Below are 115,343 nucleotides of genomic sequence, written 5' to 3'. Positions count from 1 at the left end.
AGACAATCCGAAGCGTGATTGGTATATTTGGCATGATGGTAAAGATGGTGCGGAACCAAACAACTGGGAAAGTATTTTTAATGGTTCGGCATGGGAATATGATGAAGTAACAGGACAATATTATTTACATTTATTCTCGCGTAAACAACCAGACTTGAACTGGGAGAATAAAGAAGTTCGCGAAGTATTATACGATACAGTGAATTGGTGGCTTGATAAAGGAATTGATGGTTTCCGAGTGGATGCAATTAGCCATATTAAAAAAGAAGATGGTTTTAAGGATATGCCAAATCCAAAAGAACTAAAGTATGTACCATCTTTTGATAAGCATATGAATGTGGATGGTATTCAACCTTTATTAGAAGAGTTAAAAGAAAATACGTTTTCTAAGTACGATATTATGACTGTTGGTGAAGCGAATGGCGTTAAGATTGAAGATGCTGAGCTTTGGGTTGGAGAAGAGCAAGGTAAATTCAATATGGTATTCCAGTTTGAACATTTAAGCTTATGGGATGCAGAAAAGAAGAAAGACCTTGATGTTGTAGGGTTGAAAAAGGTATTAACAAAATGGCAAAAAGGGTTAGAAAATAAAGGGTGGAATGCTTTATATATCGAGAATCACGATAAACCACGTATCGTTTCAACGTGGGGAGATGATAAACAATATTGGCGTGAAAGTGCAACAGCTCTTGGAGCGATGTATTTCTTTATGCACGGTACACCGTTTATTTATCAAGGGCAAGAAATTGGTATGACAAATGTTCAATTCCCAAATATTGAAGATTACGATGATGTAGCAATTAAAAATTTATATCGAGAGAAAATTGCAGAGGGCGTATCACATCAAGAAATGATGGAGATTATATGGGCTTCTTGCCGCGATAATTCACGTACACCTATGCAGTGGAATGATGAGAAGAATGCTGGCTTCACAACAAGTGCACCTTGGTTTGGTATGAATCCAAACTACAAAGAAATTAATGTTGAAAAGCAGAAAAATGAAGAGAATTCTATTTTCAATTTCTATAAGAAAATGATTGCCGTGAAAAAAGAGCACGATGTACTGAACTACGGTACGTATGATTTACTTTTAGAAGATGATCCGCAAATTTATGCATATACTCGTACATTAAACGATGAAAAAATTGTTGTAATTAGCAATATCTCAAAAGAGGAAGCTGTGTACAATGAGAGTTCATTCGCACTAGAACGCAAACGTTTGCTTTTAAATAACTATGAAATTGTGGAACATGAACAAGTAACTACAATCACGTTAAAGCCTTATGAAACAAGGGTTTATCGCATTTCGTAATAAAAAAGGATGCTCTTAGAGCATCTTTTTTTATGAAAAAAAATAAATTTCTATTGCAATGTGAAAACGCTTTTATTAAAATAGATTTATGAAAACGGTTGCGTAAAGAGGAAAATGAAGTGACATAAGGAATCGTTTTCATAAGAAAAATAGAAATTATAATTTAAATCATTATGTTGTTATAAATAAAGGGGAGGAAGAACAGATGAAAATTACGTCTTTTGATTTTTGGCAAAAGTTCGGGAAAGCATTATTAGTTGTTGTAGCTGTAATGCCAGCAGCTGGTTTAATGATTTCTATCGGTAAGTTAATTGGGATGTCTGCTGGGGATATTAACGCAGTTCATACAATCGCTCGAGTAATGGAAGACATCGGTTGGGCAATTATTACAAATCTACACATCTTATTCGCAGTAGCAATTGGGGGATCTTGGGCGAAAGATCGCGCAGGTGGTGCATTTGCAGCGCTATTAGCATTCGTCTTAACAAACAGAATTACAGGAGCTATATTTGGCGTAAACGCTGAAATGTTAGCGGATTCAAAAGCAAAAGTTTCTTCAGTATTAGCAGGAGATTTAATTGTAAAAGATTACTTTACTTCTGTACTTGGTGCACCAGCATTAAACATGGGAGTTTTCGTAGGGATTATCACAGGTTTCTTAGGAGCTACTTTATATAACAAATATTATAACTATAACAAACTGCCACAGGCATTAGCATTCTTTAACGGAAAACGATTCGTACCATTCGTTGTGATTGTTTGGTCTACAGTCACTGCAATTGTATTATCACTTTTATGGCCATTCATCCAAAGTGGATTAAATGAATTCGGTCGCTGGATTGCAGCTTCAAAGGATAGTGCACCAGTTGTTGCACCATTTGTATATGGAACGTTAGAGCGTTTACTATTACCATTCGGTTTACACCATATGTTAACAATTCCGATGAACTACACAGAGCTAGGCGGAACATATACGATGTTAACTGGCTCAAAAGTTGGACAAATTGTAGCAGGACAAGATCCTTTATGGCTTGCATGGATTACAGACTTAAATAATTTACTAGCAAATGGAGATACAAAAGCATATAACGATTTATTAAATAACGTTGTACCAGCTCGTTTCAAAGCTGGACAAGTTATCGGTTCAACAGCAGCGTTAATGGGTATTGCTTTCGCGATGTTCCGTAATGTTGATAAAGAAAAACGTGCAAAATATAAACCAATGTTCTTATCAGCTGCATTAGCAGTATTCTTAACAGGTGTAACAGAACCAATTGAATTTATGTTCATGTTTATTGCTCCAGTATTATATGTTGTATATGCAATTACAACAGGACTTGCATTCGCGTTAGCAGATTTAATTAACTTACGTGTTCATGCATTCGGATTTATTGAGTTAATTACTCGTACACCGATGATGGTTAATGCAGGACTAACTAGAGATTTAATCAATTTTGTTATCGTTTCATTCGTATTCTTCGGTCTGAACTTTACATTATTCAATTTCTTAATTAAAAAGTTCAACTTACCAACACCAGGACGTGCAGGTAACTATATTGATAATGAAGATGAGTCATCAGAAGGAACAGGAAATGTACAAGATGGTTCATTAGCAACGAAAGTTATTGATCTATTAGGTGGAAAAGATAATATTGCAGATGTAGATGCTTGTATGACACGTTTACGTGTAACAGTAAAAGATTTAGACGTTGTTGCACCAGAAGCGCAGTGGAAACAAAATGGTGCTTTAGGACTGATCGTAAAAGATAAAGGTGTACAAGCAGTATATGGTCCGAAAGCTGACGTATTAAAGTCAGACATTCAAGATATGTTAGGTGCGTAATAAGATGAAATTGCTAACTTTAAACTGTCACTCTTGGCAAGAAGAGAATCAAATGGAAAAGATAAAATATCTTGCTAAAGTCATTCAAGAAGAAGAGTACGATGTCATCGCATTGCAAGAAGTAAGTCAGTCGATACAAGCTGAAAATGTATGCGGTAACAAGAAAGAAGATAATTTTGGGCTTTTACTATTAGCAGAGTTAAAAGCGTTACATGTAAAAGATTACAATATTACTTGGGATTTCTCTCATATTGGTTATGATGTGTATGAAGAAGGATTAGCGATTATAACGAAGCATAGTATTATAAAAGAAGATACGTTCTTTATATCAGAAAATAAGGATACAACGTATTGGAAAACACGTAAAATTGTAAGTACAACAATTGCTTATAATGGTAAGAACGTCACGTTTTACTCTTGCCACCTCGGTTGGTGGAATGATGAAGAAGAATCATTCCAAGATCAAGTTGAGCGTTTAATGGAGCGTGTAGATAGTAATGAACGATCCTTCTTAATGGGTGATTTTAATAATAACGCCCGTTTGCAAGGTGAAGGCTATGAATATATGATACAAAAAGGTTTGTACGACACATATGAACTAGCAATAGAGAAGGATGAAGGAACAACTGTCCAAGGTGAAATTGCTGGTTGGGATGAAAATAAACATAATTTGCGAATCGATCTAATATTGTGTAACCGAAGTGAAAAAGTTCGTTCTTCAAAAGTTATTTTTAATGGTATAAACCGAAAGGTAATTTCAGATCATTTCGGTGTGGAAGTACAAGTAGATATATAATAGAAGAAATCCTCACAGATGATGAAAAGCTGTGAGGATTTTTTTGAGGAATACAAGTATTTCCAAGAGAAAATACTTGTATTTTTTATGACATTTCCTATATATTTGTTATTATTGAATGTAAAACTAATTTGGTCATTTTGTATGCATACTTTTTTTACTTCGTTATATAATGAAGTAAGTGAAATATTTAATGGGAAAAATAGTGTGTTTTCGTTTAATCCACGATGTAGAAAGTGATATAATTGCAAAATGCATGTATCATTTTCTAAAGAAGGAAAAATATATAATTAGGTGATAACTTCTATGAAACAAATTTGGCGTATTTATAAGACAGATTTACGGAATGTAGCTAAACATTGGGCTGCAATTGTTATTGTTTTAGGATTAATGATTTTACCATCGTTATATGCATGGTTTAACATTAAAGCTTCTTGGGATCCTTATGGAAATACGAAAGGAATCCAGATTGCAGTTTCTAACCAAGATGTTGGATCAAATTTAAGAGGGAAAGATATTAACATCGGGAAAGAAATTGTAGATTCACTTAAGAAGGACAAAAATTTTGGGTGGAAGTTTGTTGATGAAAAGCAAGCGATTTATGGGGTAGAGCGTGGAGATTATTCTGCAAGTATTACTATTCCAAAGGATTTCTCTGAAAAGATTGCAACAGTCTTGAATGAAAATCCACAGAAACCAGAAATTGATTATTACGTAAATGAAAAGGTCAATGCCATTGCGCCGAAGATTACAGCTAAAGGTGCATCGGGGCTGACAGAAGAGATTAGTAAAAACTTTGTTAAAACAGCAAACGGCGAGATTTTTGAAATCTTCAACGATCTTGGAATCGATTTAGAAACTAACTTACCGAGTATCGAGAAAGTAAAAGACCTTGTATTTAAGTTAGAAGCGCAGTTCCCAGAAATGAATACATTGATGGATAAGGCGTTAGATGATGCGACTCGAGCAGAGGATATTGTGAAAGTGGCGCAGAAAGATTTACCTGTTGTAGAGAGTGTCATAAATGATGGACAGGAAGCGTTGGCGAATTTAGATAAGTTCTTTGCAAGACAAGATCAAACATTAAAAAATGCTCCAGGGAAGATAAGAAATGATTTAGTAGTAGCACAAGGTGTTATGGATAGTGCAGCTGCATTTACCGACTTTTTAATGAATCCAGGTGTTGATCTAAACATCCCTGATTTCTCTGGAATGAATGGCCTGCCTGAATTCCCTGCAAGACCAGACCTTTCTAAGTTGAATAGTGATGGTTATAAGGGGATAGCACAAAATATTAATCAAACAGTAAATAATGTTTTAAGCTCATCACGTGCAGGAACAGCTTATGGGAAAAGTGTTGTAAATGGATTGCAAAATGGTCAGTTTGATCCAGAGCAAGCAAAGAAAGATTTAAATGCAGTATCAGATCAACTGCAAGCTCGTACAGAAAATATTTCATATCTTATTAATATATTTACTGAACTTCAAAACTCAGCCACGACTGATTTTGGAAAAAGCTTCTTCCAAGGGCGAGTGGATCGCTTAACTAAGCTTAAAGGTAGTATGGAAAATGCAAATAACGGCATTAAAGATATTGTAAGTGTTATCGGTACAGGACAAGAAGTAAAGAAAGATGTAACAGATGTAGCAAATCAAAAGTTAGATGCAGCAAACTCATTAATTGATCAAGCGGAAAAAGATTACAATGAAACATTTGTAGCAGATTATAAAAAAGCAGTTAGCACAGTAGATCAAGCTAAAGCAGATGCAAATGAAATATATGATAATGCAAAAGCGGATTATGAGAAAGCAAAGAATAGTCTTGAAAGTACTAAATCTAGTGTCCAAAAAGCATTAGAGGATGTACAAAATAGAGGTGTTAATGGTTTAGAAGGTTCGAAGGAAGCCTTAAAAAGTTTAAATGGTCAATTCCAAGCTGGAATTGGTTTAATCGATGATATGATTCCAGTTCTAGAAAGTACAAATAAGGTTTTAGCAGATGTAAGTAGTGATAAAAACCTTAATAATGGAATTGCAAAATTAAATAAAGCAAAAAGTAGTCTGCAAAAAGGTGTAGATGCAACGAATAAGGGAATTACACTTCTTAACAATGGACAGAAACCTACAAAAGATGTAATTGAAAGTATTAACAACGCTGCGAAGGGCGGGTCAGCTCAATTAACAGATGTATTATCGACGTATGATTCAGAAATTGTACCTAATTTCAATACAGCAATTGCTCGTACAAAAGAGATGTCGAAAAATACAACTCAAATTTTAAATGATGCAGACAAAAAGCTTCCAGATGTTAAAAAGCTACTAGAAGATTCATCAAAAGGCTTAGTAGACGGTAGAAAGAAATTAGCAGACATTAAAGCTGACATGCCGGAGACTGAGAAAAAGATTAAAGACTTAGCAAATAAAATTCGTGATTTTGAATCAGAAGAGGATATAAAAGACATCATACGCTTATTGAAAAATGATGTTGAAAAGCAAAGTGATTACTTCGCGAATCCAGTAAATTTAAAAGAGAATAAGTTATTTGCAATGCCGAACTACGGTTCAGCGATGTCACCATTCTACACAGTGCTTGCATTATGGGTAGGCGCACTATTAATGGTTTCGTTATTAACGGTAGAAGTACATGAAGAGGGCGCGAATTATAAGAGCCATGAAATATACTTTGGACGTTTATTAACATTCTTAACGATAGGTCTTTCGCAAGCATTTATCGTATCGATGGGGGATATATTCTTACTCGGTACGTACGTAGTCGATAAATTCTGGTTTGTGTTATTTAGTTTATTTATTGGCGGAGTATTTGTTTGTATCGTGTACTCACTCGTTTCTATTTTCGGAAACGTTGGGAAATCGATGGCAATCATTTTACTTGTGCTTCAAGTAGCAGGATCGGGTGGTACGTTCCCAATTCAAATGACACCACCATTCTTCCAAGCAATTTATCCGTTCTTACCATTCACATATGCAATTAGTGCAATTCGTGAAACAGTAGGTGGCATGCTTTGGGATATAGTTATTAGAGATTTACTTGTATTAAGTGTGTTCGTAGTAGTCATCGTTATCGCTGCGTTATTATTGAAAACACCAATTAACAAATCGAGTGAAAAGTTTGTTGAGAACGCAAAAGGAAGTAAAATTATTCATTAATAAAAAAAGGTTCCTACCGATAGAGGTAGGAACCTTTTTGTTTAATCAAATTTTAATTTCTTTAATGCTTCTGCGAACGGGTTGTTTAATGGTTCTTCTTCTTTATTCTGTTGTTTCATATATTTTTGAACGTCGCGCTTATCAGCCTTGCTTCCAGATTCTTTTTTACGTCTCTCCTGGAATGTCGATAATTTCTCGCGATAGCCACATTTACATGCGAAAATTTGGCCAGCGCCTTCACCACGTAATTCTAACTTCTTCTTACATTGTGGGCAACGAGCGTTTGTTGTACGAGATACATTTTTACGATGACCACATTCACGGTCTTGGCAAACGAGCATTTTTCCTTTTTTGCCGTTTACCTCCAGCATTGGTTTACCACAGTCTGGACAAGACTTCGTTGAAATGTTGTCATGTTTATATTTTTTATCACTCGATTTAATTTCAGAAACAATTTCTTTCGTATAGTTCTTCATTTCTGAAATGAATACTTCTTTTTTCAGTTTACCCTTCGCAATTGCTTCGAGCTTTTGTTCCCAATCACCAGTTAGCGTAGGTGATTTTAACTCTTCTGGCACTAAATCGAGTAACTGACGACCTTTTGAAGTAATGTGAATATCTTTACCACGTTTTTCAAGTAAGAATGAATTGAATAGCTTGTCGATAATATCAGCTCGTGTCGCTACAGTACCTAATCCACCAGTTGATTTTAACGTATCAGCAAGTTGTTTATTTTGCGTATCCATATATTTTGTAGGATTCTCCATTGCTGAAAGTAAAGTCGCCTCGTTAAAACGTGCAGGTGCTTTTGTTTGACCTGATGTTTGCATAATTAACTTCACAGTTAATGTATCGCCTTTTTCAATGTGAGGTAGAAGTTGCTCTTTTACGTCATCGGTTACATCATCATCTTCAAAGCGATTTTCATATACTTCCTTCCAGCCGGCATGTAGAATAGTTTTTCCGCGTGCGATGAACGTTTCATTACCAACTTTTGTGCGTAGCGTTAGTTGTTCGTATTCGAATGCTGGGAATAAAACGGCTAAGAAACGTTTTACAACTAAATCATAAATTTTACGTTCTTTATCTGTGAAGGCCGAGAAGTTAACGTATCCTTCTGTTGGAATAATTGCGTGATGATCACTTACTTTACTATCATCAACAAATGACTTATTAGACTTGATAGGCTTTTGTAATACTTTATGTGCTAAAGGACGGTACTCTCCAACGCCACATGCTTTTAGACGTTCTGGGAGTGTTCCAACGATATCAGATGAAATATAGCGTGAATCTGTACGAGGGTACGTTAGCACTTTATGTTGCTCATACAATTTCTGCATAATGTTTAATGTTTCTTTCGCAGAATAACCGAACTTTTTATTTGCATCACGTTGCAATTCAGTTAGATCGTAAAGACCAGGAGAGAATGACTTCTTCTGTTTTTTATCAATTTCTACAACAGTAGCATTATGTTTATCTAAACCTTTTACAATACCATCGATTTTTTCTTTATTAAAACTGCGACTATTGCCGTTTGCATCTTGCCAAGTTAGTTTTAACTGATTCGTTGTTTGAGCTTCGATGCCGTAGTAAGTTTGAGCTTTGAAGTTCTTTATTTCATCTTCACGATTAGCGATCATAGCGACAGTAGGTGTTTGAACACGGCCGCAATTCAGCTGGGCATTAAAGCGAGTCGTTAAAGCTCGAGTCGCGTTAAGACCGATATACCAGTCAGCTTCTGAACGTGCAACTGCAGAAGCGTATAAATTGTCATATGCTTTACCTGGTTTTAAATTAGCGAAGCCATCTTTAATTGCTTTATCAGTAACGGATGAAATCCATAGACGTTTGATTGGTTTGTTAACTCGAACCTTATCAATAATCCAGCGAGCGACTAACTCTCCTTCACGTCCAGCATCTGTTGCTACAATAATTTCAGTTACATCTTTTCTAAGAAGCTGACTTTTTACAGCATTAAATTGTTTCCCTGTTTGTTTAATCACCGTTAATTTCAAACGCTCTGGTAGCATCGGTAAATCTTCTAAATTCCACTTTTTATATTTCACATCATAGCTTTCTGGATCTGCTAATGTAACGAGATGACCTAAAGCCCAAGTTACAATATATTTACTACCTTCAAGGTAGCCGTTTCCTTTTTTATCGCACTTCAGTACGCGAGCAATATCACGTGCAACGGAAGGCTTTTCAGCGATTACAACGCTTTTTGACATATTTAAAACATCCTTTCAAATTTCCATACGTTAACTATAGCATACATCTTCTTGAGATTCAGTTTCGCTCCAGATTTGAACGTTTTTTAGTGGGATAACATCTGTTTGAAAGTGAATGATGGCGACAGAACATAATATGCACCATGATGAGACTATGAGAAATAGATACTTATTTATTATACGTATTGTTTTATTAGTTGCTTCTATATTAAATAGAAAAGTAAAGAACTTGTTATTTTACTAGAATAAGAGTAGACTTTGAAGTAGAAGAATACTAAACACATGGGAGTTTGTGGATGCAAACTGAGAGTATGACTAATCCGTCATTGACCATTTGAACCTGTTGGATAATGCCAGCGTAGGGAGAGTGTAAAAGCACATGTTCAGGCACTTTGCGTACGCGCAAAGTGTCTTTTTGTGTATCTCCCATCACTATAGTTAGGGGATGAGAATGATGAATATAAAAGAAATTAGTAAAGTAGTGGATTTGGTGAGAGAATCTAATCCGCTCGTTCATAATATTACAAATGTCGTTGTAACAAATTTTACAGCTAACGGTTTGTTAGCGTTAGGGGCATCGCCTGTAATGGCGTATGCAAAAGAAGAAGTAGCAGAAATGGCTAGCATTGCTGGAGCGTTAGTATTAAATATGGGGACACTTCGCCCTGAAGAAGTAGAAGCAATGTTACTTGCAGGTAAATCAGCAAATGTGAACAATGTACCAGTACTGTTTGATCCAGTTGGTGCAGGAGCAACATCGTATCGAACAGAAGTTGCGAGACATATTCCAGCTGAAATCGAGTTAGCGATTATTCGCGGAAATGCAGCTGAAATAGCGAATGTTATTAATGAGAGATGGGAAATTAAAGGAGTAGACGCTGGTGCTGGAAATGGTAATGTCGTAAGTATTGCAAAGCAGGCAGCAGACGAATTGAATACAGTTGCGGTAATTACTGGAAAAGAAGATGTTGTTACAGATGGAGAGCGAACTATTCTTATTCAAAATGGTCACCCTATTTTAACGAAAGTTACAGGTACTGGTTGTTTACTAACTTCTGTAATAGGAGCATTTGTAGCGATAGAAAAGGATTATGTAAAGGCAGCGGTAGCCGCATTAACATTTTATGGTGTAGCTGCGGAACTAGCAGCTGCCAAGACAGTGGAAAAGGGACCGGGTAGTTTCCAAATTGAATTTTTAAATCAGTTAGCGAATACCACTTCAGGTGATATTGAGAAGTATGGGAAGATTGAGATTATATAGTAAGGAGGGGAACTAGATGTCGCGGATTACAAAGGCTGAAATGTCTAGGTTATTATCAGTATATTTTATTATGGGAAGTAACAATTGTACGAAGGAGCCACTACGAGTATTGAGAGATGCACTTGAAGGCGGTATAACAATTTTTCAATTTCGTGAAAAGGGGGAAGGCGCTTTAACGGGAGAGAAACGCATTTGTTTCGCAAAAGAACTACAAGCAATTTGTAAGGAGTACGGTGTACCATTCATCGTAAATGATGATGTGGAACTAGCTCTCGAGTTAGATGCAGATGGCGTGCATGTTGGACAAGATGATGAAGGAATTACTTCTGTTCGTGAAAAAATGGGGGATAAAATTGTTGGTGTATCTACACATACAATTGAAGAAGCACGTTGGGCAATTGAAAACGGAGCTGATTATTTAGGTGTTGGCCCTATTTTCCCAACGAGTACGAAAAAAGATACGAAAGCTGTGCAAGGAACGAAATGTTTAGCTCATTTTAGAGAGCAAGGAATTACAATACCGATCGTCGGAATTGGTGGTATTACAATTGAAAATACAGCTTCAGTTATAGAAGCAGGTGCGGACGGTGTTTCCGTTATTTCCGCGATTAGTTTAGCAGAATCTGCGTATGAAAGTACGAAGAAGCTAGTAGAGGAAGTAAGTAACAGTTTGTAGAAGAAGGCTATGTAGTATTAAAAGGCTACATAGCTTTTTATTTTTTTCTGATATTGATATTTAGAAAAAGGGAGATGATTGTTTGAAACGTAAACAGTTTGTAGAGTTGCAAAATGAATTATTTCGTTTATTCGAACAAGGAGACTTTGATGTTATTTATAGATACATAGATAAAGCGAAAAGAGAGTTCCCTGAAAGGATGGATAAAACTAGCTTTTGGGAAGCGTGTGTACTTTCGATAGAAGGGAAGTATGAAGAAGCAATTGTTAGTTTAAATGAAGCTTTAGAAAAGGGGATTTGGTGGAATCCACATACACTTATGCAGGATGAAGATTTAAAGGAATTACGAGAGAATGAAGCTTTTAAAATGATAGTGAAAAAGTGTGAAGAAATCTTTAAGAAACAGCAGCTAACAGCCGACCCGAAATTATTTACTTATGGAAATGAAGAGGCGAAGACAGGACTATTTTCTTTACATTGGAGAGGATCAAACATAAATGATTTTGCACCGTATTGGTATGGAGAAGAAATATTACGTGAGTATATGTTAGGTTTTTCTCAATCCTCACAAGTACATGGAATGAATTCTTATAGCTGGGATAATCATGATATAGCTATAAAAGATATTATGAAAAGTTTTAATGATTTTATGGGTAAATATGACTTGGAAGACACCATCCTTGCGGGAGCTTCTCAAGGGGGGAATATAGCGATAGAGTTAGCGTTAAAGAATATGTTAGAGACTCAAAAATTTATTGCAGCTATACCCGCTATTCGAGATGTTGAGGCAATTGAAAGTATAGTCGTATCAAATGATATAACGAATGTAGAAGGATATATTGTTACGGGAGATAAAGATCCGTTTTACGAAAACACGCTTCAATTAATGTCGATGTTCGAGAAATATAATGTGAACTGTAAATTAATTGTGAGAGAAGGTTTGGGTCATCTTTTCCCAGCGGACTTCACACAAATATTAAAGAACATAATGGCAGAATGGACAGTTAAAAATATTTAAACAAACGTTTGATTAAAAAAGCACAAACCCTTTAAAACTTTGGGTTTGTGCTTGTTCTTTAAAACATAATTGAAATTAAGAGCATTCCAATTCCGATAGAAGTGAATGTTGCGATTAGGCCTGGAATCATAAAGCTATGATTTAAAACATATTTACCAATGCCAGTTGTACCAGTGCGATCAAAGTTAATGGCAGCAACGATTGTTCCATAGTTTGGAATGAAGAAGTATCCATTTACTGCAGGGAACATCGCGATTAGTAGTGCTGGTGGAATACCGAGTGATAATCCAAGAGGCATTAAAGCGCGTACTGTTGCTGCTTGACTATATAGTAAAATAGATAGAATGAATAATGCGATGGCAAATAGCCATGGTGCACTTGTTACTAGGTGCTGAATTGATCCTTGAATCATATTTAAGTTTCCGTTAAAGAAAGTATCTCCCATCCAAGCGATCCCGAAAATAGCAACAACTGCTGTTGCCCCCGCTTTAAAGACGTTACCAGACACGATGCTTTCTACATTTGGTTTACAGAAAATAATAATAAGAGCTGCGATCGTTAACATAACCATTTCAATTGTGTTTGGCATGGAAAGACGGGCTAACTTCCCATCAACTATCCATCCTGGACGAAGTGCTTCAAATGAACCGAGAAGTACGACAAGAAAAGTTCCTACTAGGAAAAGGATAACTGATAATTTAGCTCCTTTTACACCAACAAATTCTTTTTTCTCTTCAATCTTAGGAATCATTCCTTCTTTTAATCGTTTTAAGTATTCAGGGTCTTCATTTAATTCTTTCCCCATTTTGCTAGCAACAAATGCAGCTACCATACAAGCGATGAAAGTAGAAGGGATACTTACTTTTAAAATATCTAATAAAGTGATTTTATAGTCAGCTAGCATTGCTAAAAGTGCAACTGTTGCAGCTGATATAGGACTAGCTGTAATTGCTTGTTGGGAAGCGATTACGGCAATTGACATTGGTCGTTCCGGTCTAATACCAGATTCGCGAGAGACTTCTGCGATAACAGGAAGTACAGAATAAGCAACGTGACCAGTTCCTGCGCAGAGTGTAAATAAATAAGTAACAATTGGAGCAAAGAATGTAATGCGCTTTGGATTTTTTCGTAATGCTTTCTCAGCCAGATGAACAAGGTAGTCCATTCCTCCAGCGGCTTGCAGTGCACCGGCAGCTGTAATTACTGCTAAAATCATAAGCATTACATCAATAGGCGGAGCTGTAGGTTGTAAGTGGAAGACGAAAACAAGTATTGCCATACCAACGCCACCCATTACTCCTAGACCAACTCCGCCTAGGCGTGCGCCAATAAAAATGCAGAGTAGTAACGTAAGAAATTGTAGCCAAAACATGATAAACTACCTCCGAAATTCATTAGTTAAGATATATTCGAATAATTTAATTTAAATGAAAATTAAAATAAATACTCAAAACAATCCTTGTGTTATATACATTTTTTATTATATAACACAAGAAATGTAACATTCACGTAGTTTGTTAAATTATTTCGAAAAAATAATACATTAAAACTTTACATTTGCATCTCTAAATAGGTAGACATTTTAATTTTTATGTTGTAATCTTTTGTAGAGAATAATTTAATTCTCATAGAACTCCCATATCGTTCAACTCGTTCAGCGAGAAAGGCAAACTGATGGAAACATTAGGACGCAAAACTGCAGGAGCTAAGGCCGAAAGGCTACGCTAGCCAGTTACCGGACGGATAGGGTTGGTCTTGACCAATGCTCTTTTCATTGGTCTTTTTTTTATTTGTAAACAAATGAGAACTGTTATCAGTTGCTGGTAAGGTTTATATTTTAATAGTTTTCCTTTATATTAAGTTAATTAAGAAAGGTGATGTTGATGAAAAAATATTGGCACAAGCTATCATTTCTTCAAAAGAATGTATTGTTAACTGTGTTAGTTATTTTGACGCTTGTTGGTACTATGGGAGCGTTAAGTTTTAACATGTTTCAAAATAGCATGATGTCTATATTTGAAAGGCATTCTTTTGAAACAGGAGATACGGTATTACATAAATTAGACGAAGAAATAGTGAGAGATGTTACAAAAGATCCAGTGGCACAAAGAGAAAAGAGAGAGAAGTTAACAGAGAAATTAGATGAAGCAACGGAAGAGTTGAATAGTGTTGGACAAACCTATATTGTTGGAGCAAAAGAAAATGAAAAAGGTGAATTACTAATCGTTGATTTGTCTACAGGGTTAGCAAATGTTGTTGAAGTAAGGCCGGGAGAATATTATAAACAACCAGATCTTTGGATGAAAGCATATGATAAAGTAATGAGCACGAAAAAAGCAAATATGACAGAAGTATATGAAGACGCATTAGGAACGTGGGTAACGATATTAGAGCCAATTAAAGATGGAGAAGATAATATTGTGGCACTTGTTGCAGCTGATGTAGATGCCTCTATTGTTCCTAGTACAAAGGAAAAGTTCATTATACAAGGTTTAATGTTTATTTGCATTTCTGTTTTAATTGCAACTTTTATTCAATTCTTAATTGTACGTAACGCACTTGCTCCATTGCGAGATTTACGTGAAGGATTGCGCAAAGTCGGTGAAGGTGATTTAAGTATTAAATTAGAGGAAAGGCCAGATGATATAGGTATTATTAATGCGTATTTTAATAGTACCATCGAGAAGTTTAAAGGAATTATAGATAAAGTGAAGCAGACAGCAGAACAGGTTTCCTCATCTTCACAAGAATTGTCAGTGAGTACGAAAGAGAATAGCATGGCAGTCCAAGGAATCGTAAGTTCTATGGTTGAGTTAAGAGCTGGCGCTCAGTCACAAGAAACTTCAGGACCAAAGTATTTAGGTATTGTATATGAAATGGAAGATAAGATGGAAGAGATAAATAATGCTGCAAAACAAATGGCGAAAGAGTCTGAAGGTATGGAGCATCAATCGGTAAAAGGAAATGGTGTTATTGAACAGACGATTAATCAAATGAACATAATACAAAATGCAGTACAAGATTTATCTTCTACTATTTATTCTTTGGAAACAAGATCAAAAGAAATTAGTGATATTGTAACAGTAATTACCGGTATTTCAAATCAAACCAATTCGCTAGCTTTAAATGCTTTTATTGAAGCTTCACGTGCTGAGGAAACCGGAAATGGATTTGTCGTTGTTGCAGATGAAGTGCGTAAATTAGCAGAGCAGACGGAAGTATCAGCAAAAGATATAGCGAAATTAATAGGGGAAACACAAGTTGAAACGGAAGAAGCTGTTGTTTCAATGCAAAATACTTTAAAAGAAGTAGAATCTGGAATGAAACTTGTTGAAAGTAGTGGTGCTTTCTTTGGGGAAATTTCAAAATCAGCACAATCTGTTACAAATCAAGTTAGAGTTGTTTCTAGCAATTCAAGTGATATATTGCAAAATAGCCAAAATATTGTTCGTGTTGTAAATGAACTATCGCTTATCGCAAATACGTATGCGAATAGTAGTAGTAATGTTGAAGAAAGTATGAAAGAACAGGAAATGTCTGTACAAGATATTGCTGAATTAGCCAGTTCTTTAAGCTGGCTTTCACAGGAGTTACAAGAGTTAATTGGGGAATTCAAAAGTTAAATGAAGTGATTATATGTGCTTTTGTTTGTTCAATAAAATAAATCATGCTACAATGAAAACGAATTAAGGACCGGGGAGCCAATTGGCTGAGAGGATGTAAACAAACATCGACCCTCAACCTGATCTGGATAATGCCAGCGTAGGGAGTTACTTAAAGTGATGTAGCATATGTTATTCTATAATAACTTGCATACAAGGCTTTCCTACGCAGTAGGAAAGCCTTTTCTTGTTTTAATATTTCATTTTATAAGGGGGATTTTACTATGTCACAACAAGTTACAATTTCATTTTCAGTAGTACCACAAGCGAAGAACAAAGATGTGTATTCTGTTGTTGATAAAGCAATTGAGGTTGTACAACAATCGGGAGTTCGTTATGAAGTAGGGGCAATGGAAACAACACTGGAAGGAGAATTAGATGTACTTCTTGACGTCATTAAACGTGCGCAACAAGCTTGTGTGGATGCTGGTGCAGAAGAAGTGATTACTTCTATTAAAATCCATTATCGTCCAAGCACTGGTGTAACGATAGATGAAAAGGTTTGGAAGTACCGTGATGAATATGCAAAACCAGAAGCAATCTAAAATAATTACAACAATTTGGCTTATCCTTCTCATTGCGATATGGGAAGGATCTGTTTCATTATTTAAAATTGAACCGTGGATTTTACCGAAGCCTTCTGCCATTGTTCAAGAATTAATTGGAATGAAAGATTTACTATTACCGAATACGATACAAACGTTACAAGAGGTTATAATTGGACTATTTTTTGCAATTTTAATTGGGACAAGTATTGCAATTATTATGGACGTTATCCCTTTATTTCGTATTTTAATAAATCCGTTGCTTGTTATTTCGCAAACGATTCCAATCGTTGTACTTGCACCGTTATTTATTATTTGGTTTGGATATGGAATGCTACCGAAAGTAATGGTAGTAATACTCGTTTGTTTCTTTCCGATTGCGCTTAGCATTTTAGAAGGTTTTCAAACGGTAGATAAAAATATGTTGAAGTTGTTGCAAACGATGAAGGCAACGAAATGGCAAGTTTACCAGAAAGTAAAGTTTCCAGCAGTGCTTCCATACTTTTTCTCCGGTTTAAAAATTGCAGTTACATATAGCGTAATGGGAGCGATTATTGGAGAATGGCTCGGTGCAAGCGAAGGGTTAGGAGTTATGCTTACGAGGGCTACAAAATCTTTTTTAACTGCCCGGGTATTTGGTGTTGCAGCAATTATCGTCATGGTGACATTATGTCTGTATTTTATCGTGGAGTTTATGGCAAGAATAACAGCACCATGGATATATAGAAAGGACGGCAGAAAATGAAAAAAGGTTTAAAAGTTATGTTGGCTGCCTTATTAGCAGTAGGTGTGGCTGGATGTAATCCGGCGAAGAAAGAAGAAAGTGTAAGTAAAGATCAAAAAGTAAAAGTAGTATTAGATTGGTTCCCGAATACGAATCATACTGGTTTATATGTAGCGCAAGCGAAAGATTATTATAAAAAGAAAGGCTTAGATGTAGAAATTATTCAGCCTGGTGACAATGTAACAGCAGAGCAAATGATAGCTTCAGGAAAAGCTGACTTCGCAATAAGCGCACAAGAAAATGTAACGTTGGCTCGGGTGGAAGGTATTCCTGTTGTATCTGTAGGAGCGATTATTCAGCATAACACTTCAGCTTTTGCGTCACTTAAGAAAGATAACATGACTTCACCGAAAAATTTTGAAGGCAAACGTTACGGAGGCTGGGGAGGACCAGCAGAAGAAGCGACGTTGAAGACAATTATGGAGAAACATCAAGCTGATTTTAATAAAGTCGAAAAAATCATTTTAGGACAAACAGATTTCTTTAAATCAATTGGCCGTGATGCTGATTTTGAATGGATTTATTACGGCTGGGATGGTATTGAAGCGAAGCGTCAAGGAAAAGAGTTAAATACAATTATGGTGAAAGACTTAGACCCAGCGCTTGATTTCTATAGTCCTGTTATTATTACGAGTGAAAAACATACGAAGCAAGATAAAGACTTTGTGAAAAAGTTTATGAGTGCAACGACGGAAGGTTATAATTTTGCAATTAAAGAACCGAAAGAAGCTGCTGATATTTTAATTAAAGCTGTTCCAGATGTGAATAAAGACTTAGTACAAGAAAGTCAAAAGTGGTTAAGTACGAAGTATCAAGATGATGCAAAAGCATGGGGAGTACAGAAGGAAGAAGTTTGGACGAATTACATGAATTTCTTATATGATAACAAAGTTATTAAGAAGAAAATTGATGTAAAAGATGCCTTTACAAATGAGTTCCTTCCAAATGAAAAATGAGTGGATTACAAATAAAAGATATTGTGAAATCTTTCGATGGAAAGAATGTATTAGCAAATATTAGTGCTTCTATACGAGAGGGAGAATTCGTTTCCTTTGTAGGCCCAAGTGGTTGTGGGAAAAGCACATTATTAAATATGATTGCAAATGTTGAAAATCCAACAAGTGGGAATGTAACGTATAAGGATAAGTACGTACAAGAGCAAGATGTTGTAAGTTATATGCCACAGCAGGATTTATTACTACCTTGGCGATCAGCTTTGCAAAATATAGTTCTTCCATTGGAAATCGAAGGTAAACCGAAAAAACAAAGGCTGACAGAGGGAATGGAAGCATTAAAGCAGTTTGAACTAGATGAATATGCAGACCATTATCCAGATGAGTTATCTGGTGGTATGCGTCAAAGAATTAGTTTTTTGCGCACATATTTATGTGAAAAGCCAATTATGCTACTTGATGAGCCTTTTGGGAAATTAGATGCCTTTACAAAAATGGAAGTACATAGCTGGCTTTTAAACTCTTGGCACCAAGAGAAGCAAACAATCGTTATGGTTACACACGACCTAGATGAGGCGATTTTACTTTCAGATCGCGTATTTATTTTATCTCAAAGACCAGCATCAATAGTTGGTGAGGTACAAGTGAAATTACCTAGACCGAGAACGATGGATATGTTAACATCACTTGAGTTAAAGAAGGATAAGGAAGAAATTCTGAGAGTATTAGCTCCTTATATGAAAAAATAGAAAAAGCCTTTTAACAGTTTTTTGTATAATTACTGTTGAGAGGTTTTTTTATATAGGAGGAGAAAGATGAAATCTATAGAAAAAATAGTGAATTCATTAACGATGGACAATCTTGAAGAAGGAACAAAAGAAAAAATAGAGAATAGAATATAACAGAGTAGTTTATACTCTTAATATAACAAATGTTAAAGGAGTGAAAGGATAAAATGACTTTATCAACTGTTCTTCAAATGGTTTTAGCTTGATACGGGAGAAGTCTGCCTATTTTTTAAAATTAAGCTAAATTGAAGACAGCAGGTAAAGAACCTTAATCCTTTTTTACGATAATATGTAATGGGTAAGGTGTATTCACCTTACCCATTTTTTATATATACAATTAAATAAGGCTTTATACTGTTGTTCTCTCTATTTAGCTTATGAAGAAGTATAAGTAGAGGAGAGAAAAAATGAGTATATTAACAGTAGAAAATGTAAGTCATTCGTATGGTGAGAAAACTATTTTATATAATGCGTGTTTTCAGCTATTAAAGGGCGAGCATGTTGGGTTAGTAGGTAAAAATGGAATTGGGAAATCAACATTGTTAAGGATTTTAACAGGAGAACTTATACATGACGATGGGAACATTGAATGGTTTCCACATGTGAAGGTAGGTTTTTTACAGCAGCATATGGATTTACAAGAAGGGATAACAATTGAAGGATATTTACAAAGTGCATTTTCTAATTTGTATGCGATTGAATGCGAAATGTTAAAAATTGCTGAAGAAATGAATGGAGCAGGAGAAATAGAAAAACTGTTAGTAAGGTATGGAGAATTACAAACTATATTGGAAAGCTCTAATTTCTATCAAATTCATACAGAAATTGAAGAAGTAGCAATCGGTTTAGGGTTATTTGAAATCGGGTTGAAAAAGGATGTTTCAAAGTTAAGTGGAGGACAGCGAACAAAGTTATTACTTGGGAAGCTCCTTTTAGAAAAAGCTGATGTTTTATTGTTAGATGAGCCAACAAACTATTTAGATACAGCTCATATAGAATGGTTGCAATCGTATTTGAGACTATATGAAAAAGCTTACATTATCATTTCGCATGATGAAGTATTTTTGAATAATATTACGAATGTTATTTATCATCTAGAAGAACGGAAGGTTAAGCGGTACGTAGGCGATTATGAACGTTTTTTGCAAAGTTATCAATTGCAAAGAAAACAATTACAATCTGCGTATGCGAAACAACAAAAAGAAATTGCCCAGTTAGAAACATTTATTCAAAAAAATAAAATTCGAAAAGCGAAACAGGCGAAAAGTCGGGAGAAAGTATTGGAGAAAATGCAAAGGGTTGAAAAGGTTAATCATGTACCTCGATCCCGTTTTGATTTCAATGTTTATGAGGAGCCAGTGAGTCGTATATTACAGGCTGAGAAACTGAGAATAGGCTATAGTGATTCGCTATTTCCAGAATTGAATTTACAAGTGAAAAAAGGAGAAAAGATAGCGATTGTTGGCCATAATGGTATTGGAAAAACGACAATATTAAAAACGTTATTAGGCCAAATAAAGCCGTTAAGCGGTTCAATTTCTGTTGGAGAACGAGTAAATCCTGCTTATTTTGCACAGGAAGAGTTTGCTTCAGAAACAACACCATTAGAGAAAGTTTGGGCAGAACGACCAGATATGACAAAGAAAGAAGTACGCCAAGCATTAGCAAAGTGTGGATTGAAAGAAGAACACGTATTAAAACCTATTCGTTTATTAAGCGGTGGAGAACAAACGAAAGTACGTTTATGTGAACTTATCGTAACGAAAAGTAACGTTTTAATTTTAGATGAACCAACTAATCATTTGGATATAGAAACAAAGAAATCTTTGCAGGAAGCGTTACAACAATATAAAGGAACAGTTTTACTTGTTTCACATGAGCCTTCTTTCTATGAAGCATGGATAACAAAAGTATGGAATATAGAAGATTGGAACGTTGAACAATATGAATAAAGAAAAGGCATTAGCTTATAAAAGCTAATGCCTTTTCTTTGTGATTAACATGATTTTCGAGAATTCTTACATGAGAATTGTATGAAGAAGCACTCTTATGGTGCGCTTATAAGCGTGCTTTTTCTTTTGTTATGTTTATATTTATAATAATACTAGATGCCTTTCCCTAATAGGCGACTATCTTTCTTTATATATATAGATAGTTTAAAGTGGAATTAAAATAATTCCTATATGTAAAGGATAATGTGATTAGTATGGGAAGACAATAGAAGTTAAAGGAAATTCATGTAAAATTCAGATGAACTTCACACGAACTTCATATTAGAAACTAAATATAATTATAATAGGTTATTATAATATCGATTTATGATTTTTTAAAAGTTAAAAGTTTGAATTTAGGACAGAGCACTTAAACCTAAATTCAAACTTTAGTGAAATAATTAATGGGGATTACGTTTAGTTTTCGCTAATGGATGCATTTACAAGTTCGGCGGGATTGCCTGTTCCTGCCCCTCCGATTATAACAGATCCACCAGGAGGAATTTCACCATTCCATCCTGCATTCGTAATTACGTAATGATTATTTACTTTACTACTAATTTTAGAATCCCAAACTTGTGTTAAATTGCCGTTATAATCAAATTCTAATTTCCAGTTTTTAATAGGGTTCGTTCCGCTATTTTTAATTACAATTGAGAAGTTGTAACCACTTCCCCAATTTGAAGTGATTGAAAAGGAAGCATTGCCATTTCCACCAGGAGGTGTTGTGTTAGTATCATCTGTTTTTACAATAATAGAAGTAGGCTGTGATTTATTCCCAGCAGCATCTTTTGCTACTATTGAAAATGTGTATTCTGTATTAGATTTTAAGTTTTTAATTGTAATGCTATTTGTTGTTGTACTCCATTTCTCTTCTCCAGCAGTAACTTCATATTCCGTAACTCCTACGTTATCAGTAGATGCAGTCCAGTTTAATTGAACTGAGTTTGAATTTTTATTTGTAACAGCAATATTTTTTACGTTTGTTGGTGATTCAGTATCTTTTTGAGTAATAGGTCCACCTAGTAATTCTTTTACTAACGTATCAAGTAATTTGGGCCCACTACAACTATATTTTGGACTTGTACGGCAATCCCCGCTAAGCTCCCAAAACATTGCGCCACTTAAACCTTTTGTCTTTATATAGTCTGTTTTATATTTCATAGATTCGTTGTCATCATAGCTAATAAACGTACCTGTAGTCGCATTATATAAATAAGGTACTTTCGCTACATCGTTCCATCCGCGAACAAAACCATTTTTATTAACATAATTAGCTGCTAAATCACCATAATCATACACACCTGTATCACCGGTAGAATAATCATCCCAAGTACCTTTAGAAGCGAGCTTTCCATCACTACCTGGTTTACAAGGTTGGTATTGTCCGTTATTTTCTTTTCCACAACTTTTCCATCCGCGTCCGTAAAATGGTACACCTAATACGAGTTTATCCGCTGGAACACCTTCATTTGTATAAATGTCTATCGCACCATCTACGTAAAATTTCGTATCCGCTGCTGGGTCACTTGGATCTTTGTATAGAGCTGCATTATGGTTAGAAGTAGCTTCCCATCCACCGTGGAAATCATATGTCATAATATTAATCCAATCCAGTATTTGAGAGATTTTCTTTAACTCTGTATGATCAGCATAACGTTGGCTTGCACCTGATGCGATTGTTAGTAAATATTGTTTACCATCTTCTGCACCAGCTTTAGTTAATGCATTTCGAACTTCTTGAAGGAGTAGGGTGAAGTTTTGCTTATCTTCAGGACGATAACTACCACCAGGAATCGTTTCTACGCCCGGATATTCCCAATCTAAATCAACGCCGTCAAATCCATATTCGCGAAGAAAAGCTACTGTAGATTCAGCGAATACTTTTCTTGTTTTTTCATCCGCGGCCATGTCAGAAAAGCGGTTAGACCAAGTCCAGCCACCAACGGAAATAATTGTTTTTAGGTGAGGATACTTAGCTTTTAATCGTTTCAGTTCGCCGAAATTTCCGCAGCGTGCGTATTTATCACAATCTTCCCAAGTTGTACCTGAGCCAGGATAAGATTTTGTGACATCAGCCCATGGTTCACCGAGTACGAGAGTGCCATTAGGGACCTCTTTATTTTGCAGTGGTACACCAGATTCTTTACAGTTCCACGTTTGTTTATTTGGATTATCGGGGTGAGTAGAAGGGTTTCCATGTTTTCCATTCCAGCAAATATCAGCGAAAGCATAGTTTAAATGGGTTAGCTTTGATGCATCAAGGTCTGCAACTTGATAATTACGTCCGTAAATACCCCATGAAGGAAAATACCCAACAATTTTTTGACCTTGCTTCGGTGAATCTGCTAATGCGACATTTGGAGTAATAAAGTTTGTGAGAAAAAGAGGCAAGAAGAGTAGTAGGGATAGTAATAGCAGTGTGAATTTTTTTGATCTCATAGTCATTTCTCCTTTCAAAGTAAAAGATATATTTAAAGGCATGCGCCAATAAATCAAAATGAATCTAGACGTATGAAACGTCTAGAAAAAAATGATCAGACATCACGAAGTCTATACAAGGGAGCTGGGGTGATTAAATCGTAGCAAATGTAAGATTTGGTGTAAACGCTTTATTTGATTCAAAAAGATTTTCTCAATATTAAATGGCTCTAATATAGACTACATATGAAAATAAAATATTGATTAGGGAAGAAAAGGCTCTTTGTAATTAAATTTGAGAAAAAATTGTATGAGGTCAACTTGTAATGGCATAGCAAGATGAGAAAATATCATGTAAAATAATAGTAAAAATATGTAAAGGAGGGAATGGTGTGGATGTGTTTTTGAACATTGCTGAAGAAAAAATTCGACAAGCAATACGGAATGGAGACCTTGATCATATTCCGGGAAAAGGAAAACCACTACAATTAGAAGACCTTTCAATGGTACCTCCAGAACTTAGAATGAGTTATAAAATATTAAAAAATGCAGGTATGATTCCACCAGAAATGGAACTACAAAAAGATATATTAAAAATAGAAGACTTAATTGCGTGCTGTTATGATGAAGTAGAGAGAAAAAAATTACAAGAAGAGTTAACAGCAAAAATGCTTCGTTTTCAGCAGATAATGGAAAAGAGAAAGATTAAAGAGAATTCGGCTTTTCGTATGTATCAAGATAAGGTATTTCGTAAATTACGCTAAGAGGGATAAGATGACTACATTTAAAACGATAGAAGAATTAGCGACATATATTGAAGAACAACAATTAGTACTTCTGTTTATTAAAACGGAAAATTGTGGTGTTTGTGATGTTATGCTAAGAAAAGTAAATTGCGTATTAGAGAATTATGATTACGTAGAGAAAGTAGAAATATTACTACAAGACATGCAAGAGATTGCGGGGCGATATGCAGTATTTACAGGACCAACAGTTTTATTATTTTATAATGGAAAAGAGATCCTTCGTGAATCGCGCTTCATTTCACTTGAAAATCTAGAGAGAACGATTCAATTATTCGAAGATTAAGGGAGGCTTTTATATGGAATTTATTATTGTCATACTATTATTTGTTGTAGTTGGAACGATCGTAACAGCAGTTCGATCAAACAAAAAGAAGGTAAATCTTACGAAACAAAATAACATTCATAATTCATCTAACAGTTCATCACCATTATTTTTCTTTGCTGGATCTGATAATGATAGCTCGCACGATGGAGGTTCACATGATTGTGGAGGATCTTTCGGTGGAGATAGCGGAGGCAGCTGCGATGGTGGTGGAGGTGGCGGTGATTGATGAGAATGCGCCCTATAGGGGGCGTATTTCTTTTTAAACAAACGTTTGATTAGTTGGCTTACCTATGCATAAAAACAATTAAACAAACGTTTGATTAAATATTTTTAACATACTAAGGGGAATGGAAATGAAAAGGGAGCCAAAAGTGAAAAATAAGGGGAAAGTAGTGTTATTTTTATTAGCTGCGGGAGGCGTATTTCTTGTCAAATTAGGATTTAAAATTGGAATAATACATACGATTCGAACGTGGTTTGAAAGTACGTTTTCTTAAATAAGGAATATAGCCTCTTGCGATAGAGGTTTTTTATTTGTTATTATTAGACTGAACGGTCGGTTTAAAGAGGTGTGAATATGAGAAGAAGCGCAGAAGAGATAAAGAAAGAAATTGCATATAAAGCGGAAAGTCTGTTTTCACAGAAGGGCTATGCAGCTACATCTATGGAAGAGATTTGTGAAATTACAGAGCGAAGTAAAGGGAGCATTTATTATCACTTTAAAAGTAAAGAAGAATTATTTTTATTTGTAGTAAAACAGCATACGTATGATTGGCTTGAAAAATGGAATGAAAAAGAGAAATTGTATAGTACCAGTACTGAAAAACTATATGGTCTCGCGGAATACTATGTAGAGGACATACAGCAACCCATTTCAAATGCAATAGAGGAATTCTCTATGAGCCAAGTTGTAAGTAAAGAGATTTTGGATGAACTGTTAGCTTTAACTAGAGAATCATATGTTATGTTTGAGCAATTAATTGAAGCGGGTATACAGTCTGGAGAGTTTCGTGGAGAGAATACGCGAGATCTTATGTATATTGTGAATGGATTATTATCAGGGCTTGGAGTACTTTACTACGAATTAGATCATAAAGAGCTGAAACGTATTTATAAAAAGGCAATAGATGTATTGTTAAAAGGGATGGCAGCTGAATAATAAGTCAGTTGCTTTTCTTACAAAACAAATTAGACCGAACGGTCGGTTTATGAAAGAGGAATGAAAATGAACGCTTTATTTAAAAACCGAGCATTTATGCTCGTTATGACATCTGATATTTTACAACAATTTGCAATTTGGATTAGAAATATGGCTCTTTTGTATTTCATAATGGAGCGAACGAATAATGATCCGGTTTCAGTTTCGTTGTTATCGGTTATGGAATATGCACCTATTTTTATTTTCTCGTTTATCGGTGGTGCGCTAGCTGATCGCTGGAATCCGAAAAGAACAATGGTTGCTGGGGATGTGTTAAGTGTACTGTCTATTATCGGAATTGTCTTGTTGTTAAAGCTGGATTATTGGCAGGCTATATTTTTTGCAACACTCATTTCTGCGATTGTAGGTCAGTTTTCTCAACCATCATCTTCGCGTATATTTAAGCGCTATGTAAAGGAAGAACAGGTGGCAAATGCAATTGCATTTAACCAAACATTACAGTCATTATTTATGATTTTTGGACCAGTGGTAGGCTCGCTTGTGTATACACAACTTGGCTTATTTACGTCACTATATAGCTTAATCATTTTATTTTTGTTATCTGCTATCGCTCTTTCATTTTTACCAAAATGGGTTGAACAAGAGCAAGTGGCGAGAGATTCATTAAAAAATGATATAAAAGAGGGGTGGAAATACGTTCTTCATACGAAAAATTTACGTATGATTACAATCACTTTCACCATTATTGGCTTAGCTGTTGGACTATCGAATCCATTAGAAGTATTTCTTGTAATAGAACGGCTTGGAATGGAAAAAGAAGCAGTTCAATATTTAGCCGCAGCTGATGGAATAGGTATGTTAATTGGTGGTATTGTTGCTGCAGTTTTCGCTTCAAAAGTGAATCCGAAAAAGATGTTTGTATTCGGTATGAGCATATTAGCAATATCATTTTTAGTAGAAGGGCTATCTACATCATTTTGGATTACTAGTTTCATGAGGTTTGGAACAGGTATTTGTTTAGCTTGTGTTAATATCGTTGTCGGTACGCTTATGATTCAACTTGTACCGGAAAATATGGTTGGAAGAGTAAATGGAACAATTTTACCACTGTTTATGGGCGCTATGCTAATTGGAACTTCACTAGCTGGAGGATTAAAGGAGATGACCTCACTAGTTACTGTGTTTTGTATAGCAATGGCACTTATTTTATTAGGGATAGGGCCAGTTCTACGCATGCAAATAAAGAAAGAAGATGTCGTTAATAAAGAGGAACTAACAAATTCATTAGCTTCGAAATAACTATTGTAAGGGAGCAAAATTGCTCCCTTTTTCTTTGAGGAACTTTTGACAACTATATGAGCCAATTATATACTGATGTTGTAAAAACGATTTTACAGGTTAGGAGCAATGGTGTGAAAAATCAAATCTATGAATTACGCACTGAAAATAATATTTCACAAGGCGCATTAGCTGATAAATGCAAGGTTTCTAGACAGACGATAAATGCAATTGAGAATAATAAATATGATCCAAGCTTAGCGTTAGCCTTTCGTTTAGCGGAAGTATTAGGAACAACTGTTGATAAATTATTTTTGTACAAGCAGTAGAGTCTCTCATTGTAAGGCGCACCGTTAAAAATAAAAAATATCCCCTTCTCATGTGAAGAGGATATTTTTCTTATAGCGTTTTCGTTTTTGGACTAGGTGGTGTAACGGATGTATCATTTTCGGGAACTCTAGTTAGTAAAAATCCACCAATAATAAACAGGACAATAATACTAAGGACACCAGCGTTTGTTTTTCCAGTTAATTGCGTTGTAACACCGACTAATACTGGACCCATAATTGCTGCGAACTTACCAAATATATTATAAAATCCGAAGAATTCATTAGCAGATTCTTTTGGTACTAGTTTTGCAAAATAGGAACGACTAAGTGCTTGAATACCACCTTGAGAAGTGGCAACTAACATTGCTAAAATCCAGAAATCAAGTGTCGTTTTTAAGAAATAAGCATATGTGCAGATAATGATATAAATAATAATACCGACATATAGCATCTTTTTACCTGTAAATGTTTCTGATAACTTTCCGTATAATAAAGCGAATGGACAAGCTACAATTTGTGTTACAAATAAGATGATTAATAGGTTCGTTGCACTAATACCGAGATCTGTTCCGTAAGCGGTAGACATAGTAATAATGGTATCGACCCCGTCAATGTAGAAAAAGTAAGCAATTAGGAACATAAATACAGTTTTATATTCTTTAATGTTTTTAAAAGTACTAGCAAGGCGTTTGAAGCTCATTGTAATTGGTCTTGGGTGACGTTCAATATAATGTGTTTGCTCTACATTTTTTAGCATTGGAATTGTAAATAACCCCCACCAAAGAGCTGTTATCGCGAATGAAATTTGACTAGCAATACCAACGGATAAAGGAATAGTTCCTTTTTGAGCAAGAATAATAAGAGCGATACAACCAATAAAAGGAATAGTACTCCCAATATAGCCTAAAGCGAAACCTCTCGTAGAAATTCGATCCATTCTATCTTCAGAAGTGACATCTACTAAAAATGCATCATAAAAAATGTTTGCTCCCGCAAAACCGACTAATGCGAGCATATAGCAGCCTAGTAATAAGTACCACTGAGATGTTGGGACGACTGCTAGCATACTTGTAAATACGATACCGAGTCCAAAGAAGAATGTGAAAAATCGTTTTTTAAATCCTTTATAATCAGCGACTGTGCCGAGAATAGGGGCAAGTATAGAAATTAAAAGTGTAGCGAACGAGTTTGTATATCCCCAATATGCTGTTGAAGTTGCACCAGATAGTCCAGCTTCTTTTGCAGCTGTTTTAAAGTAAATTGGGAATAATGCAGTTGTAATGACGAGCGAATATACCGAGTTCGCCCAATCGTATAATATCCAGCTTTTTTCTTGTCTGGACATTTTTTTCATATAGTGTTCCCCCTTAAATTTGTTCTACTAACAGTGTACAAAAATAAAAATTGTAAAAAGAGAAACAGTGATGATTTTTACATAACTTTTACATATATACACAGTTCTTTACAATTGAAGTAAATCCTCTACAATTGACCCGTCTGTTTCACCTAAGTGTAAACCGAGTAGTCTAGCGATAGTTGGACCTTCATCAATAAGTCTCATATACGGAATGGTAACGCCTTCTTCGATACCTTTCCCAGCAGCGATAAAAATTGTTTCATAGTTAGGTTTTGTTGGAGAGTATCCATGTGTACCAAATGTATATTTTTTACTAGGCGTAACATCTTTTTCGGTAATTTCCTTTATAAAATCTCCTGTATAGTTTTCAGTGAAATAATACCCTTCTCGCGCTTCTAACATAAATAAACAATTACCATCTGCACCGCAGTCTTTTGCAGCTTCATCATGAAGCATAAATTCAATTCCATTTTGTTTATTTTGAAGCAGGTCTTCAAGGAGTAGTTGTACTTCCCGAATTGTATCCGTATCGTTTTTGTCTTTCACATATACATAGGCAGAGCCGTCGCAACTTTGACAATAGACCTTCCAGTCTACTAATTTTCCTTTTGTATTTAGAGATATAAGCCCTTTTTGATGAAATAGTACATTTAATTGAATGGCTTTGTTTTCACTTAAAGCGCTATGGTCACCAAGAGCGATAATTGTACTCTCTTCATATAGATTACTGTCTTTTAAAGCTTGAATAATTTTACCTAGCCTTTCATCATGTCTATGAATTGCAGCTATTGTTTCTTTGGATTCAAAGCCGTGATAGTGTCGTTGGGTATCTAAATCGGTGAAATGTACAAACATGACATTAGGCTTTTTTGTCTGGATTGTATGCACGGTAGAAGCAAGTACGAAATCATCGAGTTCAGGTTGTGACAGTCCATTTCGTATATGGCCGAAGCGCCGATTCAAATCTAATTGGTATAGCGGGCTACCGCTAAATAATGAAACTAAAACTTGATTTTGCCACGGTCTATTTGGAAAGATTTCTGGTAAATTGTAATCAATATTTGCTCTGCCAGTCACAGGCCAAAGAAGGGCAGCTGTCGTTAAATTTGCTTTACGTGCTTCATCGTATAAAGTTGTTCCTTTAATGGATTTTCGGTACCAATGCCAATCTGGTGACTCGCATCCAGGTTGAAGTAATGTATTGCTAACAACACCGTGCTTGTTAGGGTAATTACCGGTTACGATTGTTGAGTGGCTTGGATATGTTACAGAAGGATAAATTGGTTCTACTTTTTCGACAACCGTGCCCTTTTTTATTAGAGATTGGAAATGAGGTAATTTTTGTAGTATAGGAAAATCTAAAGCTGATAAACAGTCGAATGATAAAATAATGACACGATTCGTTAATGCTGTACCCATAGAGTAATCCTCCTAATTATATAAAACCTATTATTATATATTACTATTAATACCTAGTAATAAAAATATATTTTTAGGTGAAAATTTATTATTTATTTTCAGAAAAATCAAATATATAATAAGTATAAGGGAATCTAGGGAAGGAGGGAATAGTATGGACTGGCTAGATGGGTTCGGTATCTTTTACATCATTGGCGTAATCACGATTATCCTTGTATTTGCTATTTCGTATTTACTAAAGAAACGGTTTCCAGATAAACAGTTTGATATTATATTTGCACTTAGTTTAATACTTCTTTGTTTAGTATCCTTTCCCGTTACAATGATGGTTATTGGTGGATGGGAAGGAATGGGATATGGATTTATTGGTTTCTTCGTTCTACTGGGTACACTTATCGGTATGATTGCACATCAACTTGTAAAAATCTCGCGAAAAAGCTACGTATAAAACTGCAAAAAATGAAAAGAATATATAAAAGTAAGAAAATTAGCTATTGTTTTAAAAAAGAATTTGTATTATGATAATCAACAAATTTATTTCGTTATAACGATGAAAAAGGACTAGTACATGTTTACCCTTTTTAGCAGAGAGAGAATCCGCTAGGCTGAAAGATTCTTAAAAAGGCGATATGGAACCTACCTTCGAGTTCTGCATATGCAGCGGGAATTTCCCGTTATCAAAAAGAGAGCATGCACAATTTTTGTGCATGAATCAGGGTGGTAACGCCGGCAAAGCTCGGTCCCTATTTAGGGACGCGGGCTTTTTTGTATTTTCTAAAAGGAGGAAGACTGACTATGGCAAAAGAACAAGTACAAGCGATTACGAAGATGGAAGAGGACTTTGCACAGTGGTACACAGATATTGTGAAAAAAGCAGAACTTGTTGATTATTCGAGTGTAAAAGGATGTATGATTCTACGTCCGTACGGTTATGCCTTATGGGAAAATATGCAGAAGGTTATGGATGAAAAGTTAAAAGCAACTGGTCATGAAAACGTGTATATGCCAATGTTTATCCCAGAGAGTTTATTACAAAAAGAGAAGGATCATGTAGAAGGATTTGCTCCTGAAGTAGCATGGGTGACACATGGCGGGGATGAAAAGTTAGCGGAGAGACTTTGTATACGCCCTACATCTGAAACTTTATTCTGTGAGCATTTTTCAAAAATTGTGCAATCCTATAATGATTTGCCAAAGCTGTATAATCAGTGGTGTTCAGTAGTTCGTTGGGAGAAAACGACGCGACCATTCCTTCGTACAACGGAATTCTTATGGCAAGAGGGTCATACAATTCATGAAACAGCAGAAGAATCTCAAGCTGAAACGTTAAATATTTTAAATCTATATGCTTCTTTCTGTGAAGACTACTTAGCGATACCAGTAATTAAAGGACAAAAAACAGAAAAAGAAAAATTTGCGGGCGCAAAGGCAACTTATACGATTGAAAGCTTAATGCATGATGGGAAAGCACTTCAAACAGGAACATCCCATAACTTTGGAACGAATTTCTCTGAAGCATTTGATATTAAATTTTTAGATCGTAACGGTAAGTGGCAATATGTACACCAAACATCTTGGGGTGTATCAACAAGAATGATAGGTGGACTTATTATGGTTCATAGTGATAATAATGGGCTTGTAATGCCTCCTAAAGTCGCACCAGTGCAAGTTGTTATTGTGCCGATTGCTCAGCATAAAGAAGGTGTTTTAGCGAAAGCAACAGAGTTACAAGGATATATTCAAAAGGTTGCACGAGTGAAAATAGATGCTAGTAATAAAACTCCAGGCTGGAAATTTAATGAGTATGAAATGAAGGGCATTCCAATTCGATTAGAAGTTGGTCCTAAAGATATTGAAAAGAATCAAGTCGTACTTGTAAGAAGAGATACGAAAGAAAAAGAATTTATCTCAATGGATCAATTAGAAAAACGCATTCCAGCACTACTTGAGGAAATTCATAGTTCTTTATTTAATAAGGCAAAAGTATTCCGCGATGAGCATACGTATAGTGTGACGAATTTCGAAGAGCTGAAAAAAGTAGCTGATGAAAAGCAAGGGTTTATTAAGGCAATGTGGTGCGGGGAATTAGCTTGTGAAGAGAGACTAAAAGAAGAAGTTGGAGTATCTTCACGCTGTATGCCTTTTGAGCAAGAGCATGTAGCTAATGAATGCATTTGTTGTGGTAAAGAAGCTCAGCAAATGGTGTATTGGGGAAAAGCGTATTAATGCTCTTTTTGATAGAGAATGAAAAGGACTTTGGGCTGCATAATAAACTGCAATCCAAAGTCCTTTTTAGTTCTGCAATTTGTTTCATGTATGTTTTAGATGGAAGGATGTGGTTTTATTTTGCATTTTTACGGCGAATAAATAGTAACATACCGATTAGGAATGTTGAAAGTCCCATTAAAATAGATGCAGGATAATGTGTTGCCGTATTAGGTAACTTATCGCCTTGTTCTTTCGCATTATCTTTTACATTGCCCCCCTGAGAACTGCCATCGCCTTTAACGCGGTTGCCACCTTGAGAACTGTTATCACCTTTAACACGGTTGCCGCCCTGAGAGCCATTACCACCTTGAGAACTGCTATCGCCTTTAACACGGTTGCCACCTTGAGAGCCACTGCCGCCAGAACCGTTGCCACTAGAGCCACTGCCACCAGAACCGTTGCCACCAGAACCGTTGCCACCAGAGCCGCTGCCACCAGAACCACTGCCGCCAGAACCGTTGCCACCAGAGCCACTGCCGCCAGAACCGTTGTCACCAGAGCCATTGCCACCAGAACCGTTGCCACCAGAGCCACTGCCGCCAGAGCCATTGCCACCAGAACCGTTGCCACCAGAGCCACTGCCACCAGAGCCATTGCCACCAGAACCGTTGTCACCAGAGCCACTGCCGCCAGAACCACTGCCACCAGAAGAACCATTGCCACCAGAAGAACCATTGCCACCAGAACCGTTGTCACCAGAGCCATTGCCGCCAGAGCCATTGCCGCCAGAACCACTGCCGCCAGAACCGCTGCCGCCAGAACCATTGCCGCCAGAACCGTTGCCGCCAGAACCACTGCCGCCAGAACCGCTGCCGCCAGAACCATTGCCATCAGAACCGCTACCGCCAGAACCATTGCCGCCAGAACCGTTGCCACCAGAACCACTGCCATCAGAACCGCTACCACCGGAACCACTGCCGCCAGAACCGTTACCACCAGAACCGTTACCACCAGAACCACTATCGTCCTGAGAACCACTGTTTCCTGGTGGTTTATTATTATCTTTTGAGTTGCCTTCTGCTAAATGATCGTTATTTTGTACAATTGCGTTTGTTGCTGGAGAGAAGTTTTCAGTTGCTGCACTACCGATATTTAAACCACTAAAAAAAGATAAAGAGAGTGTTGATGCTAAAATGAAGATTTTCGTCATTGTTTTCCTCCTAAGAAATTAATATTCCATCTAAAATACATCCCTTTGTAATATTTCTTAGGAAAAAGAGTTTTATGCAAAAAAAACTATATATAGAAAAAGGTGGTGTATTTCTGAAGAGAGAAAAGAGTTAGTGTAAATTCTTTATAATAGTAGAGTGGTGGGAATTTTACACTCATTACAGTAGAGGAAGTGACAGCAGATGAAAGAATATATTGCATTTGATATTGGTGGTACACAAATTAAATATGGAATTGTTTCAGAAACAGGAACAGTACTAAAGCATAAAACAGTTCCAACAGAAATTCATTTGGGTGGGGAACAAATCATTCAAAAGCTTATTCTTCTATCCCGAAAATTAATGAATGAACATACGATTTCGGGAATTGGCATTAGTACTGCGGGAATTGTTAATATTCATAAAGGAGTTGTAACGGGAGGGGCGGAGCATATTCCGAACTACTCGACTATTCCTATTGTTGATAGATTGCAAGAGGTATTACAAGTTCCTGTGTCCGTTGAAAATGATGTGAATTGTGCAGCTTTGGGTGAGAGGTGGAAAGGTATTGGAAACGGAAAAAGAAATTTTATTATGCTTACTCTTGGAACTGGTATTGGGGGAGCGATTTTTATAGATGGAGAGTTATACAGGGGACATTCTTTTAGTGCTGGTGAATGGGGAAATATGTTAATAGAAGGAAAGCAGTTTGAAGAGGTCGCTTCGATTTCAGGGTTAATTCGTCTTGTACGAAAATATAAAGGTGAAAGTGATTGGAATGGAAAAACAATTTTCGAATTGTATGATAAAGGAGATAAGGAAGTTACGCAAATAGTTGAGGTTTTCTTTAAACATTTAGCGATTGGAATTAGTAATCTTGCTTATATTTTTAATCCAGAAATGATTGTTATAGGTGGAGGAATTACTGATAGAGGAAATAAGTTCTTAAAAGAAGTAAAAGAAGGGATTGATAAATATTTGAATAAAGAGATTTACAGTGATTGTGAGATTGAACTTGCACAAAACGGAAATTGTGCAGGAATGATTGGTGCTATTTACCACTTCTTACATCATCATAAGTAAATTATATGAATGTTTTCATATAACTGAGAATTTATCCTTTTTATCACTAGGTAAATAATGCTACAATATAAGGGAAGAATACAATATTTTCCGCCTTGGAAAATGCTTTGTAGAAAGGAAGAAACTGCATGCCTATTATTTTAGAAAAAGGTCAAAAGATCGATTTAACGAAAGGACAACCAAAAGTAGCAAAACTACAGGTTGGCTTAGGCTGGGATCCAATTGGGCAATCAGGTGGGTTTCTGTCTTCATTATTTGGAAGTAAACCAAATGTAGATTGTGATGCATCTGTTGTTATGTTAGAAGGGGATCGCTTTTTAAACAAAAACGATTTAGTTTACTTCGGAAACAAGCTTTCTACTTGTGGTAGTATTATTCATTCAGGAGATAATTTAACAGGTGAAGGCGCTGGTGATGACGAAACAATTTTCGTAGAATTACATAAAGTTCCGAGCCGTATTAATCGTTTAGTATTCGTTGTAAATATTTATGACTGTGTAAATCGTCGTCAAGATTTCGGGATGATTCGTAATGCATATATTCGGATTCAAAACCCGCAAACTGGTGAAGAATTAGCACGCTATAATTTATCGGATAATTATGCTGGCAAAACGACTCTAATCGCAGGTGAAATGTATCGCCACGGAAGTGAATGGAAGTTTTCAGCTGTTGGAGAAGGCACACAAGATAAAAACTTAAGTGAGATTGTATCACGTTATCAATAAAATAAACCGAGGAGGAATTGAATATGGCATCAATTTCATTGAAAAAAGGACAAAAGGTAGACTTAACAAAAACTAATCCAGGTCTTTCAAAAGTTCTTGTAGGACTTGGTTGGGATACGAATCGCTATGACGGACAAAACGATTTCGATTTAGATGTTAGTATTTTCTTAGTAGGTGCTAACGGTAAAGTTTCAGGTGCAGAGGATTTCGTTTTCTATAATAACCCTAAAGGTGCGAATGGTGCTGTAGAGCATTTAGGAGATAACCGAACTGGTGACGGTGAAGGTGATGACGAAGCGATTAAAGTAGATTTAAAAAATGTACCTGCACATATCGAACGTATTTGCTTCACAATTACAATTTATGACGGAGAAGGCCGTAGCCAAAACTTCGGACAAGTTTCTAACTCTTTCGTACGTATTCTTGATGAAGAAAAAAATGCAGAGTTAATTCGTTACGATTTAGGAGAAGATTTCTCTATTGAAACAGCTGTTGTAGTAGGTGAACTATACCGTCATGCAGGTGACTGGAAGTTCAATGCAATCGGAAGTGGATTCCAAGGTGGATTAGCGTCTCTATGTAATAATTTCGGTTTAGATGTAGAGTAATAGATTTGCCCCGCATTAACGGGCAGTAGACCTCCATCTCAAAATTTAGCGAGAGCAAAGAAGTTAGGTGGGGATCAACTACCCGTAAAAGCCCGATTGGTTCAACTAATAATCAGTGGGGGATGAAGAAAACCCCCACTGATTAAAGTTTCACTTTATATATCCATCGGTGAAACAGATGTTTACTGATGGATATATTTTTAAATATTAAAATATAGAGGTGAGTATAAATGGTAATTCAATTGCAAAAAGGACAGAAGATTGATTTAGGTAAGACAAGCCCTGGTTTAACAAAAGCAGTAATTGGTCTTGGGTGGGATATTAAATCTTATGATGGTGGATCAGATTTCGATTTAGATGCATCTGCTTTTTTATTAGATGCGAACGGAAAATGTACGAAGGAAACTGATTTTATCTTCTATAACAATTTACAGTCTCCTTGTGGATCTGTTTTACATACAGGAGATAACCGTACAGGTGAAGGTGACGGGGATGATGAGCAACTTGTTGTAGATTTGAAAAAGGTTCCAGCAGATGTTCATAAAATTGCTATTACAGTTACAATTTATGATGGAGAAGGCCGTAATCAAAACTTTGGACAAGTCGGAAACGCATTCGTTCGTTTAGCAAATGAAGAAACAAACGAAGAAGTTCTTCGTTTTGATTTAGGAGAAGATTTCTCCATTGAAACAGCAGTTGTCTTTTGTGAATTATACCGTCATAATGGACAGTGGAAGTTTAATGCAGTAGGAAGTGGATTCCAAGGTGGCTTAGGTGCGCTTGTAAGAGCGTATGGCTTGGATGCATAGAAAGGAAACGATATTCGTTTCCTTTTTTTGACCTTTCTATAAATCTAGCAAAGAATAGGGGATAAAGGTAAGATGAGTATTTTGCAAGGAATCCTTGATACGTATGCTCAGTTTTTCGACTTGGACATGTGGATTAAAGTGTTGCAAGATCCAGTATCTTGGGGATTAATAGGTACACTTGTTGTACTTGAAGGGTTATTATCTGCTGATAATGCACTTGTATTAGCGGTAATGGTAAAACACCTTCCAGAAGAAAAACGTAAAAAAGCATTATTCTATGGACTTATTGGAGCTTATGTATTCCGATTTATTGCAATTGGAATTGGAATGTTCTTAATTAAATTAGCTTGGGTAAAAGTGTTAGGTGCACTTTACTTAGCTTGGCTATCAATTAAATACTTCATTGATAAAAGAAAAGGTAATGCAGAAGAAGAGGAAGCTCATGGTATGAACCAAAACAGTATTCTCTTCAGAATGTTTGGTGTCTTCTGGGGAACAGTTGCGATGGTTGAATTAATGGATATCGCGTTCTCTGTAGATAGCGTGCTTGCTGCGTTTGGTGTATCAAATGAAGTTTGGATTCTATTATTAGGTGGAATGCTCGGTATTTTAATGATGCGTGGGATCGCTGGTGTATTCTTAAAATTATTAGAGCGTATTCCAGAACTTGAAACGACAGCATATATTTTAATCTTAATTATTGCAGCAAAAATGTTACTGTCTGTTATTCATATTGAAGTAAGTCATACACTGTTCTTTATTATTTTAGTTGTAGCATTTGGAGCAACATTTATACTTCACTACATGAAGAATTCTGGACAAGCTAAAGAAGAAGTTGCAGCTACTAAAAATAATCATAAATAATTGAAATGGGTTTGCTCGTTTTGCGAGCGCCCATTTTTTATAACCAAAAATAGTTTATAATAGAAGAAGGACTTAGAAAAAACGTAAATGTTTTTGGAGGTGAACTGTTGTGTTTTCACGTTTTACACTTCAACCATATGCATTAAAAGATGAATCAGATTTAAAGCAATTTGAAACACTTTTAGAAAAACGCCCACAATATGAACTGACAGAGAATGAGATGAAATTTAGTTATATAGCATGTCGAATTATTGGCGTTCCTAATGATGTAGATGAATATTTTAATGAACTATTTGATTATAGTGAAGCGAAAGGAATTGAAGTTTTACACGAACAAAATTTAAACAAAGTGATTGATTCAGAAAAGCTTCGTCACATTCAAGAAGTGTTCGGATTACATCAAGAAGCACCAAATGGTCTGACAGTAAATAGGTTAGTGGCACACTTATCTGGGAAACAACTTTTACCGAAAGTAGACAATCCTGACTTACAGCATTATATACATACGACGTTCATTTCAGTATTGAAATTATATGAGAAACAACATAATCAATCTTTAAAGACAGAAGGCTTCCGTCGTTTCTTAATCGACATGATTAAATTAAGCGAAAATTACGTCGCGAAGTGGTTCTCTACGGTTAATTATAAGAAACAAATGCCGCGTATCGTTTGGTATGGGGATGCGACGGAGAGCCGTATATATTTCTTATACTTCCTTATTATGCTCGGCTGCGATGTACTTTATTATCACCCAGAAGGAAAAGATGGATTTGAGAGTGTTGATGAAGAGGGAAGGACTTTTATTGTGTCTCATCCAGGCCGGATTTCTCTTGAACCATTTCCAGATCGTCGCCGCGAGCGTGTTGCAACAGTAGCATATCAAGCTTCAAAGGAAATTGAACAAGTACTTCACCACGATAATTCACTATTATACAAGCCGTGGCAATTCCGTTCCTATACGCCTGTAGCTCGTACACTAAAAACAACATACGATGAACTCTTTTTAATCACGAAAGAAAAGGCGTTTGTACGCCCGACATTCTTTGTTGAAAATAAACACATTTATATCCCTTCTTTATTTGCGAAAATATCAGGTGTTTCAAAGAATGATAAAGAGTATTTTCAGCGATTAAAGGCTGTTACATCATTTGATAACAGTTTATTAATTAATACATTTCCGTTTACGAAAGAACAAAAAGCAAATTTCCAATATCATTATCGAGATGCATTAGACCGTGCGGGGAAATTACATCCAGATTTAATTATGAACAGTCATTGGTGGCCGCATAAACGATTGCCAGAAGGATTACAACATGGTATTGCAGAAGCGATTATCCATACGTGTGAAAGTGAAATGTGTAAACCAATTGCAAAAGAGACGAAACAAGATGTAGCGCTATATGTTTTCGCGCAACTTTCTCAAATACCACCGAATATTTTAGAACAGCTTGAGAAATTTGATTATTCACAAGATGTACCGAAAATTGTTATATTTAATAATGAGAAGAGTGGAGAATTAACTCGTTCTGATGCTGTTTTATTACTATTTTTAAATCAAATAGGAGTAGATGTATTCCACTTCAATCCAACGGGACGAAATGATATTGAACCGTATATTGATGCAGCAGCATTTGATTCACATTGGCTTGAAGAAGTTAATTTCGATCTTGAGTTTCATGGTTCATCAGCCTATAAAAATTTATCACAAACAATAAAAGGACTATTTCGTCCATTTTTATAAGGAAAGGGAGAATACGATATGAATAACCCAGTCGTACTAGATTCGAAAACAGAATTAAATGAGCAAACAGCACAAGATGTTCGCTTGCAACTTAGACAAGATGCGGATGTACAACGTATTTATAATGCGGTAGATATTAAAGACCAATTAGAATTAATTGAGCTTGGAAAAGAACCTTCTATGGAAATTTCACGCTTTGCAGATCAAATTTTACATACAATGTCTCTGTCAAAAATAGAAGACTCTGGTGAGTTATTAAAACAGCTTGGTAAAATTATGGACAGGTTTGATAGCAAAGACTTTGCGGAAGAGAAAAGCGGTTTCTTCTCACGTATGTTCAAAAAAGCGGATAAAATGATTGAACAAATCTTTAGCAAGTATCAAACGATGGGCCGTGAAATTGATAAAGTGTACGTGGAAATTACGAAGTATCAAGATGAAATGAAAAAATCAATTGGTACGTTAGACGGGTTATATGAGCAAAACTTAAAATATTACTTAGATTTAGAAAAATACGTAGTAGCAGGAGAAATGTTATTAGATCGTTTAAATACAGAGCTAGTTCCGATGTATGAAGAGCGTGTACGTAATAATGATCAATTGGCAGGTATTGAGTTAGAGTCGCTTAAAAACTCTGTTGAAATTTTAGAACAACGTATTGATGATTTAGAAAAAGCACGTATGGTTGCTTTACTTACAGCACCACAAATTCGTATGATTCAACGTGGTAATAATAAATTAATTGGTAAAATCAATACAGCGTTTATTACAACGATTCCTATCTTTAAAAATGGTATCATTCAAGCGGTAAATGCGAAGCGTCAAAAGCTTGTTGCAGATTCTATGGCTGAACTGGATCGTCGTACAAATGAATTACTTAAGAAAAATGCACAAAATATCGCAACGCAAAGTGTGGAAGTAGCGAGATTATCAGGTTCTTCTAGTATTAAGATGGAAACACTTGAGGAAACTTGGAACATTATTTCAAGAGGTATGCAAGAAACACAACAAATTGAAGAGCAAAACAAACGTGAGCGTGAAGAAAGCCGTAAGCGTATGGCTACATTAACAGAGAACATCAAAAAAGAATTACAAGGATAAAGTGAAACTTCAATCAGTGGGGTTTTGTTCTTCCCCACTGATTATTAGTTGAACCAATCGGACATTTATGGGCAGTTAATCTACCACCTAACTTCTTTGCTCAAGCTGAATTTTGAGGTGGGAGTTTTACTGTCCGGCGAATAGTGGGATAAATGAAAAGGCAATGAGGATTGTTCCTCATTGCCTTTTAGTTTCTTTTCACTAATTTAATGATCTCATTCACAACAAGTGGAATGATACTTAATAAAAGAACAAATCCCCAATCTCGCATCGTTAACGCATGCACACCGAATATATTTGCAAGGGGTGGGATGGAGATGATACAAACTTGCATAAGAACACCGATAAGAAGGGAGAAGACTAAATATTTATTTGTAAAAATCCCAATTGAAAAAATTGATTTCGTTCTTGAACGCAAGTTAAATGAATGAACGAGCTGAGAAAAACTAAGAACAACAAATGCCATCGTTTGAGCGTGTAATAGAGCATCTTCATCAATTTTCTCTGGGAAAAGAGGGAATAAATTTGTATCTCCAGTATAGAATTTTGCTCCGACGATAAAGGCTGCTAGCGTTAAAAATCCAATTATAGCGCCATTGAAAATAAGAAAAGGGACACTACCGCTAAATAGGCTTTCTTTCGCACGGCGTGGTTTTTCTTTCATCACATCTGAATCTTCAGGATCAACGCCAAGTGATAATGCAGGAAGTGTGTCGGTAATTAAATTGACCCACAAAATGTGAATTGGTCGTAATGGTGTCGCCCAGCCAAGTAAAATCGCTAAAAATAAAGCGATAATTTCTCCAAAGTTACATGAGAGTAAGAAGAGAATTGATTTTTTTATGTTACGATAAATATTTCTACCTTCCTCAACAGCTTTCACAATAGATGAGAAATTATCATCTGTTAATACTACATCCGCTGCCCCTTTTGCAACGTCTGTTCCTGTAATACCCATCGCTACGCCAACATCTGCTTGCTTTAAAGATGGAGCATCATTGACACCATCACCAGTCATAGAAACGATATTACCCTTCGCGCGTAATGCCTTTACAATTTTCACTTTATGCTCCGGAGAGACCCTAGCGAATACATGTAAGTGATTAATTTTGCTTGCTAGTTCTGTATCTGAAATATTATCTAATTCAGTTCCAATCATAATTTCAGATATGTCTTCGGCAATGCCAAGCTCTTTGGCAATTGCAAAGGCGGTATCTTTATGGTCACCAGTAATCATAACTGTGCGAATACCGGCTTTTTTACATTCTGAAATTGAATCTTTTACTTCAGTTCGTGGTGGATCAATCATACCGACAAGACCAATAAAGATGAGGTTTTCTTCAAGATGATCTATATCCACATTGCTTGAATTGTATTGTTTAAATGCGAATGAAAGTACTCTTAAAGCTTCTTGAGACATTGCCCTGGCAGCTTCTAATATTTGATTTTTATCAGCATCTGTTAGAGCCTCGATTTTACCGTTTTTAAATATGTGGGTACATCGAGGTAAGAGTTTATCAATAGCGCCTTTCGTCATGCTATAGTAGCTTTCATCGTATGTATGTATGGTTGACATCATTTTACGATCTGAATCGAAAGGCAGCTCATTAACGCGTTCATGTATCTTTTCTAAATGATCTTTTTGCATGTTAAAAGTGTTTCCGGCAACAAGAAGGGCGATTTCTGTAGGGTCCCCTGTTTGTGAATCGGAACCGTAAGACGCATCGTTGCATAGCACCATATTTTCTAACAATAGTCGTTGCGCATCATTATTTATATTTAAATTTTTTAAGTGATCGTATGTGTTATCACTATAAAAGTGAGTAACGGTCATTTTATTTTGCGTTAACGTACCTGTTTTATCTGAACAAATAATTGTGACAGAACCGAGAGCTTCCACAGCTGGAAGTTTACGAATAATAACATTTTGTTTAATCATTCGTTGCACACCAATTGCAAGAACGATGGAAACGATAGCTGGCAAACCTTCTGGAATAGCTGCAACGGCTAAACTAATAGCAGTCATAAACATTTCTAGCGTATCCCGTCCTTGTAAAAAGCCGATGAGAAACATAACGATACAAATAGCTACAGCGACAAAGCCTAAATACTTTCCGACTTGTGCTAAGCTTTTTTGAAGTGGTGTCATATCATCGTCTGCTTCATGTAACAGGGTAGCAATCTTACCAATTTGTGAGTTCATTCCTGTTTCAACAGCAATACCGACACCGCGTCCGTATGTTACAAGAGTAGACATAAATGCCATGTTTTTTTGATCGCCTAACGGCACTTGCTCATCACTTTGCATAGAAGGGTGGTAGATTGCATCTTTATCAACAGGGACAGACTCACCAGTTAGAGCAGATTCTTCAACTTTTAAATTTGCAGTTTCGATAAGCCGTAAATCGCATGGTATATACCGTCCGGCATCAAGCATAACGATATCACCTGGAACGACGTGCTCAGATGGAATCTCTTTTAGTTCACCATCTCGTTTGACGATAGCTTTAGGTGTCGCCATTTTTTTCAAGGCCTCTAAAGCTTGTTCTGCTTTCGATTCTTGGATGACACCGATAACAGCGTTTAAAACTACAACGAGCGCGATAATACTTGCATCAGCCCATTCACCTACAAAAGCAGAAATAAGGGCAGCAATAATAAGGACATATACGAGGACGTCATTAATTTGGGCGAAAATACGCTGCCATAAAGAGCGTTTTTGTTTTGTAGCTAATTCATTAGAGCCGTATTGCTGTAAACGTTCATTTACAATTTCATCTGTTAAACCGTGTTGTTCGTTTGTTTCTAGGTCGATTAATGTTTGATCTTTCGTCTTACTGTACCAATTGCTCATAAGTAAGCACCTCCAGTAAAAACAGTTAGCAATGGTAGTGTTGCTATTATTTGTGAGTAGTATGTATGGAGAAAAAATCTAAGGTGAGGTTCTACTTCTATTGTACAGTATTTTACAGTTGGGTGAGGGGAAGAGAAGAGTTGTCATGAATTTGTTGGAAATAAAAAAGAGCCTCATATAAGCGAGGCTTTTTTTACTTTTTAATTAATGTACCTAATTCTTCTGTAATAGCTTGCATTTCACTAATGCTGAATGTTTCACGTTTCATAACATGCTCATAAATGTCACGTAAGTCTTCGTACATTTCTTCATTAAAACTAGCAGCTCTCATCGCTCCAGCATTAACCATACGTAATTTTTCTTTAATAGCTTCGACCATATATTCAACGTTTTCTTCTGACTTTACGGATAAATCCACCGAAGTGTCCCCCTTTAAAATAACATAAGGCTATCTTAACATTTTTTATCATTTTCGTTAATGAATCTTTTCAATCCTATTAAATTAGTAGGGATTTCCTTTATAATTAATAATTGGTTGTTTATACTATAATTATATATTAAGAAATACACCAAGAAGGGAAGAAACAAAAATATGGTTCAAGTATTGTTTGTTTGTCTTGGGAACATTTGTCGTTCTCCGATGGCAGAAGCGATTTTTCGAGATCTTGTCGTAAAAGAGGGACTTGAAGAGAAAATTGTCATTGATTCTGCGGGAACTGGAGATTGGCATATTGGTCATCCGCCACATAAAGGAACACAAAAAATTTTAAAAGAAAATGCAGTCACTTTTGAAGGAATTAAAGCAAGGCAAGTAGAAAAAGAAGACTTAACAAAGTTTGATTATATTATTGCCATGGACAACAAGAATATAGCAGATTTAAAAAGTTTAGGTAAAACTGGAGGCTATATTGGTAGGCTGTCCGATTTTGTTCCAGACGGTGGCTGGACAGACGTTCCCGACCCTTACTATACAGGGAATTTCCAAGAAGTATATGACCTTGTAACAGAAGGGTGTGCAAAGCTATTAGCTTTCATTCGAAATGAACAAGGAATATGAGGAAGCTTAGAAAGAAATACTTTCTAACATAAGAAATGAAAGGGTGAAGGAATATGGCAAAGAAAAATAATATTGCTCGAAACATTGCGATTGGTGTAGCTGCAGGTGTAGCTGTATCTATGTTGAAGAAAGAAAACCGTGAAAAAGTAAAAAATACTGCGGAAAAAGCAAAAACAAAGATGATTGAAATCGGTGAAAGTGCGAAGATAAAAGAAAAAGTGCAAACTGTTACAGATAAAGGACGCGAACTCGCTGACTTCAATGTAGTAAAAGCGAAAGTAGCAGAAATTAAAAAATTGACGCCGTCTGTTGTAGAGACGTTAAAAGAAACGAAAGAAATTTTTAGTAAGAAAAAGGTTGAGCCAGCAGAGAAGCCAGAAACGATTGAAATTCAAGCTGTATCTTCAAAAGTAGATGAGCTGAAAGCAGAAGAAGAGCCAGTAGTTGCTGAAGATGGCGGTATGAAAGAAGCGCGTGAACTATTTATGAAAGACTCTAATGTAGAGGAAAAAAAAACTGAAGCGTACATTGAGTTGAAGCAAGATAAAGAAGAGAAGAAAAGCGTTTAAACGTATATGAGAAAAATTTTAGAAAAGGTGAGAAGAAATCGTGCTTATTCGTTTGGTAAAGATTTGTATGACCGGACGATGCGTGATGATGTAGCGGGCTTGGCAGCACAGCTCGCTTATTTCTTCTTGCTTGCGATTTTTCCTGGGCTTGTTTTCTTAATTACGCTTCTTGGATTCATTGACCTTCAAACAGAAAGTGTGCTCAATTTATTAGAACCGTACGTACCGGAAGATGCAATGTCCTTAATTGAAGTAAACGTGGATAAAGTTGTAAATGAGCAAAATGGTGGTTTATTATCATTTGGTTTATTGTCAATGTTATGGTTTGCTTCAAACGGGGTAAATGCGGTTATGAATGCTTTTAACCGTGCGTATGATGTAACAGAAACACGTTCTTTTATTAAAACAAGAGCGTTATCAATTGTGTTTACGTTAGCTATCATTTTTATGATTGTGTTTGCGCTAATTGTTCCAGTGTTTGGACAAGTCATTGGGGCAGCGGTATTTAAAGCAATTGGTTTATCGGATAGTTTTTCTTACGTGTGGAGCATTACACGATTAGTAGCGAGTTTCTTCGTACTATTTGCATTGTTTAGTTTTTTATATACATTTGCACCAGATCGAAAGTTAAAAAGAAGAGAAGTCATTTCAGGAGCAACATTTGCTACTGTCGGATGGATTGTGGTATCGTACTCATTTGCTTATTATGTAGATAAGTTTGCGAATTACGCCAATACATATGGTGGTCTCGGTGGTATTATTATTTTAATGTTATGGTTTTACTTGACTGGATGGGTAATTTTACTTGGTGGCGAAATTAATGGTTTACTCCATCATTATAGGACGAGTGACAATAATTCCCGTAATGAAAAGTGAGCTCTTGTTCCATAATAAAAGGGAACAGGGGGGATATTTCATGAGTAATAATAAAAAGAATCACAACAATAAAAATAACAATAAACAAAAGAGTAGTTCGCATCCAAAGCATAAAACGAGTAGTAGTGCGAACGGGCATAATAGCTACCATTAGAAAAAACGGGTCCTCTATGAGGGACCCGTTTTTATTTGTTTCCTTTTAATAATCGTAACCCGTTTAAAATGACAAGAATCGTACTTCCCTCATGCCCAATAACACCGAATGGCAGAGCTAAGAATTGCAAGAAGTTTGAACAAATCAGCATTGCAATTACAGCTAGTGAAAAGATTACGTTTTGCTTTACAATACGGTTCATTCGTTTTGATAAACGGATTGCTTGAGAAAGTCGAGATAACTCGTTCTTCATAAGTACAACGTCTGCAGTTTCTAAAGCTACGTCTGTTCCTTCTCCCATTGCTACACCAATGCTAGCAGTAGCGAGTGCAGGGGCATCATTTATACCATCTCCGACCATTGCTACTGTCCCGTATTTTTCTTTTAGCTTTTTAATCGTTTCCACTTTTGTTTCTGGTAAGCATGATGCGTAATATTCCTTTATATTACTTTCGGAGGCAATTGCTTTTGCTGTTTCTTCATTATCTCCAGTAATCATAATTGCTTCGACACCAATGCTTTGTAATTCGCGAATAGCAGCTATTGTTTCTTGGCGAAGCGTATCTTTTAAAGCGATAAGTCCAAGGATGCCGCCCTCATCGCTAATATAAACGACAGTTTTACCTTCTTTTTCAAGTGAGGCAGAAATACCATTATGAAATGTCTTTGTTTCTTCACCAATAAAATCAGCTTTACCTATTTTATAAGCTTTGCTTTCAAATATTCCTTTTAGCCCAAAACCAGTTACATCTTCAACATTTTCTGGTTTTTTTAATGTAATGTCATACGCATGTTGTGCATACTTCACAATAGATTCAGCTAAAGGATGTGTTGAGTGACTTTCAATTGCTGCTGTAATAGAAAGTACTTCTTTTTCTGTCATATTTTCTCGAACATATACATCTGTTACGGTAGGTTTTCCTTGTGTTAATGTTCCTGTTTTATCAAAGGCAATTGCTTTTACTGAAGCAAGGCGTTCTAAATGTATGCCACCTTTAAAGAGAATTCCATTTCTTGCTCCGTTAGAAATAGCAGATAATGTTGCTGGTGTAATGGCAGCAACGAGTGCACAAGGAGATGCGACTACAAGTAAGATCATAGCGCGATAAAACGTTTCATTCCAGCTCCAATCCAGTAAGAAATGAGGGACGAACATCATAAGCGCAACAATGAGTAGTACACCTTTTACATATGTTCCTTCAAACTTTTCTATGAATAGTTGTGATGGTGATTTTTCACTTTGTGCACTTTGGACGAGACGGATAATCTTTTGGAATAATGTTTGATCGCTCGGCTTCGTAATTTTAACTTCGATAGCACCGCGTAAATTTACAGTACCAGCAAATACTTCATCACCATGTTTTTTTTCATTTGGAATAGGTTCACCAGTAATCGCTGCCTCATCGATATTTGTTTCACCGCTATGAATCGTACCGTCAGCAGGAACGCGCTCACCTGGCTTAATTAAAATAACGTCGTTAATTTGTAATCGTCCAACAGGAACACGTTCTTCGGTTCCGTTTGAAATACGTAATGCTTCTTCAGGTTGTAGATCAAGAAGCGCTGAAATTTCTTTTTGACTTTTACTTAATGTATAAGATTCCATCGCACCGCTTAGTGCGAAGATAAAGATTAAAATTGCGCCTTCTGCCCAGTAGCCAATGATTGCAGCACCGATAGCAGCAAAGAGCATAAGCATCTCGACATTTAGCTCTTTCTCCTCGATTGTATCTTCAATACCTTCTTTCGCTTTTGCATATCCACCAACTATATAAGCAAGGATATAGCAAGTAATGCCTACATTCATTACATCGTTCTTTGTGAATAACCAACCAGCTAAAATGAAAATACCAGATGCGATTGCAAATATAAGTTCATAATGTTTCTTTAATGTATCCCATAAAGAGGGATGAGAAATAGACTTTTGTACTTGTAATGCTTTTACTTCTGAGTTCATTACTACTCGCTCCTTCCAAATTCTTATTGAGAAAAAGAATCAAAATCGAAACCCCTATAAAACGACGAAAGCTGCCATCCATAATGGATAGCAGCATTTCTGTTGAATCTGATTTTAATAGTTATTATGTTGTAATTGTTCTATAGTATAGCACATGTTTTCTTTAGATGATATGTTTTTGTTTGTGTATAAACTGAAAACTTGTGTTTTCACACTTCCTTTGGTATATATGAATATTGTTCATAAAAAGATCGGAAAGGAAGACAACAAGTGAAGACAGAGAAATTTTTTACCCATCCGATTGGCGTGTTTATTGCTGCGATAGTAGCGACTTTTTTATGGGGGAGCGCATTCCCTTTTATTAAATTAAGTTATGCTGAACTTGGAATTCAGCCACAAGAAGTTGGGGAGCAAATATTATTTGCTGGCTATCGTTTCTTTTTATCTGGAGTCATGCTCTTATTCTTCTTTAAAGCGTTAGGAAAAAATATGAGCTTCAAAAAAGGAACGGGAAAGCAGTTAGTACAAATTGGTTTATTTCAAACCTTTCTCCAATATATATGTTTTTATATTGGAATGAGCTATAGTTCTGGTATTGAAGGAGCTATCATTTCAGGAACATCATCATTCTTTCAAATTTTACTCGCGCATTTTTTATATAAAGATGATGCTCTTAATATGAGAAAAGTAATTGGGGTTTCTATCGGCTTTTGTGGTGTCATTTTAGTAAATGTACCGAGTGATGGTAGTTTGTCATTCCATTTCGGAATCGGTAGCTTATTACTTCTTAGTGCAGCAATGTTGTATTCATATGGAAACATATTGGCGAAAGAAGGTAGCAAAACATTAGATGTTGGCTATATGACAGCATACCAAATGATTTTTGGTTCTATTGGGCTATTATGTATAGGGGCTTTGCAAGTGGGAATCACGCCATTTACATTTAGTGTACATGCAATACTTATGCTTACCTATTTATCTTTCTTATCCGCAGCAGGATTTTGTATTTGGAATACAATTATGAAGTACAATAAGGTTGGAAAAGTATCAATGTACATGTTCTTTATACCCGTATTTGGTGTGTTATTATCGAGCATGATTTTAGGAGAAGCAATTCACTCATTTGTATTAATTGGTTTAGCGTGTGTAGCTGCGGGAATTATTGTGGTGAATCGTACGCCAGCTAAGCAGAAAATGGAGGAAGAAAAACAAGTAGCATAGATAACAGGAAAACGATTACAATGGAAGAACAGTACTGTTCTTCTTTTTTTTTTATAGAAAAAGGATAATAGACTAGGTGTAACGAAAAAAATACAAAAAGCATTTATTGAGGAGAACATGTTATGAATCTACTTTACATGGTGTTAATTGGACAAATCATTCTTTTTTTAATTGGTGCAATGTACGCAATAGGGCAGACAAAAAAACAAGAAATAATATGCCGTTGCCTTTAGCAGTGCGTCTTATTCTTAGTTTTTCTTTAACAGCAAGTGCAATTTGGATATGGTTACAAGATCCATCAGTAGCGTATAGTACGTGGGTTGCACTAGGTATGACGTTATCAACTGTAGGGGATTTATTTATGGCAGGTTTGATTCCAATTGGTCACAGGTTAATTGGAGGGATGGTTACTTTTGCGCTTGCGCATTGTTTTTATGTAAAAGCATTTTTGCAAACAGGCATTTCATGGAATGGTTTTTGGATTGGTCTACTTGTATACGGACTCTTTCTCATTATAGGGTGGTTCTTTTTTATCCGAAATGATAAACAAGATAAATTGTTTACGATAGGAGCTCTAATTTATGGATTATGGGTTGGAGGAATGGCTTGCTTTGCATTCGCCTTATATTATGAGAATTCAGGAGTATGGTGGATACCAGCATTTGGTGGTTTATTATTTGTGATTTCTGATTTTATTATAGGCGTGACAGATATTGGAGGGCGTAAATTAAAGTATGAACCACTTTGGATTTGGTTTACATATGTAGCGGCTCAAATGTGTATTGTATATGTGGGAATATAAAAAGATACTCTCCAAATAGTGGATAGACTATTTGGAGAGTATCTTTTTTGCTTGTTTAATTTGATCAGCATCGCTATTTTGGAATTTTTAATATTGTAATTTTATAATTCAGAATTTTGTAGAAAATCATCGGTCGTATTATTTATAATAAAAGTAAAAAGATGATGAGATGGTGGAATGATGCAAAAGAAAAAACGTTGGCGTAAATTCTTTGGAACGATTGCAATTGCATGTTTGTTGGTGTTTTTAACGAAAATTTTTGTGTTTTTTCCTACGACTGTAAAAGGAGCGTCTATGAAGCCAACGTTACAAGATGGGGATAAGGTGATTGTTAATAAGTTGGCAAAGCAATTTGAAAGTTATGAGAGAGAAGACATTATTGTTGTGAAGACGGATAATTTTTACGTGAAAAGGGTTATTGGTTTGCCTGGCGATGTCATTGAGGTGAGAAATGATCAATTATATGTGAATCATGAAGTGATAGAGGAAGCGTATTTGTATAGTAATAAAAAACAAGCTGAAAAAAAACTTATGAATTTAACAGAGGACTTTGGACCAATTACAGTTCCTAAAAATAAGATTTTTGTTATGGGGGATAATCGCTTAATAAGCAGAGATAGTAGAAATGGTTTAGGACTTATTGATAAAGCGGATGTATTAGGAGAATTAGCGGCAATTTATTATCCATTTGAACATATGAAAATAATGAATTAAAGTAAAAAACCAAGCAAATTTTAGTTTGCTTGGTTTTTTATGTTAAATCGTAGGAGACTCATTAAATTCATAGACGTCTTCATTGTTTTTGTTCGTACTTAAAACGAATTTGTGCTGCAATAGTTGCAGTTTAAAGAATGCTAACGGATCGTGATAAGTTTCTGGGTTGCTTCTTAACGTTGCTAATGTTTGTTCGTCTTCCTCTATTTCAAGTTGAGCTGCTTCCACATTTTGTTTCAATATGCTAAGTGGATCTTTAAAGAACATCATAATATCTCGTTCTAATGCGCCTTCAAATACTTCAAATTGAAGGAAGAATTGTTTTGAAATCGTTTGAGAAATTTCCGTATAGTCTTCCGTTTCAATATATTGTTTATATTTGTTTGCGAGCATAGATTGATTTTTTTGCATGTTACCAAATAGTTTTCCCGCACTCTTTAAGAAAAATTGTGTCGGTGTAAAGCGTAATAAAATATTGATGTTCGATACTGTAATTCTATTTGTCATGCGTACAACATCTCGATGCCAATCATCTAATAATTTGAAATCGCAAGGAAGTTTCATGCGTTCTTCTTTATATAATTTATTAAACGTTTCACTCATTTCATCTAAATAAGATTGAGCTTGAATAAATTCATTATGTGCTGTTTCAATCCACTCTTGAATAAACCCAGTAAATTTAGGAAGAAGCACTTGCTGTACATGTTTTTGAATTCGTTCGTTCATTGCAGTATTTAATTCTTCATGAACTAATTTGAAATCACTATCTTCTTGAACAAGGTCAGAACAGCTCTGTAATAATTCAGGAATTTGAGAATGGATATCTCGTGTGATTTCTTCTTTCGTTAAAAGATAAGATTCTGTAATAGAACGAATTTTATCTTTTTCAAGAGCAGTAAGATTGTTAATAAATCCATTTAGTTTCACTGAGATATGTTTATTCCATCGTACTGATTTCACTAATGTATTTTCTAATTCCACACGTTCATTTACAAGGTATGCGATTGTCTTTTGAGTAAACCATATTAGTTTTTCTATACGTTCTTGTTCCATGTCGCGTCCAGCTAGATTAGAAAGAATAGACTCTGTCACGTCCCCAAGTTGCTGGCTACTCTCTTGTGAAGGAGAGTATGGGAAGAACTGTGCACTTGGGAAATGGACTTTAATCTTACTTATTAGCTTTTCATTATTGGTCGTATTATTTGTGTGTAATACGAAATGAATTTGTAAATTTGGCACTTGTTCACGTAAATAAAGTAATGTATCAAGCTCTTCCCCATGTAATGGTGAAGCTGAATTTAATACGTAAATAAGGCTATCTGCTGCTTGTAAGTATTCAAAATATGGGCTGTTTTTATCCACTTGCCCTTGAACAGATGGCGTAACAAGAAATGCAAATTTATTTTTTCTTAAAAATCTACTTGGTAACTTAATTTCTATGCATTTTTTCTCAAGTTCTGAATCGGAAGGTGTAGCCATTATTTGATGGAATTCATCAAAGTTCGGTATATTGTGTACATCTAACGCAGTGAATTCTGTTATTTCAGTTTGGCTATCATCTTTAAATAGAATAGGAGCTGTTACAGTCTCAGTTAAGATGTTCTCTCCTAATATTGAATTGATGAATGATAATTTATCATGGTCACTAGTTCCCGCTATTAGTAATTGTGTAACATTTAAATCACATAGTTCATGAACGAGTAACGTAAATTGATGACTTAAATCCACATCGTTTTTTTCAGCCCATACAGCAATTGTTTCGAATAAATGAGAAACGGTTTCCATATTTACATTTGTTTCAGCTGTTGAATTAGAGAGTAGGGCTCCCGCACTTTTTACGAGTAATGACTCTAAAGTTGTAGGTGAAACTTCATTCCACGCTAATACTGCAGCAGAGACAAATAGGGCATCTTTTGCTTTCGTTAAACTAAACCAATTTGTTAATAGATCGGGTACAAGTCCTTGCATTTCATGCATGAAATGCTCACCAGTAATTAATTCAAAGTACGTATCTTGATAGCGTTCAATAATTTCATGCCAATCGTCATTGTTGTCTGTCTCAATATGTAAGAATAAATGATTTATTGTTTGAATCCAAGGTAGATGCAATTTTTCATTTTGATAGCTGTTCCAAAGAGCAATAACAAGTTCTTTAAATTGGACTTGATCAATTGCATATAAAGCTTTTAAAGATTCATAGAAATATTCTGGATTGATTTGTTTCGTAAATCCTTGATTTACATAATTGATTAAAGTATCGAACCAGTGCAATGATTTTGTTCGAATTCCTTCTTGAACGGCAAGTTCGATAGCATTATTCCAATCTGCTTGTTTTTCATAGAATGAGCGAGCAATTGCAGTAATGTTTGGATAGTCAGGTTGAAATGCAACAGCCTCACTAATTGTCTTAAAGGCTAGACCTAAACGATCTTGTTCGATGTAAAGAGAAAGAAGTTGTAAGGAAACTTCCATTGTAAGAGTTGTATCTTCCGTTTGGATAGATTGATAAATTTCTTCTGCTTTTGGTAAGAAGCCTAGTTCAAAATAAGAATCTGCAATATTTTTGGTTGCCCAAAGTGCAAGCTCGTTATTTACTTTCTCCCATTTAAATATCGCTGCTTCAAAGTCTTTATTTTGGTAATAAAATTCACCTTGAGCAAAGCGGATATTAGAAATGTTGGAGAATTCATTTATAGATTCATTTATATATGCTTCACCGAGTACTTCCGATACTGGAGTAGAAGTTTCTTCTGTTAAAAATGTTTTATAGTAAACCTTTTGGATAAATTGATTTTCAATGGTCATGTTCGTTCCCCCTGTATAATTTAGAAAAATGATGTTGTATGTAAAGGGTGCATGTTCTTTTAATAGGTAGAAGTTGCATTATATCGACCAAACTATGTTTTTGCTAGGTATATCATTTTTCCTGAGAGTTAAACCGTTGCGAAAAGTAACTTTCCTTTATTGTAACAAAAAAACAAGCATATGAATTTTTATTTTTTAATCCTGTTATTTGTGGATGGTAAGACTAGCGCTTCGAAAAGCGGTGAATATAAGGGAAGGAGGCGGGAGTCTGGCGCACGATTGATGTGTACTAAGAATGAGCCAGGATGAACAAACCCTCACCGATTAATGGTTCACTTTCTTCCTGTTAAAGGAATGGATAGAAGTAGAGTTCATTATAAAAACAATGTATAGTGAATATGTATACCATGTTTGTCTGAAGGATAGAAAGGGCACAATGTGGAATAACGATCGTGCATAGGATGTGTCTTCCGAATGGAACAACATATTGGCGAGTTAATCGCACATTATGGGTATTTTGGAATTATTATAGCTTTGGCCGGTGGGATTGTTGGATTACCGATACCAGATGAGTTTTTATTGACCTTTGTTGGTTATAACGTTTCAAAAGGAGTTATGTCAGGAACTGCTGCGTTTTTAAGTGGGATGGCTGGCGCAATGTTAGGCATTACATTAAGCTATATATTAGGTTTGAAACTTGGACTCCCTGTTTTAAAAAAATATGGGCCGAAAGTTAGGATCAAAGAACATCACATCGAAAAAACACATATTTTATTTGAAAAATATGGCCCATTTCTTTTAATGATTGGTTACTTTATCCCGGGAGTACGTCATTTAACAGCATATTTTGCTGGGATGTCGAATTTAACACTTTGGCGTTTTTGTTTGTACGCTTACGGTGGTGCGTTTATTTGGATCAGTGTTTTTATTGGACTTGGCTGGAAGTTAGGAGAGAAGTGGCGTTTCGTTGAGTATAGTTTACATCATTATGGAATATGGATTTTATCCATTTCAGTAGTTGTTACATGTATTGTATGGTTTTACATAAAGAAAAAGAAAAACCGCTAATCGCGGTTTTTTTAGCTGAAAGCAATAAATAGTACACCAGCTGTAATAAAGACAACACCAATACTAGTCATAAAGTTTAACTTTTCGCCGAGTATAATCATAGCGAGAATGATAGAAAATACGACGCTTAGTTTATCGACAGGAGCCACTTGTGAAACTTTCCCTGTTTTGAGGGCAAGAAAATAAAATAGCCATGACGAAGCACCTGCAACCCCACTTAATGTGATAAAGAGCAGTGCTTTTTTATTTAGCAGTACATCGCCAATATTTTGAAATTTACCTTGGATAATAATAACGCCCACCATAAATAATGCCATGATAATAGAACGAACAGTTGTGGCGACATTGGCATCGATTCCATCTAAACCAATCTTTCCGAAAATAGATACAAGGGCAGCAGCAATTGCTGATAATAGTGCGAATAAGAGCCATGAACTCATAGTAAAATTCCTCCAATCTTACATTATTATACATGAAAACCATTCTCATGTATAAAGCGAAACTTTAATCAGTGGGATTTTATCGTCCCGCAAATAGCGGAATAAATAACGAAATAATCCCCACCTTATATTTTTAATAAGGTGGGGATTATTATACTACTCTGCAATTTCCTCATATAAAAAGTACGTTACATTATAAATATGTTCCACTTCATCGTCTGTCATAAACAATAATTCGTCACGCTCAATCCCTTTTTTCTTTTCAATAAACTCAATCATGTTTTTGCGTTCTTCTCTTTTCATCAATGTTATTTCTCCTCTCAATCTGTTTTAATACAGTTTATTTAAGTTACTGCTATTATATAACAGAATCTTTAGAAAGTTCCACCTATTTTATTGTTTTTTTCAGAAGAACTTTTCGACAAAACAAGCCCACCTAAAGGGGGCTTGTTTTATTTTATAGTCGTAAAAACTCGGGCTCCGTCGTACCAGCACCATCGATGTAATAAATTGTGTCGGGATTGATTTTTATTAATACGTAATTAGGGTCTTCAGGACCGAGTAACCAGCGTTTTAAGCTATTATTCCAAAACTTGTTTTTTAATGTGGAGTCTTCCTCGATGGAAGCTAAGCCTTCAACTTCAATATAATCTTCATCTAATTTTTTTCCTTCTCGTCCAAGTAGTACATGGACATTTGGATTGTTTTCGATATCTGTTATCTTTTTTGATTGTCGATCTGTTGCAACATATAGTACAAAATCTTCGTGGAAAAACATCATAAAGGCACTATGCGGCTTATCGTTACGTACAGTTGATAATACACCAGTTCTTTGTCCTTGAATAATTGTTGCGATTTTTTCTTTTAAGTGCATGTTTTTTACCTCTTTTCCTAATTTATATTTTCTCTGTTTAAACGAGATAATTTGAATATCTTTCATACTGTTTTCTTCAATCCGATTTTTTAAACGTAATTGTGATGAAATCGTACAAGTTAGGAGAAGAATAATAATAATATCGAGGAGAAATACATACGATGGAAGGATGAAAGGCATGTTTAATAAAATATTTCTTATAGTAGGGCTTATAGGTGTACCACTGTCTGTACTTGGAAAAACACTTCATTGGCCCCAAACAATTATGTTCGCTGTGTATTGTATTACGATTATCGCGTTAGCTGGTTTTATGGGGAGAGCGACAGAAAGTTTAGCAATTGTCTCTGGACCTAGAATAGGTGGATTATTAAATGCTACTTTCGGTAATGCTGTTGAACTAATCATTTCGATTTTTGCACTTCAAGCGGGATTAATTGAAGTGGTGTTAGCCTCTTTAACAGGATCTGTACTTGGAAATTTACTATTAGTAGGGGGACTATCTTTCTTTGTAGGAGGTCTGAAATACAAAAGACAAAGTTTTAATGTGTATGATGCAAGACACAATTCAGCTTTATTAATCTTTGCTGTAGTAGTAGCTTTTGTTATTCCAGAGATCTTTTCAATGAAGATGGAAGCTGGAAAGACGTATCAATTAAGTATCGGTGTTTCTATTATTATGATTATTATGTACCTTGCTGCATTGCTATTTAAGTTAGTTACGCACCGCGGTGTATATCAGCATAAAAGTGATGAAGTCGCTCATGAAGAAGAGCCAGAGTGGTCAAAAGGAAAAGCGTTACTCATTTTAGCAATAGCGACAATTGCGGTAGCTTATGTGTCAGAGGCGCTCGTGCATACATTTGAAACAGTCGCGAAATCATTTGGCTGGTCAGAGTTATTTATAGGGGTTATTATCGTTGCGATTGTTGGAAATGCAGCAGAACATGCATCTGCAATTATTATGGCTTATAAAAATAAAGTAAATATTGCAGTCGAAATCGCAGTAGGTTCTACATTACAAATTGCCATGTTTGTTGCTCCTGTATTGGTATTGCTATCCATGTTTTTTGCAAATAGGATGCCTTTAGTATTTACCATACCAGAACTTGTTTCTATGATTACAGCTGTTTTCTTAACGATAGCGATTTCAAACGATGGTGATACAAACTGGTTTGAAGGAGGTACGTTATTAGCGGCGTATGTCATTATGGGAATTGGTTTTTATTTATTATGAAAAATAGGCATAACAATTGTGCTGAGAGAAAACAATAAAAAAAGTAGTATATACCTTTACGTAGGAAGGAGCCAGACAGGTGAAACGAGTATACAGCATATGTCTTTCAACTATGGTCTCGTTTATTCTATTATTTCCTAACATAAGTTTTGCAAAGACAACGGTAGAAACAAAAATGCCTTCATCTGTTTTAAATATTTCTAAAGACAATACGTTTCCAAATGATGCGCAAGATTTGCCGCGTTTACAGCCGAGTAAGTTTGCTCAAGAACTATTGAAAACAGCAAATATTAAAATTGAAAATCCGGACTTAATTCGAATGTTTAATGAAACGACAATTTCGAATGCGCCGCTTGCGGTAGGGTACCGAGCAAAAATCTATTTAGGTCAATGGGCTTTGAATTATGAATCGGTTGATACAACGATTAATTGGGAATATAAACAAGTAAATCGCAATGTGTACGATAATCGCGGAGGAGATCGCTTATATCCGTTACGCTATAAACAAGAAACGCAGAAGACAGTTGAAGGCGATTTAACAGCGGATATGAAAGATGCTACAGATGTGAAAAAAATGATGCTTCTCAAAGCACTTGAAAAAGTACAATTGCCACTTTCATTTAAAACAACCATTGGTTATGGTACAGGACATGAGCGCGTGTATAATATTAGCCCGAGTCAACTTGGATATTTATACGCCTATACACCAGCAGTAAATGAAAAAGGAAAAGTGACGTTTGGAGAAGTATACCTTGTATTAAAAGGAAATCAAAAAAGGCTTGTTGTAAAAAATATTACCTCACAAGGAATTGGAGCTGCTATTCCAATTCATGATCATTTATATTTTAAATTCATATCTTCTTCTCACTCGCAATAATATGAAAAAACGTCAGCTTATAAGCTGACGTTTTTATTTAGAATGTAATATTTGCTGTTTTTGATAAGAAATCTTCTGTTGGATAGTAGCTGTTTTTTACAAGAACATTCGGTCCGAGGCATTTTACAGCAGGACAGTGACAGCTTAATGATTTTGCTGTTTTTGAAGCACTCCATTTGTCATACGCTTCTTGTAGTGTGTTTGTTTGTACGTTACCTAGAAGAGGAACGTCACCGAAATCAGTTACAATAATATTTCCATCGAAAATGTTAACGTTTAAACGAGAACGGCCATCCGGATCGTTACGAACGGTTACATTTTTGCTTTCTTGTAATTTCTTAAATGTGGCGATGTCTCGCTCGTCATCGCTACAAGCGTAGAAAGGTAAAGTCCCAAATAACATCCATACATTTTCATCGCGAATTTCTAGTAAATGCTCAATTGCATCACGAATTTCAGCTTTTGTTAAAATTTCTAGATTACTCGCGAAGTCACTTGGATACATCGGATGTACTTCATGACGTTTACAGCCCATTTCTTCAACAATTTGACGATGAATATGTTCAATATGTGGTAGAGTTCTTTTATTCAGCATTGTTTCGGCTGATACGAGTACACCGGCATCTGATAGAGCTTTACTATTTGTAATCATTCGTTCAAATAGTTTTGCACGCTGTTCATACGTAGGTTTACGCTCCATCATTGCAAATCCGCCTTCAACGAAGTCATCAATTGTTCCCCAGTTATGAGATATGTGCAATACGTCTAAATAAGGAATAATTTGTTCGTAACGTGCTAAATCTATAGTTAAGTTTGAGTTGATTTGAGTGCGAACGCCTCGTTCATGGGCGTATTTTAAGAGTGGTGTTACATAGTTGTCGACGGATTTTTTTGAAAGCATAGGTTCTCCGCCAGTAATACTTAAAGAACGTAAATGAGGAATCTCATCTAATCGTTTTAATAAAAGCTCCATCGGAAGCGGATTTGGATCTTTCGGCTGTAATGTGTAACCAACAGCACAATGCTCGCAACGCATATTGCATAACGTTGTCGTTGTAAATTCAACGTTTGTTAATAGTAGTTTGCCGTACTCTTCAAGGTCCATATACGCTTCCCATGGATCGTAAGAAGGAGTAATCGGCTTCATTTTTTGTGATATCGTCATATGAAATACTCCTTTGACTATTGAAATAACAATTTGTCCATTCTCTATAATAGAAGAATATGTACTTTTTATAAAGTGAAACTTTTTTGTGAAAAAAGAGAGAGGGCTTACATTTGAATGAATGACCGTGACAAAATTGATGAAATTTCATGCCCATAGCAATCATTTTTGCGGTATAATAAAAGCAACTCGAATTAAAAGGAGAGTGCCTTCATGGGAAAAGCAATTCAAGATAAAGATACACAATTAGTATATTTAAAAGAACGTTTAAATATGTTCATTGAAGTGATTGATACAATTGAACCTGAAGAAGTAGAGTTAGAAGATGTAGATCGTCTACTTGCAATGTTAGATGAATTAGAATTAAAATGTGAGCAATTTAAAAAAGACGAATAATATATTAAAAAGGCTGCCAAAGCAAAATTGGCAGCCTTTTTCTGTATGGATAATAGAAGGAAGGTAGAAAAAAAGGTATAATCAAGTTGTGAAAAATTTCATTTATGCTTTATAGCGTGAAATAAATAAAAAGCTGAAGAGCATAACAATGGAATTTTCAGCTCATAACGTTTTGGTAGCGTTCACAATTGAGGGGGAAGTAACAATGGAAAAGCTTCAAGAAAGCATGTATCAACTAATTGTTGAAACGTCAACGAACTTACCGAAAGATGTTCGTCGTGCGATTCAACAAGCGAAAGAACGAGAAAATGCAGGGACTCGTTCAGCGATGGCACTTGGCACAATTACGAATAATATTAAAATGGCTGATGATAACATCTCGCCAATTTGCCAAGATACAGGGATGCCAACGTTTAAAATTTATACACCAGTTGGTGTGAATCAATTAAAGTTGAAGGAAGCTATCTATAATGCGCTTGAGCGGGCGACAAAAGATGGTAAACTTCGTCCAAATTCTGTTGATTCTCTTTTTGGAGACAATAGTGGAAATAATTTAGGACCAGGTACACCGGTTATTAAGTTTGAACAATGGGAAAAAGATTATATTGATGCTCGTTTAATCCTAAAGGGTGGTGGCTGTGAGAATAAAAATATTCAGTATAGCTTACCATGTGAATTAGAAGGACTTGGACGAGCTGGCCGTGATTTAGAAGGGATTCGTAAATGCCTTCTTCATGCAGTATATCAAGCACAAGGTCAAGGATGTAGTGCAGGTGTAATTGGTGTTGGTATCGGGGGAGACCGCACATCAGGTTACGAATTAGCAAAAAATCAATTATTCCGTACATTAGATGACGTCAATCCAATTCCAGAGTTACAAAAGCTTGAAGAGTACGTATTAGAAAATGCGAATAAGCTTGGCATTGGTACGATGGGATTTGGCGGAGAAACAACTTTACTTGGTTGTAAAATTGGCGTGTATAACCGTCTGCCAGCTAGCTTCTATGTGTCTGTGGCGTATAATTGCTGGGCATATCGCCGCCTTGGCGTAACAATCCACCCTGAAACAGGTGAAATTATGGATTGGTTATATCAAGAAGGTGAGGATACACTGGAGCAAGAAGCACAAGAAAAAACAGAGCAACGTGAGATTGTATTACAAGCACCAATTACAGAAGAGCAAATTCGTGAACTTCGCGTTGGTGATGTTGTAACAATTAATGGCATGATGTATACAGGTCGTGACGCAATCCATAAGCATTTAATGGATAACGATTGTCCAGTAGATTTAAATGGACAAGTTATTTATCACTGTGGTCCAGTTGTCGTGAAAGATGAAAATGACAATTGGCAAATTAAAGCGGCAGGTCCAACGACAAGTATTCGTGAAGAACCGTACCAAGGCGATATTATGAAGAAATTTGGTATTCGCGCTGTTATTGGTAAAGGCGGTATGGGTGCGAAAACATTAGCGGCTTTAGAAGAGCACGGTGGTGTATATTTAAATGCAATCGGTGGTGCAGCGCAATATTATGCTGAGTGTATTAAAGAAGTAAAAGATGTTGATTTCTTACAATTTGGTATTCCAGAGGCAATGTGGCATTTACGTATCGATGGATTTAAAGCAGTTGTAACGATGGATTCTCATGGTAATAGCTTACATGCAGATGTTGATAAAACATCACTTGAAAAATTAGCTAGCTTTAAAGAGCCGGTATTTAAGTAAACAAAAATGCATCTCGAATGATTCGAGATGCATTTTTTTGGTATATATAGAAAAACATGTTCAGCATGAAAGAATGCGAGGCAACAGAAACTACAAGTACGATTATATATGGAAAGGAGACTATTTATGAAATATAAATGGTTATATATCGGTCTCATTTTTTCAATTATGATGGCACTTGTTCCAGTTTCAACATTAGCTTATACAAATACTCCACATAACTGGGGAATTCCGCGTCCTAAAAATGAAACAGTACCAGATGCAGGGAAACTGTATACAGAATTATTACAAAAAAATGGCGGGTTTTATTTAGGGGACACGGAGAAAAAAGATATTTATTTAACATTTGATAACGGTTATGAGAATGGATACACAGGGAAAATTTTAGACGTACTAAAAGAGAAAAAAGTACCAGCAACCTTTTTTGTAACGGGGCATTATATTAAAACACAAAAAGATTTATTGTTAAGAATGAAGGATGAAGGACACATTATTGGAAACCATTCGTGGAGTCATCCTGATTTCACAACGGTAAATGATGAGAAACTTCGTGAAGAATTAACGAGTGTAACGGAAGAAATTAAAAAAGTAACTGGGCAAAAAGAAGTGAAATATGTACGTCCTCCGCGCGGTGTATTTAGTGAAAGAACGTTAGCTCTTACGAAAGAAATGGGCTACTATAATGTATTTTGGTCACTTGCATTTTTGGATTGGAAAGTGGATCAGCAAAGAGGATGGCAATATGCGCATAATAATGTTATGACGATGATTCATCCAGGATCTATTTTATTACTTCATGCAATATCAAAAGATAATGCAGAAGCACTTGCGAAAATCATTGATGATTTGCGCGAGAAAGGGTATCATTTTAAAAGTCTAGATGACTTAGTAAAAAGCAATCAACCGTAAGCATGTATGCTTGCGGTTTTCTCATGCTATAATGATTTGTAAAAAGGATGGGGAAACGTATGTGGAGCGAACATGTTACGTTAGAGTATCCGTATCACTTTGAAGAGGTATTAAGACGTTTATCTTTTGACCCTCTTCACGTCATTCAATTAGATGAGAAAGTTATGTATGTCCCGCTTTGTATAGACGAGGAACAGATTGTTGTTCGCTTACAAGGGATTGGTACTGTTCAAAATCCACAGTTTTGGATTTCTAGTCAGACAGGAGATCCGGAGAAAGTCATGAAACGAATGAGAGCCATTTTTCATTGGAATGAACCGTTTCAAGATATACAAAACCATTTTTTAAACACATCATTACGGCCACTATTTGAAACATATGCTTATACTCCAATTATTTTAGAATTTGATTATTTTGCTTGTCTTCTTCGCTGTATCATTCATCAACAAATAAATTTGAAATTTGCTACTGTGTTAACAGAACAGTTTGTGAAACGATATGGAACAGAGAAGAACGGTGTATTCTTTTTCCCCACTCCAGAAACAGTAGCAAATATTTCAATAGAGGAATTGAGAGAGCAGAAGTTTAGTCAGCGAAAGGCTGAATATATAGTAGGATTAGGTCGAAGTATTGTCAGCGGTACATTAGATTTAGCGAGTATAGAAACCAGGGCGGAAGAAGAGGTTTCGGCACAATTGTTACCAATTAGGGGGATTGGTACATGGACAGTGCAAAACTTTTTAATGTTTGGACTTGGACGGAAAAATATGTTTCCGAAAGCGGACATTGGGATTCAGCGTGCAGTACAAGGTGTATTTCAACTAGATGATAAACCTGATGATGCATTTTTAGAAAAAGTGAAACAAGAGTGTGAACCATACTGCAGTTATGCAGCGTTATATTTATGGAAAAGTATAGAGTAGAGGTGTAATAATGATACAAAAGCAACATGAGAGTAAGTTGGAAGTTGGTCAAACGTTTCCTGTGACAATTAAACGTCTTGGGATTAACGGAGAAGGCGTTGGTTATTTTAAGAGACAAGTTGTTTTCATTCCAGGGGCATTACCAGGAGAAGAAGTTGTTGCAGAAACAACGAAAATTCAGCGTGGCTTCGCTGAAGCGAAAGTGAAAAAAGTTCGTAAAGCTTCACCACATCGTGTGAAAGCACCATGTCCGGTATATGAAGAGTGTGGCGGCTGTCAGCTGCAACATTTAGATTATAAAGAACAATTAAATCAAAAGCGTGATATCGTTGTACAAGCATTTGAGAAGTACATGAATAACACTTTGGAAGAGAAAATTCGTCCGACGCTTGGCATGGAAAATCCATGGCATTATCGTAATAAGAGTCAATTACAAGTGGGACGTAAAGACGAAAAGGTCATTACAGGGCTGTATAAGCAAAACTCACATCAGTTAATTGATATTGCTCATTGTATGATTCAACATAAAGCAACGAATGAAGCGACCAAAGTTGTAAGACGTATATTAGAAAAATTAAATGTTTCTATTTACAATGAGAAAAAACAAAAAGGTTTAGTACGCACAATTGTGACACGTACTGCAGTTCAAACAGGGGAAGTACAAGTTACACTTATTACAACAAAAGAAGAATTACCAAATAAAGATCAATTTATCGCAGAAGTACAAAAACAGATGCCAGCTGTTAAATCAATTATGCAAAACGTAAACTGGCGTAAAACATCTGTTATTTTCGGTGATAAAACATTTAAATTAGCTGGAAAAGAAGTAATTCAAGAAACACTAGGTGATTTATCATTTGAATTATCAGCACGTGCATTCTTCCAGTTAAATCCAGAACAAACAGTTGTTTTATACGATGAAGCGAAAAAAGCAGCTGCTTTAACAGGCGATGAGAAAATTGTAGATGCGTATTGTGGTGTTGGTACAATCGGTCTTTGGCTTGCAAATGATGCAGCGGAAGTACGTGGTATGGATGTCATTCCAGAAGCAATTGCAGACGCAAGAAAAAATGCGAAGCGCCACGGATTTACAAATACGAAATATGAAGCAGGTAAAGCTGAACAATGGTTACCGAAATGGGTAAAAGAAGGATGGCGTCCAGATGTAATTGTTGTCGATCCACCTCGTACAGGTTGCGATGATAAATTACTGGAAACAATCTTAAAAGTGAAGCCGAAACAAGTTGTTTACGTATCCTGTAATCCTTCTTCATTAGCACGTGATGTACAAGCGTTAATGAAGAGCTATGAAGTGGAGTATGTACAACCAGTTGATATGTTCCCACATACAGCCCATGTAGAAAATGTAGTGAAGCTTGTTAGAAAGTAAAGTGTATTCATATTCCCTCACGACACGAGGGAATATTTTCTATGAAGGAGAATGAAATGTACAATTATAAATTAACGATTCAGTACGATGGTGCACGTTTTAAAGGATGGCAACGTCTCGGTAATAACGATAATACGATTCAAGGAAAAATTGAAAGTGTCATATCTGAAATGGTCGGAAAAGAAATTGAAATTATCGGTTGTAGTAGAACAGACGCTGGTGTACATGCTTTAAATCAAGTTGCTAACTTTCAAAGTGATGAGAAGTTAGTGGAACATAAAGTGAAAAAATATTTAAATCAATATTTACCTAATGATATTAGCATTACGAATGTAGAAGAAGTACAAGATCGCTTCCATGCTCGTTACAATTCTAAAGCAAAAACATATCTTTATAAAATTTGGAATGAAGAGCATACAAATCCATTTATGCGTAAATACAGCATGCATGTGAATAAAAAATTAAATGTGAAAAGCATGAAAGAAGCTGCGAAACATTTAGTTGGTTCACATGATTTTACTGCTTTTTCAAATGCGAAATCAAAGAAAAAGTCTATGGTTCGAGAAGTATATACACTTGAAGTGATGGAAGAAGCAGGATTTGTACAAATTAGAGTAAGTGGTAACGGATTCCTTCATAACATGGTACGAAAAATTGTTGGAGCATTAATTGAAGTTGGATTAGGACAATTAGATGCGGACGCAATCCCAAATATTTTAGAGGAAAAACAACGTAATCAAATTAATTGTCTTGCTGAGGCGAGTGGTTTGTATTTGGAGAATGTTGAATTTTAATAAACAATAAAAAAATCGAGCTGTGTAAGCTCGATTTTTTTATTGTTTTGGCGTTAAGAAGATTTTTCTTTCTTCATACGTATCTTCAAATTCCAAAAAGCAGCAAGCATAATAGCTGCAAAGGAGCCGCTAATTGTTGCTAATAGTTTTGCATAAGGATAAGCATTCATTTCAACTAGTAACATCATACATACAAGGGTAGGGAAGAAGGCTAAGTATTGTAATAACTTTAATTTGTTATCATTACTCATATATATCGTTCCTTTCTAGTATGTTATATGTTTATTATAGAATATTTTTCCAAGTGTTTATTTGCACTTGGAAGCGAATTTATCCTACATTTGATTAAAGTTTCACTTCATTTCATATGTGTAAATGAAGTTTTTTAATCCGATATTGTAAGTTTTGCCTACTTAATCCCAAAAACTTTGCAGCTTGTGAAATATTACCATGATACTCTTTCAAAATTTGATTGATGTAGTTCTTTTCCATTTCTGCTATTGTGTGCTTTAACGTTTTAGGTGCATCAGTATCGTTACTGGTTAGGAAAGGTTGCGTATTGAATTCTTTTTTTATTCGTTCGCGAAAGCGAGTGGGAAGATGAAATGCTGTAATGATATTTTCATCTTCAACCAAGTTCATTGAACCTTCAATGATATGTTCCAATTCTCGTACGTTTCCAGGCCAATTATATGCATACAGGAATTCTCTTACATGTATATCTACATCCGTTACAGCGAGTCCAAATTGAATGTTGTACTTTTCGATAAAGTGCTGAACAAGGGCTGGAATATCTTTTTTTCGTTCTCGTAAAGGCGGGAGACATAAAGTAACGACGCTTAATCGGTAATATAAGTCTTCCCGTAATCGATTGTGTGTAATAGCTTCAAGGGGGTCTTCATTAATAGTTGCTATAATACGAACATCAATTTCTTTTTCTTGTGTGCCCCCGATTCTTCGTATTGTTTTTTCTTGTATAGCTCGCAGTAACTTCGCTTGAAGTGCTGGACTTAATGAGTTGATCTCATCTAATAACAAAGTTCCTCCGTTGGCTTCTTCAAATAAACCAGCTTTATCGATAGCTCCTGTAAATGCACCTCGGTTCGTACCAAATAATAAGCTTTCCATTAGCGTATCAGGTATAGCAGCACAGTTTTGTGAAATGAACGGTTTTGTTGAACGTTGACTTTCATTATGGATACTTTGTGCAAATAGTTCTTTTCCAGTTCCTGTTTCTCCTACGAGAAGTATGGAGGAAGATGTACGAATTACCCTTTTTCCTTCCCCAATGGTTGATTGAATGGCTTCAGAATCACCAATTATGTGATCAAAGGTAAATTTAGTGTTTTGTTTTCGAGAAGAGTCCATTTTTATTGTTTGCTTTAAGTGATTCATCTCTTTTGAAATTTCAATAGCGCCTTTAATTTTTCCATTTTCTATTATAGGGAAAGTATCGTTAATCGTCGTAATTTCTTGCCCTTTATTGTTAAAATACGTTTGTTTTATATTTTTGTTTGTTTTTCCTAATTTTAATGCTTCTATAAGAGTACTATTTTTATTTTCTTCAAATGCGAATACTTCTAAAGGACTTTTATATAGCACATCTGAGCGTTCCATTGATTCAATTTCCATCATTTTGCGGTTATAGATAATCGTTTTACTTTCCTCATTAATAATATGAATCCCGATATCGAGTTCATTGAGTAAAGTTTCATATAGCATATTCATTTCAATGATCTGTTTAAAATTAATGTCTTCTGTACGCATAGATTATCTTCTCCTCATTTCACCCTATGAAGACTGACTTTTTATAATTTTATTAAAATTCTTATAAAATCGCAAAATTTTTTTGCTATTTTCTTTTTAAAACTTCTTGAATGATAGAAAAATTTTGCGGTTATGAAGATTTTTTCGTGAGGAATCCTCATTTTAAATAGGAATTGGAGATTGGTATGCTTTTTGCATAAATAATAGTTGAAATCTTTAAAGGAGGGATATGCAACGTTTCAGTACCAATTAATAAGAAGGAGGAGTTTATAAAGTGAAGACGGTTATAGAAGGCGTGTATAGTCCTTGTTACGGGAAAGTAGAGAAGTTATTTGTTGCGGAAAGTTCTTACGTATACGAGTGGGAGAAATTAGCGTTAATTGAAACGATAGATAAACAGAAAGTAGAAATTAAGGTAGGGATCAGTGGGTATATCGAATCATTAGAAGTAGTAGAAGGACAAGCCATCGCTGATCAAAAGTTATTAATAACAGTGAGGGATGATCTTTTAATAACAGGTAGTGATTAATACTATGTATTTTGCTCTTTTCAATAATTATTCTTATTATGGACAATTTTAAGAACGCTTACATGAAATGGGTTTCCAAAGGGAAGAGGGGGGAATTATATGATGGACCAAAACCAAGGGTTAAAAAGGGAATTGAAAAGCAGGCACATATTTATGATTGCACTTGGAGGAGTTATTGGTACCGGTCTTTTTTTAGGATCTGGGTATACCATCCATGAGGCTGGGCCTGGAGGAGCGATTGTAGCGTATCTTGTTGGAGGATTTGTTATGTATTTAACGATGCTCTGTCTCGGAGAGTTAGCTGTTGCGATGCCTGACGCAGGATCTTATCAAACGTATGCTACAAAGCACATTTCCCCTGCAGCGGGTTATGTAGTGGGATGGATGTCGTGGTTAAACTGGTCTGCTACGATAGGTATTGAACTGATTGCAGTTAGTATTTTAATGAAACGATGGTTTCCTGATGTACCGTCATGGATTTGGTGTGTAGTGTTTGCAGTGCTTCTCTTTGCTATTAATGCGTTATCTTCAAGAAGTTTTGCGGAAGTTGAATTTTGGTTTGCAAGTATTAAAGTAATTACAATCATTGCATTTATTATTTTGGGCGGGGCAGCAATGTTTGGTTTTCTAGATATGAAAGGACATGAACCAGCACCGATGTTTTCTAGTTTTACTGATTATGGTGGATTGTTCCCAAATGGATTATCAGCTATTTTAATTACGATGATTGCTGTTAATTTTTCCTTCCAAGGAACAGAACTAGTCGGTATTGCAGCAGGTGAGAGTGAAAATCCAGAGAAAACGATCCCGAAGGCAATTAATAATACAGTTTGGCGTATACTTGTGTTCTTTGTATTATCTATTTTCATTCTTGCGGGATTATTCCCTTGGCAGCAAGCAGGAGTGATAGAAAGTCCATTCGTAGTTGTATTTGATAAGATTGGTATTCCTTATGCAGCGGATATTATCAATTTCGTTATTATTACAGCGGTTCTATCCGTTGCGAATTCGGGGTTATATGCAACTTCCCGTATGCTATGGTCTATGTCTAATCAAGGAATGATTAGTCCGATTTTTGGTAAGTTATCTAAAAATGGTGTTCCTATTTACGCATTGATTGTAAGTACAGTTGTAGGTTGCCTTTCATTACTATCAGGTATTTATGCGGAAGATACAGTTTATTTATGGCTACTTTCAATTGCAGGATTTGGGGCGATATTAGTTTGGGCATCTATTGCTTTATCTAACTTATTAGCTAGAAGGTCATACATAAAGCAGGGCGGGGATGTGAAGGACTTGAAATTTAAAACACCATTATATCCATTCGTACCACTGCTTGCATTAGTATTAAATGTAACAGTAATTGTTGGTATGGCCTTTATTCCAGAACAAAGAATGGCATTGTATTGTGGAATTCCATTTATGATTGTTTGTTTACTGTTTTACCGTGCGACAAAAAATAAGGGAAGCAAAATAGAACATGCTGAAAAAATAAATACAACAGAAGCAGAAAGTTTATAAATATATTAGAAACTTATGCTGAAAAAAGAGACTGTAAAATTGTAAACAGTCTCTTTTTTTGTGAAAATAAAGCTGGAAACATACTATGTATGCAAAGGGGAATTAGCGATGAATCAAGAAGTTTCACAGCTATTAGAACAGATTGATTTACGAAAAGATGAGTTACTAGAGCTTACAAAGAATTTAATCCGTTTTGAAACACCAGCACCGCCGGCGAGAAACACAAGTGAGGCGCAAGAATTTGTTGCAGATTTTCTAAGGAAGCGAGATTTCAGTGTTGATAAATGGGATGTATATCCGAATGACCCAAACGTTGTTGGGGTGAAAAAAGGGATAGAAAGTGACACGCATAAAAGTCTTATTATTAATGGACATATGGATGTAGCTGAAGTGTCAGCAGATGATGTGTGGGAGGCAAATCCGTTTGAGCCATTTATAAAAGATGGTTGGTTAGTTGGACGTGGTGCAGCTGATATGAAAGGGGGACTGGCTGGAGCGCTATTCGCTATTCAGCTTTTACAAGAAGCAGGTATTGAATTACCTGGAGATTTAATCTTTCAATCAGTAATTGGGGAAGAAGTGGGAGAAGCGGGTACACTTCAATGCTGCAAAAGAGGTTATGATGCTGATTTTGCAGTCGTAGTGGATACGAGTGATTTACATATGCAAGGACAGGGCGGTGTAATCACCGGATGGATTACTGTGAAGAGCCCGCAAACGTTTCATGATGCAACACGCAGGCAAATGATCCATGCTGGAGGACGTTTATTCGGAGCGAGTGCGATTGAAAAAATGATGAAAATTGTGCAAAGTTTACAAGAATTAGAGCGTCATTGGGCAGTCATGAAAACATATGAAGGCTATCCCTCTGGAACAACAACAATTAATCCAGCTGTTATTGAGGGCGGACGTCATGCAGCGTTTATTGCAGATGAGTGCCGGTTATGGATAACAGTGCACTTTTATCCGAATGAAACACATGAAAAAATAATAAAAGAAATTGAAGAGTATATTGGGAAAGTAGCAGCTGCTGATCCATGGTTAAGTGAAAATCCACCACAATTTAAGTGGGGCGGAGAATCAATGATTGTGGATCGTGGCGAAATTTTCCCTTCTTTAGAAATAGATAGTGAACATGCAGCTGTAAAAACGCTTAGCTCAGTACACGAATCAATTCTCTCTAAAAATGCAATTTTAGATATGTCAGCAACGGTAACGGATGGTGGTTGGTTTAGTGAATTTCATATTCCAGCTGTTATTTATGGACCAGGTACATTAGAAGAAGCTCATTCAATAAATGAGAAAGTTGAAGTAGAACAGTTATTTGAATTTACAAAAGTAATAACAGCATTTATATATGAATGGTGTCATACGAAAAAATAGATTAGTATGTTGAAATCGTACAGGTATGTATACTTGTACGATTTTTTAGTGAACTATTTCAGAGTTGAATAGAAACAACTGAAATAGTTCTTTATTTTTCTATGTCTTTCGTTTTAGTTCCATTAATTTCTCTTTTGCTAATTCAACAGCAATTGCATCATCTAAATAGCCAATTGGAAAGAGGTAATCGGGAATAATATCTGTCGATAAAATGAAATACAGTAATGCGCCTCCAAGAACTGCACGCTCTTCTTTCGGATTAGTTTCATTGCAAAATTGTTGATACATATCTGTTAATTGTTCAATAAAAGGACCAGCACTATCAATTTGTTCTAATTTGCTTGCGAAACTTTCATGAATCCGTTTTTCACCTTCTGTTGTTTGAGCGTAGCGTTCATAGTTTTCAAGTTCTTGTTTTACGCGAGTTGTTGTGTAGTCGAAGTCAAATAAGTTAGAGGATTGCAGTGTTTGTTGAATTGTATCAAGAGATGTGTACATATCCGTTTTTTCTTTATTAATGTGAGGAGAATCCGGATACATTTCATCAAATAATAATTGGGGTGGGACTTGCAGACATTCTGCAAATTTTTGTAGATGTTTTTGTTTTGGTGGTTGTTTACCATTCATAATTCTTGAGATTGTTGCGGGATCAATATTTGTAAGCATTCCGAGTTGGCGCATGGATAAGGCACGTTCTTTCAAAAGTTTTTTTATTAATGTACTAAGCCGTTCATTTGGATTTTCTTTAGGCATAGTGGAGGCACTCCTTTTTTATTGTTGAAAAAATGTTGAGCATTTATTACATGTATATGAAACAGACAGGCACAGTTGCTCAACATTTTCATAAGATGCATTGAAAAGTGAGAAGAAAGGGTGACTGTTTATGAGTACGGCAGGTCTATTTTCAATTTTTTTAATCGGGATTGCTTCTAATTTAGATAATGCAGGTGTTGGGATTGCATATGGCATTCGTAAAATCCGAATTTCGTGGCTTAACAATTTTATCATCGCATTTTTTGGCTTTTTATTTACTTTACTAGCTGGCTTTTTTGGGAACTGGATTGCTTTATTTATTTCAGAGTTTACGGCAAACCTGATTGGAGCAATCGTTTTAGCGATAATCGGGGTGTTTATTTTATGCCAGCCTTTCTTGGGGCAAAGAAATACCGTAGGCTCTAAAGAAGGTAATGTACTTATGGGAATTTTACGTGATCCAGAAAAAGCAGATTTTGATGGTTCTAAAACAATTAGTTTTTCAGAAGCAATTGTTTTAGGAGTTGCACTGTCTATTAATAATATTGCAGGTGGGTTTGATGCTGGGGTAACAAACTTGAATCTGTGGCTTACAGCAACTATTTCTGGTGTGTTTAGTTTTATTTGTATTAGTGGTTTTGCGTATGTAGGAAAACGATTTTTAGCAGAATACTTAGGGAAATGGGCTACTGTGATTGCGGGCGTGCTATTAATTCTTATTGGGATAGATCAGTTATTGTAACATACAATGTTCGAGCATTTCCTCGGAAATACTCGAATGAATTGCATATATCGACATCGGATGCGTAATTATCTAAACGCTACTGTTTTTATAAATATTAAAGCACCTACATAGGTGCTTTTTTAACGTATATCTTCAATTAATTGTTCCGATTCTTCATGCATACTGTATTCACTTAAAACCTGAATACAAAGCCACTTTAATTCTTCGATCGTATGTTCAAGTTCTTCAGGAAGCACATGATGAATGTCTTCAAGCCCCATTCCGAAATGAATAAGTTCAAGTACTTGATCATCGATATTCCGATCCATTAGTAGTTCAAGTACTTCTAAATTAAATATGTATCGGTGAGCTTCATCGAGTGAAACCACCTTTAACTTCAAGCTTTCTACAATACTCAATATAAAAAGAAGAATTGTTTTTTCAAGAACAGGCTGTTTTTCCATTTGAAATATTAGTTTCATCTTTCACACCTCCACATATAGCGCTAGGTTGTACTATATTATTCAGGAGGGGGGAGCAAATATGCATGATATAGAGAAAGTTTCAGTACGTTTTTTGTAAGGGTATGGATAGCTAATAAAGTTGAGGTTTTTTATGAAATAAAAAAATCCTGCTAGTATAGCAGGATAACTCTGAATTAAAAAATGCTCCAACCTTCTTGAGCAGAAAGAAGTTCAAGAATTTTAAAACCAGCGATACTATTCCCATTTGCATCTAAAGCCGGTCCGAAAATGCCAATTCCCATTTCTCCTTTTACGCAGCCGAAAATGCCACCAGCTACACCACTTTTTGCAGGAATACCAACACGGATCGCAAATTCACCAGACTCGTTATACATACCGCATGTAACCATAAATGTTTTACAGATTTTTGTAATATGTTTAGGGATAATTTGTTTTTTCTTATATGGATCATATCCATCCATCGCAAAAATTAAGCCGATACGTGCTAAATCGATACAGTTTACTTCAACTGCACATTGACGAGTGTATAAATCCATAAGTTCTTCGATGTCACAATCGATAATTCCGTTTTGTTTCATATAGTAACAAAGTGAACGGTTTAAGTAAGCTGTCTCTAATTCTGAATTGGCAACTTTAGAAGAATAATTAATGGTAGGATTATCTGTTATTTCACGTACAAAATGAAGGATGCGCTCCATTTTTTTTTCATTATCTTTTCCTGTTAACATGCTTGTAATAGCTAGTGCCCCCGCATTAATCATTGGATTAAGTGGTTTGGATGGGCTTGTTGTTTCTAACTTAATAATAGAGTTGAATGGATCACCAGTTGGTTCCATTCCAACTTTAGAAAATACATATTCTTCACCACGATCTAAAAGGGCAAGTGCAAGTGTAATTACTTTTGAAATACTTTGAAGAGTAAATAGTGTTTGTGAGTTGCCAGCATGGATGTATTCTGTATCTTTATGGAAAATGGCAATCCCTAAATCATCTGGATTTGCATTTCCTAGTTCGGGGATATAAGTAGCAAGTTTTCCTTTTTTCGTATATGGTTTTACTTGTTCTAACAACTGTTGTAAGTTGTTTGTTTCAATGCACTGCATAGTACCAACGCTCCTATTTCGAATTAACTACGTTTACTTTTCCCGATATGCTCGGAAATAAATAATAACATGAAAAAGTGGAATGATAAAACGAAAGTTACATGTTCGATAGTAGGTCGTTCGTTTCGGGTCTTCTGTATTAAAAAAGGAGAATTTCCCTTTTATATAACAGTTTGGAAATAGGAGATTTATCCATAAAAAATTCGAAAATAAAAACTACACATCTATACAACTATATGTTATTATGGTTATGTAAATAGAAAGCGTTTTCTAAGGCGTACTTATAATGATAACGATTTCATAAATTTGATAGGGGGAATTAAAATGTTGCAGTTTTTACAACGTATTGGTAAAGCGTTAATGCTTCCAATCGCCGTACTACCAGCAGCAGGATTATTGCTTCGTTTAGGGCAACCAGATGTATTTGATATTCCTGTTATGGCACAGGCCGGTGCAGCAGTTTTTGATAATTTAGCACTTATTTTTGCAATTGGTATTGCAATCGGTCTTTCAGTTGATGGTAGTGGTGCAGCAGGTCTTGCAGGTGCAATTGGTTATCTAGTTATGAAAAACAGTATTGATGCACTTAGTAAGGGATATTCTACTGTAGAATTACAAGATAAATTAGGCAAAGTTCAAGATTTAATAGGTAATAGCGCTAATGTAGATCCATCTAAGCTTGCAGATACAATGACACAAGTATCTAAGGCAGCCGAATTATCGACTAAAGTGGATATGAAAGTTTTAGGTGGTATTATTGTCGGCGTTATAGCAGGATTCCTTTACAATAAATTCCATAAGATTAAACTTCCAGAATGGTTAGGTTTCTTTGCTGGAAAACGTTTCGTTCCGATTGTTACATCGGTTGTGATGCTAATATTAGGAATTTTATTCGCACAAATTTGGCCAGCAATTCAAAATGGCATCGATGCATTAGCTCATGGAATTGTTAATTTAGGTGCAGTTGGTTCAGGTCTATTTGGTTTATTAAACCGTCTCTTAATTCCAATTGGTTTACACCATGTAATGAACACATACTTCTGGTTCGTATTTGGTGACTTTACAAATGCAGCAGGTAACGTTGTAAATGGTGATATTGCTCGCTTCCTTGCAGGAGATAAAACAGCAGGTATGTTTATGACTGGTTTCTTCCCAGTTATGATGTTCGGTTTACCAGCAGCATGTTTCGCAATGATTGCAGCTGCTAAACCAGAAAAACGTAAAATGGTTACAGGTATGTTAGGTGGTCTAGCATTAACTTCATTCTTAACTGGTATTACAGAACCAATTGAATTCTCATTCATGTTCTTATCACCAGTATTATATGGTATTCATGCCGTGTTAACAGGTATTTCTTTATTTGTAACAACAGCACTTGGCATTCACGATGGTTTCACATTTAGTGCCGGTGCAATTGATTACTTCTTAAACTTTGGTATTGCAACAAAACCAGTATTGCTAGCGGGAATCGGTTTAATTTACGCAGTAATTTACTTTGTAGTATTCTACTTCTTAATTAAGAAGTTTGACTTGAAAACTCCTGGTCGTGAAGATGACGATGAGTTAGCTGAAGAGGATGATGCGCCAGTTGCAGGTTCAATTGGTGAAACTTACGTATTAGCTTTAGGCGGAAAAGAAAACTTAACAGTTATTGATAACTGTGCAACACGTCTACGCTTACAAGTGAAAGATGCTGGTCAAGTAAACGAAGCAGCATTAAAACGTGCTGGTGCAAAAGGTGTTATGAAATTAAGTAACACAAGTGTCCAAGTTATCGTAGGTACAAATGTTGAATCTGTTGCCGATGATATGAAAAAACACGTATAAATAATGAGATAAGAGGATATCCCAAAAGATTGATAACATCAATTTTTAGGGGATATCCTCTTTTTTTGTTAATAATTTAACGGGAATCTTACTTTTGTAAATTTTCTTTTTCTTTTTTATGCATATAGGTTGGTAATATGTACAGTGCGTGATAAAGTAGGGATGACGTCGAATGGAATGTCAAAAATCTATGAAAAAGTTCTGGAATGAATCTTGTGTAGTGGAATTAAATTATCGGTAAATAAGGGGAAAAAAGCAATTATGGATCAGGAAAAAAATAATGCGAATGGGAAAGCACGTCAGCCGATTGTATACATAAAAAGAACAATCATTCTCGTCTTACTATTTTCAGTTGTATATTTCATGTATACAAAAATTGTTGCGGATAATAAGAAAGAAAAAACTTTAAAAGCAGCAGCAGAAATGAAGAAACAAGAAGAGCTAAAAAAGAAAGAAGAAAAAAAGAAGCAAGAAGCACAAAAACAAAAAGAGCAGGAAGAACAAGTGAAGCAAGCACAAGCTGTGGAAAAGCCTGCTGAGGGACCACCTCAAGAAATTAATGAAAACGCTCAATTAGATCAATATTTACAAAACGCAGGATTTAGTGGGACAGCTGTTATTGTGAAGAACGGAAAAGTTCTTTTGAATAAAGGGTACGGTATGGCGAACAAAGAGAAACAAGTACCGAATAATTCAGAGACAACTTTTTATATTGGCTCTATTTCAAAGGCGTTTGTAGCGACTGCTATTATGCAATTAAAAGATCAAAATAAATTAAACGTAGAGGATACGGTTGCAAAGTATATTCCAGATTTCCCTCAAGGTAATGGTATTCAGTTAAAGCATTTACTAACACATACATCAGGAATTCCAGAGTATGAGCAGGGAACAGAGGATATTTCTCATGAAGAATTGATAAAACGAATAGGAAAGCAAAAGCGTATTGGGAGTCCTGGAGAGAAATGGAAGTATTCCGATTCGAACTATTCTATACTTGCCTACATCGCTGAGAAGGTAAGTGGGCAACCGCTAGAAGAATATATTAAACAACATATTTTTGCTACTGCGGGTATGAAACATTCTGGTTTCGGTAAAGCGTTAGAGCAAACAAGGTTTCCATCGACAGGTTATAAAATAGTAAATAACAATATGACAACACCTAATATTCCAAGTATGTCACAACTATATGGTTGTGGTGATATATATACAAGTGCACATGATTTATATTTATTTAATGAAGCGCTATTCTCTGGAAAGTTAATTTCAAAAGAGAGCTATAATCAAATGTTTACGGCCGTGAAAAAGGATTACGGATTTGGTTGGTATGTAGACCCGGGAAGTTATTCGAATCACGGTGTAATGCCAGGATGGAATTGTTTAAATGGATTTAGTAAAAACGGAAGTGTATATGTCGTTTTATTATCTAACATCCAAAACAACATTAAATCGTTTGGTAAAGTGAACAACGACATTTATACGATGTTGCGAAATATTGAAGTGTAAGAGGCTATCCTGATGGATAGTCTTTTTTTATTGAGGAAGTGTATGTGCAATGAGATAATGAAATAAAGTGAAACCTTAATCAGTGGGGGGTTCTTCATCCCCCACCTAACTTCTTGGCTTTCGCCGAATTTTGAAGTGTGGGTCTTACTGCCCGTTAATGCAGGATAAATGGAAAAGGAGGAGGGGTATGAGTATACATAAGCATCACGCACGTAATGCGAAACGAATTTTCTTTGTATCTATCATTGTATGGATTATCGTTGCAATTGCATTGTTGATGGAATATAAAAAAGGGACGCTATTCACTTCGGAGAAAGAAAATCTAAAATTAATAGGTGTTGTACTACCGGCATTTGGATTATTAATATATAGCTTTATGGAAAAACGAAGATCAAAAATACTTAAACAGGAAAATTATAATATAGAGACTTCTGAATTATTTGAGCAACAAAAATTTGTTGTTCGCAAAGAGGTAGGGGTATTTCAAGCAATAACGTACTTTGGATTAGATGGAAATACAGTAGGGTTTTTAAAAGAAGAGTATGATTTTGTTATTCAACGTGTATGGCAAGCTGTACTTTCTTTTCTTTTTAGGGGATTACATAAGCAACAATTGTATTTATATAATCACTCGGGAGAAAGATTGTTGCGTGTTCAAAAGAAGATGGGATTACGCAACGTCTATATTTTCTCTAATGTAGATGGAAAGAAAATTGGAGAGTTAACACAAATACTAAGTTTAACAAAGTGGGAATGGATTTTTTTAGGGGTGGATGGTAAAGAATTTGGTAAAGTGACTGGGGACCTTTCAGCAACAATGCAGAAAATAGATTGGCGGGATGGAACACATATAGATGTGAAAGAAGACGGTATTCCGTTAGAAGCTGTTAAGTATTTTTCGGCAAGCGGAGGGTCTCTTGTTACAGCTTCTATAAGTGAACAGGCAGAATTACCACGAGCAGTTTATTACAGTGTCTCTGCGATAGTTACAATTAAAAATTAATATATATATAAAGATAGATGGGATACCATCTATCTTTTTTTGTAATTAGAACATATTGTTTTGTTAAAAAATGTATGTCTTACCTATCACAAAAAAATCTGCTTTGTATACATTAAGATGTATGGATGTATTTTTATAATCTAAAAATAATAGGAGGAGAAGTGTATGTGTCTGTTCGGTAAGTATTGGAAAAAGTTATCGAGATTGTTTAATAGACAATTAGATTATTTTTTAGATAATAAGTTATTGCCTGCTGTGGAACGACTTTTATTTTCACAAAACTTCGCGAGATTTATTCAAAGAAACTCTAAGCAAGCTACGGAAGAATTTATTGAATCAAGCAGATTTCAATCTATTATTTGTAACATATTAAAAGAATGTAATACATCACCTTTTAAAGAAATTGCAGAGCAGTATTTGGGTGAAAACGTAGAAATTACGGTGACAGTTGGACAGTTAACGGGTGTAATTGTAGCAGTTGGTGATGATTTCTTAACACTGCAAGAAGGGATAGGAACAGAAATTTTATTACCATTTACAAGCATTATATCAATTAAAGAAGCGTAAGGAAGGAGACTTATATATGTTATTTACTGAAGAATTGCGTAACCATGTTGGTGAGCTAGTGCAAGTTGTGACAGCGGTTGAAATTGTTGCGGGTATTCTGTTATCTGTGACAGATGGGGCAGTAAGTGTTCGTACTTCTCCTTCTTATGGACCACCGGAAGATGTAGTTGTGCGTACTCCTATTATTGCTTATGTTCGCTTGGAAGGGTAAGCGTGATACAAATATGAGAGTATCAGTTGTTATTCCAGCGCATAATGAAGCGAGTACTTTATCACAAGTTTTAGTAGAAGTGGAGAAGCTCGAACCTTATGAAATTATCGTAGTTGATAATGGATCAACAGATGGAACGAAAGAAATAGCGTTACAACATCATTGCCATGTAATTTATTATAAACATTCTCTTGGCAATGATGTTGGACGGGCAATTGGAGCTAGAGAAGCAAAAGGTGAAATTGTATTGTTTTTAGATGGTGACATCGTCATTGATAATAAAGACCTACAACGTTTCGTGAAAGGAATTCAGCAAGGCCATCAAATTGTTGTGAATAATTTAACATGGTCTGTTTATTTAAAGATGAGACCACATTATACGACAGTGGGAAAATGTATGTTGAATCGTTATTTGAATAAGAAAGAGCTTGTTGTTGGATCTTTAATCGCAATTCCACATGCGATGAGTAGGGAAGTTATTCAGAAGCTTGGATGGTGGAATTTAGCAGATCCAGCATTATTTCAAGCGATGGCGATGTCTAGAGGAGTAGATATTGTGGATATGGCTTCGGTCGATGTAATTCACACAAATAAAGTTCGGCCTGTTCATACTGGTACATCACCTGGTTCTCCTTATCCGAAAGCGACTAGTCGTATTATGGGGGATCATTTACGTGCTTTGCAATACGTAATCGAAATATATGGTAAGCGTGGTGGCTTTTCGGAAGGAAATAGGGATAGAGAGTTTATAGGAAAGTATAAACCAGTTTTATTACAAAGAGAAAAAGCGAAATATAGTGCGATTATCCCAGTTTCAGAAGAAAAGATGACTATAAGATCTGTTATACAAGAAGTGAAAAAAGCAGGTGTAGATGAAATTATAGTTGTTGCGAATGGAGCGGACGTTGAGACAATTAAACAAGCGAAGCTAGAGAATGTCATCGTTATTGAATTCGAGGAAGCGCTCGGACATAATGTAGCCCGAGCGATAGGAGTTATGCATGCCACGGCCGATATTTGTTTATTTGTCGATGGTGATTTTGTTATTCCGGGAAAAAAACTAATTCCATTTTTACATGCTATTGAAGATGGACATGATGTGGCATTAAATGATTTACAGTGTTTATTAGATATGTTTCATCCGGCAGATCCAATTAGCATGGGAAAATATTTTGTGAATTTAGTAGCGAAACGACCAAATTTATGGAATAACTCATTAACGGCAGTACCACATGCTATGCATAAAAAGGTAATAGAGAAAATTGGATACGATTCTCTTATCATTCCGCCACTAGCTCAAATGAAAGCTATTTTGGAGGGATTCTCTATTACAGCAGTAGAATTTGTAGATGTTATAAAAACAAATCGGGTACGCCCAGAGCAACATGGATTTGTAAATGGGCGCATTCCAGCATTTGACCGTATTTTCGGCGATCAACTTGAGGCAATTGCATATTTATTGCAATCCACAGATGAGCGCGGGAGTTTTACAGATGGAGAGCGGGATAGAAATATCATTCAACAATTGAGAAAGGAAGAAGAGAATACAGATGAATGTTAGTAGTACAGTTGCCATTATCGGATTAGGATATGTCGGCCTTCCTTTGGCAGTTCATTTTGCAGAGAGAGGACATACAGTAATTGGATTAGATAAAGATACTAGAAAAATAGAATCAATTATAAAAGGAGAAAGTTATATTCCGGATGTTCCTTCTAAATTGTTACAAAGTTTATTGACTAAAAAAAAATTAATAGTAAATACACCGGATCAAGGTATTGCTGATTTTCAAAATAGTGATTATGTTATTGTCACTGTCCCAACTCCAATTAATGAACAAAGAGAACCAGACTTAAGTGCCCTCATTTCAGCTTCGCATTATATACAACAAAACCTTCAAAAAGGACAAACCTTCATTTTCGAAAGCTCCACATATCCAGGTACGCTTGAGGAAGTTATCATTCCTATTATTTCTCAAGAAGGTAAAGAGGTAGGAGAAGATTTCTATATTGGATATTCTCCTGAGAGGATTGATCCAGCCAATAGTCAATATTCAGTTCAAACGATTCCAAAAGTAATTAGTGGACAAACAGAAAAGTGCAAACAAAAAGTACAGGATTTATATAGCACGATCTTCGATGTAGTTGTTCCTGTGAGCTCTCCAAAAGTAGCGGAGATGTGTAAGCTATTTGAAAATATTCAGCGCTTAGTGAACATTTCGTTAGTAAACGAGTTAAATATGTTATGTGAAAGTTTAGGAATTGATTTTTATGAGGCGCTTGAAGCTGCATCTACAAAACCGTTTGGATTTACCCCATATTGGCCAGGACCAGGAATAGGGGGACATTGTATTCCAGTAGATCCTTTATATTTCCAATGGAGAATAAAAAAGAATGGGACAATTAGTCAATTAATTGAAGCAGCACATGTGATTAATGAAGAAATGCCAGAGAAAATAGTCCGGAAAGTAAAAGGCATGGTGCAATCGCCTGCATCAGTTTTAATTGTAGGAATTGCATATAAGAAAGATGTAAATGATTTGAGAGAATCACCGGCTTTACCAATTATTGAATTGTTAATAAAAGAAGGATATGAGATCGAATATCACGATCCATATATTTCTTCTGCAAAATTTGGAGATAAGGTGTACCAATCTGTTTCTTTGAATGAACAAGTCATGAAACAAGCGGATTGTATTTTAATTTTAACTGATCACTCTAATATCGATTGGAAGCTTTTTAAAGGAATGAAGCGAGTAATAGATACACGTGGAATTATCAAGAAGGTGAGTGTATGAGTAAGAAATGTTTAATTACAGGTGGAGCAGGATTCATTGGATCGCATTTAGCCGAAGAGTTGGTGAAAAGAGGAAATGAAGTCACGATTGTGGATAACTTCTATAAAGGAAAAAATAAATATCATGATGAGTTAATGAAAGAAATTCGGGTTATTCCAATAAGCGTTTTAGATAAAAATTCTATTTATGAATTAGTAAATCAACATGATGTAGTGTTTCATTTAGCAGCAATTTTAGGTGTGAAAACGACAATGGAAAAGAGTATAGAGCTTATTGAAACGAATTTTGATGGAACGAGAAACATTTTACAAGCAGCGCTAAAAGGAAAGAAGAAAGTAGTCTTTGCGTCTACTTCAGAAGTATATGGTAAGGCAAAGCCACCCTTCTCTGAAGAGGGGGATCGATTATACGGGGCAACTTCTAAAATACGTTGGAGTTATGCAGTTTGTAAAACGTTAGAAGAAACATTATGTTTAGGCTACGCATTAGAAGGTTTACCGGTAACGATTGTTCGTTATTTTAATATTTATGGCCCAAGAGCGAAAGATGGTCCGTATGCAGGGGTAATCCCACGATTTATCAGTGCGGCCCTGCAAGGTGAAGACATTCTCGTATATGGAGATGGGAAGCAGACACGTTGCTTTACGTATGTAAGTGATGCGGTGGAGGCAACGATTCGAGCAATGGATGAGAAGGTAAATGGTGAAATTATTAATATAGGTTCTGAGAATGAAAAAAATATAAAAGAAGTAGCAGAAGTAATTAAAAAGCTAACGAAATCTTCATCAAAAATTGTCCAAGTTCCTTTTGATGAAGTATATCCACATGGGTTTGAAGAAATTCCAAATAGAAGACCAGATGTAACGAAATTAAGAGAACTTGTTCAATTTCAAGCGACAGTAACGTGGGAACAAGGATTGAAAGAAACTATTAAATGGTTTCGTGAAGAAAACAATGGCTAAGTCGCTATCAATTATTATACCTGTATGTAATGAAGCGGATACGATTTCAGACGTTATTCAATCGGTAAAAGGATTAAATCCAGTAGAGATTATTGTAGTAGCAAACGGTTGTAACGATAATACAGAAGCGATCGCTGAGCGTTTAGGATGTAAGGTAATCCGGTATAAGGATTCACTTGGTAACGATGTTGGCCGTGCGGTTGGTGCAAAACACGCGATAGGTGATGTATTACTATTTATAGATGGAGATTTTGCTATTCAAACTTCAAAATTACAATTATTCCTGAATCCAATTTTACATGATCAGGCCGACATCGTTTTAAATAATTTGGACGCATTATTTTTAAAGAAACAAAAACCGCACTCCGTGACAGTATGGCGCCAAATATTAAATGCAATGTTAGAGCGTGAAGAGTTAAAAATTGATTCTTTATTATCTGTACCTCATGCGTTGACGAAAGAAGTTGTTCAAAGCATTGGATATGAATGTTTTGTTAATCCTATTGTGGCTCATTTACGCCTAGTACAAAGCAAATGGAGAATTAGTCGTCATTGTGCAATTGACGTTATTACCCCGAATAAATTTCGTCCGACCGAGCACGCTGCGTATGGCACGGGTCTTTCCCCATCTGAAAAACGGATGATAGGTGATCATATAGAAGCAGTAGCGGAGCGGATAGTAGGCAGTGATGAGCGCGGAGGGTATGATGACGGAAATAGGAAAAGAGAGTGTGTCTATCATACTTTAAGTTTCAAAGATTTTTATCAAGGATGGGGCGTTACATCTAAGTTGTATAAAGGGAAGCAATTATCGGTCATTATTCCTGTACAAGATGAAGAGAAAACAATTGGAAACGTTATAGAAGAGCTTCGCAAAATTGAAGCTTTTGAAATTATCGTTGTTGTAAATGGTTCGTCTGATAAAACAGCAACGATTGCAAAAGACAAGGGAGCAACAACAATTGTATATAAAGAAGCACTTGGAAACGATGTGGGGCGTTCACTTGGAACTTATTTTGCAAAAGGGGATATTATGTTGTTTATAGACGGTGACTTTGTTATTCCGGCTAGGGAATTATATCCTTTCGCAAAAGCTATTGCAGATGGAATAGATGTCGCATTAAATGATCTAAATCATTATTTAGATTTAAGAGTACCGCTTCATCTTGTAACTGCATTTAAATATGCATTAAATTTAGCTTGTGATAGAAAAGATCTAGGAGTAGGCTCTCTTATCGCTGTACCGAATGCGTTTAGCCGTAAGTGTTTGAAAGAAATCGGGTATAGATCTTTACTGTCACCTTGTGTAGCACAAGTGAAAGCTATTCTGTCAGGATTCGAAATTGCATGTGTAAGTCGTGTAGAGGTCGATAAGATGAACCGCATTCGTCCCAGTGAACATTTTGCGAAAATAGGCCATCCTCCAGCTGTCTTGCGAATTATAGGTGATCATATAGAAGGATTGGAGCAATTAATTGTATTAGAAGGCAGTCGTGGTGGATTCTATGATGGGAATAGAAAAAGAGATGTTTTAGAGTAGTAACAAAAAAAGTGTACAACATATGTACACTTTTTTGTTCTGTTATAAAAACTATAACAGATTAGGAGATAAGAGTATTACAGCTCTACAATGGGTATTGTTCTTCTATTACAAAATAGGACTCGTATATAAGGATACCAAAAAAATACAATTAAGGAAAGGGTTAATTATAAAGACTTTTAAGTGAAGTTAATACTATGTATATAGTGGTTTGCTCAACATTTCACAAACATGTCACAACTATTTCGTTCACTTTCGCAAAAAAGTAGTATTCTAAGTGTGTAAGCTGTTATATAAAAAATCTTAGTCCTGTACTAATCAAAAATGGAGGAGATTAGGATGACTCAAGTATTAGAAAATGTTAAAAATGCATGGGAAAACTTTAAAGGTGAAAAATGGAAAGCAGAGATTGATGTTCGCGATTTCATTTTAAATAATGTAAACGTTTTCGAAGGAGACGAATCTTTCTTAGCGGGAGCAACTGAAGCAACGAAGCAACTTTGGGATCAAGTAATGGATTTAACAACGAAAGAACGTGAAAACGGTGGCGTTCTTGATATGGATACAAAAATTGTTTCTTCTATTACATCACATGAACCAGGATATTTAAATAAAGATATTGAAAAAGTAGTCGGTTTCCAAACTGAAAAACCATTTAAACGTTCTTTACAACCATATGGTGGTATTCGTATGGCGGAACAAGCTTGTGAATCTTATGGATACGAAATGGATAAAGAACTTAGTCGTATTTTTAGAGATTGGAGAAAAACTCATAACCAAGGCGTATTCGATGCATACACACCAGAAATGAGAAATGCACGTAAATCAGGCGTTATTACTGGTCTTCCAGATGCATACGGACGTGGGCGTATTATCGGTGACTATCGCCGCGTAGCGTTATATGGTATTGATCATTTAATTGAAGCGAAAAAAGCTGATTTAGATTTAACTGGCGGTGTGATGAGCGAAGATACAATGCGTTTACGTGAAGAGTTATCTGAGCAAATGCGTGCACTTCAAGAATTAAAACAAATGGCTGCTTCTCATGGCTTTGATATTTCTAAGCCAGCAACAAATGCACAAGAAGCATTCCAATGGTTATACTTCGCATATCTGGCAGCAATTAAAGAGCAAAACGGAGCTGCAATGAGTCTTGGACGTACTTCTACATTCTTAGATATTTATATTGAAAGAGATTTAGCAAATGGTACTTTAACAGAAGAAGAAGTACAAGAAATTGTAGATCACTTTATTATGAAATTACGTCTTGTGAAATTTGCAAGAACACCTGATTATAATGAATTATTCTCTGGTGACCCAACTTGGGTAACTGAATCTATCGGTGGTATGGCATTAGATGGTCGTCCTTTAGTAACAAAGAACTCATTCCGTTTCTTGCATACATTAGATAATTTAGGACCAGCTCCAGAACCAAACTTAACAGTTCTTTGGTCAAAACAATTACCACAGAACTTTAAAAACTACTGTGCGAAAATGTCTATTAAAACATCAGCAATTCAATATGAAAATGATGACATTATGCGTGCTGACTACGGCGATGACTACGGAATTGCTTGTTGTGTATCTGCAATGAGAATTGGTAAACAAATGCAGTTCTTCGGCGCACGTGCAAACTTAGCAAAAGCATTACTATATGCGATTAATGGTGGTAAAGATGAAAAATCTAAAGCACAAGTTGGTCCTGAGTACGCACCGATTACTTCTGAAGTATTAGATTATGAAGAAGTTATGCATAAGTTTGATATGACAATGGAATGGTTAGCGGGTCTATACTTAAACACATTAAATGTTATTCACTACATGCACGATAAATATAGCTATGAACGTATTGAAATGGCACTTCATGATACAAATGTTCTTCGTACAATGGCAACAGGTATCGCGGGTCTATCTGTAGTAGCAGACTCTTTAAGTGCAATTAAACACGCAAAAGTAAAACCAATTCGCGATGAAAACGGTATTGCAGTTGATTTTGAAATCGAAGGAGATTTCCCTAAATACGGTAACAATGATGATCGTGTAGATGAAATCGCTGTAAATCTTGTGAAAACATTTATGAATAAACTTCGTAAACATAAAACATACAGAAATTCTGTTCATACAATGTCAATCTTAACAATCACATCTAACGTTGTATACGGTAAGAAAACTGGTAACACTCCAGATGGTCGCCGTACTGGAGAACCATTTGCACCAGGTGCGAACCCTATGCATGGACGTGATACAAAAGGTGCATTAGCTTCATTATTATCTGTAGCTAAATTACCATATGAAGATGCACAAGATGGTATTTCTAATACATTCTCTATTATTCCAAAAGCACTTGGTAAAGAAGATGATGTACAAGTACGTAACTTAGTATCAATGCTTGATGGTTATGCAGTAAAAGAAGGCCATCACTTAAATATTAACGTATTTAACCGTGAAACATTAATGGATGCAATGGAACATCCTGAAAAATATCCACAATTAACAATTCGCGTATCTGGTTACGCTGTAAACTTTATTAAATTAACTCGTGAACAACAAATTGATGTAATTAACCGTACAATGCATGAAAGCATGTAAGTGAAAAAGGTGTCCCTCTGCATTTTATAAATAGCAGAGGGAGGCTGTTTCAATAAAGGAGGAAGTAACATGGTAAAAGGAAGAATTCATTCTGTAGAGTCTTGTGGTACTGTTGATGGCCCAGGAATTCGTTATGTCATATTTACACAAGGGTGTTTATTACGTTGTCAATATTGTCATAATGCTGATACGTGGGAGATCGGTAAAGGAAAAGAAATAACAGTCGAAGAAGTAATGCAGGATGTGACATGTTACCTTCCTTTTATTGAAGCTTCCGGAGGCGGTATAACAGTTAGTGGTGGGGAACCATTATTACAGCTAGATTTCTTAATTGAATTATTTAAGAAATGTAAAGAAGCTGGAATTCATACAACAATTGATTCTTCGGGTGGTTGTTATTCTGAAGAACCAGAATTCCAAAATAAGCTAGATATTTTAATGGATTACACAGATTTAGTTTTATTGGATTTGAAACATATTGATTCAAAGAAACACCGTAAATTAACAGGGAAACCCAATGAACATATTTTACAATTTGCTCGTTATTTATCGGATAAAAATAAACCGATTTGGGTACGACACGTATTAGTTCCTGGTGTTACGGATAATGAAGAGGATCTACAAAAACTATCTAGCTTTATTCAAAGTCTGTCTAATGTTCAGAAAGTTGAAGTGCTACCATACCATAAGCTTGGTGTATATAAATGGGAGGCACTTGGGCATAAGTACCCACTTGTGAATGTAGAACCACCTACTGAAAAAAATGTAGAACAAGCAAGACATATTTTACAAGTAGTCTAATCCAAATATTGGATTAGGCTTTTTGCTTTCTTTACAATAAAACCTAGAGTATATATATATAAAAGAGTATACTGAAAACAGAATATCCATATTTTTGTAAGGAATAAGTGGAGAAATTTACATAATTGTAAAGGGAAATCAAAATAGTAAAAAGAATTAAGAAGTAAAAGAGTGAGTATCATGGAATAGAGAACATTTGTAAGTTATTGCGAAAGCTCTTATAGGAAAGTATAATGTAAAGATATGAGCACAGATAGGATTAAGGGGTCAATCTTATATGCTTTGCATATCCACGACAGGTACATAGCTGAAAGAGAAGTATTAGAATCTGTTTATGTAATTTTTAAGGAAAATGTTTTTCCTATTGTCGTATATGCAATATGGAGAAACAATAAGCTAGGAGTGGATTTGTTTGATAAAAAACCCCAAGGTTTTAATATTAACTGCACATTACGGTAATGGTCATGTGCAAGTAGCGAAAACATTAGAACAAACATTTCGCCAAAAAGGAATTAAAGATGTAATTGTATGCGATTTGTTCGGAGAATCACATCCAGTTATAACCGATATTACAAAATATTTATATTTAAAAAGTTATACAATCGGAAAAGAATTATACCGCTTGTTTTATTATGGCGTAGAAAAAATTTATGATAAAAAAATAGCATCTTGGTATGCGAATTTTGGAAGAAAACGTTTGAAATTACTTTTACAAGCAGAGAAACCGGATATTGTTATTAATACCTTTCCGATTATAGCTGTACCAGAATTAAAAAAGCAAACAGGTATTTCAATTCCTGTGTATAACGTATTAACGGATTTTTGTGTGCACAAAATATGGATTCATCGGGAAGTAGATCGTTATTTTGTAGCAACTGATCACGTGAAAAAAGTTATGATTGATATTGGTGTGCCTGCGGAGCAAATTGTTGAAACTGGAATTCCAATTCGTAGTAGTTTTGAGTTAAAGATAAATCCAGACATTATATATAATAAATATCAGTTATGTAAGAATAAAAAGATTTTACTAATTGTAGCAGGTGCTCATGGGGTATTAGGAAGTGTAAAAGAACTATGCCAATCATTTATGTCAGTACCAGATTTACAAGTAGTTGTCGTTTGTGGGAAAAATGAAGCGTTAAAACAGGATTTATTAGGGATACAGGAAAAAAATCCTGATGCATTAAAAGTATTTGGCTATGTTGAAAATATTGATGAATTATTCCGTGTTACTTCTTGTATGATTACGAAGCCAGGCGGTATTACGTTAAGTGAAGCGGCAGCATTGCAAGTACCTGTCATTTTATATAAGCCTGTTCCAGGACAAGAAAATGAAAATGCGATGTACTTTGAAAGAAAAGGAGCTGCAGTTGTCATTCGTGATGATAGTGAGGTTTTTGCAAAAACAGAGGCGTTATTACAAGATGATATGAAGCTTCTTCAAATGAAAGAAGCGATGAAAGGCATTTATCGTCCGGAGCCAGCTGGTCATATTGTGGATACAATTTTGGCAGAAAATCATGTAGAATCGAATCATATACCTATTAAATCACCTGCTCTTGCACAATTATTTACTTGATATGAAACCCTCTTTTATATGTTTAAAGAGGGTTCTTTATTGTTTTATAAGATAAAGTAATAACTTATCCACATGAAGATTACGCTTTCATTAAACAGTAAAGTCGAAATATTAACAACTATATCCACATTGTCCACAATTTTTAGAAAAATATCCACAATTCTAACATTTACTATGCGTTACAACATATAAACTCGTGAAGGGTTCGTGTAATTTATTCAAAATTCTATAAATTATGTGGATAACGTTATCCACATAAAAAAAGTTCCTTATAAATAAGGAACTTTTTTATCTATTCTATCACGTAGAAAAAATATGTAATGAGAATGAATAATTAGGGGGAAAACTTCTAATTATTCATTCTCACTTTAAATACTTTTCGAGCGATAACCCGCTGCGCGATCTGCTTTGCGAAATTCTCGTTGGTATAGAACTTCTTGTGTACTAGATAATGTGTTTTTTGCTTTGTCACGTTTCTTTTTATCCATTACAAATCACCTCGTGTCTTAAAGTTACTATCTATCGTTTCCAAAGACATGGGGTGATATACGTATATGTCAAAATGTTAATGGTTAATTATTATTTCTGAAAATTTAGATTATGCTTCTTTTAGTTGATGAGCATCTTGGAATGTTGTATCTCGCATTGTAGCAAGTGTATATTGATCTTTTGGAATTTCATATAAGTTATATACTTCTTCATTTGCGTTAATTTCATCATAAACGGCTTTTCTTGTTTCGTTTGCTAGATTTACATATTGTAGTTTTTCGGCAGCTTTAATAGAACGAATATTTATTTTACGAATACGCATAAAGATGGTTTCAATATCTAATTCATAGAAAAGTTCGCTAAAAAATGAATCTTTCGCCAATTTATTATAGCCTTTTCCATGATATGGTTTACCAAGCCATGTTCCAAGGAATCCGGCTTTTTCTTGCACATCAAATAAAGTAATTGTTCCGATGGGGTTACCCCATTCATCTAAAATTGTGCGTGAAATTAATTCCCCACGCTCTTCTGCTTCAATCGTTTGTTTCGTTAAAAATAAATATTCTTCATAAGAATAAGCCTTTTGACGCACAAAAGGGAAGACAGCTGGATCCACCATTAACTCGTATAGAACGTGGCTGTCGTGTAAGTCGCGTTTTTTCAACATACTAACTCCTCCTCACACGAGGGTAGCATGCCGAAAAAACACCCCACCCTCGAAATTTTTATATCAATCTTTAAAAAATTTCGGGGTGGGAATCGAACCCACTAGAACCAGTTTCTAACGCTGGTGGCGCACCATTTGCCTTCCCCATTCATCAATTTGAAAATGATAATCACGACACAAATTGATTATGGTTTCATTCAGTTTATAATCGTATAATACTTTATCTAGTCAAAAAAATAAACTAGTTTTTTTTATTTTTTTTGTAAATTATTTTTCCATCAATCATGGTTAGTACAGGCTTGGCTAAATAATGGAAAGGATGATGAGTCCATAACACGAGATCAGCGTCTTTTCCAACCTCAATGCTTCCAATTCTATCCTCTAAACGTAAATTTCGCGCTGGAAATATAGTGATTCCTTCTAGTGCAGTTTTTTCGTCTAATCCTTCCCTTACTGCGACAGCAGCACAAACATTTAAATATTGAATGGGTGTATAAGGGTGATCTGTTGTGATAGAAACTTCCACTCCATTTTTTGATAATATATGGTAAGTATCCCATGTTTTGTTTTTTAGTTCGATTTTAGAACGGCGTGTAAGAGTGGGGCCAACGGAAACCTTCAAATTGTGTTTCGAAAGCTCTTCAACAATAAAGTGTCCTTCTGTACAATGTTCAATGCGTAAATCGAGATTGAATTCTGTTGCAAAGCGTAGAGCAGAACTAATATCATCTGCTCGGTGAGCGTGGATACGCACGGGTATTTCGCGGCGTAATGCTTTTAAGATAGGAAGCATTCGAAAATCAGCTTCATGCCCGTAGTGCTGTGCTTCATAAAATGATTCCCGAAGTAATCCCATAATTCCCATACGTGTTATGGATTCTTTCGTTCCATTACTATGGACCTTTTTAGGGTTTTCTCCAAAGGCAATCTTTAAGCCAGCAGGTTCTTGAATAATCATATGATCAATACAAGTTCCAGCTGTTTTTATTACACAAGTAGTACCACCGATAATATTTTGACTTCCTGGCATAACATGAACAGTTGTGATTCCGTTTTGTACAGCATCTTGAAATGCAATATCAAAAGGGTGGATTCCGTCCAAAGAACGGATATGTGGTGTTGAAACTTCAGATGTTTCATTTGCATCATTGCCAGCCCAACCAGTACCTTCATCATAGAGACCAAGATGAGTATGGACATCAATAAATCCAGGTAAGAGATGAAGAGCACGCGCGTCTATAACTGTCATATCTTGAGTAGGTTGAATGGAAGGCTTGACCTCAGCAATTCGTTCTCCTATAACGAGTACATCCCCTTGAAATTTCGAGGATGTAATAGGATAGACAATGGCTTGTTTGAGCAATATTTTCATAGGTACCTCATTTCTGTTACTTTATAATGTTAATGGAATTTAAGGGGAAGTAACTGAAAGATTATTTGTGTAATAATGCTCCGGATTCTAGAAAATGAAGGTTTTGAAAGGGCCCCTGTAAAACTGTGTTTTAGAAGTACTACATTGTATGCGAAAGTATATTTTGTAATGCATGGTCTACTGTTGGAAATGTGTATTGATACCCATGTTCAATTGCTTTAGTAGGTAATACATGTTGTCCTTCTAGTACAAGTATACTCATCTCACCCAATAAAGTGTGAAGCATAAATGAAGGGACAGGTAACCAATGAGGTTTTTTCATTATAGTTGCAATGGTTTCTCCAAATTCCTTCATTCTTATAGGTAGGGGAGCCGTAATGTTAAAAGGTCCATCAACTTCTTCTTTGTGTATGATGAAATCAATTAGGCGAACGACATCATCTATATGAATCCATGATAACCATTGGTTTCCAGATCCAATTGTACCTCCGATATAGAATTGATAGGGGAGTAGCATTTTTGGAAGAGCTCCTCCGTCTGCGCCTAATACAACTCCAAGTCTTGCGTAGATTGTTCGTATTCCGAGAGAACGTGCTTTAGATGCTTCTTGTTCCCATGAATATACTGTATTTGCTAAAAAGTCATTTCCAGGAGTCTCATGCTGTTCTGTAAAAGACTCGGTTTCAGAAGTGCCATAGTATCCAATGGCACTTGCGTTAATAAATGTGCTTGGTTTTGTATTTAGTTTTTGCAATTGTTTAATGAGTCCTTTTGTTGTTTGAATTCTACTGTTTAAAATGGATTCCTTTTGTTTCTTTGTCCACCTACTATTAATAGACTCTCCAGCTAGATTAATAACTACATCAATAGAGGAGAGGGGGAAGATTTGTAAATCTGGTGTCCATTGTACGTATTGAAGGTTAGGATGTGAAGTTTCAGTAGTTTTGTTTCGAGTAAGAATGTAAACAGTATATCCTTTTTGAATAAAAAAAGTAGAAAGGTATTTACCGATAAAGCCGGTACCACCAGAAATTGCGATTCTCACAATTATTTCCTCCTCATTATATATATTCTTGAAAAGCAAAAACGTTCCTTGACTATGGTGAACTACCCACCACTTAGTATCTCTTACGAGCTGACTTGAAGTGGGGGCTTCTCGGTTCATCGCTACTTTTGATAGCTAACGAATTTGTCTTAAGACAGCCGAGCTAACTCCCTTGTTCCAAAGGTTATTTTTTACGGTTTATATCAATGCGAATAACCGCATCGCTTCCTTTTTGATATTGATCGCTGCGTTATAGTCACGACTGATTGTTAGTCCACACGAACACGCATACGTACGTTCAGATAGTGACATTTCTTTTTTGTTTCCACAACGACTACACATCTTTGTAGAAGGAAACCATTTATCTATTTTCACAAGCTGTTTTCCTTGTTCTTGTAGCTTATATGCTAAAAATGTCGTGAACATCCCCCAGCCGTTATCAGCTACACTCTTACCAAAGCGAAGTGCTCGTGACATTCCTTTCATATGTAAATCTTCGATTGCTACAACGTCAAAATGAGTAGCCAATTCTTTAGACTTGTGATGAAGGAAATTCTTACGTTGATTTGCGACCTTTTCATGCAGCTTCGCTACACGAATGCGTTGTTTATTCCAGCGTACCGAATCTTTCACACGTCTGGCTAATACTCGTTGTGCCTTCGCTAGTTTGTCTAACATCTGATGATAAAAGCGAGGATAATTGGCTTTCTCATCTTCGCTACTCACATATAATTCAGCCATTGCAAAGTCTAATCCAACTACACTTTGTACTTCTTTTTGTACAATCTCTTTTTTATATTCAGTCAAGATAGACACATAGTATTTACCGGTAGGTGTCATCGAAATCGTACAAGATTTGATGATATGATTTGGCGGTATCTCCCTATGTTGCTTCAGTTTCACCATTTGCAATTTCGGTAATTTGATATAACCATGAAATAACATAATATTTCCGTTTACGCGATTCGTTGTATAAGATTTTCTACTCTTTCTACTTTTGAATGTAGGAAAATCACTTTGACCACTAAAAAAGTTCTTATACGCAGTTTGCAAGTTTAATTGCGCGTTAGCCAATGCTAAGGAATCGACCTCTTTAAGCCATTCATACGCCACTTTGTATTTCGCAGGAGTAGGGAATTTTTGTTTCTTCAGCTCTTCCTTGTTCTCTTTATATGTTTCGTATATTTCTTTCCGCTCAGCCAGCATTTTATTATACACAAAGCGTACACATCCGAACGTTTTACGTATGAGATGAGCTTGTTCTTCTGTAGGATACAGACGAAATTTGTACGCCTTATTCTGCTTTAGCATTTCCATTCACCTCAGTTTTCGCTTCATTTCCCATAAGCTATGACGGTGATCACACAACCTGAATATTACATTATTATTATCTACTTTCATTGTTATACCAAACTTTACCTCTTATAAGAATGATTATATCAGAGGCAAAAAAAATCAGAAAACCAAATGTTTGGCTACGCCAAACCGAAATTCATCCCCCACCTACCGCTAGACTATCGTCTTTCACACGCCCCAGGAAGGAGACTTCTTTCGGATAATACGTTAAAATAATAGAGAGGTGAGAGTATGGCTGTCATTACAAAAATAGAAGTGCAAAAACGATCGAAAGAACGGTTTAATATTTATATTGATAAAGGTCAAGGTGAAGAGTACGGGTTTAGTGTGAATCAAGTAATCTTAATAAAACACGGATTACAAAAGGGCTTAGAAATTGATGAAATAGCGTTAGGAAATATTTTGTACAATGAAGAGGTACAAAAAGCATATTTACAAGCAATCTCCTATTTATCCTATCAAATGAGAACGAAACAAGAAATAGAAGATTTTTTACGAAAAAAAGAAGTGGGACAGTCCATCATCTCTGAAGTCGTTTCGAAATTATTACATGACCGATATATTAATGATAAAGAGTACGCTGTTTTATATACGAGAACACAAAGTAATGTGAATCGAAAAGGTCCCACTGTTATTAAAAGAGAGTTGTTAAATAAAGGAGTTCAGGATCTAATTATTACGCATAGTTTACAAGAATATCCGAAGGAAAAGCAAATTGAGAATGCTTTACATCTTATAGAAAAGAAGAAAAGATCTTATCAAAAACATTCCTTTTTACAAATGAAGCTAAAGTTAGACGAAATGCTTGTTCGTAAAGGGTATTCTAGAGATGTGATTCAAATTTGTTTGGAAGAATTGAAAGACGAAAAAGATGACGAACAGCAACAAGAAGCGTTACACTATCATGGGAATAAATATTATGAGAAATATAAGAAGTATGATGGCTGGACATTTGAAAATAAGATGAAACAAGCGCTATATCGCAAAGGATTCTCTATTGATGAGATAGAGATATTTTTGCAAATGAAACGTGAAGAGGGATGAGGGGAATAAGATGAATATGCCAAAGCGCTACAGTGAAATGACACCACATGAGCTAAGGGAAGAAATTGGGGTTTTGAAAGAGCAAGCAATAAAGGCAGAGCAGCTCGGAATTGTAAATGAGTTCGATGTATTAATGAGAAAGATGGCAATGGCTCGTGCTTATATGACTGACATAAACAAATTCCATATTGGTGAGACATATGAATTGGTAGAAGAACCTGGTATATTATTTGAAATTACGTATTTCAATGGGGTATTTGCTTGGGGACATAAGCAAAATGATAATGAAGAGATTGGAATACCAATTTCCTTATTACAAGAAAAATAAAAACCAGAGAGCGAATATCTCTCTGGTTTTCATCTTTGGTAGGCGTTACAGGAGATAGGAGATTCTAAAATTGGCGTTTCTTACATTCATTTGCCAATATAATGAGAGACTGGGTTTGTTGCGTCTGTCCGTTAACTTGCGCTTTAGCATGTTTCGGACGAGTCCACGTATGGTTAAATAATTCAGAACGACTATCTAAGCGATCACGGTAGCTCATCTTTATCACCTCGTGTAGGAAGTTAATTTAATTTGTACTACTCTTCCTGCTGATTTGCAGCACGCATACGTTCTTGTGGGTGCGTGTTAATTGTGCCGTTAGGTCGTTTCGAAGCGAAGCGTGATTTCGCTTTCGGTTGACCGTCGATTTTGCTGTTGTTTTTTGACTCAGACCAAAATTCGGCTTGTTTACCCATTGCGAACGCCCTCCTCATCATCAGTTGATACCTCTTTAAGAAGTATCACTTATAGAATGTGCAAAATAGAAGAAACTATCCTTTAGAAATGAAGGGATAATTAGGTAAAAGGAGACTAGAACATGAATGATATTTATGAAGCATTAACGAAAGAACTATTAGACAAAAATGACAAGCTTTCTTACGCACAGGCTCGTGCGTGGGTTGAATTACTGTGGGAAGACTTTCGAACAACTTATGCGAAATCCGGTCGTTATCAAGGAGAGGAAATGACTGAACAAGTGGTTCGATCATGGATTAATAATCATGGAGGACGCCTTCATGAAATGCGTACAAATAATCCGAAATATAGCCATTTAATTAATCAAGAAGATCATTTGAAACATTAAAAAAAGCGACTTAAGTCGCTTTTTTTAATGTGGAAGTAATTCCAGCTTTTTTCGAAGTTTTTCTTCACTAAAAATCCATCCTGTATAGGAACTAATAATATTTAAATTTTGATCGAGTTGAACAATTGCAACGAATGGATAATAATCTTTACTGCGATATCGCAAATCAATGAATCGAACTTCGTAATAATGATCATAATCGAAAATGTCCCAGCGATACACAGGAGAGAAAGATAGAAATGCTGAGATGTTTTCATCTTGTTTAGCAGCGCGCATAATAGCATTATCTGGGAACGGTACCCGATCGAACTTATCGTATAGCATGATGTTACCACGATGCCATCTAGCAACGTAGTAATAATCAGTTGTAACGATTGCTAAATGATAATGATAAAATCGATAAGAAGGAGAAATGATGATCTTCTCAACGTTATTGAAACGTTTATATACGACGCTACGTATGTTTCTATGCATCATAATCCGTCCGATGTAGTAAACAGTCATCAATATATACGCTGCTAAGGCAGTATACCCTTTATGGGAACCTACGAGCATACAAGCAATTGCGAGTATATGGATAAAGAAAATGACGGTATCAAATGTATTAATGATGCCGAGTGCTACCCATTTTTTTGTGAAGGGCCGTAATGCCTGTGTACCGTAAGCATTGAAAATATCTACAAAGACATGAAGAAAGACGGCAATAAATGACCAAAGTAGTAGATGCAAATATGGAGCTTCTGAAAAGAAGGCGAAAGAGATGCCACTTATAAGGAATGACCAAAGAATCACTGCAGGAATGGAATGAGTAATACCACGATGATTTCTTATATATTTAGCGTTATTACGCAATTTTAAAACTGTATCGATGTCAGGAATATTGGAACCGGCAATTGTAGCAAGCATAACTGCTTGTGGCCCAATATCACTTTGTGCTATGGCTGGGTCTAATGTAGCCAAACTGCCTAGAGTAACGCCCATAACAAGGTGAGTGGCTGTGTCCATAGAAATCCACCTCCGTTTTTTATTAATGTAACTCTTTTTATTCGATACCTCAAGTCCTTTGCCTTCTATTTCCTATGTCATCTTACTTAAATTTTTTCCTAAAATCTTTATAATAGTACTTATATGCAAAAAAATGAGGGGGATCAAGTTTGACACTTGAAATTTTAAATAATTTTAACATAGAGCAGTTTCAAAATGATTTAATTGGTTGGTTTGAAAAAGAGCAACGCGACTTACCGTGGCGTAAAAATAAAGACCCATATCGTGTTTGGGTTTCGGAAATTATGTTACAGCAAACAAGGGTAGAAGCTGTAAAACCATATTACGCGAATTTTATGGGGAAGTTTCCTACTCTAGAGGCTTTGGCAAATGCGGATGATGAAGAAGTATTAAAAGCATGGGAAGGTTTAGGGTATTATTCTAGAGCGAGAAATTTACATGCAGCAGTAAAAGAGGTAAAAGAAGTATATGGCGGGATAGTACCGAGTGATGTAAAGAAAATTGAAAAGTTAAAAGGAGTCGGACCATATACAAAAGGTGCTATTTTAAGTATCGCATATGGTATACCAGAGCCAGCAGTTGACGGAAATGTTATGCGTGTATTATCTCGCATTTTATCCGTGTGGGATGACATTGCAAAACCGAAGACTAGAAAAGTGTTTGAAGAGATTGTGCGTGAAATTATTTCGGCTGAAAATCCATCTTATTTTAATCAAGGTTTGATGGAATTAGGAGCACTGATTTGTATTCCTAAAAATCCAGCATGCTTACTTTGTCCTGTACGTGAGCATTGCAGGGGATATGCTGAAGGTGTTCAAAAGGAATTACCAGTAAAAAGTAAAGCGAAGGCTCCTACGATGGTACCGATTGTTGCAGGAGTACTTCAAACAGAAGATGGTCGTTACGTCATTAATAAACGTCCAAGTACCGGTTTATTAGCTAATATGTGGGAGTTTCCGAATATTGAACTTGGCGAAGGGATTCGTAATCAGAAGGAACAGCTTATAGATTATATGAAAGAAAAATTTGAGATTTCGATTTCTATTGAAGAATACGCGATGAATGTACAACATACGTTTACACATCGGACTTGGGATATATTCGTATTTTACGGAAAAGTAACTGGTGAAATTGTTGAAACAGATACATTGAAATTTGTATCGAAAGAAGCATTTGAACAGTTACCTTTCTCTAAATCGCATCGTACGATTTATGAGAGTTGCGTTGAGAAAATTACAATGCAATAAACAAAAAAGTGTTCCCTAAATTGGGAACACTTTTTTAATCGTAAGAAATTTTTGTCCCATGAGTCCAACTAGCTTCACCTTCTTGTAAGCCGCCTCTTGATTCAATTTCTATAACAATTTCTTTATAAATACTTTGTCCTTCTGCGTTTAAATAGGGCAGAATCTGTTGTAATGAATGATGAAAATAAGCTAATTCATCTTCTTTCCATTCATTTTTTGAAAGCATCGTTAGTTCAGTCATATCGCGTCCTATATACATATTTCCACCTCCATTTTCTATAGTTTGAATGAGTAATAAGAGATATATGCGGAATTTTTTTAAAGAAAATTACGGATAGCTTCTAAGTGAATTGGTTACATTATTGGTTGTGGAGGTGAGAAAGATGAGTAAAAAACAACAAGGTTATAACAAGGCAACTTCTGGTGCTAGCATTCAAAGTACAAATGCTAGTTATGGTACAGAGTTTGCGACTGAAACAAATGTACAAGCAGTAAAACAAGCAAACGCACAATCAGAAGCAAAGAAAGCGCAAGCTTCTGGTGCACAAAGTGCAAACGCTAGTTATGGTACAGAATTTGCAACTGAAACAGATGTGCATGCTGTGAAAAAACAAAATGCACAATCAGCTGCAAAACAATCACAATCTTCTAGTTCAAATCAGTAATGAAAGAAAAACACTTCTCTAATTCGTGAGAAGTGTTTTCTTTGTGCTTTGGTCATGGTAATGAAAATAAAGCGAACGACATAACTTCTAATAAGTCAACAAATGTAGTCAAAGGAGAAGGAAGTTAAAGATTAGAAATATGTAATGAGGAATAATAACTGATAAATAAGTCCAAAAGGGGGTAAGTAATGAACGATTTTGATAAGTTGGTAGGAGAGCAATTGGAAACGATGGATGAGTTGTTGAAGTTACAAGCTCATCTAGAGAAGTATCAGCAAATTGAAATGAGCGAAAAGGATACGTGCGATAAAAAGGAATTACATTTTATCCGCCAAGAAATATATAGAACAGAATTAGCGTTAAAGCTGTTACATGAGAAGTTTGAAAAGCAAACAAATAGTGTGATTCAATCTTTTGAAACTGAAAAAATGATTTCGAATTTAGGATAAGATATATTGTTACCTTTCGGTGCAAGGTCCTTCTTTACATAGAAATAAGGAAGGGCTTTTTCTATTCCAATTTCCTCGTTTGTAAATAATTCAGCGAAGACACCGTCTCCTAAGAAGATTAGGGATATGGTATTCAGTGTGAAAAAATAGAGTCTTGTCGCTTTAGTTTTAAAATTTCGACAAAAAAGTTATAATAGAAAAAAAGTGAATGCAGTTCAAAGGGCATTTGCAGTTGAAAGAAGGGAGCATATATGGGATTTCCCAACGAAGGAGAAAAAGTACAAATACATAGTTATAAACATAATGGCTCCATTCATAGAATGTGGGAAGAGACAACAATTTTAAAGGGGACACAGAGTCTTGTGATCGGAGCAAATGATCGTACAGTAGTGACAGAATCAGATGGCCGAACATGGATTACTCGTGAACCAGCAATTTGTTATTTTCATGCAAACTATTGGTTTAATGTGATTGGAATGTTAAGGGAAGAGGGAGTATATTATTATTGTAATTTAAGCTCACCTTTTGCATATGATTCCGAAGCATTGAAGTACATTGATTATGATTTAGATATTAAAGTGTATCCAGATATGACATATACACTTTTGGATGAAGATGAGTATGAAAAGCACAGTCAAATTATGCAGTATCCACCTGTTATTGATACCATTTTAAAACGAAATGTAGCACAATTAACACAATGGATTCATCAAAGAAAAGGGCCATTCGCGCCAGATTTCGTAGATATGTGGTATGAAAGATATTTAATGTACAGAAATTAAAACAAACCTGCAGGGGATTTCCCGGCAGGTTTGTCCTATTAGAGGGGGGATTATGTGCAAGGCATAAAAAGATATTTGCAATTTGTTAAACCGTATCGATGGCTTATTGCTATTACGATTATGATTGGCCTAGTTAAATTCGGCATCCCGCTTATTATGCCGTGGTTATTAAAATATATTATCGATGATGTAATTCAAGGCGGAGGGTCACTTCAAGATAAAACGTCCCAATTAGTAACAGCCGTTGGAATTGCTTTTTTTATTTTTGCAGTATTAAGACCGCCAATTGAATATTATCGTCAATATTTCGCACAGCGTATCGCAAATACAATACTGTATGATTTGCGAAAGCATATTTTTGGTCATTTGCAAAAGTTGAGTTTACGCTATTATTCGAATACAAAAACAGGGGAGATTATTTCACGTGTCATTCATGATGTAGAACAAACGAAGGACTTTGTAATTACTGGTTTGATGAATGTTTGGTTAGATACGGCAACAATTGCTATTGCTATTATCGTTATGTTTTCTATGAATATAAAATTGACATTTGTTGCGCTTTTAATTTTACCTATTTATGTAGTGGCGGTGAAATATTTTTTCGGGCGTCTTCGAAAATTGACGAAAGAGCGTTCACAAGCGTTAGCAACGATGCAAGGATATTTACATGAACGTATTCAAGGGATGCAAGTGACACGTAGCTTTGCATTAGAAGAGTATGAGGGGAAGCAGTTTGAAAAAAGAAATAATGAATTTTTGACGAAAGCATTAACCCATACGAGTTGGACGGCGAGAACATTTTCGGCAGTAAATACGTTAACAGATTTAGGCCCGTTACTTGTGATTGGTTTTGCAGCATATGAAGTGATTCAGGGGCAGTTAACATTAGGGACTATGGTTGCCTTCGTTGGATATATGGATAGTTTGTATAGTCCGCTTCGCCGCCTTGTTAATTCATCTACAACATTAACGCAGTCTTTTGCATCGATGGATCGAGTATTTGAATTGTTAGATGAAAAATATGATATTGTCAATGTACCAAGTGCGGTACAAGTGAAAAAATTAAATGGTGAAGTGATATTTGATAATGTATCTTTTCGTTACAATTCGGATGAAAAAGAGATATTACATAACCTTTCGTTAACTATGTTACCAGGAGAGAAGGTAGCACTTGTAGGAGCGAGTGGGGGAGGGAAGTCATCTCTTGCTAGTTTAATCCCGCGTTTCTATGATGTTTCTTCAGGTGCAGTTTATGTAGATGGGATAGATGTAAGAAAGTATGATATGAGAAATTTACGTAGTCATATTGGAATTGTACTGCAAGATAATTTATTATTTAGCGATACAATCGGAGCTAATATTTTATATGGAAATCCGAAAGCTACAGAGGAAGAAGTGATTTCAGCTGCCAAAGCTGCACAAATTCACGATTTTATTATTGAGTTACCTGATGGTTATGATACTGTAGTTGGGGAACGTGGTGTGAAGTTATCCGGTGGACAAAGGCAACGTGTAGCGATTGCACGAGTGTTTCTAAAGAATCCATCATTACTTATATTAGATGAAGCAACGTCTGCTTTAGATTTAGAAAATGAACGATATATTCAACAGGCGCTTCAGACGTTAGCTGCTGATCGGACGACGATTATAATCGCACATCGATTGGCGACGATTACGCATGTTGATACGATTATTTACATTGAAGATGGTGAAATTAAAGAAACAGGTTCTCATGAAGAGTTAATGAAAAAAAGAGGATTTTATTACAATTTATATCAACTTCAACACATAACAGAAACAGCTCCTTTAGCGTAAAAGGAGCTGTTTTCTTTATTCGTCTTCTTTTTTATCGTCGATTTGGAGTTCTGCTTCTGGTTTATGGTATGTGTAGAAGCTATCCACAAGTAAATCTAAATGCTCTACTTCTTCACTATAGTTAATAATGGCAGAAATAAGAGGGAAGAGGTGTAGCCATGTTTTATACGCTTCCTCATCGTCTTTGTTTTGATAATCCATAAAGATATCAATTAATTCTTGTTTACCTGTTTCAACTTCATCAAGCATTTCAACGGATTGTTGTTTTTTTGCTTTACCAATAAATTTTAATAAAACTTGTTCATGATAATGCGTTAATGAATCAAGTTCGTTTTGGATAGATTCCTGAAATTCTTCTGGCATATAGCGCAGTTCATTTTCAGTACGATGTAATGATTTTAACGTACTTAAAGCACGGCTTGTCGTCGCTAACATTTGTCTGAATAAAACGAGCTTACGAATTTTTGCGAACTTTACTTTTTTCGTGTAGCTTCTTTCTTCTTTATACAGCAAATAGTAATGGTTTAGTTTGATCATTTTTTCTTTCATACGATCAATATCAGTTTTTAGCGTTGTAAAATCAGAAGCTTGCCTGCTATTCATTCGAATCCATTTTACAATTTCTTCTGTATTATCAACGATACGATGATATAGCTTTGTTTCGTATTTTGGCGGCATAAACACTAAATTTACAAGTGAAGCTGCAATAATCCCAATCATAATCGTCGCAAAGCGAAGTAAGGCAAAACTAAAGAAATCTTCGCCCTGATACTCCATAATGGCGATAACTGTTACTAAAGCAATTGATATTGTGTTCTCTAATCGTAATTGCAGTGTAAGAGCAATTACTAATATACATGTTAATCCAATAATAAAAGGATTATGTCCAAAAGCAGTAGCAAATACGATAGCGAATATCGCGCCAATGACGTTTGCTTGAATTTGTTCAAGTGCAGTTAAATACGAACGGTATACAGACGGTTGAACAGCGAAGATAGCTGAGATTCCCGCAAATACCGGACTCGGTAATTGAAGTAAAATACAAGCAAATAAAGCTAATGTGATGGCAATACCCGTTTTTAAAATGCGAGCACCAAGTTTCATACCCTTAATAAGATCCTTTCTCTTGTCATAATGAATGTACAACATGATACTATACATTCATTACAATATGTTAGCAAGTGATATTTTAGTGACGTTAATAAGAAATTAAGATTCATTTATAATTTTTCCTAATTTTTTTTAAACATCAATTTTTAGTAAAAAAACCTGCTGAATTTCAGCAGGTTTCAAATTGTTATTATAGATTACTATGAGAAGTGTACTTCGTCAATTTTTTCTTGAAAATGAAAATGAGGTATATCACTCTGTCGAGATAGATGGATCAGCCTGCTCTTTTTTCGGGATAATTTCAAAAAACTGGTGCTGCATATCATCGAGTAACGGTGTTAATAAAGCAACTTCCTCATATTGCTCATGCTCATTTAATACACGAATATAATCTAGCAATAACTCAGTCACATCTTGCACACCATTTTTACTAATTGATTGTAATGTAACATTTGCCCCTTTTGCGATTCTTCTTTTTAAGGCCTGTTCTGTTAAACCAAGGCTTGCATCATGACGTAAATAAACAACACCGCCAGTCATACCAGCACAGATCCATGGACCGGGATCCCCTAAAACAAGCGCTCGCCCATTTGTCATATATTCAAAAGCGAAACCTTTAATATTAGAGTATGCACCTATATTCCCTTGTTCTTTTTCACGGAGTGGCTTTGTTATTCGCCCTCCAATTATCATGTCTGCTCCAGAGAGGCGAATGCCAGCGCGAGCATCAGCGTTACCTTGAACGTATAGGGATCCTTTTTGTGCGCCGTATCCAAAACCTTTTCCGACAGAACCGTTATAATATATGCCGTCTTTTCCTTTTGCTTTCGTTATATAAATACCACCACCAAAGGAGGTTTTACCAATACCATCTTGTGCACCGCCATTTACGTGTATAAATAAGTTCTCACTATTGTAAGCGCCTAATCCATTTCCAGGAATAGAGCCATTCGTATACTTTAATGTAAGTGGTTCAAGTTTTGTGTCTTCATATAATTTACTACGAACGCGATAGCAAGATTCTAGACCACCCATAACGCGTTGCTCTACGCCGACGCCCACTAATTCTTTTGAGTGAGGGGAATGAACTGTTTCAAATTGTTTTTCCAGTACATATTCTGTTTTTGTAACAGATGGATGTTTTATCGTTTGTAGTAAATTACATAAGTTTAATGAATTTTTGCCTCGAACTTGCTCTAATAAATCGGAACGCCCAACAATGTCTTGTAAATTTGTATAACCAAGATTTCCTGTTAATCGTTTTAGTTCTACGCCAAAAGTGGTGAATAAATGTAATAATCCAGCAACGGCACTTTCTAATTCGCGCGGGACGAAGCGGCGTAATCCGTGTTCTTTCGCCTGAGCCTCAGACTCGATTTGTGTTGCGATGCCAACGTGACAAGTATCTAGGTGACATCCGCGGCAAGTTGTACAGCCGATTGCAATCATTGATAATGTGCCAAATCCGATGCGGTTTGCTCCAAGGAGCATGATTTTTAAGGCGTCATTTACACTTCGAATACCACCATCAGCCCAAATCTCTACGTTATGCCTCATATCGGCTTCTAGTAAAGCATTATGAGCAGCTTTAACCCCAATTTCTACAGGAAGGCCTACATGTTGCAATGCGTGAATGCGTGCAGCACCTGTACCACCATCAAATCCGCTAATGTTAATAAAATCAGCACCAGCTTTTGCGATACCGACAGCAATTGTTCCAATGTTAGGGACGACAGGGACTTTTACAGCTACTTTTGCAAGTTGATTAGCCGTTTTAATTTCTGTAATCATTTGAGCTAAATCTTCAATTGAATAAATATCATGGTTGTTAGAAGGTGAAATTAAATCTGAGCCAATTGTAGCATTACGTGCTTCAGCGATTTTGGCTGTTACTTTTGAACCTGGCAAATGTCCACCTTCACCAGGCTTTGCCCCTTGCCCGATTTTTATTTCAATTAAGTTTGATGAATTTAGTAGTTCGGCGTTTACGCCAAATCGTCCGGACGCAATTTGTTGTCCACGTGTATGTGGGTATTTTCCAATCATATCTTTAATTTCGCCGCCTTCACCGTTCAAACTAATCATATTTAGCTGATCGGCCGCTTCTGCATATGCACGAAAGGCAACTTCATTTTGAGAACCGAATGACATGGAACTAATAATAAATGGTAAATCATGATTGCGGATACCGATGGACACATCTTCAGTTGGGACTACCTGTTTTGTTTGTTTCGTTTGAATAAGGTGTCTAATTGCGATTGGGTTATTTTCTTCTAATTCACTTAACTTGTCACGGTAATCATCATAAGAGTTGCCTTTTGCGACATCGCCAATTGCTTTCCAAATTCGCGGAAATATGTGAAAAGATTTTCGCATTCTAATTTTAGGATTGTTATAATCATCCGCTCGCATTTGTGCATCTTCAGCAAGTGATTCAAGCGAAAAAGCTAAATCATTTGAACCGAAGAAATTCGTAATTTGTAATATATTTGCGATTTCCTCATGCAATCCGATAGAGGAATAGAGACGACCGTAACCACGCAATTCATGAATTCCAATTGTTGAAATGACTTTTTCCAGTCCTTTATTAAGAGCATTATACAAATTCATAATTGGTGTTTTTGTCCCATCATTGACGGTTGCAAATAATAAATATGGATTAATACTATCTGCTCCTAATCCATACAGTGTGACGATATCGTGTAAGGAGCGAAGGGCACCAGAACGTATAACGAGAGAACAGTTTCGGCGTAATTTATTTTCGCTTAATACTTGATGTACTTTAGCGGTAACTAAATGCGGATCAATCCATAACCGTTCATTTAGATGAGCGTTGGCATCGTCTATTAATAGTAGGGAAGCCCCATCGTTCACGGCTGTTATCGCTTCAGAACTAATTCGATTTAAGGCGCATTGTAAAGTTTCTGTCGGACTGAACGTAGCAGAAATTGTAGCGATAGAGCTATGAGTATTGAATAGCTGTATAAGTTGTTCGTACGTAATTGTGTGTAATTCCTCTGTGATAGATTGTGCTACACTTCCTTCTAAAATAATTGGAGAAAGCATCTCAACTACAAATGGCTGTTTAGCACCACTTAATAAACTTGGGCGCTCTCCAAGTATCGTTCGTGTGGAGAAGTGTTCGACCTCTCGATCGCGATCGATTGCTGGATTTGTAACAACGGCTACACTTTCCTTAATGAAGTCAGCGATATTTCGTCTATCAGTATCGAGTGCAGCAAGTGGTGAATCATGCCCCAGTGAGCGAATTGGCTCAACGCCTTTTGTTGCCATCTGTTCAAGAAGCTGAATATGTTCTCGGTCCCATCCGAAAGCAACGTATTGTTTTGTTTCAACTTGGACAGAATCACATAATCCCTGAATTTCTTCTGTTTTAGGGATAGATAAATTTAAATGATAATCTTTAGTATCAATTCGCTCTTTAAAACGGTTGTATACTTGGGTTTGGTATTTGTCATATTCATAAAGAACAAGTTCATCTCGTTCATTCCATTTTAATCCGACCTTTTCTCCAGGAGCGAGTGGTTTTGGTTCGGCTACATATTCAGTTGGTGATACAACTCCAGGTTCAGAAGAGAAAATATAAGAACTCTCTGTTTCCACTTTCCATACTGGTCGCAGTCCAAGGGAGTCGACACTGAAAACAGCTTCATCTTTATAACGTGAAATAATGCCAGCTGGCCCTTGTGCGAAATGCCCCCATGCTTCACGTATATACGTATATAAATCTTGTAAATGCGGTTCATAAAGTTTAATTTCATTAATAATTGGTGGGAATAGTATATCCATTGCTTCAAATAAACTGTAGTCGTATTGAACAAGTAGAGTTTCTAAGGTGCGGTTTAAATCTTGGGAGTCACTGCCCCCAGCAGTAAGTGGAACATGAATCATGTCAGCTTGATCGCGTAATTTTGCAATTGTGTTAATTTCACCATTATGTCCAAGGATGCTAAATGGTTGTACACGAAAAAAATTAGATAATGTATTAGTAGAATAACGGTTATGTCCTAGCGTCATAGTTGAAGCGATAAGTGGGTGTTGTAAATCGTTGTAATAGGCAACAAGTGTATCGCCAGCACCTAGAACTTTATATACAACATGATTACGACTTAATGAAGCAACATGAATCGCTTCGTTTTCCTCTATTTTTATCGTTACAGAAAATAATGTTCGCTCAATATTTTGAACTTCATTTTCTGCGATAAGGGCAACTTGCCAAAATAAAGGTTCTTCTTGTTTACCAAGTGGGCCGAGTGCATCGGAATTTATTACATCATCACTTTCAAAAATAATAGTGAAATTTTCGTTATTTAATTGCATACGAATATAATTTTTTAAAGTAGCAATATTTTCTTTTTTATTTAGAAAAAAATGTCCAACGATAAAGTGGGGATGATCCACAATCGTTGGATTGTATCCGTTATTTTTCAGCTTCTCATTCCAAAGTGCTTTTGGGACATCAACGTGAATTCCGATACCATCTCCTTCACCATTAATGAAACCAGCTCTATGATTCATTTTGACGAGTGATTGTATGCAAAGATCAATGTTCTCTTTCGTAGCAATTTTTCGTTTCTCCATAACGGAAACGATTCCACACGCATCATGTTCTGCATTTCTATAATCTCGAAATAAAGACGGTGTCCATGTATTTGTTTTATTGAGCATCCGTCAATCCCCCCTCTTATTAAAGTTTGAATAATCTTACTATTTAAGGCATGAACAGCCTTGTATACAAAGATAGTAAGGATATAAAAGAAAAATAAAACAGATAATTATGAATAATTATACTATTAATAAGGGATTTATGAAATAGAAAAAAGGAAAAAAGAAAGATGTGCTTTCTTTTTTCCTTTTCATTATAGGGATTATTTATTATCTGCTAAAGCAGCAAATGCTCTACCTACAGCTTCAATTGTATATTCAATATCTTCTTTTGTATGTTCTGTCGTTAAGAACCATGCCTCATATTTAGAAGGTGCTAAGTTAATACCTTCTTGAAGCATAAGCTTGAAGAATCTACCGAACATTTCACCATCTGTATCTTGTGCTGCATCGTAATCTTCAATTGTATTTGTTGTGAAGTATACAGTTAAAGCACCTTTTAGACGGTTTAATGTAATATCGATATTATGTTTTGCTGCTTGCTCTAAAATTCCTTTTTCAAGCATTGCACCAAGTTCATCTAATTTCTCATAAAGCCCTTCTTGTTGAAGAACTTCTAGACAAGCAATACCAGATGCCATAGAAGCAGGATTTCCTGCCATTGTACCAGCTTGATATGCAGGTCCTAGCGGGGCAACTTGTTCCATAATTTCTTTCTTACCACCGTAAGCACCGATTGGAAGTCCGCCGCCAATAACTTTACCAAGCGCTGTTAAGTCTGGGGTTACGCCAAGTAAGTCTTGAGCACCACCGTACATAAAGCGGAAAGCAGTAATAACTTCGTCGTAAATTACTAGTGCACCAGCTTCGTGAACAAGTTCATTTACTTTTTCAAGGAATCCTGGTTTAGGCTCTACAATACCGAAGTTTCCAACGATTGGTTCTACAAGGATAGCTGCTACTTCATGTCCCCATTTATCTAGTGCTTCTTTTAAAGTTTCTACATTATTAAATGGAACGGTAATAACTTCTTGAGCGATACTTTGTGGTACACCGGCTGAGTCAGGAGTTCCTAGCGTAGAAGGACCAGATCCAGCTGCTACAAGTACTAAATCAGAATGACCGTGGTAACAACCAGCAAATTTCATAATTTTTGTGCGGCCTGTGTAAGCACGAGCGACACGAATTGTTGTCATTACTGATTCAGTACCAGAGTTTACGAAGCGGACTTTATCTAATGCAGGCATTGCTTCTTTTAACATTTTTGCAAATTTTACTTCTAGCGCTGTTGGTGTTCCGTAAAGTACACCATTTTCAGCAGCTGTTGTAATTGCTTTTGTGATGTGCGGGTGAGCATGTCCAGTAATAATAGGACCGTATGCTGCTAAATAATCGATATATTTATTTCCGTCTACATCCCAGAAATAAGCACCTTTTCCGCGTTCCATAGCAACAGGAGCGCCGCCGCCAACTGCTTTAAAAGAACGAGAAGGACTATTAACGCCGCCAACGATATGTTCTAACGCTTCTTTATGTAATGCTTCTGATTTTGTGAATTTCACTACAATTCATCTCCTTACAAAAATCTATGTATTATTCTAACATGTTTTTCGAAAAGACGTATTGTTTGTGATAGAGAAGGCAGTTGGGTAAACTATTCGTTGTGACATTTAGGAAGGGGGTCCGATTATGAAATCGGTAATTGAGGTACAAGGGTTACGTAAAGAATTTACAGCCTATTCAAGTCGTCCGGGTTTAAAGGGTGCATTTCGCGATTTATTAAATCGTAATTATAAAATAGTACCAGCAGTAAATGATGTATCGTTTACTGTAAAACAAGGTGAAATGGTTGGGTATATTGGTGAGAACGGTGCCGGTAAATCAACGACAATTAAAATGCTTACTGGAATTTTGACTCCGACATCAGGAGAAATTTTAGTAAACGGGATGAATCCACATAAGCAGAGAGAAGAATTTGTAAGAACAATTGGTGTTGTTTTTGGGCAACGCTCACAGCTTTGGTGGGATATTGCTGTACAAGAATCGTTTCGTTTATTAAAAAAAGTGTACGGTGTATCAGACGCTCAGTATAAAGAGCATATGGAGCACGTGATTGAAACGTTAGATATTGGTCCTTTATTAGATAAGCCAGTTCGAAAGTTATCTCTAGGTCAAAGAATGCGTTGTGAATTAGCGGCAGCATTAATTCATAATCCGCCGTTATTATTTTTAGATGAACCAACCATTGGGTTAGATGTACTTGTGAAATTGAAAATACGTGAATTTTTAAAAGAAATGAATGAACGTTATAAAACAACAATTTTATTAACAACCCATGATATTACTGATATTGAAGCTTTATGTGAGCGCGTTATCATGCTGGATGAAGGAAATATTATGTATGACGGTTCTTTAAATAATCTTCGTATGCAGTGGGGAGCAGAGAAGGAAATACATTTTCAATTTATTGCACCAGTTTCCTATCAGGCTTTATCAATGGTTATGCCAGATAGTCATGTCGTTTGGTCGAAAGCGAAAGAGGAAAACGCGTGGGTTGCAAAAATACCGAATGAAGAAGTTATCATTTCAATGCTTATTTCTAAAGTAGTACAAGCCTTTCAAATTAAAGATTTAAAAATTAACGAAGTGTCTACAGAGGAAATTATTCGTAACATTTATGAAGAAGGTATTAAACATGGGTAAGTACATTGAAATGATTCGGATTCGCTTTTTAATGATGCTTGCGTATCGTACAAACTATTATAGCGGGATTTTAATTTATACAATTAATATCGGTGCGTATTATTTTTTGTGGCAAGCAATTTATAGTGGAAAAGAGAATATTGAAAGTTTATCTATTTCGCAAATGACTACGTATATTGCAATTGCGTGGATGGCACGTGCCTTTTATTTTAATAATATAGACAGGGAAATTGCGATGGAGATTCAAGAAGGACGTGTAGCGGTAGAACTGATTCGTCCATATAACTATTTAGGCATGAAAGTGATGCAAGGTCTTGGTGAAGGAATATTTCGTTTTGCCTTCTTTTCAATTCCAGGCATGGTTATCGTTACCTTATTATTTTCATTGCAAATTACAACGAATTTTCAAACGTGGTTATATTTCTTCTTATCTTTAATATTTAGTTTTATTATTAATACACAAATTAATTTAATGACGGGAATGCTCACGTTCTTCCTATTTAATAATAGTGGAATTATGTATGCAAAACGTGTTGTTATTGATTTATTTTCAGGTCTATTATTACCAATTAGTTTTTATCCGTTATGGGCCCAGAAGGCAATGGTATTTTTACCGTTTCAGGCCATTAGTTATATTCCGAGTATGATTTTTTCAGAAGGTATACAAGGAAGTAAATTGTATGAGGCATTATTATTCCAAGTAATTTGGGCAATTGTACTTATTATTCCAATTGTACTCATGTGGAGAACGGCGAGAAAACGTCTAATTGTACAGGGGGGATGATGAGATGATATATATAAACCTATTTTTGCAATATGCAAGCCAATATATAAAAACAAAATTGGAGTATCGGGGCGATTTTATCGTTGGATTACTTTCTGATTTATCACTACAGGCTGTTAATTTAATCTTTATTCTCGTTGTATTTGGACATACACAAGCATTAAAAGGCTGGAGTAGAGAAGAAGTAATCTTTATTTATGGTTTCTTTTTAGTACCGTTTGCCATTTTCTCGGCTTTCTTTAACATATGGGACTTTAATGATCGTTACATTATTAAAGGGGAAATGGACCGTATATTAACGAGACCGATTCATAGTTTATTTCAAATTATATTAGAAAGAATGGAACTTGAATCTTTAATTGGAGCGATTACAGGAATGATTGTAATGGGCTACGCAGCTGTGGAGTTACAATTATCTTTTTACTGGTACGATTTCTTCTTATTCTTACTGATGGTAGGTGGAGGAGCACTTGTATATGGAGGGATATTTGTTACGCTTGCGAGTCTTGGTTTTTGGTCGGATGCGAAAAGTTCAATTATGCCGCTAATGTATAACATAGGTAACTATGGTCGCTATCCTGTGAATATTTATAACCGTGTGATTCGCTTCATTTTAACGTTTGTTTTACCATTTGCGTTTGTCGGAGTGTATCCGGCAGCATACTTTTTAAGAAAAACAGAGTGGAATAGCTATGCATTTGCAACACCATTCGTTGGTGTTATCTGTTTTACGATTGCAATTACTCTTTGGAATCAAGGGGTAAAAAGGTACCGTGGTGCTGGGAATTAATTATAGAAGCTTGTTTGTTTCTAAGGGATAAATCCAATGGCCGTCTCATACATATAAAATGAGGTGGAGGACATGTTATGGGGATTTATTCTATTACTTGCAGCGATAGCTATTTTGAAGAGTGTCCAATTGTTATGGAGTTCCTATTCAGATTCAACGCGTTTTTTTTCGCTGTATAATTTAGCCACATTATTTTTGATTTATACAACTGTACTAATTGCGTTTGGATTAAGTTACGTTGTATTAGAGGAAATGGGTTTTGCAGTTTTGAAAGAGGATGGAGAAAGCTTGAACGCTCACTCTTTTCAACTTGTAGAAATTTGTTTATATTTTAGCGCGGTTACTTTATTGTCTGTTGGATATGGTGATATATCTCCGATTGGAATTGGGAGATGGATTGCAATTGCGGAAGCGCTAATTGGATATACATTACCGTTTGCTTTTGTGATGAGGTCTGTAATAGACAATGAAAAATAGGATAGCATTTGATATAGTAAAAGAAAAGAGTAGGAGTGATAACAATGATCACAGTAGGAGAAATGGCTCCAGAATTTACATTAGAGGGAAGTAACGGGGAACAAATTCGCTTAGCTGATTTTCGTGGTAAAAATGTAGTTCTATATTTTTATCCGAAAGATATGACTCCAGGGTGTACAACCGAAGCGTGTGATTTCCGTGATGCTTATGGATTATTTCAAGAGAAGGATACGGTTATTCTTGGAGTGAGTCCGGATCCGGCAAATAGACATTTGAAATTTATTGAGAAGCATGAACTTCCATTTACACTTTTAGTAGACGAGGATCATAAAGTAGCAGAATTATACGATGTTTGGAAGTTGAAAAAGAACTTTGGGAAAGAGTACATGGGAATCGAGCGTTCTACATTCCTTATTAATAAAGATGGTGAGCTTGTAAAAGAATGGCGTAAAGTGAAAGTGAAGGGACATATTGAAGATGTTCTTTCTTATATAAAGTAAATCTATGGTGGAGATAAAATATGTAAAAGTAAGGCAAGTGTCTATACATATTTTACTGTGTTACATAAAGTGAAGTGTAGGGCATACCTCCTCAGATGATAGTATTCCAAGTGCGATTATGTCGCACTTTTTTTCTATGTAAATGTATAGGAAATGGGGAAAGATACATAAGAATAAGGCTATATACAAAAATAAACCACATACTTATAGTAGAAATATTGACGATTTATAAGAAAAGGAGTACACTCTTTATAAGAATTATAAAATAATAATCCGTATAGAATCGGGGTGCATGACGGTGGTCAAAGAAGAATTAAAAGAAGCGCTAGAAATGCTGAAAAATACGGGTGTACGCATTACTCCACAGCGTCATGCTATTTTAGAGTACCTTGTGGAATCAATGACGCACCCAACAGCGGATGACATTTATAAAGCATTAGAAGGTAAGTTTCCAAATATGAGTGTTGCAACTGTCTATAATAACTTACGTGTGTTTAAAGAGGTTGGACTTGTAAAGGAATTAACTTATGGAGACGCTTCAAGTAGATTTGATTATGTTACAAGTCAACATTATCATGTGATTTGCGAAAAATGTGGTAAGATTGTTGATTTTCCTTATGGGGGCTTGGAACAGCTTGAAGAAGAAGCTGCGAAAACGACAGGCTTCGTTATTAATAGCCATCGCTTAGAAATTTATGGCGTTTGTCCAGAGTGTCATAAGGCGTAATATATAATAAAGAAAGAGGCTGACGGCTTTACGTCGACCTCTTTCTTTATTATATATGGGAATTACGTTAGGTTCAGGAGGATTTAAAATGTTAAGTGAAGAACCTAACTTAATTAAGGACAAATATAAAAGGTGATTTCTTGGTTAAGAAATCACCTTTTTAATAATTTGAAACCTCTTTAGTTTTTGTAAGGATACATTTTACTCGCTGTCCTCATATATACTTATGATTTATAGCTCTTCTTATTATATTTCTCATCAAATTCTTTTCCTTCTAGATTCCGATCCATTGTTAAAGGTTGATTGCAATGCATACATGCGTCGACACGACCGAGCATTTTTGTTGGCTTATCGCAGCTTGGACAAATAATTTGTACAGTTTTAGTAGATAACATGCCAATCCAAAAGTAAACAACAGTACTAGCGATAACAGCTAAAAAGCCAACCATCATAAATGTTGTCATAATAATAATGTTTTCACGGAAAAAGACTCCTAAATATGCAATGAAGAGGCCGATAAATACTAAACTTAATGCAAAGGTCCGGATTTTATTGATTTTGTTTGAATACTTAATGCTCATTTGCATCACACTCCTATAACAATAATATAACATAAAATTTAGAATTTTCACTCGTTCATAAATGTGATAAAGCGATGAGATATGAAATGTGGAGTATGATGAAGAATGACGGGAGGCTATAATGGTTTTTAGAACATGTTTTTAAACTTTTAACGGGATGTGAAATTTTTTTATAAAAAGTATTGACCCTTTATATACTGCATGATATATTAATAACCGTCGCTGATGCGGAAATGCAGAAAACGACAAAAAAGAAATTGAAAAACTTAGTTGACATCGAAAAACGAAGATGTTAACATAAGGAAGTCGCAAATGAGCGACCAAGTAGTTCTTTGAAAACTGAACGAAACAAACAACGTGAAACGTCAATTTTTATTTTTAGATGCTAGACAAACTAACTTTATTGGAGAGTTTGATCCTGGCTCAGGATGAACGCTGGCGGCGTGCCTAATACATGCAAGTCGAGCGAATGGATTGAGAGCTTGCTCTCAAGAAGTTAGCGGCGGACGGGTGAGTAACACGTGGGTAACCTGCCCATAAGACTGGGATAACTCCGGGAAACCGGGGCTAATACCGGATAACATTTTGAACTGCATGGTTCGAAATTGAAAGGCGGCTTCGGCTGTCACTTATGGATGGACCCGCGTCGCATTAGCTAGTTGGTGAGGTAACGGCTCACCAAGGCAACGATGCGTAGCCGACCTGAGAGGGTGATCGGCCACACTGGGACTGAGACACGGCCCAGACTCCTACGGGAGGCAGCAGTAGGGAATCTTCCGCAATGGACGAAAGTCTGACGGAGCAACGCCGCGTGAGTGATGAAGGCTTTCGGGTCGTAAAACTCTGTTGTTAGGGAAGAACAAGTGCTAGTTGAATAAGCTGGCACCTTGACGGTACCTAACCAGAAAGCCACGGCTAACTACGTGCCAGCAGCCGCGGTAATACGTAGGTGGCAAGCGTTATCCGGAATTATTGGGCGTAAAGCGCGCGCAGGTGGTTTCTTAAGTCTGATGTGAAAGCCCACGGCTCAACCGTGGAGGGTCATTGGAAACTGGGAGACTTG

106 protein-coding genes, 1 rRNA gene, 1 pseudogene, 3 riboswitches and 1 other annotated feature (2 of these 112 only partly in view) are annotated in these 115,343 nt (G+C 35.8%); of the genes and pseudogenes, 76 read left to right on the top strand and 32 right to left on the bottom strand.

The genetic code is table 11. The features are described 5' to 3' along the window. From QCI44_RS26200 to QCI44_RS26185, 4 genes are all read left to right on the top strand, one after another. A protein-coding gene (locus tag QCI44_RS26200) for a glycoside hydrolase family 13 protein (RefSeq protein WP_088083182.1) crosses the window boundary here: on the top strand, window positions 1-1,312 show its 3' portion. 353 nt of this gene lie to the left of the window's left edge; the window shows 1,312 of its 1,665 coding nt (coding positions 354-1,665); its start codon lies off the left edge, out of view; the stop codon is at window positions 1,310-1,312. A 205-nt stretch (window positions 1,313-1,517) separates the two neighbouring features. Then, window positions 1,518-3,155 (top strand): PTS transporter subunit IIBC, encoded by a 1,638-nt coding sequence (locus tag QCI44_RS26195; protein WP_016089489.1) that lies wholly within the window; start codon window positions 1,518-1,520, stop codon window positions 3,153-3,155. A 4-nt stretch (window positions 3,156-3,159) separates the two neighbouring features. Continuing rightward, a complete protein-coding gene (locus QCI44_RS26190; protein ID WP_098986123.1) occupies window positions 3,160-3,951 on the top strand; it encodes an endonuclease/exonuclease/phosphatase family protein in 792 nt (263 codons plus the stop codon). Window positions 3,952-4,257: 306 nt separating this feature from the next. After that, window positions 4,258-7,119 carry a YhgE/Pip domain-containing protein gene (locus QCI44_RS26185; protein WP_098986122.1) on the top strand — a complete coding sequence of 954 codons (2,862 nt, stop codon included), beginning with the start codon at window positions 4,258-4,260 and terminating at the stop codon, window positions 7,117-7,119. A gap of 41 nt (window positions 7,120-7,160) precedes the next feature. On the opposite strand, the gene topB is transcribed toward QCI44_RS26185, so the two are convergent. After that, window positions 7,161-9,350 carry a DNA topoisomerase III gene (topB, locus tag QCI44_RS26180; protein WP_016089486.1) on the bottom strand — a complete coding sequence of 730 codons (2,190 nt, stop codon included), beginning with the start codon at window positions 9,348-9,350 and terminating at the stop codon, window positions 7,161-7,163. 272 nt (window positions 9,351-9,622) lie between these two features. Continuing rightward, window positions 9,623-9,732, top strand: a riboswitch (TPP riboswitch). 72 nt (window positions 9,733-9,804) lie between these two features. Here topB and thiM point away from each other — a divergent pair. From thiM to QCI44_RS26165, 3 genes are all read left to right on the top strand, one after another. Beyond that, entirely contained in the window at window positions 9,805-10,611 is an 807-nt protein-coding gene (gene thiM / locus QCI44_RS26175) for a hydroxyethylthiazole kinase (protein ID WP_033659616.1), read from the top strand. Window positions 10,612-10,627: 16 nt separating this feature from the next. Further along, window positions 10,628-11,287 (top strand): thiamine phosphate synthase, encoded by a 660-nt coding sequence (thiE, locus tag QCI44_RS26170; RefSeq protein ID WP_016089484.1) that lies wholly within the window; start codon window positions 10,628-10,630, stop codon window positions 11,285-11,287. An 82-nt stretch (window positions 11,288-11,369) separates the two neighbouring features. Next, window positions 11,370-12,305: an alpha/beta hydrolase gene (locus QCI44_RS26165; RefSeq protein WP_016089483.1), complete on the top strand. Its 936-nt coding sequence runs from the start codon at window positions 11,370-11,372 to the stop codon at window positions 12,303-12,305. 58 nt (window positions 12,306-12,363) lie between these two features. Here QCI44_RS26165 and QCI44_RS26160 read toward each other — a convergent pair whose 3' ends face one another. Next, a complete protein-coding gene (locus QCI44_RS26160; RefSeq protein WP_000498715.1) occupies window positions 12,364-13,677 on the bottom strand; it encodes an anaerobic C4-dicarboxylate transporter family protein in 1,314 nt (437 codons plus the stop codon). A gap of 283 nt (window positions 13,678-13,960) precedes the next feature. Then, window positions 13,961-14,045: riboswitch (cyclic di-GMP riboswitch) on the top strand. A gap of 143 nt (window positions 14,046-14,188) precedes the next feature. Here QCI44_RS26160 and QCI44_RS26155 point away from each other — a divergent pair. From QCI44_RS26155 to QCI44_RS26130, 6 genes are all read left to right on the top strand, one after another. Further along, on the top strand, window positions 14,189-15,928 hold the full coding sequence (locus QCI44_RS26155; protein ID WP_016089482.1) for a methyl-accepting chemotaxis protein: 1,740 nt from the start codon (window positions 14,189-14,191) through the stop codon (window positions 15,926-15,928). Between the two features lie 61 nt (window positions 15,929-15,989). Next, window positions 15,990-16,091, top strand: a riboswitch (TPP riboswitch). A gap of 100 nt (window positions 16,092-16,191) precedes the next feature. After that, window positions 16,192-16,512, top strand: coding sequence for an MTH1187 family thiamine-binding protein (locus QCI44_RS26150; RefSeq protein ID WP_000082898.1), 321 nt, complete (start codon window positions 16,192-16,194; stop codon window positions 16,510-16,512). Next, entirely contained in the window at window positions 16,484-17,257 is a 774-nt protein-coding gene (locus QCI44_RS26145) for an ABC transporter permease (RefSeq protein ID WP_016089481.1), read from the top strand. Before QCI44_RS26150 ends, QCI44_RS26145 begins: the two co-directional genes overlap by 29 nt. Further along, on the top strand, window positions 17,254-18,252 hold the full coding sequence (locus QCI44_RS26140) for an ABC transporter substrate-binding protein (RefSeq protein WP_016089480.1): 999 nt from the start codon (window positions 17,254-17,256) through the stop codon (window positions 18,250-18,252). Before QCI44_RS26145 ends, QCI44_RS26140 begins: the two co-directional genes overlap by 4 nt. Further along, the gene (locus QCI44_RS26135) at window positions 18,249-18,998 is read left to right on the top strand and encodes an ABC transporter ATP-binding protein (RefSeq protein WP_016089479.1); all 750 of its coding nucleotides are present in this window, start codon (window positions 18,249-18,251) and stop codon (window positions 18,996-18,998) included. Before QCI44_RS26140 ends, QCI44_RS26135 begins: the two co-directional genes overlap by 4 nt. A 446-nt stretch (window positions 18,999-19,444) precedes the next feature. Beyond that, on the top strand, window positions 19,445-20,989 hold the full coding sequence (locus tag QCI44_RS26130; protein ID WP_098986120.1) for an ABC-F family ATP-binding cassette domain-containing protein: 1,545 nt from the start codon (window positions 19,445-19,447) through the stop codon (window positions 20,987-20,989). Between the two features lie 456 nt (window positions 20,990-21,445). On the opposite strand, the gene QCI44_RS26125 is transcribed toward QCI44_RS26130, so the two are convergent. After that, the gene (locus QCI44_RS26125; RefSeq protein ID WP_098986119.1) at window positions 21,446-23,470 is read right to left on the bottom strand and encodes a glycosyl hydrolase family 18 protein; all 2,025 of its coding nucleotides are present in this window, start codon (window positions 23,468-23,470) and stop codon (window positions 21,446-21,448) included. A 371-nt stretch (window positions 23,471-23,841) separates the two neighbouring features. Between QCI44_RS26125 and QCI44_RS26120 the strand changes: the two genes are divergently transcribed. The 7 genes from QCI44_RS26120 to QCI44_RS26090 all read left to right on the top strand — a co-directional run bounded on the left by QCI44_RS26120 (window position 23,842) and on the right by QCI44_RS26090 (window position 27,346). After that, window positions 23,842-24,213 (top strand): DnaJ family domain-containing protein, encoded by a 372-nt coding sequence (locus QCI44_RS26120; protein ID WP_016089476.1) that lies wholly within the window; start codon window positions 23,842-23,844, stop codon window positions 24,211-24,213. Between the two features lie 10 nt (window positions 24,214-24,223). Next, window positions 24,224-24,538: a thioredoxin family protein gene (locus tag QCI44_RS26115; RefSeq protein WP_016089475.1), complete on the top strand. Its 315-nt coding sequence runs from the start codon at window positions 24,224-24,226 to the stop codon at window positions 24,536-24,538. A 13-nt stretch (window positions 24,539-24,551) separates the two neighbouring features. Continuing rightward, window positions 24,552-24,806: a hypothetical protein gene (locus QCI44_RS26110; protein WP_016089474.1), complete on the top strand. Its 255-nt coding sequence runs from the start codon at window positions 24,552-24,554 to the stop codon at window positions 24,804-24,806. Window positions 24,807-24,933: 127 nt separating this feature from the next. Beyond that, window positions 24,934-25,077: a hypothetical protein gene (locus QCI44_RS26105; RefSeq protein ID WP_016089473.1), complete on the top strand. Its 144-nt coding sequence runs from the start codon at window positions 24,934-24,936 to the stop codon at window positions 25,075-25,077. Window positions 25,078-25,157: 80 nt separating this feature from the next. Beyond that, the gene (locus tag QCI44_RS26100; protein WP_098986117.1) at window positions 25,158-25,739 is read left to right on the top strand and encodes a TetR/AcrR family transcriptional regulator; all 582 of its coding nucleotides are present in this window, start codon (window positions 25,158-25,160) and stop codon (window positions 25,737-25,739) included. Between the two features lie 66 nt (window positions 25,740-25,805). Continuing rightward, window positions 25,806-27,038, top strand: coding sequence for an MFS transporter (locus QCI44_RS26095; protein WP_016136995.1), 1,233 nt, complete (start codon window positions 25,806-25,808; stop codon window positions 27,036-27,038). A 56-nt stretch (window positions 27,039-27,094) separates the two neighbouring features. Then, complete coding sequence (locus tag QCI44_RS26090) at window positions 27,095-27,346, top strand: helix-turn-helix transcriptional regulator (protein WP_002023181.1); 252 nt, start codon at window positions 27,095-27,097, stop codon at window positions 27,344-27,346. Window positions 27,347-27,416: 70 nt separating this feature from the next. Here QCI44_RS26090 and QCI44_RS26085 read toward each other — a convergent pair whose 3' ends face one another. Continuing rightward, on the bottom strand, window positions 27,417-28,700 hold the full coding sequence (locus QCI44_RS26085) for an MFS transporter (RefSeq protein WP_016089470.1): 1,284 nt from the start codon (window positions 28,698-28,700) through the stop codon (window positions 27,417-27,419). 108 nt (window positions 28,701-28,808) lie between these two features. Further along, window positions 28,809-30,122: an alkaline phosphatase family protein gene (locus tag QCI44_RS26080; protein ID WP_353811499.1), complete on the bottom strand. Its 1,314-nt coding sequence runs from the start codon at window positions 30,120-30,122 to the stop codon at window positions 28,809-28,811. Window positions 30,123-30,276: 154 nt separating this feature from the next. On the opposite strand from QCI44_RS26080, the gene QCI44_RS26075 reads away from it, so the two are divergent. Next, on the top strand, window positions 30,277-30,570 hold the full coding sequence (locus tag QCI44_RS26075; RefSeq protein ID WP_016089468.1) for a YesK-like family protein: 294 nt from the start codon (window positions 30,277-30,279) through the stop codon (window positions 30,568-30,570). A 93-nt stretch (window positions 30,571-30,663) separates the two neighbouring features. Then, window positions 30,664-30,870, top strand: a binding site (T-box leader). Window positions 30,871-30,917: 47 nt separating this feature from the next. Continuing rightward, window positions 30,918-32,348, top strand: a complete 1,431-nt coding sequence (gene proS, locus QCI44_RS26070; RefSeq protein ID WP_016136996.1) for a proline--tRNA ligase — start codon at window positions 30,918-30,920, stop codon at window positions 32,346-32,348. A gap of 115 nt (window positions 32,349-32,463) precedes the next feature. Here proS and QCI44_RS26065 read toward each other — a convergent pair whose 3' ends face one another. After that, window positions 32,464-33,540: an LPXTG cell wall anchor domain-containing protein gene (locus QCI44_RS26065; RefSeq protein WP_116329464.1), complete on the bottom strand. Its 1,077-nt coding sequence runs from the start codon at window positions 33,538-33,540 to the stop codon at window positions 32,464-32,466. Window positions 33,541-33,742: 202 nt separating this feature from the next. On the opposite strand from QCI44_RS26065, the gene QCI44_RS26060 reads away from it, so the two are divergent. The 7 genes from QCI44_RS26060 to QCI44_RS26030 all read left to right on the top strand — a co-directional run bounded on the left by QCI44_RS26060 (window position 33,743) and on the right by QCI44_RS26030 (window position 40,469). Continuing rightward, window positions 33,743-34,621: an ROK family protein gene (locus QCI44_RS26060; RefSeq protein ID WP_016136999.1), complete on the top strand. Its 879-nt coding sequence runs from the start codon at window positions 33,743-33,745 to the stop codon at window positions 34,619-34,621. Between the two features lie 128 nt (window positions 34,622-34,749). Next, window positions 34,750-35,346, top strand: coding sequence for a TerD family protein (locus QCI44_RS26055; protein ID WP_001121586.1), 597 nt, complete (start codon window positions 34,750-34,752; stop codon window positions 35,344-35,346). Window positions 35,347-35,369: 23 nt separating this feature from the next. Continuing rightward, complete coding sequence (locus tag QCI44_RS26050; RefSeq protein WP_000146724.1) at window positions 35,370-35,954, top strand: TerD family protein; 585 nt, start codon at window positions 35,370-35,372, stop codon at window positions 35,952-35,954. Window positions 35,955-36,184: 230 nt separating this feature from the next. Beyond that, window positions 36,185-36,763 (top strand): TerD family protein, encoded by a 579-nt coding sequence (locus tag QCI44_RS26045; protein ID WP_000236647.1) that lies wholly within the window; start codon window positions 36,185-36,187, stop codon window positions 36,761-36,763. Window positions 36,764-36,835: 72 nt separating this feature from the next. Continuing rightward, window positions 36,836-37,627, top strand: a complete 792-nt coding sequence (locus tag QCI44_RS26040; RefSeq protein ID WP_016089462.1) for a TerC family protein — start codon at window positions 36,836-36,838, stop codon at window positions 37,625-37,627. Between the two features lie 109 nt (window positions 37,628-37,736). Then, window positions 37,737-39,368: a YceG family protein gene (locus QCI44_RS26035; RefSeq protein ID WP_016137000.1), complete on the top strand. Its 1,632-nt coding sequence runs from the start codon at window positions 37,737-37,739 to the stop codon at window positions 39,366-39,368. A gap of 18 nt (window positions 39,369-39,386) precedes the next feature. Beyond that, the gene (locus tag QCI44_RS26030; RefSeq protein ID WP_001064411.1) at window positions 39,387-40,469 is read left to right on the top strand and encodes a toxic anion resistance protein; all 1,083 of its coding nucleotides are present in this window, start codon (window positions 39,387-39,389) and stop codon (window positions 40,467-40,469) included. A gap of 187 nt (window positions 40,470-40,656) precedes the next feature. Here QCI44_RS26030 and QCI44_RS26025 read toward each other — a convergent pair whose 3' ends face one another. Beyond that, window positions 40,657-43,323, bottom strand: a complete 2,667-nt coding sequence (locus QCI44_RS26025; RefSeq protein WP_016089460.1) for a cation-translocating P-type ATPase — start codon at window positions 43,321-43,323, stop codon at window positions 40,657-40,659. 193 nt (window positions 43,324-43,516) lie between these two features. Continuing rightward, a complete protein-coding gene (locus tag QCI44_RS26020; protein ID WP_000366197.1) occupies window positions 43,517-43,741 on the bottom strand; it encodes a DUF1128 domain-containing protein in 225 nt (74 codons plus the stop codon). A 174-nt stretch (window positions 43,742-43,915) separates the two neighbouring features. Here QCI44_RS26020 and QCI44_RS26015 point away from each other — a divergent pair, with 174 nt between their 5' ends. The 3 genes from QCI44_RS26015 to QCI44_RS26005 are packed head-to-tail and all read left to right on the top strand — an operon-like array spanning window position 43,916 to window position 45,825. Beyond that, window positions 43,916-44,380: a low molecular weight protein-tyrosine-phosphatase gene (locus QCI44_RS26015; protein ID WP_016089459.1), complete on the top strand. Its 465-nt coding sequence runs from the start codon at window positions 43,916-43,918 to the stop codon at window positions 44,378-44,380. Between the two features lie 53 nt (window positions 44,381-44,433). Continuing rightward, on the top strand, window positions 44,434-44,949 hold the full coding sequence (locus QCI44_RS26010) for a DUF4075 domain-containing protein (protein WP_016137001.1): 516 nt from the start codon (window positions 44,434-44,436) through the stop codon (window positions 44,947-44,949). Between the two features lie 6 nt (window positions 44,950-44,955). Further along, window positions 44,956-45,825 (top strand): YihY/virulence factor BrkB family protein, encoded by an 870-nt coding sequence (locus QCI44_RS26005; RefSeq protein WP_016133536.1) that lies wholly within the window; start codon window positions 44,956-44,958, stop codon window positions 45,823-45,825. 185 nt (window positions 45,826-46,010) lie between these two features. On the opposite strand, the gene QCI44_RS26000 is transcribed toward QCI44_RS26005, so the two are convergent. Next, window positions 46,011-47,936, bottom strand: coding sequence for a heavy metal translocating P-type ATPase (locus QCI44_RS26000; RefSeq protein WP_016089456.1), 1,926 nt, complete (start codon window positions 47,934-47,936; stop codon window positions 46,011-46,013). Between the two features lie 270 nt (window positions 47,937-48,206). Between QCI44_RS26000 and QCI44_RS25995 the strand changes: the two genes are divergently transcribed. From QCI44_RS25995 to lepB, 3 genes and pseudogenes are all read left to right on the top strand, one after another. Further along, the gene (locus tag QCI44_RS25995; protein ID WP_016089455.1) at window positions 48,207-49,157 is read left to right on the top strand and encodes a DMT family transporter; all 951 of its coding nucleotides are present in this window, start codon (window positions 48,207-48,209) and stop codon (window positions 49,155-49,157) included. A gap of 122 nt (window positions 49,158-49,279) precedes the next feature. Continuing rightward, window positions 49,280-49,959, top strand: a pseudogene (locus tag QCI44_RS25990) (lysoplasmalogenase). A 177-nt stretch (window positions 49,960-50,136) separates the two neighbouring features. Next, complete coding sequence (lepB, locus tag QCI44_RS25985; protein ID WP_016137002.1) at window positions 50,137-50,673, top strand: signal peptidase I; 537 nt, start codon at window positions 50,137-50,139, stop codon at window positions 50,671-50,673. Between the two features lie 42 nt (window positions 50,674-50,715). Here the strand turns inward: lepB and QCI44_RS25980 are convergent, their stop codons facing one another. Then, complete coding sequence (locus tag QCI44_RS25980; RefSeq protein ID WP_098560692.1) at window positions 50,716-53,478, bottom strand: tetratricopeptide repeat protein; 2,763 nt, start codon at window positions 53,476-53,478, stop codon at window positions 50,716-50,718. Window positions 53,479-53,952: 474 nt separating this feature from the next. Here QCI44_RS25980 and QCI44_RS25975 point away from each other — a divergent pair, with 474 nt between their 5' ends. After that, window positions 53,953-54,546 (top strand): DedA family protein, encoded by a 594-nt coding sequence (locus QCI44_RS25975; protein ID WP_016089451.1) that lies wholly within the window; start codon window positions 53,953-53,955, stop codon window positions 54,544-54,546. An 11-nt stretch (window positions 54,547-54,557) separates the two neighbouring features. Here QCI44_RS25975 and QCI44_RS25970 read toward each other — a convergent pair whose 3' ends face one another. From QCI44_RS25970 to QCI44_RS25960, 3 genes are all read right to left on the bottom strand, one after another. Further along, window positions 54,558-54,986 carry an EamA family transporter gene (locus QCI44_RS25970; RefSeq protein ID WP_016137004.1) on the bottom strand — a complete coding sequence of 143 codons (429 nt, stop codon included), beginning with the start codon at window positions 54,984-54,986 and terminating at the stop codon, window positions 54,558-54,560. Window positions 54,987-55,142: 156 nt separating this feature from the next. Then, window positions 55,143-55,289 carry a BH0509 family protein gene (locus tag QCI44_RS25965; RefSeq protein ID WP_000817786.1) on the bottom strand — a complete coding sequence of 49 codons (147 nt, stop codon included), beginning with the start codon at window positions 55,287-55,289 and terminating at the stop codon, window positions 55,143-55,145. Window positions 55,290-55,443: 154 nt separating this feature from the next. Then, entirely contained in the window at window positions 55,444-55,860 is a 417-nt protein-coding gene (locus tag QCI44_RS25960; RefSeq protein ID WP_000550210.1) for a pyridoxamine 5'-phosphate oxidase family protein, read from the bottom strand. Between the two features lie 178 nt (window positions 55,861-56,038). On the opposite strand from QCI44_RS25960, the gene cax reads away from it, so the two are divergent. Beyond that, window positions 56,039-57,094: a calcium/proton exchanger gene (gene cax / locus QCI44_RS25955; RefSeq protein WP_016133540.1), complete on the top strand. Its 1,056-nt coding sequence runs from the start codon at window positions 56,039-56,041 to the stop codon at window positions 57,092-57,094. A 79-nt stretch (window positions 57,095-57,173) separates the two neighbouring features. Beyond that, on the top strand, window positions 57,174-57,971 hold the full coding sequence (locus QCI44_RS25950; protein ID WP_016089448.1) for a YfkD famly protein: 798 nt from the start codon (window positions 57,174-57,176) through the stop codon (window positions 57,969-57,971). Between the two features lie 37 nt (window positions 57,972-58,008). Here the strand turns inward: QCI44_RS25950 and yfkAB are convergent, their stop codons facing one another. Beyond that, entirely contained in the window at window positions 58,009-59,136 is a 1,128-nt protein-coding gene (gene yfkAB / locus QCI44_RS25945; protein ID WP_016133541.1) for a radical SAM/CxCxxxxC motif protein YfkAB, read from the bottom strand. A gap of 213 nt (window positions 59,137-59,349) precedes the next feature. Here yfkAB and QCI44_RS25940 point away from each other — a divergent pair, with 213 nt between their 5' ends. The 6 genes from QCI44_RS25940 (at window position 59,350) to truA (ending at window position 65,274) form a co-directional block, all read left to right on the top strand. Beyond that, complete coding sequence (locus QCI44_RS25940; protein ID WP_000513558.1) at window positions 59,350-59,532, top strand: SE1561 family protein; 183 nt, start codon at window positions 59,350-59,352, stop codon at window positions 59,530-59,532. Window positions 59,533-59,737: 205 nt separating this feature from the next. Continuing rightward, the gene (fumA, locus tag QCI44_RS25935; protein WP_080118112.1) at window positions 59,738-61,258 is read left to right on the top strand and encodes a class I fumarate hydratase; all 1,521 of its coding nucleotides are present in this window, start codon (window positions 59,738-59,740) and stop codon (window positions 61,256-61,258) included. A gap of 126 nt (window positions 61,259-61,384) precedes the next feature. Then, window positions 61,385-62,167 carry a delta-lactam-biosynthetic de-N-acetylase gene (gene pdaA, locus QCI44_RS25930; protein WP_016089445.1) on the top strand — a complete coding sequence of 261 codons (783 nt, stop codon included), beginning with the start codon at window positions 61,385-61,387 and terminating at the stop codon, window positions 62,165-62,167. 59 nt (window positions 62,168-62,226) lie between these two features. Then, a complete protein-coding gene (locus QCI44_RS25925; protein ID WP_016133542.1) occupies window positions 62,227-63,090 on the top strand; it encodes a DNA-3-methyladenine glycosylase family protein in 864 nt (287 codons plus the stop codon). Between the two features lie 10 nt (window positions 63,091-63,100). After that, window positions 63,101-64,480 carry a 23S rRNA (uracil(1939)-C(5))-methyltransferase RlmD gene (gene rlmD, locus QCI44_RS25920; protein ID WP_016137005.1) on the top strand — a complete coding sequence of 460 codons (1,380 nt, stop codon included), beginning with the start codon at window positions 63,101-63,103 and terminating at the stop codon, window positions 64,478-64,480. 56 nt (window positions 64,481-64,536) lie between these two features. Next, window positions 64,537-65,274, top strand: a complete 738-nt coding sequence (gene truA, locus QCI44_RS25915) for a tRNA pseudouridine(38-40) synthase TruA (RefSeq protein ID WP_016089442.1) — start codon at window positions 64,537-64,539, stop codon at window positions 65,272-65,274. A 53-nt stretch (window positions 65,275-65,327) separates the two neighbouring features. On the opposite strand, the gene QCI44_RS25910 is transcribed toward truA, so the two are convergent. Continuing rightward, window positions 65,328-65,525, bottom strand: coding sequence for a hypothetical protein (locus QCI44_RS25910; protein ID WP_016089441.1), 198 nt, complete (start codon window positions 65,523-65,525; stop codon window positions 65,328-65,330). Window positions 65,526-65,637: 112 nt separating this feature from the next. Beyond that, the gene (locus tag QCI44_RS25905) at window positions 65,638-67,041 is read right to left on the bottom strand and encodes a sigma-54 interaction domain-containing protein (RefSeq protein WP_016089440.1); all 1,404 of its coding nucleotides are present in this window, start codon (window positions 67,039-67,041) and stop codon (window positions 65,638-65,640) included. Window positions 67,042-67,315: 274 nt separating this feature from the next. Between QCI44_RS25905 and QCI44_RS25900 the strand changes: the two genes are divergently transcribed. From QCI44_RS25900 to QCI44_RS25890, 3 genes are all read left to right on the top strand, one after another. Beyond that, window positions 67,316-67,570, top strand: coding sequence for a biotin/lipoyl attachment domain-containing protein (locus QCI44_RS25900; protein ID WP_000859484.1), 255 nt, complete (start codon window positions 67,316-67,318; stop codon window positions 67,568-67,570). A 99-nt stretch (window positions 67,571-67,669) separates the two neighbouring features. Continuing rightward, complete coding sequence (locus QCI44_RS25895; protein ID WP_033660242.1) at window positions 67,670-69,091, top strand: amino acid permease; 1,422 nt, start codon at window positions 67,670-67,672, stop codon at window positions 69,089-69,091. Window positions 69,092-69,199: 108 nt separating this feature from the next. After that, on the top strand, window positions 69,200-70,474 hold the full coding sequence (locus QCI44_RS25890) for an acetylornithine deacetylase (RefSeq protein ID WP_016137007.1): 1,275 nt from the start codon (window positions 69,200-69,202) through the stop codon (window positions 70,472-70,474). Window positions 70,475-70,573: 99 nt separating this feature from the next. On the opposite strand, the gene QCI44_RS25885 is transcribed toward QCI44_RS25890, so the two are convergent. Beyond that, complete coding sequence (locus QCI44_RS25885) at window positions 70,574-71,227, bottom strand: helix-turn-helix domain-containing protein (RefSeq protein ID WP_016089437.1); 654 nt, start codon at window positions 71,225-71,227, stop codon at window positions 70,574-70,576. 130 nt (window positions 71,228-71,357) lie between these two features. Here QCI44_RS25885 and ytaF point away from each other — a divergent pair, with 130 nt between their 5' ends. Beyond that, a complete protein-coding gene (ytaF, locus tag QCI44_RS25880; protein WP_016089436.1) occupies window positions 71,358-71,969 on the top strand; it encodes a sporulation membrane protein YtaF in 612 nt (203 codons plus the stop codon). Window positions 71,970-72,091: 122 nt separating this feature from the next. On the opposite strand, the gene QCI44_RS25875 is transcribed toward ytaF, so the two are convergent. Together QCI44_RS25875 and glsA are read right to left on the bottom strand one after the other, a co-directional pair. Continuing rightward, window positions 72,092-72,433 (bottom strand): DUF3969 family protein, encoded by a 342-nt coding sequence (locus QCI44_RS25875; RefSeq protein ID WP_000766602.1) that lies wholly within the window; start codon window positions 72,431-72,433, stop codon window positions 72,092-72,094. A 176-nt stretch (window positions 72,434-72,609) separates the two neighbouring features. Next, a complete protein-coding gene (glsA, locus tag QCI44_RS25870; RefSeq protein WP_016089435.1) occupies window positions 72,610-73,539 on the bottom strand; it encodes a glutaminase A in 930 nt (309 codons plus the stop codon). Window positions 73,540-73,608: 69 nt separating this feature from the next. Between glsA and QCI44_RS25865 the strand changes: the two genes are divergently transcribed. From QCI44_RS25865 to QCI44_RS25805, 13 genes are all read left to right on the top strand, one after another. After that, entirely contained in the window at window positions 73,609-73,722 is a 114-nt protein-coding gene (locus tag QCI44_RS25865) for a transcriptional regulator (protein WP_080118111.1), read from the top strand. Between the two features lie 141 nt (window positions 73,723-73,863). Further along, the gene (gene nagE, locus QCI44_RS25860) at window positions 73,864-75,366 is read left to right on the top strand and encodes an N-acetylglucosamine-specific PTS transporter subunit IIBC (RefSeq protein ID WP_016133546.1); all 1,503 of its coding nucleotides are present in this window, start codon (window positions 73,864-73,866) and stop codon (window positions 75,364-75,366) included. A gap of 261 nt (window positions 75,367-75,627) precedes the next feature. After that, window positions 75,628-76,869, top strand: a complete 1,242-nt coding sequence (locus QCI44_RS25855) for a serine hydrolase domain-containing protein (RefSeq protein ID WP_033659617.1) — start codon at window positions 75,628-75,630, stop codon at window positions 76,867-76,869. Between the two features lie 187 nt (window positions 76,870-77,056). After that, window positions 77,057-77,872, top strand: coding sequence for a sugar ABC transporter ATP-binding protein (locus QCI44_RS25850; protein ID WP_088083189.1), 816 nt, complete (start codon window positions 77,057-77,059; stop codon window positions 77,870-77,872). A 165-nt stretch (window positions 77,873-78,037) separates the two neighbouring features. Beyond that, window positions 78,038-78,439 (top strand): LSm family protein, encoded by a 402-nt coding sequence (locus tag QCI44_RS25845; protein WP_016137010.1) that lies wholly within the window; start codon window positions 78,038-78,040, stop codon window positions 78,437-78,439. A 16-nt stretch (window positions 78,440-78,455) separates the two neighbouring features. Further along, entirely contained in the window at window positions 78,456-78,650 is a 195-nt protein-coding gene (locus tag QCI44_RS25840) for a hypothetical protein (RefSeq protein WP_000899482.1), read from the top strand. A gap of 13 nt (window positions 78,651-78,663) precedes the next feature. Further along, complete coding sequence (locus QCI44_RS25835; RefSeq protein ID WP_353811498.1) at window positions 78,664-80,211, top strand: glycosyltransferase family 2 protein; 1,548 nt, start codon at window positions 78,664-78,666, stop codon at window positions 80,209-80,211. After that, window positions 80,201-81,445 carry a nucleotide sugar dehydrogenase gene (locus QCI44_RS25830; RefSeq protein WP_016137012.1) on the top strand — a complete coding sequence of 415 codons (1,245 nt, stop codon included), beginning with the start codon at window positions 80,201-80,203 and terminating at the stop codon, window positions 81,443-81,445. The genes QCI44_RS25835 and QCI44_RS25830 overlap by 11 nt, the downstream gene beginning before the upstream one ends. Beyond that, window positions 81,442-82,407, top strand: coding sequence for an NAD-dependent epimerase/dehydratase family protein (locus QCI44_RS25825; protein ID WP_098486028.1), 966 nt, complete (start codon window positions 81,442-81,444; stop codon window positions 82,405-82,407). The genes QCI44_RS25830 and QCI44_RS25825 overlap by 4 nt, the downstream gene beginning before the upstream one ends. After that, entirely contained in the window at window positions 82,400-83,947 is a 1,548-nt protein-coding gene (locus QCI44_RS25820) for a glycosyltransferase family 2 protein (protein WP_116349639.1), read from the top strand. The genes QCI44_RS25825 and QCI44_RS25820 overlap by 8 nt, the downstream gene beginning before the upstream one ends. Before the next feature lie 339 nt (window positions 83,948-84,286). Beyond that, a complete protein-coding gene (pflB, locus tag QCI44_RS25815; protein WP_016089427.1) occupies window positions 84,287-86,536 on the top strand; it encodes a formate C-acetyltransferase in 2,250 nt (749 codons plus the stop codon). A 69-nt stretch (window positions 86,537-86,605) separates the two neighbouring features. Then, complete coding sequence (pflA, locus tag QCI44_RS25810; RefSeq protein ID WP_016089426.1) at window positions 86,606-87,337, top strand: pyruvate formate-lyase-activating protein; 732 nt, start codon at window positions 86,606-86,608, stop codon at window positions 87,335-87,337. Between the two features lie 412 nt (window positions 87,338-87,749). Further along, the gene (locus QCI44_RS25805; RefSeq protein ID WP_016089425.1) at window positions 87,750-88,916 is read left to right on the top strand and encodes a diglucosyl diacylglycerol synthase; all 1,167 of its coding nucleotides are present in this window, start codon (window positions 87,750-87,752) and stop codon (window positions 88,914-88,916) included. 368 nt (window positions 88,917-89,284) lie between these two features. Here the strand turns inward: QCI44_RS25805 and QCI44_RS25800 are convergent, their stop codons facing one another. The 5 genes from QCI44_RS25800 to QCI44_RS25780 all read right to left on the bottom strand — a co-directional run bounded on the left by QCI44_RS25800 (window position 89,285) and on the right by QCI44_RS25780 (window position 93,800). Continuing rightward, entirely contained in the window at window positions 89,285-89,404 is a 120-nt protein-coding gene (locus QCI44_RS25800; RefSeq protein WP_000358484.1) for a YfhE family protein, read from the bottom strand. A gap of 110 nt (window positions 89,405-89,514) precedes the next feature. Then, a complete protein-coding gene (locus QCI44_RS25795; protein ID WP_000914737.1) occupies window positions 89,515-90,072 on the bottom strand; it encodes a GNAT family N-acetyltransferase in 558 nt (185 codons plus the stop codon). A gap of 241 nt (window positions 90,073-90,313) precedes the next feature. After that, window positions 90,314-91,444, bottom strand: a complete 1,131-nt coding sequence (locus tag QCI44_RS25790) for an amidohydrolase (RefSeq protein WP_016089424.1) — start codon at window positions 91,442-91,444, stop codon at window positions 90,314-90,316. Between the two features lie 139 nt (window positions 91,445-91,583). Continuing rightward, window positions 91,584-92,489: a TIGR01777 family oxidoreductase gene (locus tag QCI44_RS25785; protein ID WP_016089423.1), complete on the bottom strand. Its 906-nt coding sequence runs from the start codon at window positions 92,487-92,489 to the stop codon at window positions 91,584-91,586. A 198-nt stretch (window positions 92,490-92,687) separates the two neighbouring features. Further along, on the bottom strand, window positions 92,688-93,800 hold the full coding sequence (locus tag QCI44_RS25780; protein WP_016089422.1) for an RNA-guided endonuclease TnpB family protein: 1,113 nt from the start codon (window positions 93,798-93,800) through the stop codon (window positions 92,688-92,690). 276 nt (window positions 93,801-94,076) lie between these two features. Between QCI44_RS25780 and recX the strand changes: the two genes are divergently transcribed. After that, on the top strand, window positions 94,077-94,889 hold the full coding sequence (recX, locus tag QCI44_RS25775) for a recombination regulator RecX (RefSeq protein WP_016089421.1): 813 nt from the start codon (window positions 94,077-94,079) through the stop codon (window positions 94,887-94,889). Between the two features lie 10 nt (window positions 94,890-94,899). Then, on the top strand, window positions 94,900-95,217 hold the full coding sequence (locus tag QCI44_RS25770; RefSeq protein ID WP_001057030.1) for a YfhH family protein: 318 nt from the start codon (window positions 94,900-94,902) through the stop codon (window positions 95,215-95,217). A gap of 64 nt (window positions 95,218-95,281) precedes the next feature. Here the strand turns inward: QCI44_RS25770 and QCI44_RS25765 are convergent, their stop codons facing one another. Next, window positions 95,282-95,434 carry a YpzG family protein gene (locus QCI44_RS25765; protein ID WP_000122093.1) on the bottom strand — a complete coding sequence of 51 codons (153 nt, stop codon included), beginning with the start codon at window positions 95,432-95,434 and terminating at the stop codon, window positions 95,282-95,284. A gap of 37 nt (window positions 95,435-95,471) precedes the next feature. After that, window positions 95,472-95,630, bottom strand: a complete 159-nt coding sequence (locus tag QCI44_RS25760) for a small, acid-soluble spore protein K (RefSeq protein WP_000517891.1) — start codon at window positions 95,628-95,630, stop codon at window positions 95,472-95,474. 122 nt (window positions 95,631-95,752) lie between these two features. Between QCI44_RS25760 and QCI44_RS25755 the strand changes: the two genes are divergently transcribed. Then, complete coding sequence (locus QCI44_RS25755) at window positions 95,753-96,019, top strand: YfhJ family protein (RefSeq protein WP_016089420.1); 267 nt, start codon at window positions 95,753-95,755, stop codon at window positions 96,017-96,019. Between the two features lie 24 nt (window positions 96,020-96,043). On the opposite strand, the gene QCI44_RS25750 is transcribed toward QCI44_RS25755, so the two are convergent. Beyond that, window positions 96,044-97,024, bottom strand: a complete 981-nt coding sequence (locus QCI44_RS25750; protein WP_016089419.1) for a metal-dependent hydrolase — start codon at window positions 97,022-97,024, stop codon at window positions 96,044-96,046. Window positions 97,025-97,173: 149 nt separating this feature from the next. Between QCI44_RS25750 and mutY the strand changes: the two genes are divergently transcribed. Continuing rightward, window positions 97,174-98,271 carry an A/G-specific adenine glycosylase gene (mutY, locus tag QCI44_RS25745; RefSeq protein WP_016089418.1) on the top strand — a complete coding sequence of 366 codons (1,098 nt, stop codon included), beginning with the start codon at window positions 97,174-97,176 and terminating at the stop codon, window positions 98,269-98,271. A gap of 34 nt (window positions 98,272-98,305) precedes the next feature. Here mutY and QCI44_RS25740 read toward each other — a convergent pair whose 3' ends face one another. Next, a complete protein-coding gene (locus tag QCI44_RS25740) occupies window positions 98,306-98,530 on the bottom strand; it encodes a hypothetical protein (RefSeq protein WP_016089417.1) in 225 nt (74 codons plus the stop codon). A gap of 124 nt (window positions 98,531-98,654) precedes the next feature. Between QCI44_RS25740 and QCI44_RS25735 the strand changes: the two genes are divergently transcribed. The 4 genes from QCI44_RS25735 to QCI44_RS25720 all read left to right on the top strand — a co-directional run bounded on the left by QCI44_RS25735 (window position 98,655) and on the right by QCI44_RS25720 (window position 101,982). Beyond that, window positions 98,655-98,936 (top strand): gamma-type small acid-soluble spore protein, encoded by a 282-nt coding sequence (locus QCI44_RS25735; RefSeq protein WP_000039039.1) that lies wholly within the window; start codon window positions 98,655-98,657, stop codon window positions 98,934-98,936. Between the two features lie 188 nt (window positions 98,937-99,124). Then, complete coding sequence (locus QCI44_RS25730) at window positions 99,125-99,385, top strand: YgaB family protein (RefSeq protein WP_016089416.1); 261 nt, start codon at window positions 99,125-99,127, stop codon at window positions 99,383-99,385. Between the two features lie 251 nt (window positions 99,386-99,636). After that, on the top strand, window positions 99,637-100,167 hold the full coding sequence (ntdP, locus tag QCI44_RS25725; RefSeq protein ID WP_016089415.1) for a nucleoside tri-diphosphate phosphatase: 531 nt from the start codon (window positions 99,637-99,639) through the stop codon (window positions 100,165-100,167). Window positions 100,168-100,221: 54 nt separating this feature from the next. After that, window positions 100,222-101,982 (top strand): ABC transporter ATP-binding protein, encoded by a 1,761-nt coding sequence (locus QCI44_RS25720; RefSeq protein ID WP_016089414.1) that lies wholly within the window; start codon window positions 100,222-100,224, stop codon window positions 101,980-101,982. Between the two features lie 15 nt (window positions 101,983-101,997). On the opposite strand, the gene QCI44_RS25715 is transcribed toward QCI44_RS25720, so the two are convergent. The 3 genes from QCI44_RS25715 to hemL form a co-directional block, all read right to left on the bottom strand. Continuing rightward, complete coding sequence (locus tag QCI44_RS25715; protein WP_016089413.1) at window positions 101,998-103,086, bottom strand: aromatic acid exporter family protein; 1,089 nt, start codon at window positions 103,084-103,086, stop codon at window positions 101,998-102,000. A gap of 258 nt (window positions 103,087-103,344) precedes the next feature. Then, on the bottom strand, window positions 103,345-107,781 hold the full coding sequence (locus QCI44_RS25710; protein WP_016089412.1) for a glutamate synthase-related protein: 4,437 nt from the start codon (window positions 107,779-107,781) through the stop codon (window positions 103,345-103,347). A gap of 200 nt (window positions 107,782-107,981) precedes the next feature. Continuing rightward, window positions 107,982-109,280, bottom strand: coding sequence for a glutamate-1-semialdehyde-2,1-aminomutase (gene hemL / locus QCI44_RS25705; RefSeq protein ID WP_016089411.1), 1,299 nt, complete (start codon window positions 109,278-109,280; stop codon window positions 107,982-107,984). 127 nt (window positions 109,281-109,407) lie between these two features. Here hemL and QCI44_RS25700 point away from each other — a divergent pair, with 127 nt between their 5' ends. The 6 genes from QCI44_RS25700 to perR all read left to right on the top strand — a co-directional run bounded on the left by QCI44_RS25700 (window position 109,408) and on the right by perR (window position 113,699). Further along, complete coding sequence (locus QCI44_RS25700) at window positions 109,408-110,421, top strand: ABC transporter ATP-binding protein (protein ID WP_016089410.1); 1,014 nt, start codon at window positions 109,408-109,410, stop codon at window positions 110,419-110,421. Then, on the top strand, window positions 110,414-111,205 hold the full coding sequence (locus QCI44_RS25695) for an ABC transporter permease (protein WP_000521523.1): 792 nt from the start codon (window positions 110,414-110,416) through the stop codon (window positions 111,203-111,205). The genes QCI44_RS25700 and QCI44_RS25695 overlap by 8 nt, the downstream gene beginning before the upstream one ends. Before the next feature lie 4 nt (window positions 111,206-111,209). After that, window positions 111,210-111,995: an ABC transporter permease gene (locus QCI44_RS25690; protein ID WP_016089409.1), complete on the top strand. Its 786-nt coding sequence runs from the start codon at window positions 111,210-111,212 to the stop codon at window positions 111,993-111,995. A gap of 72 nt (window positions 111,996-112,067) precedes the next feature. Continuing rightward, complete coding sequence (locus QCI44_RS25685; RefSeq protein WP_016133560.1) at window positions 112,068-112,472, top strand: potassium channel family protein; 405 nt, start codon at window positions 112,068-112,070, stop codon at window positions 112,470-112,472. Window positions 112,473-112,516: 44 nt separating this feature from the next. Next, window positions 112,517-112,972, top strand: a complete 456-nt coding sequence (gene bcp / locus QCI44_RS25680) for a thioredoxin-dependent thiol peroxidase (protein ID WP_016089407.1) — start codon at window positions 112,517-112,519, stop codon at window positions 112,970-112,972. Between the two features lie 298 nt (window positions 112,973-113,270). After that, window positions 113,271-113,699: a peroxide-responsive transcriptional repressor PerR gene (perR, locus tag QCI44_RS25675; RefSeq protein WP_000237831.1), complete on the top strand. Its 429-nt coding sequence runs from the start codon at window positions 113,271-113,273 to the stop codon at window positions 113,697-113,699. Window positions 113,700-113,923: 224 nt separating this feature from the next. On the opposite strand, the gene QCI44_RS25670 is transcribed toward perR, so the two are convergent. Further along, window positions 113,924-114,280 carry a YgzB family protein gene (locus QCI44_RS25670; RefSeq protein ID WP_000025063.1) on the bottom strand — a complete coding sequence of 119 codons (357 nt, stop codon included), beginning with the start codon at window positions 114,278-114,280 and terminating at the stop codon, window positions 113,924-113,926. A gap of 400 nt (window positions 114,281-114,680) precedes the next feature. Between QCI44_RS25670 and QCI44_RS25665 the strand changes: the two genes are divergently transcribed. Next, window positions 114,681-115,343, top strand: a 16S ribosomal RNA gene (locus tag QCI44_RS25665) (it continues 889 nt past the right edge of the window).

The sequence above is a fragment of the Bacillus cereus group sp. RP37 genome (genome assembly GCF_040459695.1).
Lineage (GTDB): Bacteria > Bacillota > Bacilli > Bacillales > Bacillaceae_G > Bacillus_A.
This window is presented reverse-complemented; position numbering and strand designations above follow the sequence as displayed.

Excerpts from the sequence above, each read along its gene's own strand:
- QCI44_RS26195 (WP_016089489.1), top strand. The coding sequence starts at position 1,518 with ATGAAAATTACGTCTTTTGATTTTTGGCAAAAGTTCGGGAAAGCATTA.
- QCI44_RS26190 (WP_098986123.1), top strand. The coding sequence starts at position 3,160 with ATGAAATTGCTAACTTTAAACTGTCACTCTTGGCAAGAAGAGAATCAA.
- QCI44_RS26185 (WP_098986122.1), top strand. The coding sequence starts at position 4,258 with ATGAAACAAATTTGGCGTATTTATAAGACAGATTTACGGAATGTAGCT.
- topB (WP_016089486.1), bottom strand. The coding sequence starts at position 9,350 with ATGTCAAAAAGCGTTGTAATCGCTGAAAAGCCTTCCGTTGCACGTGAT.
- thiM (WP_033659616.1), top strand. The coding sequence starts at position 9,805 with ATGAATATAAAAGAAATTAGTAAAGTAGTGGATTTGGTGAGAGAATCT.
- thiE (WP_016089484.1), top strand. The coding sequence starts at position 10,628 with ATGTCGCGGATTACAAAGGCTGAAATGTCTAGGTTATTATCAGTATAT.
- QCI44_RS26160 (WP_000498715.1), bottom strand. The coding sequence starts at position 13,677 with ATGTTTTGGCTACAATTTCTTACGTTACTACTCTGCATTTTTATTGGC.
- QCI44_RS26155 (WP_016089482.1), top strand. The coding sequence starts at position 14,189 with ATGAAAAAATATTGGCACAAGCTATCATTTCTTCAAAAGAATGTATTG.
- QCI44_RS26150 (WP_000082898.1), top strand. The coding sequence starts at position 16,192 with ATGTCACAACAAGTTACAATTTCATTTTCAGTAGTACCACAAGCGAAG.
- QCI44_RS26145 (WP_016089481.1), top strand. The coding sequence starts at position 16,484 with ATGAATATGCAAAACCAGAAGCAATCTAAAATAATTACAACAATTTGG.
- QCI44_RS26140 (WP_016089480.1), top strand. The coding sequence starts at position 17,254 with ATGAAAAAAGGTTTAAAAGTTATGTTGGCTGCCTTATTAGCAGTAGGT.
- QCI44_RS26135 (WP_016089479.1), top strand. The coding sequence starts at position 18,249 with ATGAGTGGATTACAAATAAAAGATATTGTGAAATCTTTCGATGGAAAG.
- QCI44_RS26130 (WP_098986120.1), top strand. The coding sequence starts at position 19,445 with ATGAGTATATTAACAGTAGAAAATGTAAGTCATTCGTATGGTGAGAAA.
- QCI44_RS26125 (WP_098986119.1), bottom strand. The coding sequence starts at position 23,470 with ATGAGATCAAAAAAATTCACACTGCTATTACTATCCCTACTACTCTTC.
- QCI44_RS26115 (WP_016089475.1), top strand. The coding sequence starts at position 24,224 with ATGACTACATTTAAAACGATAGAAGAATTAGCGACATATATTGAAGAA.
- QCI44_RS26110 (WP_016089474.1), top strand. The coding sequence starts at position 24,552 with ATGGAATTTATTATTGTCATACTATTATTTGTTGTAGTTGGAACGATC.
- QCI44_RS26105 (WP_016089473.1), top strand. The coding sequence starts at position 24,934 with ATGAAAAGGGAGCCAAAAGTGAAAAATAAGGGGAAAGTAGTGTTATTT.
- QCI44_RS26100 (WP_098986117.1), top strand. The coding sequence starts at position 25,158 with ATGAGAAGAAGCGCAGAAGAGATAAAGAAAGAAATTGCATATAAAGCG.
- QCI44_RS26095 (WP_016136995.1), top strand. The coding sequence starts at position 25,806 with ATGAACGCTTTATTTAAAAACCGAGCATTTATGCTCGTTATGACATCT.
- QCI44_RS26090 (WP_002023181.1), top strand. The coding sequence starts at position 27,095 with ATGAGCCAATTATATACTGATGTTGTAAAAACGATTTTACAGGTTAGG.
- QCI44_RS26085 (WP_016089470.1), bottom strand. The coding sequence starts at position 28,700 with ATGAAAAAAATGTCCAGACAAGAAAAAAGCTGGATATTATACGATTGG.
- QCI44_RS26080 (WP_353811499.1), bottom strand. The coding sequence starts at position 30,122 with ATGGGTACAGCATTAACGAATCGTGTCATTATTTTATCATTCGACTGT.
- QCI44_RS26075 (WP_016089468.1), top strand. The coding sequence starts at position 30,277 with ATGGACTGGCTAGATGGGTTCGGTATCTTTTACATCATTGGCGTAATC.
- proS (WP_016136996.1), top strand. The coding sequence starts at position 30,918 with ATGGCAAAAGAACAAGTACAAGCGATTACGAAGATGGAAGAGGACTTT.
- QCI44_RS26065 (WP_116329464.1), bottom strand. The coding sequence starts at position 33,540 with ATGACGAAAATCTTCATTTTAGCATCAACACTCTCTTTATCTTTTTTT.
- QCI44_RS26060 (WP_016136999.1), top strand. The coding sequence starts at position 33,743 with ATGAAAGAATATATTGCATTTGATATTGGTGGTACACAAATTAAATAT.
- QCI44_RS26055 (WP_001121586.1), top strand. The coding sequence starts at position 34,750 with ATGCCTATTATTTTAGAAAAAGGTCAAAAGATCGATTTAACGAAAGGA.
- QCI44_RS26050 (WP_000146724.1), top strand. The coding sequence starts at position 35,370 with ATGGCATCAATTTCATTGAAAAAAGGACAAAAGGTAGACTTAACAAAA.
- QCI44_RS26045 (WP_000236647.1), top strand. The coding sequence starts at position 36,185 with ATGGTAATTCAATTGCAAAAAGGACAGAAGATTGATTTAGGTAAGACA.
- QCI44_RS26040 (WP_016089462.1), top strand. The coding sequence starts at position 36,836 with ATGAGTATTTTGCAAGGAATCCTTGATACGTATGCTCAGTTTTTCGAC.
- QCI44_RS26030 (WP_001064411.1), top strand. The coding sequence starts at position 39,387 with ATGAATAACCCAGTCGTACTAGATTCGAAAACAGAATTAAATGAGCAA.
- QCI44_RS26025 (WP_016089460.1), bottom strand. The coding sequence starts at position 43,323 with ATGAGCAATTGGTACAGTAAGACGAAAGATCAAACATTAATCGACCTA.
- QCI44_RS26015 (WP_016089459.1), top strand. The coding sequence starts at position 43,916 with ATGGTTCAAGTATTGTTTGTTTGTCTTGGGAACATTTGTCGTTCTCCG.
- QCI44_RS26010 (WP_016137001.1), top strand. The coding sequence starts at position 44,434 with ATGGCAAAGAAAAATAATATTGCTCGAAACATTGCGATTGGTGTAGCT.
- QCI44_RS26005 (WP_016133536.1), top strand. The coding sequence starts at position 44,956 with ATGAGAAAAATTTTAGAAAAGGTGAGAAGAAATCGTGCTTATTCGTTT.
- QCI44_RS26000 (WP_016089456.1), bottom strand. The coding sequence starts at position 47,936 with ATGAACTCAGAAGTAAAAGCATTACAAGTACAAAAGTCTATTTCTCAT.
- lepB (WP_016137002.1), top strand. The coding sequence starts at position 50,137 with ATGATGCAAAAGAAAAAACGTTGGCGTAAATTCTTTGGAACGATTGCA.
- QCI44_RS25980 (WP_098560692.1), bottom strand. The coding sequence starts at position 53,478 with ATGACCATTGAAAATCAATTTATCCAAAAGGTTTACTATAAAACATTT.
- QCI44_RS25975 (WP_016089451.1), top strand. The coding sequence starts at position 53,953 with ATGGAACAACATATTGGCGAGTTAATCGCACATTATGGGTATTTTGGA.
- QCI44_RS25970 (WP_016137004.1), bottom strand. The coding sequence starts at position 54,986 with ATGAGTTCATGGCTCTTATTCGCACTATTATCAGCAATTGCTGCTGCC.
- QCI44_RS25965 (WP_000817786.1), bottom strand. The coding sequence starts at position 55,289 with ATGAAAAGAGAAGAACGCAAAAACATGATTGAGTTTATTGAAAAGAAA.
- QCI44_RS25960 (WP_000550210.1), bottom strand. The coding sequence starts at position 55,860 with ATGCACTTAAAAGAAAAAATCGCAACAATTATTCAAGGACAAAGAACT.
- cax (WP_016133540.1), top strand. The coding sequence starts at position 56,039 with ATGTTTAATAAAATATTTCTTATAGTAGGGCTTATAGGTGTACCACTG.
- yfkAB (WP_016133541.1), bottom strand. The coding sequence starts at position 59,136 with ATGACGATATCACAAAAAATGAAGCCGATTACTCCTTCTTACGATCCA.
- QCI44_RS25940 (WP_000513558.1), top strand. The coding sequence starts at position 59,350 with ATGGGAAAAGCAATTCAAGATAAAGATACACAATTAGTATATTTAAAA.
- fumA (WP_080118112.1), top strand. The coding sequence starts at position 59,738 with ATGGAAAAGCTTCAAGAAAGCATGTATCAACTAATTGTTGAAACGTCA.
- pdaA (WP_016089445.1), top strand. The coding sequence starts at position 61,385 with ATGAAATATAAATGGTTATATATCGGTCTCATTTTTTCAATTATGATG.
- QCI44_RS25925 (WP_016133542.1), top strand. The coding sequence starts at position 62,227 with ATGTGGAGCGAACATGTTACGTTAGAGTATCCGTATCACTTTGAAGAG.
- rlmD (WP_016137005.1), top strand. The coding sequence starts at position 63,101 with ATGATACAAAAGCAACATGAGAGTAAGTTGGAAGTTGGTCAAACGTTT.
- truA (WP_016089442.1), top strand. The coding sequence starts at position 64,537 with ATGTACAATTATAAATTAACGATTCAGTACGATGGTGCACGTTTTAAA.
- QCI44_RS25910 (WP_016089441.1), bottom strand. The coding sequence starts at position 65,525 with ATGAGTAATGATAACAAATTAAAGTTATTACAATACTTAGCCTTCTTC.
- QCI44_RS25905 (WP_016089440.1), bottom strand. The coding sequence starts at position 67,041 with ATGCGTACAGAAGACATTAATTTTAAACAGATCATTGAAATGAATATG.
- QCI44_RS25895 (WP_033660242.1), top strand. The coding sequence starts at position 67,670 with ATGATGGACCAAAACCAAGGGTTAAAAAGGGAATTGAAAAGCAGGCAC.
- QCI44_RS25890 (WP_016137007.1), top strand. The coding sequence starts at position 69,200 with ATGAATCAAGAAGTTTCACAGCTATTAGAACAGATTGATTTACGAAAA.
- QCI44_RS25885 (WP_016089437.1), bottom strand. The coding sequence starts at position 71,227 with ATGCCTAAAGAAAATCCAAATGAACGGCTTAGTACATTAATAAAAAAA.
- ytaF (WP_016089436.1), top strand. The coding sequence starts at position 71,358 with ATGAGTACGGCAGGTCTATTTTCAATTTTTTTAATCGGGATTGCTTCT.
- QCI44_RS25875 (WP_000766602.1), bottom strand. The coding sequence starts at position 72,433 with ATGAAACTAATATTTCAAATGGAAAAACAGCCTGTTCTTGAAAAAACA.
- glsA (WP_016089435.1), bottom strand. The coding sequence starts at position 73,539 with ATGCAGTGCATTGAAACAAACAACTTACAACAGTTGTTAGAACAAGTA.
- QCI44_RS25865 (WP_080118111.1), top strand. The coding sequence starts at position 73,609 with ATGAAAAAGTGGAATGATAAAACGAAAGTTACATGTTCGATAGTAGGT.
- nagE (WP_016133546.1), top strand. The coding sequence starts at position 73,864 with ATGTTGCAGTTTTTACAACGTATTGGTAAAGCGTTAATGCTTCCAATC.
- QCI44_RS25855 (WP_033659617.1), top strand. The coding sequence starts at position 75,628 with ATGGATCAGGAAAAAAATAATGCGAATGGGAAAGCACGTCAGCCGATT.
- QCI44_RS25850 (WP_088083189.1), top strand. The coding sequence starts at position 77,057 with ATGAGTATACATAAGCATCACGCACGTAATGCGAAACGAATTTTCTTT.
- QCI44_RS25845 (WP_016137010.1), top strand. The coding sequence starts at position 78,038 with ATGTGTCTGTTCGGTAAGTATTGGAAAAAGTTATCGAGATTGTTTAAT.
- QCI44_RS25840 (WP_000899482.1), top strand. The coding sequence starts at position 78,456 with ATGTTATTTACTGAAGAATTGCGTAACCATGTTGGTGAGCTAGTGCAA.
- QCI44_RS25835 (WP_353811498.1), top strand. The coding sequence starts at position 78,664 with ATGAGAGTATCAGTTGTTATTCCAGCGCATAATGAAGCGAGTACTTTA.
- QCI44_RS25830 (WP_016137012.1), top strand. The coding sequence starts at position 80,201 with ATGAATGTTAGTAGTACAGTTGCCATTATCGGATTAGGATATGTCGGC.
- QCI44_RS25825 (WP_098486028.1), top strand. The coding sequence starts at position 81,442 with ATGAGTAAGAAATGTTTAATTACAGGTGGAGCAGGATTCATTGGATCG.
- QCI44_RS25820 (WP_116349639.1), top strand. The coding sequence starts at position 82,400 with ATGGCTAAGTCGCTATCAATTATTATACCTGTATGTAATGAAGCGGAT.
- pflB (WP_016089427.1), top strand. The coding sequence starts at position 84,287 with ATGACTCAAGTATTAGAAAATGTTAAAAATGCATGGGAAAACTTTAAA.
- pflA (WP_016089426.1), top strand. The coding sequence starts at position 86,606 with ATGGTAAAAGGAAGAATTCATTCTGTAGAGTCTTGTGGTACTGTTGAT.
- QCI44_RS25800 (WP_000358484.1), bottom strand. The coding sequence starts at position 89,404 with ATGGATAAAAAGAAACGTGACAAAGCAAAAAACACATTATCTAGTACA.
- QCI44_RS25795 (WP_000914737.1), bottom strand. The coding sequence starts at position 90,072 with ATGTTGAAAAAACGCGACTTACACGACAGCCACGTTCTATACGAGTTA.
- QCI44_RS25790 (WP_016089424.1), bottom strand. The coding sequence starts at position 91,444 with ATGAAAATATTGCTCAAACAAGCCATTGTCTATCCTATTACATCCTCG.
- QCI44_RS25780 (WP_016089422.1), bottom strand. The coding sequence starts at position 93,800 with ATGCTAAAGCAGAATAAGGCGTACAAATTTCGTCTGTATCCTACAGAA.
- recX (WP_016089421.1), top strand. The coding sequence starts at position 94,077 with ATGGCTGTCATTACAAAAATAGAAGTGCAAAAACGATCGAAAGAACGG.
- QCI44_RS25770 (WP_001057030.1), top strand. The coding sequence starts at position 94,900 with ATGAATATGCCAAAGCGCTACAGTGAAATGACACCACATGAGCTAAGG.
- QCI44_RS25765 (WP_000122093.1), bottom strand. The coding sequence starts at position 95,434 with ATGAGCTACCGTGATCGCTTAGATAGTCGTTCTGAATTATTTAACCAT.
- QCI44_RS25760 (WP_000517891.1), bottom strand. The coding sequence starts at position 95,630 with ATGGGTAAACAAGCCGAATTTTGGTCTGAGTCAAAAAACAACAGCAAA.
- QCI44_RS25755 (WP_016089420.1), top strand. The coding sequence starts at position 95,753 with ATGAATGATATTTATGAAGCATTAACGAAAGAACTATTAGACAAAAAT.
- QCI44_RS25750 (WP_016089419.1), bottom strand. The coding sequence starts at position 97,024 with ATGGACACAGCCACTCACCTTGTTATGGGCGTTACTCTAGGCAGTTTG.
- QCI44_RS25740 (WP_016089417.1), bottom strand. The coding sequence starts at position 98,530 with ATGTATATAGGACGCGATATGACTGAACTAACGATGCTTTCAAAAAAT.
- QCI44_RS25735 (WP_000039039.1), top strand. The coding sequence starts at position 98,655 with ATGAGTAAAAAACAACAAGGTTATAACAAGGCAACTTCTGGTGCTAGC.
- QCI44_RS25730 (WP_016089416.1), top strand. The coding sequence starts at position 99,125 with ATGAACGATTTTGATAAGTTGGTAGGAGAGCAATTGGAAACGATGGAT.
- ntdP (WP_016089415.1), top strand. The coding sequence starts at position 99,637 with ATGGGATTTCCCAACGAAGGAGAAAAAGTACAAATACATAGTTATAAA.
- QCI44_RS25715 (WP_016089413.1), bottom strand. The coding sequence starts at position 103,086 with ATGAAACTTGGTGCTCGCATTTTAAAAACGGGTATTGCCATCACATTA.
- QCI44_RS25710 (WP_016089412.1), bottom strand. The coding sequence starts at position 107,781 with ATGCTCAATAAAACAAATACATGGACACCGTCTTTATTTCGAGATTAT.
- QCI44_RS25700 (WP_016089410.1), top strand. The coding sequence starts at position 109,408 with ATGAAATCGGTAATTGAGGTACAAGGGTTACGTAAAGAATTTACAGCC.
- QCI44_RS25695 (WP_000521523.1), top strand. The coding sequence starts at position 110,414 with ATGGGTAAGTACATTGAAATGATTCGGATTCGCTTTTTAATGATGCTT.
- QCI44_RS25690 (WP_016089409.1), top strand. The coding sequence starts at position 111,210 with ATGATATATATAAACCTATTTTTGCAATATGCAAGCCAATATATAAAA.
- QCI44_RS25685 (WP_016133560.1), top strand. The coding sequence starts at position 112,068 with ATGTTATGGGGATTTATTCTATTACTTGCAGCGATAGCTATTTTGAAG.
- bcp (WP_016089407.1), top strand. The coding sequence starts at position 112,517 with ATGATCACAGTAGGAGAAATGGCTCCAGAATTTACATTAGAGGGAAGT.
- QCI44_RS25670 (WP_000025063.1), bottom strand. The coding sequence starts at position 114,280 with ATGAGCATTAAGTATTCAAACAAAATCAATAAAATCCGGACCTTTGCA.